This is a genomic window from Serratia sp. 201 (assembly GCF_037027545.1).
Taxonomy (GTDB): Bacteria; Pseudomonadota; Gammaproteobacteria; order Enterobacterales; family Enterobacteriaceae; genus Serratia; species Serratia bockelmannii.
In genome coordinates this window covers 57,104-172,446 of record NZ_JAXCHC010000005.1, presented here as the reverse complement: position 1 = coordinate 172,446, position 115,343 = coordinate 57,104, and the positions used below count along the sequence as shown (strand labels likewise).

Here is a 115,343-nt window from a genome sequence, read left to right as displayed (position 1 = left end):
CAGCGCCAGCACGTCGCGCAGGCTTTCGATCGGCCGGTCTTCAGGGAACCCGTCCTGCCACAGCGCCCAGGTATCGGCGCGGGCGAAGGTGCACTGAATGAAATCGATGTGTTCACGGGTGGAGAGGTCGACCAGGCGCACCCCCACCTTGTTGCCGAAGGCGCGCGTCACCACGCAGGGGAAGCTGTACTCCTGCTGGCCACGCTTGAGCAGCAGCGAGGCTTTGTCGCCGTCTTTCAACGCGTTTTCCACTCGCATCTCAATGCCCACGCCGCCGTCGGAGTAATCGCGCAGCGTGCAGGGGTAGAGGTGGCCGTCGGCACGCGCGATCGCCGCCGGCATGGCGATCTCCACGCGGTGCGCCTGACGCACCTGCTTGGCCTCTACCGCCACCGCCACCGCGCCGCCGAGAATGGTCATGTTGTACAGCACCCACACCAGGCTGATGATCACCGTCATCACCTCGTCCGTCGGGCCATAGGCCAGCCGCCAGGCGCCGAACGCCAGCCCGGCCAGGTTAAGGATCACCAGGAACATATAAGGTCGGGTGATCACCCAGTCGACGTGCTCCTCCTCCACCAGCCCGCCCTTGGCGGTGACGTTGAATTTGCCCTTGTGCGGATTGAACAGCGCCACCGTGGTCGGCCGCGCGATATACCAGGCCAGCACCGTTTCATAGATTTCGCTCCAGAACGAATGGCGGTATTTCCCCTGGATACGCGAGTTGGTCAGGCTGGCGTGGATCATGTGTGGCAGCACATAAAGCGCGATCGCCAGCGCCGGCGCGAAGATGATGTAGGCATGCAGCAGCAAAAACGCCAGCGGTGCGGTGAGGAAGATCAGCCGCGGAATGCCCGACAGGAAGTGCAGCATGGCGTTGGCGTAGCACAGGCGCTGCGCCAGTTTCAGCCCCTTGCCCAGCAGCGGGTTGTCGAGCCGGAAGATCTGCACCATGCCGCGCGCCCAGCGAATGCGCTGGCCGATGTGCGCCGACAGGCTTTCGGTCGCCAGCCCGGCAGCCTGCGGAATGCGGATATAGGCCGAGGTATGCCCGCGCCGGTGCAAACGCAGCGAGGTGTGGGCGTCTTCGGTGACGGTTTCCACCGCGATGCCGCCGATCTCGTCCAGCGCGCTGCGGCGCAAGATGGCACAAGAGCCGCAGAAGAAGGTGGCGTCCCACATGTCGTTGCCGTCCTGCACCAGCCCGTAGAACAAGGTGCCCTCGTTGGGCGTCTGGCGGAAACGCCCCAGGTTGCGCTCGAACGGATCCGGCGAGAAGAAGTGGTGCGGGGTCTGCAGCATCGCCAGCTTTTTGTCTTTGAAGAACCAGCCCATGGTCAGCTGCAGGAAAGAGCGCGTCGGCACGTGGTCGCAGTCGAAAATCGCCACGAACTCGCCGGTGGCCTGCTTCAACGCGTTGTTGATGTTGCCGGCCTTGGCATGTTCGTGGGTCGGCCTGGCGATGTATTTCACCCCCACTTCGGCGGCGAACGCACGGAATTCGGGGCGATTACCGTCATCAAGGATATAGATATTCACCTTTTCCTTCGGCCAGTCGATGCCCAGCGCCGCATAGACGGTCGGCTTCACCACCCCGAGGTCCTCATTGTAAGTCGGCACCATCAAATCGATGGTTGGCCAGGTCGCGCTGTCAGCGGGCAACGGCACCGGCTGGCGATTAAGCGGCCAGATAGTCTGGAAATAGCCCAGCACCAGCACCACCCAGGCGTAGGTTTCCGCCACCAACAGCAACAGGCCGCACACCAGGCTAAGTGGATCGTCCCAGTTCAGCGTGGCGGTATAGCGCCACCACAGGTAACGGCAGGAGACGGTCAGCGACAGCACGATCAGCATCAGCGCAGGCAAGCGCCCCGGCACCCGGCGCACCACCATCGCGATCCCCCACAGCAGCACGACGAACACGAATTGCGCCGACAGATCGAACGGTTGCGAGATGCACAGCATGGCGAGGATCGCCGCCAGCACGCCGACCAGAATAAACAGCGCGCGTCGCATGCCGCGGTTCATGCGGCCGAGGCGCTCTACCGAACGCTGTTCCACGCCGGCGTTTTTCAGCCGCTGCGGCAGGCCCTGCAGCCAATCGGCGTAGCGCTGCTGCAGCCGACGCCACCCAGCGAAATAGTCACGCTGCACTGGCGCGCGGCCGCTGCGGAACAGCAGTAGCCACAGGCCCTGCAGCAGATAGCGCAGCGCATCCGCCGGGCGTGGGCGTTCGGCGGACAGGTGCGGGAACCAGTAAGCGCGGCCGGTACGCACACGCTGCCAGGCCGGTGATTCAAAGCGCAGCAGCATCCACCCCAGCGCCACCAGCAACGTGGCAAAAAACGCGGTCAACGCCGACGCGCCGTTGCGGCGATAGCCGCGGTAGCGCGCCTGCACCGCCTGACGCACCGGCGGCACCAGCAGCAGGCTCAGCACCCGGCTCATGGCGCAACACCCCGTTTGAGGTTGATCAGGCACCAGTTGGCCAGCGTCAGCACTTCATCCGCCGCCAGACTCTCGGGGCGGTACTCGCCCAGCGGCTGTTTGACCGCCAGCGCTTCCGCCAGCGCTTCATCGCGGTGGATCACCACCGGCAACAGACCGCTCAGGGTTTGCAGCCACAGCTGATGCAAATCCTGCTGCAGCTGGCTGGCGGAGGAGTAGTGATTGACCAGGAACCGGCAGTCGTTCGGCAGCGTCTGCTGATGGAGCCGCACTTGGCAGTTGGCGTCGGGGTTCAACAGCATGAACACGCTGTCGGCTAGCTGCAGCGCCTGCTGCGCCAGAGCGCCGTCCCCGATCGGAACATCCAATAGGATCCAGCGCTGCGGATCGCCGGCGCTCAGTTGGCGCAGGTTGTCGCGCCAGCGTTCGGGCAGCTGCTGACACTGACGCTGCACTTCCAGCCGTTCCGCCGCATTCAGGCGGCCAAACGGCAGAAAATCGAGGTTTTCACAATAACGCAGCGCGCCTTCCTGCCAACCGCCGCCGTCCTGCTCCGCGCGGGCCCAGCCGCGTGCCAGTTCGAACGGCGTGTTGAAATGCAAGCGCAGCAGATTATCCGGCGTGAAATCGATCGCCAACACCGACTCACCCAGCTGCTGCAACGCCCAGGCGAGCGCCGCCGTGACCGACGTCGTCCCCATCCCACCCCGCAGCCCTTGCAGCGCGATCACCGGCATAGATCAATGGCTCCCCGCAGTCTGCGCCAATTCGGCCAACAGTGACCAGCGCGTCATCATGTGCGTTAGCCGCTCCTGCCGCGAAATATCGACATAGCTTAATTTCGGCAATGAAAAAGCCTGGCTGAGCGCCTGCAGGTCATCCTGGCTCTCCCCAGGTGCCGCTGCACGAAAATGGGTAGGTGCGTTATTCATTCTTCCGCCTTGGCGAAAATAGGCTATGTTAATTAACTATAGCAACGATACAAAAAGAGACAGGCAATAAGATGATTCTCAACAAATATTGCCGAATAGCGTCGGATATTTGTTATTGCCAGAGTAAAAATGGCTATCTTTAAATATAAACGCCTTTAGTCGGCTTTCAACGAAAGTAGAACACATCCTATGGCGCACTCTTTTTCTCTAGGCATTCGGCAGATTTGGGAAGAGCTCTCGGTGATGCAGGCTCCGGGACTCTATTGGATCAATATCGACAGGCAAAGCGACGCCGCGTTGCTGTGTCGCCAGGTGATCGCCGCCCAGCCGGCCACTCACAAAGTCGCCCTGATCTGCAGCGGCGACAAACCCGAAAGCCTGCTGGCCGAGCTGGCTTCGCCCGCTTTGCAAAAGCTGCCGCTGTATCAATTACCAGAGAAAAAAGCCGCGCTGACGCAGCTGAGCGACGATCTGATGCGCGCCCTGCGGCCGCAGAATCGCTTGCTTATCCTGCTGGCCCACGCCAGCCTGTGGCAAACCTTCACCACCGAAGAGCTGCGCGAGTGGACACGTACCCTCGCCGCCTGGCTGCGGCGGCAGGGCTGCACGCTGTTGATCCTCAGCCACGGCGGCGGCATCAATAAGCTTAAAGGGCAGCTCAGCGCACAGCATCGTATCCTGAACGGCCTATCCAGCCTGCAATGGCAGCAGGACAGCGCGCAATATCTGGTGAACTGGTGGAGCACCGAAAACGGCATCAACGCCAATCAACTGCTGACGTTGTACGCCGCGCAAGGCGGCTGGCAAGGCGAGGATGAAAATAGTCAACCCTCCCCCACCGCCTTGCGCAGCGACGAAGGTCAGTATCTGGCCGAACGCAGCATTCTGGAGGGTGCGCCACCGCTGTCCGCCAACTGGCAGCTGTTGGACAGCAACGACGAACTGGCGCAGCACGGCATGCTGAGACTCTCGGCAACGTTGATTTTCGCGTTGTATCAAAGCGACCAAATCGATCACCTGGCGCACCAGATCCACACCCTGCGACGCAGCCGCGGCAGCGGCCTGAAAATCGCGGTGCGCGAGATGAGCGCCAGCCTGCGCTACAGCGACGAACGGCTGCTGCTGGCCTGCGGCGCCAATCTGATCGTGCCGCACGTCGCGCCGCTGTCGCGTTTTCTCACCATGCTCGAGGGCATCCAGGGGCAGCGTTTCTCTCGCCATGTGCCCGCCGACATCGATGCGTTGCTGGCCGGTTTGCGCCCGCTGCAGCTCAAAGGCTATATGCGGCCGGAGGCGTTCAGCCAGGCGGTGCTTTCGCTGATGGGCAACACGCTGCTGCCTGAGGACGGCAAAGGCGTGATGGTGGCGCTGCGCCCGGCCACCGGCCTACGCGCCGAACAGGCGATGACCCTGTGCCACCTGCGGCGGTTCGGCGACGTGATGACCGTGGTGCAGGGGCGGCTGGTGCTGTTCCTGTCCACCTGCCGCATCAACGATCTGGATACCGCGCTGAAGTTCATCTTCCGGCTGCCGGTGGATGAAGCCTTCAGCAACCGGGTGGTGTGGCACCAGGACGTCGATATCGTTTCGGAAATCAAACGCATGGCCCAGGGGCACTGGCAGCTTTCGGCTACCGGTACCGCCGGCGCCGCGCCGCGCCCCAGCGTGGCGGTGGCCGAGGAACCTGTGGAACGGCGGCAGCCGGTCGCCTTCACGCTGTCGCTTGACCCGCAGGAGGAACCGCATGCTGAACCTTAACGATATCGTGCAACTGATCCTGCTGTGCGCGCTGATCTTCATTCCGCTGGGTTACGCCTTTCACCGGCGTTTTCCGCATTTGCGTCAATACTGGCAAAACCTGTTGTTATCGCCGCGCTATTTGAAATCCGCCGGTTTGTGGGTGCGCACTGGCTCCTCATCTCAGATTAAACGTAAGAAGCAGCCATGAATCGAAACTCGAATACGCAATCCGATAACGCTCTGTGGCGCTACTGGCGTGGGCTGGGTGGCTGGAACCTTTATTTTCTGGCTAAATTCGCCCTGCTGTGGTTCGGCTACCTGAATTTCCACGCGCTGCCGAACCTGGTGTTCATGGCGTTTCTGCTGATGCCGATCCCTTCGCAACGCCTGCATCGCTGGCGCCACTACCTCGCCATCCCGATCGGCATCGCCTTGTTCTACCACGACACCTGGCTGCCGGGCATCAACAGCATTCTCAGCCAGGGGTCGCAGCTGGCCGGCTTCAGCGCCCAGTATCTGCTGGAACTGGTCAACCGCTTTATCAACTGGCAGATGATCGGCGCGGCCTTCGTACTGTTTATCGCCTACCTGTTCGTCGCGCAATGGGTGCGCGTCACCGTATTCACCGTGGCGGCGCTGGTGTGGCTCAATATCGTCAACATTGCCGGGCCGGCGGTCTCACTGCTGCCCTCGACCTCCACAGCCTCGGCCGGCAGCGCCAATACGCCGGCCACGGCCGCGCCGGCGGCGGGGGACGCTGCGCCGGCGGACAGCCTGCCGCCGACCAGCGCCAACCTGACGGCCTACCTGAACCAGTTCTACGACCGGGAAAAAGGCCGCGCCACCGCGTTCCCGACCACCTTGCCCGCCGACGCCCAGCCGTTCGATCTGCTGGTGATCAACATCTGTTCGCTGGCCTGGGCCGATATGGACGCGGTCAACCTGCAGAATCATCCGCTGTGGTCGAAGATGGATATCATGTTCGACAGCTTCAATTCGGCCACCGCCTACAGCGGCCCGGCCTCGATACGGTTGCTGCGCGCCAGCTGCGGCCAGCTTTCGCATCATGATTTGTACCAGCCGGTGAACCAGCAGTGTTACCTATTCGACAACCTGACAAAACTCGGCTTCAAGGAACAGCTGATGCTCGATCACTCCGGGGTATTCGGCAACTACCTGAAAGAGCTGCGTGAACAGGGCGACATGCAGGCGCCGTTAATGTCGCAGGCCGGCATCGGCAACGAGCTGACGTCGTTCGACAGTGAGCCGATTTATAACGATCTCGAATTGCTGACCCGCTGGCTGGATCAGCAGCAAAAAGGCGGCGACGGCCGCACCGCTACCTTCTTCAACGTCATCCCGCTGCACGACGGCAACCGCTTCGTCGGCGCCAACAAGAGCGCCGACTATCAGCCACGCGCGCAGAAGCTGTTCGATCAGCTGAACACCTTCCTCGATCAGCTGGAAAAATCCGGCCGCAAAGTGGTGGTGGTGATCGTGCCGGAACACGGGGCGGCGTTAGTGGGTGACAAGATGCAGATGTCCGGCCTGCGCGATATCCCCAGCCCGAACATCACCCATACGCCGGTCGGCATCAAACTGGTGGGCATGAAGGCACCGCATCAGGGCAGTCCACTGCAGATCAAAACGCCGAGCAGCTATCTGGCGCTGTCTGAACTGGTGTCGCGCCTGGTGGACGGCAAGGTCTTCAGCGAATCCAGCGTCGATTGGCAGACACTGACGCAGGGGCTGCCGCAGACCCCGGTCATCTCCGAAAACGACAACGCTATCGTGATGCAATATCAGGGCAAGCCTTACATTCGCCTGAACGGCGGCGACTGGGTGCCTTATCCGCAATAAGCGCGATCTCATCAACCTAAAGCACGCCGCCGGCGTGCTTTTTTATTAGGGTTTTATAATAGAAATGGCGAAACAACTCGACCGACAGAATGTTATTAACAACAAACCGTTGAATTCTATTATTCGATTATTATTTTCATGCGAAGATTCTTAAAAAATAACGATTTGTCAGAATGACGTTAAGGGAATAATTTAAAAAATGAGTTGTCGCGATCGTTTACTGACTAACCCTTTGATTGAGTAATAAAAAACGCCGGCGTGATGCCGGCGTGAATTTAAGCGATGACGTTCGACGCCTTACGCCCCCGGATGTTCGTCCTGATCGACCGCAAAGCAGGCCACCATCTGCTCACCGTACTGTTTGAGCTGCGGCTGCAGCTGTACGCAGGTGCCAAAAGCGCGGCGGCAGCGGGCATTGAACGCACAGCCCGGCGGCGGATTCATCGGGCTGGGCAGCTCGCCGGTCAATTTGATGCGCTCGCGGCGCATATCCGGGTTTAACCGCGGCGTCGCCGACAGCAGCGCCTGAGTGTACGGATGACGCGGGTTGTTGAAGATCGCCTCTTTGCTGCCCTTTTCCACGCAGCGACCGAGGTACATCACCATCACCTCGTCGGCGATGTGTTCCACCACCGACAGATCGTGCGAGATAAACACATAGGACAGCCCCAGCTCCTGCTGCAGATCCATCATCAGGTTCAGCACCTGCGCGCGCACCGACACGTCCAATGCCGACACCGGTTCATCGGCGATCACCACGTCCGGATTCAGCATCAGCCCGCGGGCAATGGCGATACGCTGGCGCTGGCCGCCGGAGAACATGTGCGGGTAGCGGTCATAATGCTCGGTCTTCAGGCCGACCTTCGCCATCATCTCCAGCGCTTTTTCCCGCCGTTCGGCGGCGCTGAGCGACGTGTTGATCAACAGCGGCTCCTCGAGGATCTGCCCGACCTTCTTGCGCGGGTTGAGCGATCCGTAAGGATTCTGGAACACGATTTGGATCTTCTGGCGTCGCAGTTTCTCGGCCGAGACGTCCGGCTTCAGCAGATCCTGCCCCTGGTAGTACAGCTCGCCGCCGGTCGGCACTTCGATCATCGTCAGCAGGCGGCCGAGCGTCGATTTGCCGCAGCCCGATTCGCCGACCACCGCCAGCGTTTTGCCGCGCTCCAGGGTGAAGGACACACCGTCGAGCGCCTTGACCAGCCGCTCCGGCGCGAACAGGCCCTTTTTCACCGGGTAATGCTTCTTCAGGTCAATCGCCTGCAGTAAAGGTTGATTCTGGCTCATACGGTCGGCCTCCCCGCATCATCCAGCGGTGTGTGACATTTAACCTGACGGCCGGGAATGCTGCGCAGTTCCGGCTCCTCGTTACGGCAGCGCTCGTTGGCGTACGGACAACGCGGATTGAGCAGGCAGCCGGTCGGGCGATCGTATTTGCCCGGCACCACGCCCGGCAGCGAAGCCAACCGCGCCTTGTCGGCGGCAAACTCCGGCAGCGCGCGCAGCAGTGCCTGGGTGTACGGGTGGCGCGGCGCGCGGAAAATCTCCGCCGCCTTGCCGGATTCCACCACCTGGCCGGCGTACATCACGATGATGTGATGCGCGGCTTCCGCCACCAGCGCCAGATCGTGGGTGATCAGCAGCAGCGCCATGTTTTCGCGCTGCTGCAGGTCCAGCAACAGCTCGATGATCTGCGCCTGGATGGTCACGTCGAGCGCGGTCGTCGGCTCATCGGCGATCAGCAGCTTCGGCCGACAGGCGATGGCCATGGCGATCATTACGCGCTGGCTCATGCCGCCGGAAAGCTGGTGCGGGTATACGTCCAGCCGCGAAGCCGGATCCGGAATGCCCACCTGGGTCAGCAGGTCGATAGCACGCTGGCGGCGAGTGCGGCGATTGCCGCCCTGATGCACCTTCAGCGCCTCCATGATCTGATAACCGACGGTATAGCACGGGTTCAGGCTGGTCATCGGATCCTGGAAGATCATCGCCACTTCGGAGCCCACCAGCTGGCGGCGCTCTTTTTCGGAGATCTTGCGCAGATCCTGGCCGTTGAACTCCAGCTTGTCGGCCATCACCTTGCCGGGGAAATCGATCAGGCCCATGATCGCCAGCGAACTGACGGATTTGCCGGAGCCGGATTCACCGACGATGCCGACCACCTGACCTTGCTCCACGCTGTAACTGATGCGGTCTACCGCGCGGAACGGGGTGCCTTCGTCACCGAAGTGCACCGAAAGCTTGTCTACATTCAATAACGCCATCTCTCTCGTCCTCTGTTACTGCTTGAGTTTGGGGTCGAGAGCGTCACGCAAACCGTCCCCCATCAGGTTGAATGCCAGCACCGTCAGCAGGATCGCCACGCCGGGGAAGGTCACCACCCACCAGGCACTTTGCGCGAACTGCAGCACGTCGGAGAGCATGGTGCCCCACTCCGGCGTCGGCGGCTGCGCGCCCATGCCCAGAAAGCCGAGCGCGGCCATGTCCAGAATGGCGTTCGAGAAACCGAGAGAAGCCTGCACGATCAAAGGCGCCAGGCAGTTAGGCAGAATATTGACGAACATCTGGCGCAGTGCGCCGGCGCCCGCCACCCGCGATGCGGTGACGTAGTCGCGGTTGACCTCCACCAGCACCGCCGCGCGCGTCAAACGTACATAGTGCGGCAGGGCGACGAAGGTCAGCGCCAGCGAAGCGTTAACGATCGACGGCCCGAATACCGCCACCAGTACCAGTGCCAACAGCAGGCTCGGCAGAGCCAGCATGATGTCGACGACGCGCATGATAATCGCGTCCACCACGCCGCCGAAGTAACCGGCCAGCAGGCCGAATATCACGCCCATGATCAGCGACAGCACTACCACCAGGCAGCCGACCAACAGCGACAGCCGTGCACCGTACATCAGGCGCGACAGGACGTCGCGGCCCACGTCGTCGGTGCCGAGGATATATTGCCAGCTGCCGCCCTCTTGCCACACCGGCGGCTTGAGCAGAGCATCGCGGAACTGGTCCGCCGGCGCATGCGGCGCCAGCACGCCGGCGCCGAGCGCGATCACCAGCATCAGAACGATATACACCAGGCCGACCACGGCCCCTTTATTGCGCTTGAAATAGTGCCAGAACTCCTGAAACGGGGTCATTGGCTTCGGCGCACCTTTAACTGCAGACTCAGTGATTTGAGACATGAGAGCGCCCCTTATTTCTTGTGGCGAATACGCGGGTTGACCACGCCGTAGAGCACGTCTACCAGCAGGTTAACCAGAATGATCATACAGGCGACCAGCAACACCCCGCCCTGCACCACCGGGTAATCGCGGCGCTGCAGCGCGTCGATCAGCCAGCGGCCCAGCCCCGGCCAGGAGAAGATGGTTTCGGTCAGAATGGCGCCGGCCAGCATGGTGCCGACCTGCAGCCCGATCACCGTCACCACCGGCAGCAGCGCGTTGCGCAGCGCGTGGACGACGATCACCCGCATACGGCTCACGCCCTTGGCGCGGGCGGTGCGAATGTAGTCTTCACCCAACACCTCCAGCATCGAGGAGCGGGTCATGCGCACGATCACCGCCAGCGGGATGGTGCCCAGCACGATGGCCGGCAGGATCATGTGCATCACCGCGTCGATAAAGTCGCCCGGCTCGCCCCAGATCAGGGTGTCTATCAGCATAAAGCCGGTCAGCGGCTGGCTGTCGTCAAGGAATACCGTGTCGCTGATGCGCCCCGACACCGGCGTCAGGTTAAGCTGCACCGACACCAGCATGATCAGCATCATGCCCCACCAGAAAATCGGCATCGAATAGCCGGTCAGCGAGATGCCCACCGCAGTATGATCGAAGACCGAGCCACGTTTGACCGCCGCCAGCACCCCGACCGGGATGCCTACCAGCACCGCGAAAAGCATCGCGCAGAAGCCCAGCTCCAGCGTGGCCTGAAAGCGCGGAACGAACTCGCTCCAGACGGAGATGCGGCTTTTGAGTGAGGTGCCCAGATCGCCGTGCAGCACGTTGGACACGTAGGAGAAATATTGTTGATAAAGCGGCTTGTCCAGCCCCATTTCCGCCATCAGCTGCGCGTGGCGCTCGGCGGAGATACCGCGTTCCCCGGCCATGATGGTCACCGGGTCGCCGGGGATCATATGGACGAATGCAAAAGTCAGCAATGTAATGCCGATAAACGTTGGGATAACTAACCCCAAACGTCGGAGTATGAACTGCAACATATCCCGAACTCTCTGTATCAATGCCCGGCAGCTCATCGTCCGCCAGGCTTATTAACGCTCACATGCCTTTGAACGATTCGACGGCCATACGCCGGAGACTGGTCAGCAGGGGCGCAAACCTGTTGCGCCCCTGCAAGTCCATTCGTGCGTCTCCGGTAAAGCGGTCGAAATCAGTCTACAGAGACATTCTCGAAGTGATGCTTACCGAGCGGATCCACGACGTAGCCTTTCACTTCCTTACGCACAGGCTCGTACACGGTGGAGTGTGCGACAATCAGCGCCGGAGCCTGATCGTGCATCACCACCTGCGCCTGTTTGTACAGTTCGATGCGCTTGTCGTGGTTGGATTCGGCGCGCGCCGGTTGAATCAGATCTTCAAACGGCTTGTAGCACCAGCGGGAGTAGTTGGAGCCGTCTTTCGCCGCCGCGCAGCTGAACAGCGTGGCGAAGAAGTTATCCGGATCCCCGTTGTCGCCGGTCCAGCCCATCATCACCGTCTGGTGCTCGCCCGCTTTGGCGCGCTTGAGGTATTCACCCCACTCATAGGTCACGATTTTGGCTTTCACGCCGATCTTGGCCCAGTCGGCCTGGATCATTTCCGCCATGCGGCGTGCGTTTGGGTTGTAAGGACGCTGTACCGGCATCGCCCACAGGTCGATGCTGAAACCGTCGGCCATGCCCGCTTCTTTCAGCAACTCTTTCGCCTTGGCCGGATCGTAAGCGTAATCCTGCACCGCGTCGTTATAGCCCCACATGGTTGGCGGGATCAGGTTCTTGGCCGCCTGGCCCGCGCCCTGATAAACCGCGTCGATGATCGCCTGCTTGTTGACCGCCATGGTCAACGCCTGGCGCACCTTCAGGTTATCCAGCGGCTTTTTCTCGACGTTGAACGACAGGTAACCCACGTTCAGGCCTGGCTGTTCCATCAGGTTGATGGACTTGTCTTGCTTCATGCGGGCGATATCGGCCGGGTTCGGGTACGGCATCACCTGACATTCGTTTTTCTGCAGTTTGGCGTAGCGCACGGAGGCGTCAGGCGTGATGGAGAACACCAGGCGATCGATCTTCGGCTTGGTGCCCCAGAAACCGTCGAATGCCTTGTACAGGATCTTGGAGTCTTTCTGGTATTGCAGCAGCTGGAACGGACCGGTGCCGATCGGATTCAGGTCGACTTTCTCCGGCGTGCCGGCTTTCATCATCACGTCGGCGTATTCGGCGGACAGGATGGACGCGAAGTCCATGCCCAGGTCAGCCAGGAACGGCGCCTCCGGGCGGTTCAGCACGAAGCGCACGGTGTTGTCGTCCACTTTTTCAATCTTGGCGATCAGCTTAGGCATGTCCATGCCTTCAAAGTATTCGTAGCTGCCGCCAGACACTTTGTGGTAGGCGTTGTTCGCATCCAACTGGCGCTCAAAGGAGAACACCACGTCGTCGGCGTTGAAATCGCGCGTCGGTTTGAAGTCTTTGTTGCTCTGCCACTTCACGCCTTTACGCAGGTGGAAGGTGTAGGTTTTGCCGTCTTCGCTGACGTCCCACTTCTCAGCCAGGCCCGGCTGCAGTTCGGTGGTGCCGATTTTGAATTCGACCAGGCGGTTGTAGATCGGTACCGAGCTGGCGTCGTAGGTGGTGCCGGAGGTAAACAGCTGCGGGTTGAACCCTTCCGGGGAACCTTCAGAACAGTAAACCAACGTCTTGGCCTGTACGCTGGCCGCCACGGTCAGCGCGATCAGCCCAATACCGAATTTCAGAATCCCCGATTTACCCAAGGAACGTGTCATCGTTAGTGCTCCATTGTGTGATGTGATGTGTGTAATTGCCGCCAGACCTGTATTTTTTATTGCGTGGCCTGTGCGATCGGCGCCCGAAGGCAGAAGGCGTACGAGGAGAGAATGCCGGATGGAACGCATCGCGGCGGGGACGTCTGAGCGCGTGGAATTCACTCAAACAACTCTCGCTCTTACCCCTGAGGCTATCAAGTTGCCAACTGTTTGGGGTGTCGTCAATATAACCAGTGGGGATTTACGCAGACTGTGAGAAACAGCAAACAAACATAAAAAAAACCTTTTGTTAACAGTTCCAGCATGAAAATTTATGCTAAGCGGCCATTTTTAGCGCATTGGTCTGACCCTAACAAAGTTACTGGTTTTTAACTCCGTTAAAAAACGCCAAAACTTTGTTGCTGAATGATGAATATCTGAACGGTTATTTTTGTGATCGCCGTTAAAGACAGGAGGAAATGCTGAAGGATTACCCAAAAGGGTGAGTCCGATGAGCGCGTTTTGCACCGGGCAGGCCCACAATCTGTGCGGCGTAAAAAAACTTTCGGCTGCGAAAAAGCCGGGGGCGAAAGGATATCCCCCGGCAACGCACTGCAACCGATTATTGAACGCCGGCGCTATTGCCCAGGCTGGCGTTCATGCTGTTAAGAATATCGCCATTGTCCGCGTCGATCTCCCAGGAGAACAGGCCACCTAACTGCTTATCCAACACGTACTTGCCTTTGGCCTGCACCGAGCGGGCATCGTCGAAGGTGATCAGATCGCCGGTGGAAGGTTTGAACACGTAAGGCGCTTCCGCCGTGGCGTCGTAGGTATACTGCCACTCGCCGCTCATGAACTGGCTGGCGATTTGGCGGTAGTCCACGATGCCATTCTCCCAGGTGCCTTTAACCGGCCCGGTGGCGGTACCGGTGAACGGAATGTTGTTCTGGTAGCCGTTCACCCCGGTCCAGCCGCGGCCATACATGGCGGTGCCGACGACGATCTTGCCCGGCTTGACGCCCTGCGTCAGCAGCGCATTCACGCCGTTCACCGTGGTGTAGGCGGTATCCGGTTTCCAGGCCGGCGCATTCAGCGCGGTCTGATGCCCCAGGTTCTTCAGATCGAAGGCGCCATAGAAGTCGTAGCTCATCAGGAAGATTTGATCCATCGAGTTCTGCGCAACGTTGTAAGCCACCTTGTCGATCTTGTCCTTGCCAGCGCTGATGGCGGAGGTCAGCTCATACTTGCGGCCGGTTTCCGCCGACAGCTGATCCAGCATCGCCCGCAGCTCCTTCATCAGCAGCACATAGGTTTCCCCGTCTTGCGGGCTGCCTAGGTTAGGGTTGGCGCCTTTGCCGCCCGGGAACTCCCAGTCGATATCCACGCCGTCGAAGAACTTCCAGGTCTGCAGGAACTCTTTTACCGAACCGACGAAGCGATCGCGCTTCACCTTGTCGCCCATGAAGAAGAACGGGTCGGACAGCGTCCAGCCGCCGATCGACGGCAGAATTTTCAGGTCAGGATGCGCCTGCTTCAGCGCCATCAGCTGGCCGAAGTTGCCCTTGTAGGGGTCATCCCAGGCGGTCACGCCCTTCTGCGCTTTTTGCAGCGCGGCGAACGGATCGTGGATCGAGACTTTGAAGTCCTCGCGGCCCTGACAGGAGCGCTGCAAGGCCTGGAAACTGCCTTCGATCTCTTTCAGGCTGTCGTTGATGCCATTGCCGCCGCAGATCGGGATAAAGCCGTACAGCAGGTGGGTCAGGTTTTGCGCCGGGATCTTGTCGACGGTGAAATTGCGCCCGTAAACGCCCCACTCGACGAAATAAGAACCGACCACTTTGCCGGAGTTCTGTTTATACGGTTTATTCTTTTCCAGCAGCGGCTCTTTCAACGGCGCCAAATGGCTGCCGTCGGTGTCGGCCACCACAATTTCGGTGGCGTCACTGGCGGTGCAGCCGTCGGCATTGCACAATGCCACCTGCATTTGATAACGGCCTCCTTTATTCACTTTAAAATTCGCCGTACCGGAAGAACCGGTTGAAGGGCCGCTCCACGCCTCTTTGCCATTTAATAAAATTTTTGCCGTCGTGCCCGCGTCGCCATTCCATAAATTCCAGGAGACAGAAACGTCGGCGGCATTTTTTACCTTCACCAGATTATTATAAGCGGTGGCCGCCTGATCGACTTCGACAATGGCGAACTTGGTGTTGCCCCAGGCGATGGTCGGCTTGCCCGGCGCGGCGGCCTGCGCCGCGGAACACAGCGTACTGCCGATCAACAGCGCCAACAGCGGTTTATTAAATTTGCGCATAACTGATTCCTTTATTCCGAGAGGATAAACATAAAAGAGTTAATCGTCGCTACGCATTGCCGAAGCGAAAAAATTCCGCAATAATCCACGAAGATTAACGTTAATAAATAATCACGGTATTTCCCACGCGACGGGAATAAGAGTTCCCGCGTTGTCCATTTAGACTATAGGTAAAAAAAACGTGAAAACAAGAGCGCTATCAATCGGGTTTTATTTGGCAAGCATGAATTTATTTAAACATGAAAATAAGAACCTAATGGGAATAAGGAATGTGAATTAATTAAGCGTAAAGGATAAATATATTTCACGAGGACGGCAGATTGAGGCACGCCATAAAGCGAAGCCGGTCGTAGCGAAGGAGGTACTCATCCTCATAAACTGCAGGCGAAAAAAAACCTGCTTTAAAAAGCAGGTTTTTCGAATGGTGGTCGGCGAGAGAGGATTACGCGCATCTTTGATGCGCGCCCTGCGGGCCGTTGCTAAAGCAACGTTGTCTCGCTTCGCGAGGCTCGAACCTCCTGCGGAGGTACTCATCCTCATAAACTACGGGCGAAAAAAAACCTGCTTTAAAAAGCAGGTTTTTCGAATGGTGGTCGGCGAGAGAGGATTCGAACCTCCGACCCACTGGTCCCAAACCAGTTGCGCTACCAAGCTGCGCTACTCGCCGATGCGGGGCGCATCTTACTGCTGGCGGTTATAGGCGTCAATCACTTTTTTTCCCCTGCATTTCAAGTGATGATAAAAGCGCCATAATGCGCTGCGCCGGGGGCTGCGCAGCGTATTTTACTCAGGCGTTGGCCGGTTTCAGTGCCGGCGTCTGCGCACGCAGGAACGGCAGCAGGAACAGCGCCGACAGGCAGGCGGCGATGGAAATCACCACGAAGAAGCCGTTCCAGTGCCAGACTTCCATCACTCGCGCAATCGGATAGCCGGACAGCGCTGCGCCCAGGTAGGCGAACAGGCCGACGAAACCGGTCGCCGCGCCCGCCGCATCCTTGTGCGAGCACTCCGCCGCCGCCATGCCGATCAGCATCTGCGGGCCGAAGATGAAGAAGCCGATGGCGAAGAAGCAGCAGGCCTGCAGCAGGTAGGTCACGCCCGGCATCAGCCACAGCGCCGCCACCGACAGGAAGATACCGATGGCGAAAATCAGGTTCATCGGGCCGCGGTTGCCGCGGAACAGCTTGTCGGAGCCCCAACCGGCCACCAGTGAACCGATAAAACCGCCCACTTCAAACAGCGAGATGGCCGAGTTGGCGGTCATCAGCGAATAGCCCTTTTCCTGCGTCAGGTAGAGGTTGCCCCAGTCGTTGATCGCGGTGCGCACGATGTACACCAGCACGTAAGAGACCGCCAACAGCCAGATGTACTTGTTGGTCAGCACGTAGCGTTTGATGATCTCGCGATTGCTCAGCCCCTGGCCTTCCGATTCCTGCACCAGCTCCATGGCGTCGTTACGCCATTTGCCGACGCTCGGCAGCCCCAGGGTAGATGGCTTGTCGCGCAAGCGCCAGCACATCAGCAGGCCAAGCACCACGCCGATGATACCGGGAATGATCATGCCGTAACGCCAGCTGAAGTGCAGCGAGATAAAGCCCACCAGCAGCGGGATCAGCGCCCCACCGACGTTGTGCGAGGTGTTCCAGATCGCCCACCAACTGCCGCGCTCGGAGCGCGAATACCAGCTGGTGAGGATTTTGGAGCACGGCGGCCAGCCCCAGCCCTGGAAGAAGGCGTTGAGGATCCACAGCGTGCCCAGCATCAGCAGCGACGAGCTGAGGCCGAAGAAGATATTCAGCACCCCGGTCATGATCAGGCCCAGCCCCATAAAGTAACGCGGGTTGGAGCGATCGCTGATCATACCGGAAATGAATTTCGAGCAGCCGTAGGTGATGTAGAACAGCGTGCCGAGGATACCGACGTCGGACATCGTCAGACCCAGATCGCTCAGCATCGCCGGCATGATGAAGTTGAAGCTTTTGCGCGTGAAGTAAAACGCAGCGTAGCCGATGTACATGGTGCACATCAGCTGGATGCGCCAGTATTTGTAGCTGGCGTCGATCTGCCGTTGATCGGTGACCTGCGGCGCGTCCGAGCGGCTTTTAAGGAAAGACCACATGTGGAACCTCAGAGGATTGAATAAAGTGCCGCTATGATGCTCCCCGCGCGCGCGGGAGGCTTACGCCGGATTCCCGACGCAGTTAGGAGTTTTTCCTAGTTTTGCGCTTGCTCCGGTGAAACTGTGGGCAAGATCACACTCAAACAGGCGCCCCGCTCCGAGGTGAGCCGCAGGCTGCCGCCGAGGGCGCTGATGCGCTCCTGCATGCCGCGCAGGCCATACCCCGGCTGATGGTTTTCCGCCTCGAAGCCCACGCCGTTGTCGCGGATGGTCAGGGCGATCAGCGGCGCGGCGCCTTTGCGCGGCTGCAGGCGTGCGTCCAGCTCCAGGCGGCTGGCGCCGGCGTGGCGGCACACATTGGTCACCCCTTCCTGACACACCCGGTACAGCGTGATTTTCAGCGTTTCATCCAGCAGCTCGTCCGGCACCTGCCATTGCAGGCTGCTCACCAGCGACGCGTCCTGCGGCAGCGATTCCCGCAGCATCGCCGCCACCGCCGCCGACAGCGGCAGGTTGTTCAGCGCCGCCGGCCACAGCTGGGTCAGCACGTCGTGCACCCCGTCGTAGACCCGCAGCGCCAACGCATCGATGGTGTCGGCGCAGCCGATCACCGCCGGTTCCGGCGCCAGGCGTTTGACGATGCTGGCTTGGGTGCGGATCACGGTGATGGTCTGCCCCACTTCATCGTGCAGCTCGCGCGCCACCTCGCGCCGGGTTTGCTCCTCCGCCGTCACCAGCGCCCGCGCCAGCTGGCGGTTCTCCGCCAGCCGCAGCCGCAGCTGTTGATTCAGTTCGCGCTGGCGCTGAATGCCGGCGCCCAGCAGCAGCCCGGTCAGGCTTTGAGCCAGCAGCGACAGCAGCAGATCGCGGTGCGACTCCGGCTGCGGCGGCTCGTTGACCATCAGCGCCACGCCGTTGAGCAGCGTCGCCAACAACGCGCCCTGCCAGCCATAGCGATAAGACATGAACACGATAGGAATGGCCAGGCAGAACGGTGCGAAACGCCGCAGCTCGGCGGCGTTCACCTGCTGCTGCAGCCAGATGCTGAATGCAAACAGCAGCAGATAGCTGGCCAGGTGGCCCAGACGCAGCTCCACCGGCTTGTGGATCAGCCCCGGCTCCAGCGGCACCCAGATTTGGCGTGCCAGATAGTGCCACAACAGCAGGCAGGTCGGCGCGATGGTGAAACCGCCGGTCAGGCCGAGCAGCAGCGCACGGGCGCCTTCGCCGCTCACCAGCTGCCACACCAGCGCCTGCAGCAAGGCGGCGGTGGCCACCACCGCGCCCTGCAACAGCGGCCATCGCCATTCTCTGTCGCTCTGCTGATGGCGCAACAGCCACGGCGAGGCCAGCAGGCTGAGCAGCACCGTCAGCACCAGCACCGCCACCGACGCCCACAGCGCCGGGCCGTAACCGAACTGGTCCGCCAGCAGCGCCATCAGCAGCAGGTCGGCCAGCAGGATCCCCGGCCAGAAACGGTACGGGCTCTGCAGCAAAATGCCCATGCGCAAGCCGAACGGGAACAACAGCAGCGCCTGCCAGGGCGGGTCGATCAGCGCGGTGCCGATGCCCCACAGGCAAAACGAGCTGGCGGCGTAGATGAAAAACAGCGCCAGCTGGGTGATCAGACGCTGCGTCACAGGTTCAGCATCCGTCTGGCCAGCTCAACGTTGTTGGTGATGCCCAGCTTGGCGAACAGGTTGGCGCGATGCACATGCACCGTCTTCGGCGACAGCCCCAAGGCGGCGGCGATCTCGCGCACCTCCTGGCCCTGCGCCAGCAATAGCGCGATCTCGCGCTCGCGGCGGGTCAATGGATCCACCTTCACCCGCGCCAACTGCTGCGCGATTTCCGGCATCAGGTAGACGCCGCCGCCGGCGACGGTGCGCACCGCGGTGATCAGATCTTCCGGTTTGCAACGCTTGGAGAGGAAACCGCTGGCGCCGCGTTCCAGCGCCATTTCCACCAGCGCCGGGTTATCGTGCATCGACAGCATCACCACGCGGATGCCGGAAGGAATGTCCGCCAGCAGATCCAGCCCGCTGCCGTCCGGCATCGAAATGTCGCAAATGCAGATTTCCGTCTCCAGCCCCGGCAGGCCGGCGCGCGCCTGCGCCGCGCTGCTGAACTCGCCCACCACCTGAATATCGGCCTCCAGCGACAGCAGCTGCACAAAGCCCGAACGCACAATGTCATGATCGTCGATAAACGCCACGCGCAGGGTCATGGAAATCTCCGGTTAGAAGGGGAAGTGCGCAAGTATACCGTATGCACACACCGGAATAATTGATGAAGAGAATGTATTGGGTGAAATTACCGGGTGCGCAAGGCAGGCACCCGGCGGGAGGGATCACAGACGGGCTGGCGCCGTTTTATCCTGTGGCAGATGGCACCAGTTGTTTTTATCCACGATGCCGCCATCGGGAGACGTGTATCCGAGGCAGCCAAGGAGGGTGTCAAACAGCTCGACGTGGCGATGCGTTTTGCCGATGCGCTGCTGCGCCTGCAGCTGCTCAAAGGCGCTGAGGTGCTGCGGGTTTTCGAGGAACTTGTCCGACGCCCACACGATCATCGGCACGCGAAATTGCTCCGGCGGCGCCATTTCGCGCGGCGTGCCGTGCAGGTGCGTATTCTCACCGATCGATTCGCCGTGATCGGCGGCATAGAACACGATGGCCTTCTTGTCCCGCACCTGGTCGATCACATTACTGATAAAGCTGTCGGTATACAGCACCGTATTGTCGAAGGCGTTGATCAACTGGGCCTTGGTGCACGAATCATCCACCCCCATGCACTCCGGCTGATAGCGCGCATAGCTGCGCGGATAGCGCTGCGAGTACAGGTAGTGCGAGCCTTTGGTATGCAGGATCACCAGGTGTTTGCCCTTCGGATAACGCGCCAGCGACTCCTTCATTTCGTCCACCAGCAGCATATCGTCGACCGCCTTACCGTCGTTGCGCTTCTCGGATGCGATCATCTCGCGGAACGAATAGTTGTTCACCTCGGTGTTGTTGTAGAACCACACCTCGCTCTGCATGGCGAACAGCTCGGAAGAGAAGCCCAGATCCTTCAGCACCGCGAACACGTTCTGCTCTTTCAGCGTGCGCTGCGGGTTGTCTTCGGTGCCGCCTTCGCGCACGAACATGCAGCGCAGCGACAGCTTGGTAGCGGTGTCACACGACTCGCCGCGGAACGCCACCAGATTCTTCTCTTTAGACAGCCGCGGCGTGGTATCACGCTCATAGCCCAGCATGCCCATGTGATCCCAGCGCGTGGTCTCACCGATGATGAACACCACGTAGGTATCGTCGATATCCGCCGGTGGTACATAAGTGAAGTGTTTGCCCGGATCGAACATCGTGCTCTGGTCCTGGCTTTCGTCATAGCGGGTGTAGGCAAACAGCCCCAGCGCCGACAGCCAGTTGGACGGCAGATACGAGTGCGCCACCACGCCGCCGTAGCTCGGCAGATCGACGTTGGAGAGCTTCTCTTGCACGCTTTGCTCATCGTCCAGCATGCGCAGCGGCAGCCAGACCAACGCCACCACCGCCAGCAAGACCAGCAGCGGTTTGATGCGATGGCCGGGGGTTTTCAGCTGTTCGATCAGGGTGTAACGCAGGCTGTTTTTCCAGATCAGCAGCAGCGGCAAGGCACTGAGCGCCACCATCCACAGCACAAAGTGCAGGCCAACCACCTCTTTCGACAGATCGATGTCGGTGGTCATCACCGACACCACGATGCCGTAGCCAATCACCACGTTGAAAAACGTCATGTAGTAGCTGGCAGCCACCGAAATCAACACCAGCAGCGAGGCGACGATGCGATAAAACAGCCGGCCGCCGAGCGATACCAGCCGCATGATGAAGAATGTGAACAGGACGATAGCGATGACTTCCGTCACCGCCGAAATAAGCTTAATCCCCTGAATGCCATGCGCCAGTGAATCAAAACGGCGATAGAAAACGGACAGGTTGAGAAAGATGCCGATATAGATCGCTAACAATAACGATAAATTCTGCTGCGATAGCGATTTAACTTTGTTCATGTAACGCGGTGGCTCCGGGGGCGGTGTAGCGGTTCTGACTCAGTCAGACACTGATTGCGGCTTCTGGTTCAGCCAACCGGCAATAAGCGTTATTTTGCGGGTAATAATCAAGAGAATTCTCACAAAACGGACAAAATTTACCGTTTTTTTGAACGATTTTCAGGCAGGGCACGCAAGAAAATGGAGGGACAAACCCTCCATTTTTTCCATATTTCGGCAAAAATCTTACTTAACGTTCAGAGTCACATCGATATTTCCACGGGTAGCGTTGGAGTATGGGCACACCACGTGCGCCTTTTTCACCAGATCTTCCGCCACGCTGCGCTCGATGCCCGGCAGCGAGATATCCAGCTGCACTTCGATGCCGAAGCCGTTCGGGATCTCACCGATGCCGACGGTGCCGTCGATCTTGGCTTCGGCCGGGATTTTGACCTTTTCCTTCGCCGCGACAAACTTCAACGCGCCGAGGAAACAGGCCGAGTAACCGGCAGCGAACAGCTGCTCGGGGTTGGTGACTTCGCCGCCGGCGCCGCCCATCTCTTTCGGCACGCCCAATTTCACGTCCAACACGCCGTCGGAGGAGGTCGCACGGCCGTCGCGGCCGCCGGTTGCGGTGGCGTGAGCGCGGTAAACCACTTTCTCAATAGACATCGTTCATTCCTTCTTGCTGGTTGGCGAGATGACTACGGCTTCCACGAGGTAAAGCCGGTCACATATTTATCTTTTGCGATTAAATCGCGCACTACTTATTTTTGACACTTATTAACCAGTGTAGACCACCCGTGCCGTTCTTGCGTCCGGCGGCGGCGGGTCAAATCTGATCGATCAGGCTGCCGCGCAGCTTTTCCAGCTGCTGTTTGAGCGAGACGATCTCGTCCAGGCTGCAGTCGGTAGCGCACATCACCGCCTCGGGCACCGATTGCGCCCGCTCGCGCAGCGCGCGGCCGGCTTCGGTGAGTGCGATGATCACCTGCCGCTCGTCGGCGGTGGCGCGATAGCGCACCAGCAAACCGGCGGTTTCCAGCCGCTTCAGCAGCGGCGTCAGCGTGGCGGAATCGAGGAACAGCCGCTCACCGATATCCGATACCGTCACCCGATCGCGTTCCCACAGCACCATCATCACCAGGTATTGCGGGTAGGTGAGTTCGAGCTGACTCAACAGCTTGCGGTAGACTTTGTGCAGCGCCAGGTTGGCGGAGTACAGCGCGAAACAGAGCTGCTGATCGAGCTGTAGCAGGTTCTTCGCCTTGGGTTGTTCGGTATCGGTGCTTTTCATGTGTACGAATATAGATAGCGCACGATGTAATCGCAAGCTATTTCTTGTGAGGTATGCTACCTTTTTTTATGCAGAGGATGCTCGGAGGGAAAGGAAATGACGAACACGCTTGTAGAACGCGCGCGCCGCTACGCTACCAAGGCGCATGCGGCCATCGATCAGCGCCGCAAATACACCGACGATCCGTATATCGTCCACCCGCAGGCGGTGATGGAGCTGGTGCGCAGCGTGCCGCACACCGAAGAGATGCTGGCGGCCGCCTGGCTGCATGATACGGTGGAAGACACACCCACCACCCTCGGCGATATCGACAGCCACTTTGGGCCAAAAGTGGCGGAACTGGTGCGGATGTTGACCAACGTCAGCCACGCCGAGGACGGCAACCGCTTCGAGCGTAAAAACCGCGATCGGCGCCACAGCGCCGGCGCGTCGCCGCAGGCCAAAACCATCAAGCTGGCGGACCTAATCGACAACACCCGCTCGCTGCTGGACTACGACAGCCACTTCGCCCAGACCTACCTGATCGAGAAACAGCGCCTGCTGGAGGTGCTGACCGAAGGCGACCCGACGCTGTGGCGCCAGGCCAGCCATATCGTTGAACAGGGGCTGCTCAGGTTGCAGCAGCCACCGCACAACGTGCCGGCCAGCTGGTTCGAACACGCCCGCCGGCGCTACCGCGAGAGCGACGCGGCCTGATCAGAAGGTCACCACCGTTTTCAACGCCGTCACCCAGGCGTCCTGCGTCTCGCTGACGCCCGCCGGGTGATGCCAGTACTGCAGGCCCGGCTGCAGCTGTAGCCACGGCGTGACGTTAACGCGGTAATACAGCTCCGCCGTCACCGAGTGGCCCGGCACTGGCCGGTAGTTCGGATCGTGATAATCACTGATGCCGCTCATCTGGTTGAGATACCGCTGATTGTCTTTATAGCGGTCGCTCAGTTTCACCACCGAGACGCCGAGCCCCAGCCAGTCGTCCGGCCGCGCATCGAACAGCCCGCGATAGCGAATGCCGGTCGAGGTAGACCAGTGCAGGTAGTTACTGCGCTGATCTCCCAGCCCCAGGCTGTAGAACACGCTCAGGCCGCGGTTGACGTCATCCGCATGGCGCGTCACCTGCTGGTTGAAACCGGTATACAGGAACCAGGTGCGATCGTGGTTGCGATAGCCCTGCGGATCGCTGGCGCCCGGCCCGCCGGACACCCCTTCATAAAGATCGCTCTGGCGCGCGTTGGTGAACAGCACGCCCAGGTTATACACCCCCGGCAGCTGGTTGACGGCGTGGGTTTTCAGCTCCAGCTCCATCGGCAACAGGAAGCCTTTGCTGCCCTTGGTGGACCAACTCCAGGCGTGGCTGCGGCTGGGGGCGCTCGGGTTCTGCTCCATCACGCCGCCCTTGAGCGTCAGGCCATCGGTCAGCTTGTACTGCAGCGTGGTGCCCCAGTAATGCACGTTCCAGTTGTACCAGGTCAACGAGTTGGCGGACTTGCCGCCGCACAGCGTCAGCGTCTGAAAATCGCAGGGGATAATCTGATCGAAATCCTGCACCTTGTTCATCATGCCGATGCGCCACTGCAGCCGGCTGTCGAGGAAAGAACGGCTGAAGGTCAACCAACCCAGCCGGGTAATCGACTGTCCGCCATAGCTCTCTTGCGACAGATCGGTCAGGCCGACGCGCGGATCCTGCAGCCGATCGCGGGTCAGGTTGTTGTCATGGTTGCGGTTGACGATATTGCCTTCGATCGCCGCGTCCGGAATGCCGGTCAGCGCCTGCAAATCCTGGCTGAAGGTCAGCGAAAATTGGTCGATATACGACGCCTGTTTATCGTGGTTGTAACCGCCGCCGGCGTTATACGACAGCTGGCTGAGGTAGCCGAGGTTATAGTGGAAGCCATGATCCTCCAGGATCGGCCTGATCCCCAGCATATCCCCCAACAGCCCAGGCTGCGGCGGTTCAAAACCGAGCGCCACCCCTTCCCATTTAGCGGTGGGGGCTTCAACGTCCTTGCCGGTTTGCAGCGTTTCCGCCTGCGCCTGGCTGCACCACAGCGCCAGCGCCGCCAGGGTCATGGAACGAGGTAATAAGCTTTTCATCATTATTATATTTCTCCGCATAACGGCTGACTGCGGGCAACAGCATTCCCTGGGAGAGAATTTCCCATCATGAACAGCAGCGAATAACGTTAGGTTAACGCCCGGCGCTTGCCGCCGGGCTGAAGGGTTAGCGTCGGTCTTTCAGACTGGCGCCATTGCTGTGGATCACATCGCGGTACCAGTAGAAACTCTTCTTGCGGCGGCGCTCGAGGCTGCCGTTGCCGGCATCGTCTCTGTCGACGTGAATGAAGCCGTAGCGCTTCGACATTTCGGCCTTCGAGGCGCTGACCAGATCGATCGGCCCCCAGCTGGTGTAGCCCATCACCTCGACGCCGTCGTCGATGGCTTCCGCCACCTGCACCAGATGGTCATTGAGGTAGTTGATGCGGTAGTCGTCGTTGATACTGCCGTCCGCCTCGACGCGGTCTTTGGCGCCCAGCCCGTTCTCGACGATGAACAGCGGCTTCTGATAGCGGTCGTACAGCACGTTGAGCAGGTAGCGTAGCCCGATCGGGTCGATTTGCCACCCCCACTCCGAGCTGGCCAAGTGCGGGTTCGGCACCATATCGAGAATGTTGCCGCGCGCCGTCTCGTACTGCTCCGGGTCGGCGGTGACGCAGCCGCTCATGTAATAGCTGAACGAGATGAAGTCGATGGTTTCGCGCAGCGTTTGCCGATCTTCCTCGGTGATCGTCACCTGAATGCCGTTTTCACGGAAAAAGCGCTGCATATAGGCCGGGTAATAGCCGCGCGCCTGCACGTCGCCGAAAAACAGCCAGTCGCGGTTTTGCCGCTGGGTTTCCAGCAGATCTTCCGGCTTGCAGCTCAGCGGGTACAGAATGCCGCCCAGCAGCATGTTGCCGATTTGGCCCTCCGGCACGATCTCGTGACAGGCCTTCACCGCTTTGGCGCTGGCCACCAACTGATGGTGGATCGCCTGATAGACGGCGCTCTTGTCGCTCTCCTGCGGCAGGCCAACCCCGGTGAAGGGCGCGTGCAGCGACATGTTGATTTCGTTGAAGGTCAGCCAGCGTTTGACCTTGTGCTTATAACGTTCGAATACGGTGCGCGCATAGCGCTCGAAGAAATCGATGGTGCGCCGATCGCCCCAGCCACCGTAGCGCTTCACCAGACCGTAAGGCATCTCATAGTGCGACAGCGTGATCAGCGGCTGAATGCCGTATTTCGCCATCTCGTCGAATAGCCGATCGTAAAACGCCAGCCCGGCTTCGTTCGGCGTCTCTTCGTCGCCCTGCGGGAAAATGCGCGTCCAGGCGATCGAGGTGCGCAGGCACTTGAAGCCCATTTCGGCGAACAGCGCGATGTCCTCCGGGTAACGATGATAGAAATCGATCGCCACGTCCTTGATGCCGCTGTCGCCCGCCATGCGCGGCGTAATGGCGCCGAAGATGCCCTGCGGCTGCAGATCGGAGGTCGACAGCCCCTTGCCGTCAGCCTGATACGCGCCTTCTACCTGGTTCGCCGCTACCGCGCCGCCCCACAGAAAATGTTGCGGAAACTTGCCGTTCATCGCTTGCTCCTCAATTAACGTAATAAAGTCAGCAGCGGCGCCTGTTCCTGCACCGGAGACAGGCCGCTGGTCAACACGTCCACGTAGTCATCGCTGTTGCTGATGATGATCGGCGTGGTGGTGTCATAGCCGGCGGCATGGATCGCCGCCTGGTCGAACTCGATCAGCAGATCGCCCGGGGCGACCCGCTCGCCTTCCCGCACGTGGGCGGTGAAATGCGCCCCGTCGAGCTTCACGGTATCGATGCCGACGTGGATAAGAATCTCCGCGCCGTCGTCCGATTCGATGCCGATGGCGTGTTTGGTTTTGAACAGCGACGCCACGCTGCCGCTGACCGGCGCCACTACGCGCCCCTGCTGCGGCGCAATCGCCACCCCTTTCCCCAGCAGGCCGCTGGCGAAGGTCGCGTCGTTCACCTGATCCAGCGGCACGATATCGCCGGCGATCGGGCTGAGAATGGCCTGTTTGCGGTTAAGCGGCGCGGCGGCTTCAGGCTGTACCGTCTCTTCCGCCGGCGCGACGCCGAACAGATAGCTGGCCAGCGCGGCGAACACGAACGACAGCAGGGTGCCGCCGATCGCGCCCCATACCGTGGCGTCGATGCCGCCGCCGGGGATAATCTGCGCAAAGGTGAATACGCTCACCAGGCCGAACGAGTAGACCGAGGTATGGAAGTAGCCAATCACCGCACCGCCCAGCGCGCCGCCGATGCAGCCGAAGATGAATGGGCGTTTGTTCGGCAGCGTGACGCCGTACACCGCCGGTTCGGTGATGCCGAAGATCCCGGCGCCGATGGCTGAAGCAGACAGCGCCCGCAGCTTGGCGTCGCGGGTGCGCAGCATCACGCCCAGCGTGGCGCCGACCTGCCCCATCACCGCCGGCAACAGCAGCGGTACCATGGTGTCGCGCCCCAGCACGCTCAAGTTGTTGATCATCAACGGCACCAATCCCCAATGCAGGCCGAAGATCACGCACACCTGCCACATCGCCCCCATAAAGGCGCCGGCAATGATCGGGTTAAAGGCGTAAATGCTCTGATAGCCGTTGGCCAGCAGGTGGCTGAGCCAGGTTGCCGCCGGGCCGATCAGCAGGAAGGTCAAGGGCACGGTGATCGCCAGGCACAGCAGCGGCGTGATGAAATTGCGCAGCGCGCTGTGGATCACCCGGTTAAACAACGGCTCCAGGCGGCAGGACACCCAGGCCGCAAAGATGATAGGGATCACCGACGAGCTGTAGTTGATAAAAGTCAGCGGAATGCCGAAGAAATATTCGCGCACCGCGCCCGGCTGCTGCGCCGCTTCGAACGCCGCCATCATCAGCGGATGCGTCAATGCGCCGCCGATCGCCATGGTGACGAAGGGGTTGCCGCCGAATTTTTTCCCGGCGGTGTAGCCGAGCATGATCGGGAAGAAGTAGAACAGCGAGTCGCTGGCGGCGAACAGCATTTTGAAGGTGCCACCGCTCTCCAGCAGCCAGCCGCAGGCCAGGCTCAGCGCCAGGAAGCCTTTCAGGATCCCCGAAGCGGCCATCACCCCGAGCAGCGGGGTAAAAATGCCGGACACCAGATCGATAAAGCGGCTGAGCAGGTTGTCTTTTTTACCGCCCGCGTCGTCGCTCGGCGCGCCCTCGGCCAATCCGCCGACCCGATTGACCGCGTCGAACACCTCCGCCACGTGGTTGCCCACCACGACCTGGAACTGGCCGCCGCTCTCCACCACCATGATGACGCCCGGGTTTTTCTTCAGCGCTGCCGCGTTGGCACGATTGTCGTCGCGCAGCTTGAACCGCAGGCGGGTGGCGCAGTGCACCAAGCTTTTCACATTGTCGCGGCCACCGACGCCGGCCAAAATCTCACTGGCTAATGTGTCATATTTCATACGGTTATCCTTAGACTTCGCGTTCTGCCGCTCCCCTCCCCGCACTGGCCTGGCGCCGGGGCGAAATGCGGCGCAAAAAAAAACCTAAACCTCGCGGCCTCTGTCCCATCGGGGAACAGAAACGCGAGGTTTAGGTTTTGCCTGCCGCAGCAGTAACAACCCTAAATCGGTTGAGCTATGACGTTAACACCGTGGATTTTGCCGGGGCAAGGCTTTGCGCCGGCAAATTGCCGAACTGTGATCGCGGGGGCAAAACGGCCTCAATGCGCGAAATAATGCATGCCGCCATCTACCGGGATCACCGCGCCGGTGATATATCGCGCGAGCGGGGAACAAAGAAACGCCGCCAGATAGGCCATATCTTCCGGTTCGCCGAAGTAGCCAATCGGGATATGTTGCGCAATGAACGCCCGGCGCGCTTCATCGCAAGCGTATAAGCGCTCGCGGATCTGTTCACTGTTGATGCGCCCCGGCTGTAACGTATTGACGGTAATCCCCTGCGCAGCCACGTCGCTGGCCAATCCTTTGGCCCACAGATGCAGCGCGCCCTTGGCGGCGCTGGCGGCGCTCAGGCTGCGCGGCTCCATCGATCCGCTGATGTTGATAATCCGGCCCCAGCCTTGCGCCTGCATGGCCGGCAACAGCGCCTGAGTCAACCGCCGGGCCGGTGTGAAGTTCAAAGCAAAGGCGTCATCCCAGCTGCGATCGCTGTCGTTCAGCGTCGTGGGGTGAAACGCACCGACCGCGTTGATCAGAATATCGACTGTCCCCGCCTGGCGCAGCGCCTGCGCCGCCAGCTGGGTTATCGCGTCGGGGTCGGTCACGTCTGCAACGGCTACCCACGGGCGCACCGCCCCTTGCCGTTCAACCTCATCCGCCAGCGCCTGCAGCCGATCACCGCGTCGTGCGGTAGCCACCACCTTGACCCCTTGAGCAGCCAATACCCTGACCATGCCGGCACCGATCCCTTCGCTGGCGCCCGTGACCAATGCCGTACGGTGTTGCAACTGTAAATTCATAAGAAAACCTAACCTAATTTTTCGATTTTAAAGGGAACGTTCACACATTGAATCACGGCGCGCTCTGTGTGAATATTCCTGAAAATTACGTCGATACCGTGCAGGAATTCACTGATGTTTGACTGGCAGGATTTAAAACACTTCGTGGCGCTGGCGCGTACCGGTTCCTTGTCGGCGGCAGCGCGGGAGCTGGGTTGCGATCACGCCACCGTCGGGCGACGCGTAGCGGCGCTGGAACAGGCGCTCGGCCTGCGTTTGATCGTGCGTCAGCCACGCAGCACGCCCTTGACCCAGGACGGGCAGGCGATTGCCGGGCTGGCGGCGGAGATCGAGGCGCAAAGCCAGGCTATTGCCCGCCATGCGCGCAGCGCCGGCGCAACGCCACAGGCCGGGGTGCGCATCAGTGCGCCGCCGTCGATCGCCGCGCATATTCTCGCGCCGCGCATTGCCGCATTTAACCAGGCTTTTCCACAGATCGTCGTCACGCTGTCGGGTGAATCGGCGCTCGCCGAGCTGGATCGCGGCGAAGCCGACATCGCCGTGCGCATGGTGCGCCCACAGCAACCGGAGCTGTTGACGCAGCGCATCGGCATGATGCGCTACGCGCTGTATGCCGCACCGGAGCACGCGGCTCTGCCCGACGCGGCGCGCCGCTTTCTCGCCTATGACCATCACTATCGGCAGCAGCCGCATCAGCAATGGTTGGTGCAGCTGTTGCAGGGGCGTCCGGTGGTCTTTCAGGCCAGCGATCTGTTTTCACTGCAACAGGCGGCGCGTTCAGGGCTAGGCGCCGCCGTTTTGCCGACGTTCGTCGCCGATGGCGATCCGGATCTGGTCGCATTGCCAACGGCCAACGCCGCGCCAACGCGTGAGCTTTGGCTGGTGACGTATCCCGATTTAGCGCGCACCGCAGCCGTGCGTGCGGTGATGAATTTCCTGGTCGAAACGCTCGGCACAACGTGCCCATTACCGGCATAAAGCATCAGAATGACTAATATAAATACTGGACAAAAGTCACGCAGGGGATTATTACTGGTCAACGCTTAATCGAGAGTAGGGATGGCAGTCACCATGGTGTTGCGTACTGATGTAGGACGGATTCTGATCACCGGCGCCGGCGGCCGGGTAGCCACGGCGTTTCGTCAGGCGATGGGCGATCGCTACCCGCTACGGTTGGCGGAACGGGATGTCAGCCTGCTGCGCGATCGGCAGCCCGGCGACGAAGTCATCAGCTTCAACATCGCCGATCTCGACGCCTGCCGCGCGGCCTGCGCCAATATCGACACCGTGTTGCATCTGGCGGCCGATCCCTCCCCCGATGCCGACTTCTGCGGTTCGTTGATGGACAACAACATTCTGGGCACCTTCAATATCTTCCGCGCGGCGAAAGACGCCGGCTGCCGCCGGGTGGTGTTCGCCAGCAGCGCGCAGGCGGTGGAAGGCTATCCCCTCGACTATCAAATCCGCCCGGATGACGCACCAAAGCCGAAAAACCTGTACGGCGCCAGCAAGGCCTTCGGCGAAGGCATCGCCGCCTACTTCGCCCATCAGGAAGGGCTTTCCGCCCTGTCGGTGCGCATCGCCAACTTCACCACCCTGAGCCGGGGCGAACAGCTTAGCGCCCGCGACATGAGCGCTTTTCTCAGCCATCGCGACGCCGCCGATCTGCTGGAGCGCTGCATTCGTGTCGAAGGGGTGCAATATGCGGTGGTGCACGGGGTTTCCAACAACCGCTACAAACGTTTATCGCTGGAAGAGACCCGACGCCTGCTCGGCTACGCCCCGCAGGACGATGCGTTCAGCCTGCTGGGCTTTGAGTGAGCACGGCGGAGAGTTCCGCCGTGCAGGTACAACTTAGTTGCTGGCGTAGGCCACTTTTTCGGCCTGACGGTGGGTGAACAGCACCAGCAGCAACGCCAATCCGGCAATAATTGCGCCCATCACCGGCACGAAGCTGTATCCCAGCCCGGCGGAGACCACCGCGCCACCGGCGGCGGCGCCCAGCGCATTGCCCAGGTTAAAGGCACCGATGTTGACCGAGGACGACAGGCCCGGCGCTTCGCTGGCGACACGCATCACGCGCATCTGCAGCGGCGGCACCACGGCAAAGGTCGCCGCGCCCCAAATCACCATGCTGACTGCCGCGCCGATTTCACTGCGCGCCAGGAACGGGATCACCAGCATAATGACCACCAACAGCAGCAAGAAGCCCTTCAGCGTCGCGCTCTCGGAGCGGTCGGCGAATTTGCCGCCCAGGTAGTTGCCGATGGAGAAACCGACGCCGATCAACACCAGCATGGACGTCACGAACAGCGGCGTCGCATCGGTGATGTGCTGCAATACCGGCGAGATATAGGTATAGAGCGTGAACATCGCGCCCGCGCCCAGCACGGTCGTCAGCAAGGCGGACAGCACCTGCGGGCGTACCAATACCGACAGTTCGCGCTTCACATCCGGGCGCGCGCCGGCGCTGCCTTTCGGCAACGAGAACCACAGCCCCAACATGGCGATCACCCCTAACCCTGCGGTGGCCAGGAACGACATGCGCCAGCCGATGGTTTCACCCAGCCAGGTCGCGGCAGGCACCCCGCCGATATTGGCGATGGTCAAGCCCATAAACATGGTCGCCACGGCGCTGGCCTGTTTCTCCTTCGGCACCACGCTGGCGGCCACCACGGAACCGAGACCAAAGAACGCGCCGTGGTTCAGGCTGGTGATGATGCGCGACAGCATCAGGGTGGTGTAGTCAGGCGCAATGGCCGACAGCACGTTACCCAGGGTAAAGATCGCCATCAGGAAGATCAGCGCGCTTCTGCGCGCCCGGTGCGAGAGCAGCAGCGTCATCAGCGGTGCGCCGACCATCACGCCAACGGCGTAGGCGCTGATCAACATGCCGGCCATCGGGATGGAGACATCCACCCCTTTGGCGATGGTCGGCAGCAACCCCATCGGGGAAAACTCGGTCGTGCCGATGCCGAACGCCCCCACCGCCAGGGCTAATAAGGGAAAGTTAATTTTCATTCAACAACTCCGGTTAACCGCTGCCGAAGCGCGGGAAAGTTAAGATGCCAAAAGTATGACATTGATCACACCAAAGATAAGCAGGCAGGAGGCTAAAAGACTTTTGCGATTTTGTTAAAAATCGTGGGGAAAAACAGCCGCCGACTCTATCTCAGCAACGCACCGACAAGCAATAGCCGCCGTCGCCCGAGCGCACATCGGGTTCATTCGCACCACCTGCGCAAGCCGCCATACCGGCCCATCGGCGGCTACCGCAACTATTGAACACAGAGCAAAAGTGTTTTGTTATTGTGCGCGTTTTTAGAATTAAACGACGAAATATAATGGCCTCAGTAAAACATCAATGCCCTACGACCTAATTCACATAGAGGGAAGCGCCATGCTTTTTGACTCGTATTCTTTAAACGGTTTATCGCTGAACAATCGCATCGTCATGCCGCCAATGACCCGCTCTCGGGCCGGCGCCGGCGACGTCGCCACCGACATGATGGCTGAATATTATGCCCAGCGCGCCAGCGCCGGGCTGATCGTCAGCGAAGGCACGCAGATCAGCCAGCAGGGCCAGGGTTATGCCTGGACACCCGGCATTTACTCCCCGGAACACATCGCCGGTTGGAAAAAAGTGACCGACGCCGTACATCAGGCCGGCGGCAAGATCTTCGCGCAGCTTTGGCACGTCGGCCGCGTGTCGCATACCATTTTACAGCCTGGCCACGCCGCGCCGGTCTCCTCCTCCGCCATCCAGGCCGACGGGGTCAAGGTGTTCGTGGATGTCGAAGGTCGCGGGCCGGAACATGGCGTGGGTGAAATGGTGCAGCACTCCGCACCGCGCGCCTTAACGCGGGAAGAAATTCCGGCGATCGTTAACGACTACGCTCAGGCGGCACGCAACGCCATCGCCGCCGGTTTCGACGGCGTAGAGCTGCACGGTGCGAATGGTTATCTGATCAATCAGTTTATCGACTCGCGGGAAAACCAGCGCGACGACGAATACGGCGGTTCACTGCAAAATCGCCTGCGTTTCCTGCGGGAAGTCGCGCAGGCGGTAGCGGATGCCATCGGCAAAGAGAAACTGGGCGTGCGCCTGGCGCCGCTGACCACCCTGATGGGCTCGCAGGACGATACCCCGGAAGCCACCTATCTGGCAGCGGCCAGCGTGCTGAACGATATCGGCGCCGCTTACATTCACATCGCCGAAGCGGACTGGGATGATGCCCCGGTGATGCCGGCAGCGTTCAAAGAATCGCTGCGCCTGATTTTCCGCGGCACGCTGATTTACTCCGGCAAATACACGCGTGAACGCGCTGAAGAAGCGCTGGCCAAAGGCTGGGCGGATCTGATCGGCTTCGGTCGCCCGTTCATCGCCAACCCGGATCTGCCCCACCGCCTGCAACACGGGCTGGCGCTGAATGCGCCAATCAAAGAGAAATTCTTCGGCGGCAGCCGGGAAGGCTACACCGATTACCCGACGATCGGATAACGACTGCCGACAACGCCGGCTCAAGCCGGCGTTATTTTTTCTGTGCTTCGATCCAGTCGAGAAATCGCATCATTCTGTCGCTAAAATCCGCGTCATTCGCCTCTCCCACCGCGTGCGCTAACCAATAGTCCATTTCATCTCGCTGCTCTGCATAAAGCGCCAACAGCTGTTCGGCATAGTCGGTTAACGTTATCGGCCAGAACGGGCTTCCCTCGGCGCGCAGCATATTGGTGGCTCGGATCAGTTTTCTGGCCGCTTCGCGCTTTAAGCGCCTCTCATCCGATACCGTCCTGGCCTGCAGCAGTTGCTCCCGATAACGCGCCAATACGCGGGGCAAATCGGCATTGACCGCCAACGCGATGCGCCGATCGGGCTGAAACAGCGGAAAAGCGGCGGACAGGTCTTCGCCCCACAGGCAGCGACAGTGATGCTTCAGCCAAAATCCCCAGGAATCGTGATGCTCCGGCGCCAACGCCTCATCAACGCTGCCGATATCAAAGTCGACCTTGCTCACGATCCGCTGCTCCAGCTGAAAGGCTTGCCGCCACGCCTCAAGGCGCTGTAACGCCTCACTATCGGCTGGCTTGTTGAGCAACAGCGTGATGTCCAGATCGGACACGCCGGGAAGGGCTTCGCCACGCGCGACGCTGCCGTAGAGGTAAATGCTGTGGATGAGTGCCGGGAATTGGCGTGGCAGCCCCGCCGTCAGCGCTTCCAGCAGCGGGATAAAAGCCCGCTGCAGCGGAAATGCCGCCACCGTGGGAATCAGCGCCACCTCATGCCCTCCCGTTGCGCACTTTGCCCGAGCGCATTTCGATGTTCCGCTGCAGTTCGCGCAGCCCGCCGGCCAGGAAGCAAGCTTCCGCCAGCACGAACAGCGGGCCGATGATCAGGCCCGTCACGTCGTCCATAAACGCCGGTTTTCGTCTCTCCCAGAAATGCCCGACAAACTGAAACAGCCAGCCGATGACGAAGCCGCCGATGCCGACGCTCAGCCACGCCGCCGTCGACAGCGACGCCACCCAGGCGCCGACCCCGAGGCACAGCAGCAGCAACGCCAACATCATGACGCCAAGGCGCAGGCTCAGCCGCAGGTAATAGAGAGCCGAAACGATAACCACCGCGCAGGCCGGCGAGAACGGCAGCCACCCCGCACCCCATGCCGGCCGGGAGAGCAGCGTCAGCAGGCTGACGACGATCAGGGGGATGCCGATAAAGTGCGTGACGATATTGCGCGCATCACGATGATAGGCGGCGTAAGCGGCAAGTTGATCTTCCAGACTTCGCATGTTGACCTCCGGTATGTACGGCCTTCGTCGCCGAACGCGCGCAGCCGCATGCGGCTGCCCTTACCCATAGCTTAGCGCGGGATCACCAATACCGGTTGGCCAATCTCATCCAGCAGGCCACGCGTGACGGAGGCGTTCAGCCAGCGCCCCAACGAAGACAGGTGGCGGTGCGAGATGATCAGCAAATCGCAGTTGAACAGCGCCATCTGTTCCGGGATCACCTCGATGGGCGTCCCCGCTGCCAGCAAGCCCTGGGCGTTGAAACCCTGCTGCTTCAGCGCCCGCGTCACCTGACCGACCTGCTTTTCCGCCAGCGCCTCTTCCCGTTGAGCGGCGGGGTACTCCTCGCGCTCATCGCTGTCGAAACGCAGGCCGCTGCGGCTGAGCGTAAAGGCATTGTCTACCACCGTCAGCACGATCACGTCGCCGATGCAGCCTTGCAGGCGCGCCATAAAATCCAGGGCATTGCCGCTGTGTTCAAAGCAGTCCACCGCCAATAACACTCTCTCAATCATAACCATCCTCACTCGCCTGAGTTAAATCGCGCCCTTGAAGTTGGCTTCGCCCTTTTTCCAATACCCCTTGGCAAACAGCGCAGCGCGGGAGATACCCATTTCGTTGATAAAGCGCGCCTTCAGGTACGCGGCAATCTGGTGTTCGCAGGCCAGCCATACCTGCCCTTCGCCGGACGGCAGTTCGCAATGGCTGACGGCCTGCACCAGCGGGCTGTTCATCACGCTGTCAAAATGTCGGGTGCGAATTTGCCAGCTGTTCACCTGCAAAAAGGAATAATCGACATCCTGAATCTCCTGCGCATCGCCCACTTCGGCGAACCACAGCACCGGCAACGGGTCGGACAGCGAGGCGAGAATGGTGCGCATGGCGGGCAACGCGGTCTCATCGCCCAGCAACAGCAGCCAGCGAGTTTGCGGCAACAATCGGAAGCCGCCGGAGCAAGGGCCGGCGAACCCCAGCTTGTCGCCCGGCATCGCGTCGCGCGCCCAGTTCGACGCCGGGCCTTCGCCGTGCAGCACCATATCGATATCGAAAGTGCGGGCGAGTTTGTCGATGCCGCTCAGGGTGTAAGCCCGTCCGGCCAGCGTGTCGCGCCACGGGAAGAACACTTTGACCCAACTGGCCGGCTCCTGCGCGCGCGGATCGGCGATAAACTTATCCACATCGTCGCCGCTCAACGTGATGCGGCGGATCCGGGCGGTGACTTGCCGCACGGCGCTCACCCGGGCCTCCCGTTTGCGGCGGGTGTCTCTTTCCAGCATCTCGTCGACAATCTTATTCAGCGTGTTGTGCATCAGCCTTCTCCTGTGGCGCCGCCGACGGGTAGGTGTGTTCCCAGCCGCCGCCCAGCGCTCGATAGATATTCACCACGGCGATCGCCGTCTCCTCCTCTGAAACAATTTGCGCGGACTGCAGATCCAGCAGCGCACGCTGCGTGCTCAGAACGTGGATAAAATCGCTCGCACCGTTCAGATAGCTGTCGCGCGCCAGCGCAAACGCGTGTCGGTTGGCGGCCAGCGCCTCGGTCAGGTGCGTCTGGCGGCGCTGCTGGGCGCGATAGCCGGAAAGCGCGTCGTCGATCTCGTGCCAGGCGCGCAGCACCGTTTGCTGGTAGGCGATGGCCATTTCCTGCTGCCGGTATTCGCTCAGGCGCACCCGTTGGGTGATTTTCCCCCCGTCGAACAGCGGCAAATACAGGGCGGGGCCGATGGCGAAGGTATGCGTGGACCAACTGCCCATATCCGCCAGCGCCAGTGCCTGATAGCCCGCATTGCCGGTCAGCGTGATGCGCGGATAGTAGTCGGCGGTGGCGATGCCGATCTCGGCGGTTGCCTGATGCAAACGCTCCGCCGCTTCGCGAATATCCGGCCTGCGCAGCGCCAGATCCGACGGCACGCCCATCGGCACCGCGCGCGCCAGCGTCGGCAGGGGCTTCGTCGGCGCCAACATCGCTTTCAGCGCGCCCGGCCGCTCGCCCAACAGCAGGCTGATGGCGTTGATCAAGCGTTCCTGCCTATCGAACAGCGTCGGCAGCAGGGCATCCACCTGCGCCAACTGCACCTGCGCCTGATCGACATCCAGTTCGTTGCCCGCGCCGCTCTGATAACGACTTTGCGTCAGCTGCAGCGTGCGCAGCGCCGTGGCGCGGTTTTCCTGCGCCACCGCCAGCTGTTGCTGCGTGGCGCGCAGGCGTAGATAGTCGCTCGCCACCTCCGCCGTCACCGACGTCAGCAGTGCGCGCCGGTTCTCCTGCGAAGCGGCAAAGCCGGCGCGCGCACTTTCCGACGCGCGACGCAGCTTGCCCCACATGTCCAGCTCCCAGGTGGCGCTGGATCCGCCGCGCCAGAGGTTATAATCCGCCTCTCCGCCGTTGCCGGACGGATCCATGCTGCCCACCGAGGTGGCGCGCTGGCGCTGATAGGCGCCGTCCAGGCTCAGATCCGGCATCAGCGCCGCCTCTGTCACGCCCAGCAAGGCGCGGCTTTGCTGCATGCGCGCCGTGGCGAGCTGCAGATCCAGGTTGCCGGCCGCCGCGCGCTGCACCAGTTGCGACAGCGACGCATCGTTGAATATCGACCACCAGGCCACCGGCAGCGCCCCGCCGCCGGCCTGCTCACCCCAGCTCTCGGGCAGCGCGTTCTGCGGCCGAGCGTAGTCCGGCCCCACCGCCCGGCAGCCGCTCAGCGCAATCAACAGCAGCGGGATCACGGCTCTGTTCATTGCAGGCCCCCGTCCAGCGTATTGATGCTGACGTCCGCAGACATGCCGACGCGCAGGGCGCTCAACAAAGCGGCGTGCTCTTTGTTGATATCAAATACAATTTTCACCGGGATGCGCTGAACGATCTTGGTGAAGTTGCCGGTGGCGTTCTCCGGCGCCACGGCCGCGAAACTGACGCCGGAAGCCGGCGCGATGCTGTCCACCTGCCCTTTCAGCGTTTGGCCGGGAAAGGTATCGATATGGATGTCTACCGACTGCCCGTGCGCAATGTTTTCCAGCTGGGTTTCCTGGTAGTTGGCGATGATGTACAGCTTGTCCTGCGGCACGATGGCCAGCAGCGCATCGCCCGGTTTGACGAACTCCCCGACCCGCAGGCTGTTCTTGCCGATCACGCCGCCGATCGGCGCGGTGATGCGGGTGTAAGACAGGTTCAGCTCGGCCATCGCTTTCTTCGCCTGCGCCAGCATCAGCTCGGCATCGCTGTCCGCCAGCTTGGCTTGCAGCACCTGCTCCATGTTTCGCGCCGCTTTAAGCGTCGCCTCCGCCTGCGCCACATTGGCGGAAAGCGTGTGCACTCGCGTTGTCGCCTGCTGCGCCGCCTGCTGTGAACCCGCGCCGCTGCTGGCCATTCTCTGGTAGCGGTTCTGCTCCTGGCGCGCAAACGCCAGCTCCGCCTGCGCCGCCTGCCGCTCCGCCTGCGCGGCGGCGATCAGCGCGCTCTGTCGGGTCAGGTTGGCCCTGGCGTCGTCCTGGCGGGCGCGGGCGGATTGCTCCTGCGCCGTCGCCTGCGCCAATGCGACGTTGAATTCACGCGGATCGATCACCGCCAGCAATTCCCCCTGTTTGACCCACTGGTTGTCCCTGACCAACACCTGCGCAATTTCACCGGCAATCTGCGGAGAAATACGCGAGATATCGGCGCGAATATAGGCGTCGTTGGTATTCTGCTGTGTCTCTTTAATAAAGAACTTATTGATTAATAACCCCAGCGTAATGACGGCAACCGCCAATACGGCGACGGCGACTTTCTTATTAGCCATAAAAGTGACTCCAATTAATATTTATTTCTGATGATAAAATGTCAGGCAGCGACCGAACGCGGCGGATAAATACGGGTCGGCATAACTAAAATCAGCGCGGTCAGTAATAACGCCAGGCCGGCAACCAACAGATAAAGATCGGCGCTGGCCAGCACGTGGCCCTGCCGGGCGGCAAGCTGCGCCAGCTGCTCCACCGACCCCGATGCGCGGCTGTAGGCCGAGCCGAAGCCGTCGGCGATCGTACCGGCGTGATAATCCCCGCGCTGCCGGCTGAGCAGCGCGATGGCGCCGCCGGCAGCGGTGGCGGCGAAACCTTTCACCGCGTTGAACCAGGCCGCCGCAAACGGCCCGTCGGTCGGCAACAGCCCGCCGGTCGCCTGCATCAGCAACGGGATGATCGCCATCGGTTGAGCGACCGCCTGCAACAGCGCGATGACGCGGAACGTGTCGCCGTTCCATTCCGGCGTCAGCTGAGCCGCCAGCACGCAGGCGGTGGCCATCAACAGCAGGCTGATCGCCAGCACCCAGCGGCAATCCACCCGCGGCGTATTGCAAATTATGGCGACGATCGGCAGCGTAATTAATTGCGGCAATGCGACCCACAGCATTAAGTCGGAGGTTTGTTCCTGACGATAACCCTGAATCGTGGCTAAATATCCCGACGTGATATTAACCAGCGACACCATAATTAACAGCACGCCACCCAGCGTAATTAAGGAGAAAGACAAATTCCTTTTGCTTAATAGCTGCAAATTAAAAAAAGGCAGCGGGTGATACCATTCGTTAATCAGAAATAACGCCAATAATCCGCCGCCGCCCAATAATAAAACGTAGATCAGCGGCGAGTTCAGCCAGTCGAGGCGCTCCCCCTGTGAAATGCCCACCGTCAACATGCCGAGCGCCATGCCGCCGAGCAGCAGGCCGCGCCAGTTGAACTGCCGCAGGCGCTCCAGCCGCAACGGATCCTGCGGCAGGCCGTAACCGATGCACACGGCGGCGATCGCCATCAGCGGCAGGTTCCAGTAGAAATACCCGCTCCAGCCCCAGTGAAAGGCAAAGGCGGCGGCGGTAGCGCCCAACGTAGCGCTCCAGGCCGAGACCCAGCCGTAGGCACCCAGCCCCAGCACCTTGATCAGCGGCGGCATAAAACGCAGCACCACCGTCATCAGCATCGGCGGCAACGCGCCGCCGGCGAAGCCCTGCAGGCTGCGCACCGCCAGCAGCACGCCATACTGATCTCCCAACCAGGGCGTCAACAGCCCACCGGCCAGGTAAATGCCGCACATCGTCAACGCCACCCGGCGCAGCGAAAAGGTCGGCCAAAAACAGGGCGTGAACCCGGAACCGATCACAAAGCCGGTGACGTAGCATGTGGTCAGCCAGCTGCCGGCATCGAAGCTCAGCAGCATGCCACCCTGTATATCCGCCAGCGCAAACTTGCTGGCGTTTTCCCCCACGCCGCTGGCCATCACCGCCAAAAACACGCCGAACAACCCCAGCCAGGTACGGCCGTTGATTTCACCGGCGCTGGCGAGCCATCGATTTTTGTGGTGCGGCGTAACAGACACCTCAACCATTCCCCACTCCTGCTGTTTCAGCCTCAATCTTTGTTGTCGTGGGCAGTATCCGGAGTTATTTCGATTGTTTAAAATGAAATGATGTAATTAACTAGTTGCACAAAACGCAACCCATTGAGCGCACCCCCCCCCCGGAGAGGCCATGCCGCAAAAAATTGATTTCAACCTGATCTATGCGCTGAATCTGCTGCTGGAAGAAGGGAGCGTGAGCGGCGCCGCCGAGAAGATGAATCTGAGCGCGCCGGCAATGAGCCGCATTCTCGGGCGCATCCGCCGGCAGTTCGACGACCCGATCATGGTCAGAGCCGGTAAGCATCTGGTGCCGACGCCGCGTGCGCTGGAGTTGAAACGCCAGCTCGGCGACATCATCGAGCAGGCCACTGCGCTGATCGCACCGAGTGATGCGTTCGAACCCGGCAAGCTGACCAGAACCTTCACCATTCGCGCCAACGATATCTTTATCGGCGCGCTGGCGGGCGGATTGCTGGAGACGCTGCGGGAATCGGCGCCGCTGAGCGGCCTGAAATTCATCGCCGAAAGCGACGGCGAGGATGACGCGCTGCGCAGCGGCAAAGTGGATCTGGTGATCGGTTCCTCACGCGACTGGCACCCGGAAATCAAGACGCAGAGCCTGTTCACCAGCACCTTTCAGGCGCTGGTGCGCCCTGGGCACCCGATCATAGGCCGGGTAACGCCCGAAACCCTGACCCATTACCCGCATATCAGCGTTTCTCGCCGCGGACGCACGCAGGGGCCGATCGACGACGCGCTGCGCGATCTCGGCCTGCAGCGCAACGTCGCCCTGACCCTGCCGGGCTTTCATTCGGCGATGATGCTGACCATGAAATCGGACTTTATCCTGCCGCTGCCGCGCCACGTGCTGCAGGGGGTGAGCAACATCCACCTGCCGTTGGCGGAGCTCGAGCTGCCGCTTGAGCTGGAATCGGTGTTTATCGTCCAGGCCTGGCACCCGCGCCTGGATCGCGATCCGGCGCACCGCTGGCTGCGGCAGACCATCAAGCAGTTCTTTTTGCAGCGGGAGTGAGGGGGTTCGCCGCCCATAATGCCCCCTTCAGCGCATTATGACACTGCCGGCAGGGGCAAGTTTATCGTGATTAACAGCCCTTTGCCGGCCGGCAGACTGGCCTTTATCGTTCCGTGATGGGCAACGCAAATCGCCTTCGCAATGGAGAGCCCGAGCCCGCTGCCGCCGGAATCGCGCGCGCGGGAAGTCTCACCGCGAGTAAAACGCTCAAACATTTGCGGCAAATAATCCTGTGCAACGCCAGGCCCCGTATCTTGAAAAGCCAACACGATTTCCTGTGCGGTCTGTTCGAGACGAATGCACATTCGATCGCCCTGGCTACAATAACGAAGCATATTTTCGATAAGTATGCTGAATACCTGACCTAATCTGAATTCATCCCCAATAAAATGAAGCGGCCCGCCCTCCTCGATAGAGATGGACATGCCCGCAGCCTCCAACTGAGGTTTAAGCCAGGCGACTCTCTCCTTTAACACGCTATTGATAGTAAAAACGTTTTTACTTAATTTCAGTTGGCCCGCACTGGCCAGAGAGAGGAAATACAGATCGTCAGTCAAATAACTCAGGTTTTTTAATTGCGTCATCACCATATTCAGCTGTGCCTGACTTGCAGGAAACACGTTGTCTATCATGCCCTGAAGGCGGCCCATAGCCCCGGTCAACGGTGAACGCAACTCATGGGCCAACGCCACATGCGACGCTTTTATTTCACGCTCGTATAAAGCCAGTTTATTGACCATCTCATTGAAATTTATTGAGAACCTTATTATTTCATCAGGACACGCCTGGACCAGCTCGGCTTGTTGCTTAAAATTTCCCTGAGCCACGGTTTCCGCAACGTCGGTGAGATTTCGGAATTGGGCGGTAAGAGGGCGTGCGATGCGCACGCACATTAACGTTATCAATGGAACGACAACGATCAGGAAAATAAGCAGCCATCCCCAATTTAAAGAAGTCAGCGAAGGTGTACTGTAATCCAGCCCCCAATACGTATCGACGATCTCATGAAACGCCTCTATGTCCAGGCTGGGGTTCTCGCGCAGCACCAAGAATCTTTCGTAAACCGATGCCGGCATTTCATGAATGACATAAAAATACTGGGCAGCAAAAATGCCCCACATCGCCAGAATAATGGTAAAAAGCGTCACGATGGCGACGATGACGATGCGAACAGACACCCAAAACAAAAGAGATTTATTTTTCCTTTTCATGATTTGCAAAACCTATAGCCGACGCCGCGCACATTAAAAATCACGTTATCAACGCCTGCCGCTTCAAGCTTTCGTCTTAGATTATAAACATGCGTATCCACCACTCTTTCGAGCGCATCGCTTTCAGGTAAACATTTTTCAAGTAATAGCTGACGACTCAGTGGCCGTGTCGACGCTTTCATTAACGTACTGAGAATGGAAAATTCGGTTAATGTTAAATCCAGAACATGGGCGCCGTCCTCGCTCGTGATGACTCTCGCTACCATATTAGCGATATCCAGTTCGAGCCTTTCCCAGCGCAATATTTCTTCGCCAGCCAGCTGACTTCCGCCGCTTCGTCTTAACACTGCCTGCACACGTGCCATAACTTCACCGGGGTTATAGGGTTTAACGATATAATCATCCGCACCATAGCGAAGAGCGCCAATTTTATCATGAGGTTCCCCCATGGCCGTGATCATGATAACCGGCGTATTCACCTTGCGCCTGAGCGCCGCCAATATTTCCGTTCCATTCATATCAGGCAACATCACATCTAGTAATATAAGATCGGGCTTCCAGGTTAAAGCCGTATTCAAACCCATCAGCCCATTCCCCACCACCGCGACATTATAGCCTTCACGCTTAAGGTAAGCCTCCAGTACATTTGCCGCATCGACATCGTCTTCAATGACTAGAACCCGTTTATTTTGCATCTCATTCCCCTGAAGGATCTTGGCTATTTATTGATTATTCATTGACGGTTAATTGACAAATCATCGGCATACTCCGCCTTGCGTGAACAGTCTTATCATACCGATACACATAATACCGAGGCTAATAATGTTAGAAAAGAAAATCATTAAAAATACGTTGGCTCTGCTGATAATATCCAGCATTCCACCCAGCCATGCAAGTAATAACGATAACAGCGGAACGGCATTTACCGTAAGCCTTGGCGCGGCATCATCGCCTAAATACAGCGGCTCAAATGAACAAACCTGGGGAGCCGCGCCGCAATTTCATTTCCAACAGGATAACTTTTTTGTCGATTCAATGAATGGTGCTGGTTTTCGTTTCCAAAGCAAGAACGGTTTATATTTCATTCCAACGATAGGCTATGATTCAGGGCGAACCGATGAAGATTCAGGTTGGCGTAAAGGATCTGACACGCTTAAAGGCATGGGAGATATTTCAGCTACCGTTAACACTGGCTTAGCTTTGGGATGGGCGGTAACGCCATGGTTGGTCTTAGAGGGAAAAGCCACCCTGCCGCTGAGTGATGGCCAGGGGATATCTTACGCGACCTCCGTCGATTTCATTCCTGTTCTGGATGAGGAGGATACCGTTGCGCTAAAAATCAGCGCATTATTTGCAGACTCTCGCTATATGAACACGTGGTACGGCGTTAATAGCACGCAAAGCGCTAACTCGGGTTACTCTCGTTATACCAGCTCAGGCGGTTATTACGGCACCGACGTGAGCCTGACGTGGGCGCATCAGTTTACCGAAACCTGGGGTGGATGGGTTGGCATTAACCATACCTGGCTGGGGGATAACGCCGCCAGTAGCCCTATCGTTAAACAAAAGGAGGGGACAACGGGAGTCGTGGCAATAAGCTACACGTTCTAAGCCAGTGCAAAAACCTGAAACCGCAAAGTGACGTTCAGAAGAGTAATGGGACTTTAAAGATCCTCCACTCAATAGCTTGCTGTAATTAAAGTTTCATTACTCTTCAACCGACGATTCAGGAAAATTTGACTGATGAAGTTAAAAACTGGGGTTTTAACGCGGTTTTCAAACGCTTTAGTAACGGTTTGAATATATAAAGCCTGGGGGCATTAACGCATTGCGGTACATCATGAGAAGAGCACGACTTGAAATCACAGGTTATTGCTCCTGCTCCGTTGCCGAGTATGGCAATACCGCTTTGAATGCCGGAACATGGGCTTTCATGACAATGAATCGCGGTGATGAATATTGATACCAGTAAAAAGATTAACGACATGGTTTTCACGATGGCTTTCCTCATTACAGTTTAACTGTCTGAATGGTTTATTCACCCAAAATGAAAGCATGCCAAAAAATCATCAACCCAGTGTCAATCCACTGCAAAGAAACGCTCAACATGGCGCCAAAGTGAAAACACCCCGGTCTTCCAGACCCGGATAGCCGGATTAAATATGCAGTTATTCATTTTCTACAAAATGAATCAGACGTTATCAAACCGAGAGTCGATACCGCAAAAACAGGATGAATTTATGTTTCTAAAGATTGCCTATTACCTTTTAACCCTATCATCAACGCTTGCGTTATCCGGCTGCGTTTCGCTTTTCTAATCGTCAGAGGCCTGAATGAAGTCACTCATTTACATTTCTATTCTGTCATCCATTTTTTTACTCAGCGGCTGTTTATCCATCGGCACGCACCTATTCAATAAGTAGCCGTAGTAATCCCTCGCGCAGCCGGACAATCTCATTGTCTGGCTGCAAGATCTCATATCCATCTAGGTGGACGGTCATTTATGCTGCAGAGCTCGGCTAACACAGAAGAACAAGGGAGACGATGATTGGCGGAAGATCACAGGAGTGATAAAAGCACATCAACTTACTGATATTTAATAAAAAAAAGCCAATAAAAAGAAAAAATATACATATGGTTATACAAAAGGAGAGCTGCTTACGGCGTAAGCAGCTCACAAAGCCTATATCCACGCCTTATAAATCTCCAGTGATCATTAGTACAGGCCAAAAAGCTTCATGAATGACATAGCTCAAATTACCATTTTCTTTTTTTATCACCCCATCCAAGAGATTTTTATTATAATTAAAGTTATAAATAAACTTGACATCTCCGGAGCTTGTTTTAATTCCTAAGAACCCATACCAAAGTAAGAGGCCCATTATTTTCTCTGAAACATCAATATCAGATTGCTGAGTGCTTATTATTCCAATGACGTCCATATAAGAAAGAGTAGCATTACATCCTATAAATGAATACAAAATATCTTCTGAGTCTTTTGATACATCACGAAGTTCATAGCCAATATCCTGTAAAAGATCTGAAGAATAAGCTGAAATACCTTTTTCAATATCTGTCTCTTCGATAATTTCATGATTTAGATTGATCGAGAAGCTTTTGCAGTGGTTAATTAGATTTAATAAAAATCTTGGTCTCATTAATGAGCGATCAATTAAATATTGCGATGTTTCCTCTCCCTTATAATGACTAATAAAAACTTTACGCCAAGCAGTAATGAAATCCATTTCCTCTGGGAGATTATTTGAAATTATTCTTAACCTAACTAACTCTCGCAATAAATCAGAATCAGTCCAATCTAATAAAACACTGGCTTCTTTCCCTCTATCTGAAGTCTCTCTGACCAAGAGTTCGTAAACATCATTCCTGAGGAAAACTACAGTATTCACATCCAGCTCATTACGGTTAAATTCCCTTTCTATTTTCCGCGTCGCATCAATTAAGGCTCTTATTATCATTAAATCGCCATGTTCAAGTCCTGACGTCGGCCAACCATTATCTATATTATCAAATAAAAGCCATAGAGATAGTTTATTCCCCATGTATCCAATTAATTTCTCTCTAAGTTTTTTCACATCATGCTTATGGATGAGTTCTGTTATCTTTGCAGCATTTAAACTCACATGTTTTTTATCTCCATAAACAGCATCATATTGAGAGTAAATCTTCTCCATTAATACCGACATTCTTTCAGAAAAATCACCTTCAGAATCATACTCATCGACATTATATAACTCTACCAGCTCTCGATACCCGTCATAAAGGGTATGATCAGTAACATGTCTCTTTCTATCTTTTTCTATTATTTTATAACAAATCTCAAGCAAAAGAACATATTCCCAAAAAGCTGTAATGGTATGTAGATACGTTCCCTCCTCTAAATGCTCTAGCATTCTCTCCTTAAATTTTATCAATTTATAACCATCTGGTTTTAAATCTAACACTATATTTTTACTTCTATTTCTTTCGCGTTCATGATCTCTTATCTGGAGAAATATAGCGGACTTTCCTGAACCTTTCCTACCAACAATAAGATGTGCCTCTCCCCTAAGTGCTTTTAGGTATTGATCTGTTTCTAAATAATACGATTCGAGATACCGCATCTCATTCTCAGCAGATGTAGCACCCAAATCTAATCTCTTCAGAAATGATTTCTCTCTATGCGATTTATCATTATCACCTTCTTGGAACGCTTTAGCCACCTCAATAGCAAAACCTCCAATCACCTCATTTACGTCTCCAGGGTGATAGGTGACATTTACTAGATCTCTATAGTCAAGAGGGACGGGTCCATCTCCATTTTGAATAAGGCATACAGCTTTATTCATTCCATGCGCTAAGCCTGCAATAAAGGCAGCCCTAATATTGTGAATCTCAAATCCCTCAGATGAATCAGAAAGCAAGGGGACCACAATTCCATATGATGATGACACTTGCTTTATTGCTTCAAAAGCTGACAAGCGAGGTTGTTCACTTGGATTAAACTCTCTATAAATATAACCAGATTTCTTTATTCTGGATATAATCCTACCAGACTAGTCTGTTTTAAATGGTGTATTTATTATATAAACTGGCGACTTTATATTTAAGTCACCATTAACATCAATAGCATTAAAGTCAACAAAATCACTAATTATTTTCTGCAACTCTTGGGAGTTTTGATACGTTTTATAACCTAATGTATCAAAAATACCCACATCAGATATCTTTATTCCTTTTTGGTTGACACTTGAATTTCTTGTCAAATAAACCCTTTTTAGCCGTCCTATTGCATACCCTATCTCATATGTGACGTTAAAATTCAGTTCAGTTATATCCGCTATTAAAAAGTCCGCTTCATTAATTCCGGATAATACCTCTCCAGATATAAAGTGCCCTATTATATCTAGCTGCTTCCATGTTTTTATTGTAACTCTACCATTAGAACTATTTACTTTCGCAGACGCCGAGTCAATACATAATCCTACTTCACTTGGTATTGAAGGGTAAGCATAGAATCCATTTAGTTTATTGCTCATATCTTCACCTTTTTAATTATTCTCTAAATAATAATTGGCAACAGCATACGGCATAAGTAATGAGATACTTGTGATTACTAATTAACCATAGAGTTTTTGCAAACACAACAACCAAATACTCTAAATGTTCCCAAAAAAAAGATTTATAGAAAAACTGGTCACAGTGTTCACTTTTGTTTTTAGTTGTTTAAAAACAATCAATTAACCGGTGATTAGTTGATGATGAGTTTGCCCTGACTGGTCACTCACAGTAACAGTCAGACCCAAAAATGCAAAATACCGGCCTGAACCGGTGATTTATTGCGCTGTGAGTGGCAGGGTGAGATTTCAGGCAGAGAAAAGGCCTGCATTGCAGGCCTGAGTAGTCACCGCTACGGGCTTCCCCGGTGTTGGGTATATGCGGTTTGTACCGCTCGACTATAAGCGCACCCGCGCAGCAGCGTCCAATGGGTTCAGTAGATCAATAAAAGCGTATTGATCGGCAGAAACGATCGTGATGCTATTCGCTCAGCACATTTCACACTTGGGGAGCCAGTCGGCTTCACAGTCTTCGCTCAATATCAGGTTGGTCTGTATCCCCTGATTGGTCTTGCGCTTCAACAGCGCTATTTCATACTCTCGCAGGGTTTGTGGCACGGCGCGCCCGAATGCGGTCAGATTCAATGGGTACTTGTGCCCCCGGGCTTCCATGTAAGAGAGGTACGCGTGATACAGGTACTTGCGTGGGTTCGCCGGGGTAATGTTGGCATTACCGATATACAAACCGTCAGGCGCACTGACCGCCAGCAGGTAGCCGCAAAAATCGACCAGCGGATCGGCGCTACGTTTAATCTCCAGTGCTTCACTCGAGTTCTGTTGCGCTTCCAACAGTGTGCGGGCGTCATCGGGCGCAGCAAAACGCTGCATCAGGTGGCGCACTATTACCGCCAGTTCACCGGTAATTTTTGCCAGCAACTGCGGGTCACGCTCGTTGGCCGGGATCACCTCCGGGAACGGCAGGATCACCCGGCGACGGGACACACCGCCGCTGCGGTCACTGAACTGCATCGGGTTGTTGTTCACCGCCAGAATGACCGCCGGAATATGCGTGGAGTAGGCATCGCGGTATTTCGGGTCGATAGCCACCGCATCGCCGCCGGTGATCGCCTTGATGCCCGCCCCGTCACCGCTCCATTTCTCTTGGTCAGGCAAGATAATCAGCGAGTACCCGACCACGGAGGCTCGCTCCCGTGAGGATTCCAGCGTATCGATGGTGGCCGAGGTGGTGTTGTCTTTCCCCGCCAGCAGGCTGGCTATCGCGGCCATCACGCTTTTGCCGCTGCCGCCGGGACCGGTGACTTCGAGGAACAGTTGCCAGTCATAGCGGTTCGCCAGCACCATAAACAGCGCGGCAAGAATACGCGCCTGCTTGTCGGGCTGCTGTCCGGCGGCGCGTGTCAGCCAGCGCCAGAAGTGAGGGGCGTGGTCGGCCAGATTTTCCCCGGCCTTGGGCAGCGTGTAGTCAACGCTGTTGACGGTGCGCAGCCAGTGCGTTTTCTGGTGTGCGCTGAATTGCCCGGTGGTGGTATCAAATACCCCGTTACGAAAGCCAATCAGGTGGCGTGCCGGCGTGCCCATTTGCGGTACCATCAGCCTGAGTGTGTCCAGAATGCTGTTGATACCCGCCGCCGAGAACGGCGCGCGGATTTTCTGAAACAGGGCGGCAATTTCCCGGCTAAGCACCCGGTACGGCAACACCTGCCATGCACCGTTTTCATAGCGGCACAGGTCTTCACCGACCTGTGGCACGGCCAGCAGGTGCTGGTAGTGCTCCGCCAGCAGTTCGGCCTTTTCACTGGCGCTCATGGCTTTCAGGTCGGCATCGCTGAGCGTATCAAACGGACTGGGTTGCTTGGGCTGGCTAAAGGCAGTCAATTGCGCAAGCGCGGCCAGCTTGCCCTGTTGCTGGTATACGTCGTTCCAGTCGCCTGTTTCTGACGGTAACGCCGGTTTACCGCCACTCAGTTGCGCGGCTTCGGCAGCGCGGGCCTGCCCGGTGCCGTTCTCGTCATTGTCGGCCGCCAGCAACAACAGCGCATCTGGATAGTGAGCGCGCAACTGCTGCGCCATCGCGGGCAGGTTATTGGCGCTGAGCGTAACGCAGACGCTTTCCCCTGTCAGGTGGTGCACAGTCAGGCCGGTGGCGTAACCCTCGGTCAGCCAGATAACGGCATTATCCTGCCCCGGCAAGAAATGGCAGGTGTTTTTCACCTGTCCTCCGGCCAGCGTGCGCTTGTCGCCCGCGGCATTAATTAACTGGACGTTGACCACATCCCCGGTGCTGTCGGTCAGTGGCAACAGCAGGTCGCCGGGCTGGTAAGTGATACCGCCGACACGCAGTGACGCCCCCTGCAATGTCAGGGCGTCAGTGTCCGGCCAGCCTTTCACAGTCAGATAGCTATTCCCGGCCAGTTGCCGGGCGCTGGCGAGCAGTTTTTTGGCCTGTTGCGCTGCATGATACCGTGCCTGCGCTTTGTCCTGCTGTACCTGCTGGGGATTGTGCTCCGGCATGGCGCTGCATGACGGTTCACCCAATATCCCGGCTACCTTCGCGGCGGCCTCTTTGGTGGTCACGGCCAGTGCTTTTTCGACCAGATTCAGGCCGTCGCCACCGCCGCACTGGTTACAGAACCATGTGCCACGGCCCTGCAGATTATCAAAGCGAAAACGGTCTTTGCCGCCGCAGACCGGACAGGGCTGCGCCCGGCCCCCTGCAGTAATGTGAATGCCCAGCGCGGTGAGTAAGACCGGCCAGTGGCCGGTCGCTGCACGTGAGGTGTGAGAAACGCTTGTTGCGGTCATTGTTTTGTTCCCTCAGTGCACGGTGGTGTTGCAGGTGACGGCCATCCGGCCACAGCACAGCTCATCCATCATCTTCTGCCCGAGCGTGGTCAGACGCGGCGGCGCCACCAGAATATCCGGCTGCACCATGTCACTGAGCATGGTACAGGCCATGTCCATGCCCACCTCTGCGCCGTGCTGGCGGACAAAATAGCCTTCAATGTCCATCGCAATCGCCATTTGCAGTTCATCCAGCGTGTAGCCGGGGTTCACCCGGTAAAAGGCGCAGGTATCGAGATAGGCATGGGCCAAAGCGCGACGGAAAACGGCGGTACGGACTTCAACGGGTAAACAAGACTGTGGGGTGTTCATGCGGCGGAAGCCTCCATGCTGGCGATGATGTGGGAGTCACAGGTTTTGACGACCTGTCCAAGCTGGTCAGTGAGTACCGCTATGACAGACGCAAAGGCGGCTTTTTGAGCGGCGTCCGGGCGCTGACCGGTCGATTCAAGGGTATCCAGCATGTCGAGGAACAGCACGCCGGTAGAATGCGCGTGCTGAAGACGCAGGAAGTCAGCATGCGGAATAGGATAGAAGGTTTCACTGTGGAAACGGGCGGCCAGCGTATTCATGCCACCCCCTGCACGGGCAGACGGCCCGCAAACGACAGAATGTAGTCACGCGCTAGCAGGCGGCGGGCGCTGTGCTCGGAATCTGCCACGGTGCGGAGCATGCACGGTGTTGCCGACAGGGCAGTACGGCGAATGGCCGCAAACAGGAAACAGAATTCAGGATGAGTCGGGGTGAGGGTCGTAGCCATGGTGGCAGCCTCCATTGAGTAATGGTTATTGCTACCACCGAAGTTCCTACACTTATGGGTGGTAGCCCAGACGGGGGTAGGAATACCGGCCTCAATGGATACCGGCCAGCCCGAAGGCTGCCCCGCCTGAGCCACCATTGTTTGACAGCCACAGTAGCATAGAAGCCACTGTGCAAAAAATGAGCGCGCTAAGGCCACGACATAAAAAAACACGCTCGGCGCGTGTTGTGTCGCCATTGAGTAACACGGGTTCCTACGCCCGGCTGCCGATTGTGCGACAGCGGGGGGACTATAGCGCAGTGCCGGACGCGGGGGCAAGCCGTAAGACGCCCCCGGACGTTCAATCGATCGCATAGTGATCAACAGTCTGTAAGCTGGTCGTTGCGGGTCTCAGCGGCGGCGCAGGTCAGCGGTACTGGCCCGGCACTGAACAGACGCGGCTCAGCCTGGCGACTCGCCAGACGAATAACGCCGTGTTTTTCGCTGCGGTGCTCCGGTAAGACAATATCCGGCTGTTTGCGTTGCAACAGGATGGCTTCTGCCACAAACAGTGCGTCGTTGTCGCTCAGGGTAAAGTGCTGGCGACCAAAGGTTAACCGCATCATGCTGCGGCCCCCTGATGACGGTTGGCGATACGTTCAGCCATCCAGCTTTCGACTTCTGATTCGAGCCACGCGACGGTTTTACCGCCAAGGGAAACTTGGGCCGGGAACTGCTTGCGGGTCATCATTTCGTAGACGGTAGAGCGTGACAGCCCGGTGGTGTAAAGCACTTCGGGCAGGCGAATGAAACGCTCATGGGGCATGTAATCGACCGGGACGGTCGGGAATGTGGAAGGGGTCTGTGTGGCAACTGCAAACATGGAATGCTACCTCGTTTATACCCGGTGGGATTTCACCGGCGCTGTGTGGGTTCGTCTGGTAGCGCCCTATTATGAGAATATTTTGCGGGGTGGCAACAAGGGGATGTTGTGTGATGGGCTAAGGAATTGCACGTAAAAACAACGAATTGCACTAAGTTGCATTAGCCCACCGCTCCTCACCCTTCCTCACTTTTAATTCATAGCTTTCAGCAATCAATAATCGATTTATAAATAGACAGGAACATCAAAAATAAATCTAACCACGGCTAGCCAGAGAAAAGGTCTTTTTTAGAAAAGTGAACAGTAGTGAACACTGGGTGACGAGTTTTAGTGAAACTATTCACTGCTTTACTAACTGATTTATCTATGTTTTTTATTATAGTGAACAGTTGTGAATAGTTTTATATAAAACTAAAAACGCTTTGATGGTTTTATCGTCATTTTTCGAGACTGTTGTCCTGCGGACAGTCCAACTGGGATGAATGGCGATGTTGTACGGCGGTCAGCAGAATAGCCTCACATTGACTGACACCGGAGATAACCCCATGAGCACCACCACCTTACCGAAATACATCACCGACAAACTGCACGCCCTGCGTGATGCTCGCGCCGCCCACGACAAAAACTATCAGGCGTTGACCGATGTGGTGACAGGCATTGCTCGCTGCCACCAACAGAAGAAAGACACCGAAGTGCAGAGCCATGAGGCAGAAAGCCAGTGGCGCACCCTGTTTCGCAAACTGCGCGGGGAAATGACACCGGAACTGCAAGCGCAGCACCACAGCCGGATTTCCAAGCGGGAGCTGGCGAAGGAGTTCGACGGTCTGATTGAGGAGATGGAGCTGGACAAAATGCAGCTTCACCTAAACTGCGGCGGCACAGCCCCGAAGGTGGTGAACGCGCACAAAGACGCCCTCACGACCTTTGCTGCCCATGCGATGCATCAGGCAGTGGATGCGCTGAGCAAGGCGCTTATCAGCCCTGACGTTATCAAGGCGTGCGCACTGGCTTCACGGGCTTACGGCGTCTATGCAGACAATCCGATGAAAATGATTGAGCAACAGGTACTGGGAACGCTACAAGGCCGTATTCACGTTGCCATGGCACAGCAAAATATCGACCACCCGGTGCTTAATGAGATTGGCCTGACGATACCGGAAGAAACGGGCGCATTGCCGGAACTGCAAAACAGTCCAGCCAAACGCATGCAGGCTGTCTCAGAACTGAAGGAAAAACGTCAACGCTTGCAGCAGAAGGGGGCCAAATCATGATGCGTTGTCCATTGTGTACTCATGCGTCCTATACCCGCACCAGTCGCTATATCACGGAGCGGACGAAAGAAGCCTATTACCAGTGCCAGAACATCGTGTGTTCCTGCACATTTAAAACGGTGGAGAGCGTCGATAAGATTTTATGTCAGCCCCTTCAAGCGGAAACGGTGACCGTTGATGATTTACCACCGCCGGAAAAAAGGACATTAAATCGTTACCGCCGTTATAGCCGAAACCAAACCCTTCATTGATTGAGCAGGCCCCGCTGCAATGCTGATTTTGCTGCGGGGCTTTACCGTTCCCCTAAGCCCGAAAACAGCCTTTTTTCTGGCTAGCCTGCCTCAAACTGCGTGTGCATGCATAGAGTGCATGATTTTGCATGAATCCCCAGCCTCTCAAAACAGCCGAAACCCCGCGCCACAAGGGCTTACAGGGCCTCTGAGTCATGCATGAAATGTGCATGATAAAGTCAGAGCGCGTAGGCGAGGGAGTATTGCGCGCGCAGAGGTTTGACCGAATTTTCATTTGGAGTGTCAGCGCCTCGCCACGTCATCTATTTATTGCTATTTAACTCAGCAAGGTACTGGCGCTATTGCACAGCTGCAGGTCGCTGAGTGCGCGTCTTGTCGATATATGAATGGAGAACAGGGCAGGTTAACGGTTATGTTTCTTTAGTATTTACACCGCAATGATATTCTAAACCTTTATAAAAATCAGACAATATCTTATCCTTATCTGGCGTATCCAAACCTAAACTGGAAAAGCCAAAACAAGCAGAAATAATCGCTCTAGCAGCTAACTGACTATATTCATGAGTGTTGATTTCGTTACCTCCCCTATATATAGACGAACTTCCATGAACTATACCAGATCTCATATCATACATTTTCTGCGCTAATAGCATCCACTTATCAAGATCACCATAATATACCGCAATTAAAGATGCCACCCTATTTTTAAAATTCAGAGTAGTTATTCCACTATTTTTATCAGTAGTTAAACTAACAAGCCTTTCTAGAGCAGCTGTTAATTTTACCACACAGAAAGCCCTATCTTTATCATACAAGGAACTACTAAACATATATATTGAGTCAATTAACCTATCAGCAATTATACTCTCACGCGATGGGTCAAGAGCCATTGCAATTAACTTTGAAATAACATCTTTCAAATTATCTTTAAAATCAGATTGAAATTTACCCCAAAAAACATCACTCCACAGCACATTACCTTTACTTGAAAAATTATAGTCTAGTTTTTTATTATTATCATTGAAATAAAAACCATTATATCTTGGCAAAGAGTTAAATGACAAAGAAATAAATTCATGTGATATATTATAATGTTCGCTGAAAATATGAAATATTCCAACTATAAATTCAGCGATATTCTTTGCCACTCTTGTTCTTAGCTTACTTGATCTTTTTGTAACATTAACAATTAAAAAGTGATTATAAGGAAATTCTCCAGAATCACAAAACTCATGGGCTTTGTTTATTATTAACTTATCAATAAAAGGTTCTGCCATATTAAAAATAGCATCTCGGCAAACTATTTTTGCGCTACCTATTTCAACATCCCGATTAAGACCCAATGCTAAAATTGGGAAATAAAAACACTCCGAATCCATTTTTTTAAATGCATTCTTTATAGTCCTATCAACTAATCGAGAGTAGCCTCTCTGATCATCGTTTCCATTATCCACTATCACATGTATGTAAAACTCATCCATCAAAAAACTGACAAACTCACTAACTGTAATATGACTACCTAATCGTTTAGAATTTATCTGCCTACGTGCAATATCAAAAAATCTGTCATGCGCCGCATAGGATAAATGCAATTGAGGATAATTACCCTCTTTGTTTTTTAGTTGAATTCGTGCAGGGGCAGTAATCATCATGCCGAGGCCACCATGCGGCCCATTATATTCTAACTTATGTTCCTCCATAATATTATCGCATGATAATCTTTTTCCGACACGCAAACATTCAGCCATAATAAAATTAAAATCAACTGTATCTAACTTAGATGCGCTCATAACACCTCAAATGATTATATCGGAATACCATTGCAACATATCCCTGCGTTTTTCCAAATACTGAGCATGATTATAAGTACCTCGAATACCATTTTTATCCACATGCGCTAGCTGCATCTCAATCCATGCAGAATCAAACCCTTGCTCATGTAGGATAGTAGACATCGTATGCCTGAAACCGTGACCGGTGGCTCGTCCTTTATATCCCAGCAGTTCTATAACCTGATTCACACTTTCCTTACTTATAGGCTTTCTTCGGTTGTTTCGTCCAATAAAAATGTAAGGATAGTGACCAGTGATCGGTTGCAGCTGTTTAAACAGTTCAACCACCTGATTAGAGAGCGGCACAATGTGCGGGCGGCGCATTTTCATACGTTCGGCGGGGATCTCCCAGATGGCACGCTCAAAATCGATCTCTTCCCACGTGGCAAAGCGCATTTCTTGCGTGCGGACGCCGGTCAGCATAACGATCTTCGCTGCATTCTTAGTGATGATGCTACCGGTATATCCTTCCAAATCCTTAACAAAGTAAGGTAGTTCCTCGGCTGAAAGGAACGGATGGTGCTTTTGTTTGGGAACGGCTAGCGCGCTGGCGAGATCTGGGGCTGGGTTATATTCCGCCCTACCGGTAATAATCGCGTAGCGGAATACCTCTCCGCAGCGCTGGCGTACCTTACGGGTCTTTTCCAATGCCCCACGCTTCTCAATGCGTCGCAGCACTTCCAGCAGCTCCAAGGGCTTAATTTCTGCAATCGGACGTTGACCAATATACGGAAACACATCCTGCTCAAAGGTGCGCATGATTTCTTCTCTGTACGCCAGAGTCCACCGGTCAGCCTTGTTCGTGTGCCATTCACGACTAATCGCTTCGAAGGAGTTCTCGACAGAAAGCTTCTGAGCGAGCTTTTGCGCCTTTTTCTCGGCTACTGGATCAATGCCATTCGCAACCTGCTTACGGGCCTCCCCACGCTTTTCTCGCGCGTCTGCCAGAGTTACCAAGGGATAGGTGCCAAAGGACATCAGCTTGGCTTTTCCGGCATAGCGATAGCGAAAACGCCAACCTTTACTCCCATCAGTATTAATAAGAAGGGACAGGCCTTGGCCGTCGTTGAGGGTGTAGGGTTTTTCCTGCGGTTTGGAACGTCGAATTTGTATGTCAGTTAGAAGCATGTGTATAAGTGGATTCTGTGTATAAAAATGTTATACGCACCATTATACACATTTATCTCGGATTCAGACGGTTATACACGGACTCCAGCGGACAAAGAAACCATACAATCAATTGATTTTATGCATTTTAATGGACTTTTCAGGAGCTACCCGGACAAGCTTTGGCGGAAGATCACAGGAGTCGAACCTGCCCAGGACCGCTGGCGGCCCCAACCGGATTTGAAGTCCGGCCGCCCCACCGGGGACGAGGATCTTCCTTGGAGAAGAGAAGAAGCAAGGCGCTGATTATAGCGCAGTTTGTTCGCTGCGCTAAGCGGGAAATGGCGGCCGCCGGCGATTCGGCGGCCGGGGAGCGCTACTTCAGGAAATCCTTCACGTCCAGCAGGATGAACTCGTTGTCATCCGCCATATTGGGTTGGCGGCTGGAGGAGAACGGGAAGTTGTTGTCGTTACCGACGATGATGTGGTTGGCGTCCACCACGTCCACGTTCTCGATGGTGAAGAACGGGAAGGTCAGCACGCCGTCGTTCAGCGGCTTGCGCGCCAGCTTGTTCGGATCCTGAATGTTCATCAGGTCGATATAGCCCAGTTTTTCGACCGGTTTGCCGACGTTGGCGTCCGAGAAAGCGATTTTATACACTCGTTTGAACTTGGCCACCTGGCTGAAGCAGTTGTCGGTTGGCGCGCCGGCGGCGCAGGCTTTATCCGGCGTGCCTTCGCCGTTGTCGCGCTCGATCACCAGCCCGTGGGTGGCGTCGATCATGTTGAAGTCGCCGATGGCGTTCTGGTTGTCTTCCAGTACGTACTGCCAGCTGCGGCCGGTCCAGGCCTGCTGTTTGACGTCGAACTCCAGCACCCGCAGGTAGCGTTTGCCGCCGACGTTCTCGAACTGTTCGCCATCCCACAGCGCCCCTTCCAGCAGCGGGTACAGCTTGCTGCCGTCCGGCGAGGCGGCCATGCCTTCAAAGCCTTTGGAACGCGCCACCTGGAAGTTCTGTTTGCCGTCCGGCGCGCCCGGCAGGGTTAGCGTCGGGTTGTCCGGCGATTTCACCACCTTGCCGTCTACCTGGGTGTCGAACACTGCCAGCACCTTGCCGTTCAGGTCAGCCTTGATCAGGTAAGGCCCAAACTCTTCACCGATCCATAAGGCATCGTCGGCAAACTGGAAGCTTTCCGGATCGAAATCGCTGCCGGTCAGATAGCGCTGCTCGGTGCTCTCGTTGATGATGTGGAACGGCACCTTTTTATCCGGATCGTGCAGGAACACCGTCTTCAGCGGCGCGACCGTGCCGTCTTTGAAATCGATCTTGTAGTGGTTGAGGTACAGCATGGCGTCCGGGGAGTTGGCCTTGCTGCCGAAACCATTGTCGGTCAGCACCCAGTAGGTGCCGTCGGGCATGTGTTTGATGCCGGAGTGGCCCTGCAGCGGCTGGCCGTTGATCGGCAGGCCGATGCCGGTCAGGCGATCGGCGGATTTACCCGCCACGCTGCCCAGCTCGGTGACGCGTTTGCCGCTGGTGTACTTACCGCTCTGCTGCAGATCGCTCGGCGCGTCCTTCGGTGTGGAAACGGCGGATTTCACCGGCAGCAGCGCATGCCCGGCCAGCGTCGCTTGCACCGGCTGCGCGTCGGCCCACAGGTTGGCGCTCAGCGCCATGCAGCCGACCAGCAGCGCCAGCCGGGTTTTGGTGTTGTGCATGTCATTGTCCCTTTTCGTTGTTATCGCCCAGAAGTAAAAGCAACGCCACTATAGGGAGCGGCAATGACAGAAATATTATTCGGCGAACGCCCGCCGGTAGCTGTGCGGATGGAAGCGCCAGGTGATGGCGATCAACACCACCACCAGCAGCGCGTGGATCTGCCAGTCCAGCACGAAGCCGCCGCTGTAGTCGCGCAGCAGGCCGGAAAGGTAGGGCGTCACACCCGCCAGCAGGAAGCCGACGCCCTGCATAAAGGCCACCAGTCGCCCGGCCGCCGCCGGCTGGTGCAGGTGATCGAGCGCCAGCACCAGGCACAGCGGGAACGCGCCGCCCAGCCCCAGCCCGGAAACCAACACCCACAGCCACGGCAGCGTCTGCGGCAGGTAAATCAGGCCGATAAAGCCGATCAGTTGCATCATCAGCGCCAGCAACAGCAGCGGCCGCCGGTCATGATTGCGCGCCAGCGCCGGCAGCAGCAGCGCGCCCACGACCTGGCCAAAGGTCATCAACGCCAGCAGCGAACCGCTGGCCTGCGGCTGCCAGCCGAGCTGCATGTAATACGGCGGCAGCCAGGCGATCAGGCTGGTATAGCCGCCGTTGATCAGGCCGAAATAGGCGCCGAGCAGCCAGGCGCGCCGGTTGCGCAGCAGGCCTGGCCCGCGGTTTTCGCCCGCCGCGCCCAGGCGAGACAGCCCGCGGCTGACCGGCCACCAGGCCAGCAGCGCCACCAGCGCCGGCAACGCCCACCAGGCCAGCGCGCTGTGCCAGTCGTGCCCTACGCTCATCAGCCACGGGGTGATCGCCGCCCCCAACCCACCGCCGCCCATCAGCGCCGCCGACCACAGCCCGGCCACCAGCGCCATGCTTTTGAGGAAATGATGCTTGATGATGCCGGGCATCACCGCCTGGATCACCCCGATGCCGAGCCCGCCCAGCACCGCGCTCATCAGCAGCTGCACGCTGCCGGGGGCCAGTTCGCGCCAAAGCGCGCCCAGCCCGATCGCCAGCAGGCTCAGCGTCACGGCGCTGCGTTCGCTGAACAGCCGGTTGATGGCGCCGCCCGCCAGCGCCATCAGCCCCATCATCAGCACCGGCAGCGTGGTCAGCAGCGCCGCGCCGCCAAAGCTCAGCCCGGTAGCCTGGCGCAGCGTCGGCAGCAACGGGCCGATCGAGGTCAACAGCGGCCGCATGTTCAGGCCGATCAACACCAGCGCCAGCAACAGGAGGTTGAACCAGCGGCGCGAGGAGGATGAATTAACAGAATGATTTAACACGGCATATTCCTGGTACTGCGAAATGAAGAGTGCGGCGTCACAGCGCGATCGCCGCAGCGTTGCGTTACTGTAGGCAACGCCGCTAGTATTGGGAAATTAAATAATAAAATAGCCAACAGTGGGAAAATGAATCGCTACCCGATGTTCAATCCACAGCTGCTGCTCAGCTTCGTCGCCGTATGCGACAGCAACAGCTTCACCCGCGCCGCAGAGCGGGTGTTTTTGTCGCAGTCCACCGTTAGCCAGCAGGTACGCCGGCTGGAAGAGATGCTGGGCAAGCCGCTGTTTGAGCGCTCCTCGCATCAGGTGCTGCTGACCGAAGAAGGCGTCAAGCTGTTGAGCTACGCGCGCCGCATTATCGCGCTAAATGAAGAAGCCCACGACGCGCTGACCGGCATCTGGCGCGACGGCGTGCTGCGGATCGGCATGCCGGAAGATTTCGCCGTGCCCACCACCGAGCTGCTGGCCGACTTCAGCCGTGAGCACCCGCACCTGCGGCTGGACGTCGCCAGCGGCCTGAGCGCCGATCTGCACAGCGCCTACGCGCGTGAAGAGCTGGATCTGATCCTGGTGAAACAGCGCCGCCGGCAACCGCCGCGCGCCGCGCGGCCGGAACCGCTGCTGTGGCTGGACAGCCTGGCCTTCCCGGCCATCGAGCAATCGCCGGTGCCGCTGGCGGTGTTTCCGCTCAACGGCCTGTACCGCGAAGAGCTGTGCCAGGCGCTGGACACCCTCGGCAAACGCTGGCGCATCGGTTACAGCAGCGCCAGCCTGGCGGCGCTGACCGCCGCTTCCGCCGCCGGGCTGGGCGTCACCCTGCTGCCGGCCGGCTGCCGTCTGCCCGCGCACCGGGTGCTGGGCGAGGCCGAAGGATTACCGCCGATAGACAGCTTCGAACTGGCGCTCTACTACCGCGACGGCGCCCCCGCCGCCACGCTGGCGCTGGCCCAGCGGCTAACGGTGTTTTGCGGGTTGAAATGAGACCGCTTACGCCACTATCTGCGGATGTTCGCGCTGCAGCCAGTCGATAATCCGTACCCACAGCGCTTCTGTCTGCTCAAGGCAAGCTTGTACCGCCGCGTCCGTCACCAAGTCGCCGGAATAATCCGCCACGTTGCGCTGTTTTCGCAATGCATCCAGGCAGATCATTGCCTCGCGCGGCAACCCTACAGTGAGCGGCAACGTTTGGATCATGGTCTGGTGATGGCCAGGCCTGCTGGTCAGCGTGCGGTATCCTTTGGCTTGCAAAGCGGCATTGGCCATTTGCATGACCGCCTTATATACCATGTCGAAACGGCTCTCATTGCTGAGCTGAGTGATACCCGCATCGCGTCGGTTGCGAGCGGCGGCGGCCAGAAATTTTTTAATCGCCCCCGCGTCAGGCGTTATCACCTCCAGTCCCAGCCCGACCAGATTGTCCAGCGTCATCCTTGTCTCCCGCAATCCAGAGTTGGGGTTTCTGCATAATGTCCTGAATAAACGCGGAGTTCTCGGCCAAAGCCGCTCGCCACTCTTCCGGCGAGTACAGTTTGGGGTTAATTTCCCGACCCAGCGTTGCCTGCAGCGGATAAACCGCCTGAATTACATCCGTAAAAGACAGTTTACCGACGATCAGAACATCGATATCACTGGCCGCCGTCGCTTTGCCACTGGCGACGGAACCAAAGATGAAAGCCCGTTCGATGTCCTCCCCAAATCCAGTCAGCACCTGCCGTAAGCGCGCAGCCGGGCCGCAGGTCTTGCGGAAAATCGCCGCCAGCTCGGGAAAAATCAGGCAATCGGCGTTAGCCTGATAGCAAATTTGGTTGCCCTGCCGCTGCCTGAGCAAGATGCCGCCTTCAGCCAGCCGGCTCAACTCTTTATGTAAAGTCCCGGCCTGAGTTGCGGTGCGCCGCGCAATTTCTCGCACATGAAACGCCTGCCCGGCTTCAATAAACAGCAGGCTTAGCACTTTTCTACGGTATTCGCTGAACAGTAATTCGAGCATCGGATCGTGCATCACGCTGACCTCAATGTAGCTTTAATGACTACAAATGTAGCCATTAAAGCTGCGAAAGAGCAAGCCAAGAGCACCATTCCGCCGGCAGACGCCGATCATTACCAAATCGAATAGTCACCAGTGGCAAATGTCGCTGCCAACCGGTCGGTTCCTCTCCTAAATTGGGGGATGTTTTCACTCCCTCACCTCTGGATTAAGGAACCGAACGTGGAAAACCCTCAGCAACCGGGCCGCAGAGCCTTCCTCAGCCAAACCGGCAAACTCACCACCGCCTGCGCGGTGATCGGCCTGACCGGCGGCATGGCGCAGGCCGCTTCGCCTGGCGGCGAGCCGTGTGCGCCAACGCCGATGACCCTGACCGATCGTCACTACTGCCTGAGCGAGGTGCGGCTGGAAGACGGCTTTGAATACGACGGCGAAACAGTGATCGGCACCCGCACCGCGCTGTACACACTGGAGATCAAAGACGGCAAGATCGCCGCCATTCACGCCGCCAACGCCGCGTTGCCCGCCGGCGTGCCCCGCTATCAGGCGCGGGGCCAGCTGCTGCTGCCGGCGTTCCGCGATATGCACATCCACCTGGACAAAACCTTCTACAGCGGCCCGTGGCAGGCGCCGCGCCCGCGCCAGGGCAAAACCATCATGGACATGATCGCGCTGGAGCAGACGCTGATCCCGAAACTGCTGCCCACCTCGCAGCAACGGGCGGAAAACCTGATCGCCTTGCTGCAGTCCAAAGGCAGCACCGTGGCGCGCAGCCATTGCAATATCGATCCGGTCAGCGGCCTGAAAAGCCTGGAGCACCTGCAGCGCGCGCTGGAAAATCACCGGGCGGATTTCAGCTGTGAAATCGTCGCCTTCCCGCAGCACGGTCTGTTGCACTCCAAGGTCGATGCGCTGATGCGCGAAGCGATGCAGATGGGCGTACAGTACGTCGGTGGTCTCGATCCGACCAACGTCGACGGTGCGATGGAGAAATCGCTCGACGCCATGTTCCAGATCGCCCTCGATACCGGCAAAGGCGTGGATATCCACCTGCATGAAACCAGCCCGGCTGGGGTCGCCGCCATTAACTACATGATCGCCACCGTGGAGAAAAACCCGGCGCTGCGCGGCAAGGTCACCATCAGCCACGCTTTCGCCCTGACCACGCTGACGCCGGGCGAACTGGCGGAAACCGCCACCCGGCTGGCGGCGCAGCAGATCACCATCGCCTCCACGGTACCGATCGGCGGCCTGATGATGCCGCTGCCGCAGCTCAGCGAGAAAGGGGTGTTCGTGATGACCGGCACCGACAGCGTGATCGACCACTGGTCGCCGTTCGGCACCGGCGACATCCTGGAGAAGGCCAATCTGTACGCCCAGCTGTACCGCGGTTCCGACGAGTATCACCTGTCGCGTGCCATGGCCATCTCCACCGGCGGCGTGCTGCCGCTGGACGATAAGGGGCAGCGCGCCTGGCCGAAAGCCGGCGATGCCGCCGAGTTCGTGCTGGTCAACGCCAGCTGTTCCGCCGAGGCGGTCGCCCGTCTGCCGGCGCGCAGCGCCACCTTCCATCAGGGGCGCCTGGTCGCCGGCCAGGTGAGCAAAGCCTAAGGTCGGTCCGTTGTTGTCATCATGATGGCCGTTTTTGGCCTTCTGCCAGAGTAAGGCGCGGCGCAAGATGGTCGCTACACACACTGATGGAGGGCCGAAAATGTCACAAAGCGCGTTATTGATCATCGATGTCCAGCAATCATTCCAGCACCGTCCATTCTGGCAGGAGGACGATCTGCCGGCGTTTCAACAGGCGCTGACGCGCCTGATCGCAGGCTGCCAACGACACGGCGCAGCGCTGGTCGACGTGCTGCACGTTTCGCCGCAGGGGCCGTTCTCTCTGGCTTCGGGCCATGTGCAGCGCCTGCCGTTCCTCACCCACCAGGCGGATATCACCGTACACAAGCATGTGCACAATGCGCTGACCGAATCCGGCCTCGACGCCTGGCTGCGCGAGCGGGATATCAACCACCTGATCGTCTCCGGCATCCGCACCGAGCAGTGCTGCGAAACCACCTCCCGGGTGGCGTCCGATCTCGGTTATCGGGTGACTTTCGTCACCGAGGCGACGTTAACCTTCCCGATGCGCCATCCCGACGGTGAAGTCTTTACCCCCGCGCAGTTGAAGCGGCATACTGAAACCGTACTGGTCGATCGTTTCGCCCGCATCGCCAGCGTGGATGAGGCGCTGGCGCAACTCGCACAGGAGTAATCATGTCGCAGGCCGTCTATTTTCTGCTGTTGCCCAACGTACTGTCGCTGGACGTCAGCGGCCCGGCGGAAACCCTGCGCCTCGCCGGGCAATTCAGCCTGCGTTACCTCAGCCCGGCGCCGCAGATCGTCTGCTCCATCGGCATGACGCTGAGCGGCCTGCAGCCGTTGCCCGAGCGCCTGGAAGACGGTGCCATCCTGGTGCTGCCGGGCGTCGGCGATTCGCAGCGCTATTTCGCCGGGGAAGAGGCCGAGCAGGCGCGCCGCTGGCTGGCGACGCTGCGGCCCGATCTGCAGCGGCAGCGCATCACCCTGGTGTGCATCTGTTCCGGCGCGCTGCTGGCGGCGCAGGCCGGGCTGCTCGACGGCTATCAGTGCACCACCCACCACGACGTTATCGAGCGTATCCGCCGGCAGGCGCCGGCGGCGCAGGTGAAAGAGAACCGCATCTTCGTCGAAGATCGCGGCGTCTACACCAGCGCGGGCATCACCACCGGCATCGATTTGGCGCTGCACCTGGTCCACCGCCACTGCGGCTCCGGCCGGGCGCGCGACGTCGCACGCGACATGGTGGTCTATTTCCGCCGCGCCGGCGACGATCCGCAGCTGTCGCCCTGGCTGCGTTACCGCAACCACCTGCACCCGGCGGTGCACCGCGCGCAGGACGTGATGGCCGCCGAGCCGGAAGCCGACTGGTCGGTGCTGCAGGTGGCGGAGAAGGCGCACGTCAGCAGCCGCCATTTGGCGCGGCTGTTTCGCAGCCATGTCGGCATCAGCGTACGGGAATATCATGAGCAGCTACGTTTGGCGGTGGCGCAACAGCGCCTGCAACAAGGGTATGGGTTGGAGAAGGCCGCGCTGGCGGCCGGTTTTTCTTCCGGGCGGCAGCTGCGCCGCGCCCAGCAGCGCCAGCACTCGCCGCTATGACACCAGCCGGCGGGTATCCAGCCGCTGCAGGCCGACAGACAGCAGCAGGCTGAGCCCCAGCGCCACGCCGAACACCCAGAAGATATCCAGCAGCGGGTGGCCGGTGAAGTCCAGGTGCCGGCTGCGCATCACGTTGACGATCAGGGCGTGAAAACCGTAGATCGCCAGCGAATGGCGGGAGAACGCGCTCAGCCAGCCGATCGGCTGCGGCAAACAGTGTTTCACCCACACCAGCAGCGCCACCGCCGCCATAAATACCAGCGGGCCGCTGTAGATGTAGTAGGTATCGGCGAAGTTGCCGTTGATGAACAATTGGTGTTTGGTGCCGCGAGCGATCAGCGCCACGCACAGCGCAAATCCCAATGCCGCCAGCCAGCCCACGGCGCGCCCGCGCGCCTCCATCATGCCAATCGCCCGCCCGGCCAGCGCATACAGCAGGTAGTAGAAGGTATCGCCGTAGATATACAGGTTAACCGGCAGCAGGTGCGCGTTGCCGAAGGTCAGCTTGTCGGTATTCGGGTTGGCGATCACCGCCAACACCACCAGCGCGGCGGCCAGGGCGTAGCGCGACACCGGTTTGACGCTGATCAGCGGCGACAGCAGGTAAATCACCGCGATGGCGTAGAAAAACCACAGATGATAGAACACCGGCTTTTGCAACATGCCGCGCAGCGATGGCCAGAAACCGATCTTGGTAAAGGCCGCGATATAGATCAGCGCGATGGCGCTGTAGAACAGAATGCAGCAGATGATGCGGGTGAAATGCCGGCGGCCGGCGCTCTTTTCGCCGAAGAACAGGTAGCCGGAAATCATAAAGAACAGCGGCACCGATACGCGCGACAGCGAGTTCAGCACGTTGGCGATATCCCAGTTGTGCAGCCCTATTGCCGCGCCGTTGGTGACGTAATAGGTGGTGGCGTGGATCATCACCACCATCATGCACGCCATCGCCCGCAGGTTGTCTATCCAGCCGATTTTCTCGCTCAAACGCTCGCCCGATCTTGTGTCATATTGATATGTTAAGAAGAGGTTATCGGGCACGGCGTTCGGCGACAACCCAAAAGCGAAATATCAGAATGCACTTAAACAACACCTTATGATTGCGAAGGTGAACAATTGGCGGCAAAATAGCCGCCATAACTCGCTCAGTTTGCGCTTCCCGCCCTGGCAGTTCCTTTTTCTCTTTTACTATCAGTACAATAATATGAAAACGACATTACCACCTGCGGCACGTTTGGGCCGACAGGCGCTTTTATTCCCTCTTTGTCTGGTGCTGTTCGAGTTCGCCACCTATATCGGCAACGATATGATTCAGCCGGGCATGCTGGCCGTCGTGGCGGATTTCAACGCCGGCGAAGAGTGGGTACCGACCTCGATGACCGCCTATCTGGCCGGCGGCATCTTCCTGCAGTGGCTGCTCGGGCCGCTGTCGGATCGCCGCGGCCGTCGCCCAGTGATGCTGGCCGGGGTGGCGTTCTTTATCGTCTCCTGCCTGGCGATCCTGCTGGTCACCACCATCGAGCAGTTCATCGCCATGCGTTTCCTGCAGGGCATCGGCCTGTGCTTTATCGGCGCGGTCGGCTACGCCACCATCCAGGAGTCGTTTGAAGAATCGGTGTGCATCAAAATCACCGCCCTGATGGCCAACGTGGCGCTGATCGCCCCGCTGCTCGGGCCGCTGGCCGGCGCGGCGCTGATCCACGTCGCGCCGTGGCAGAGCATGTTCGTGCTGTTTGCGGCGCTGGCGGCCATCGCCTTCTACGGCCTGTGGAAAGCCATGCCGGAAACCGCCACGCTGCAGGGCGAGGCGTTTTCTGCCGCCAACCTATGGCGCGACTACCGCCAGGTGTTGGGCAACCGCCGCTTCCTGTGCGGCGCCCTGGCGATCGGTTTCGCCAGCCTGCCGCTGCTGGCCTGGATCGCCCAGTCACCGGTGATCCTGATCAGTGGGGAGTCGCTGTCGACCCTGGACTACGGCCTGCTGCAAATCCCGGTGTTCGGCGCGCTGATCCTCGGCAACCTGACGCTGGCGCGTCTGACCGGCAAAAACAGCGTGGAGCGCCTGATCAAGCTGGGCGCGGGCCCGATGCTGCTGGGGCTGCTGATCGCCGCGCTGGCGACCCAGTTCTCCAGCCACGCCTACCTGTGGATGACCGCCGGCCTGAGCCTGTACGCCTTCGGCATCGGCCTCGCCAACGCCGGGCTGTACCGCCTGACGCTGTTCTCCAGCAACGTCAGCAAAGGCACCGTGTCCGCCACCATGGGCATGCTGAGCATGATGGTATTTACCGTCGGCATCGAGCTGGCCAAGGTCGCCTACGTCTGGGGCGGCAGCGGGCTGTTCAACCTGTTCAACCTCATCAGCGGCCTGTGCTGGCTGACGCTGGTGGCGCTGTTCCTCGGCAAACGCCGCAACGGCGACCCCACACCGCAGCCGACCGGCGCGGTGTAAACGCGACGATAAAACGCCGGTCCGGTTTCCCGACCGGCGTTTTTTTATGCGGCCTCAGCCGAGCAGCTCCCACAGCGCATACCCCGCTCCCACTACCGCCACCCCCAACAACAGCAACGCCGACAGGACAGAGATCGCCCGCCGCGCGCGCTGCAGCGCCGTTCCCGACAGCAGGGTGATATAGGCCAGCAAGATGGCGAAATCAGCCAGCACCCACAGCGCGGTCAGCAGCGTCAGGCTGGCGCCGACCGAAGGGGTGACGGCGATAAACTGCGGAAAAAAGGCGACGAAGAAGATGATGTCCTTGGGATTGGCGATGCCTACCAGAAAACCGTTTGCGATCGCCGAGCGTTTTTGCGACGGTGCAACGGGCTGCGCATCGGGGGTTCGTGCGGATAAATCCTCATACAGCGAGACGATCGCCATGCGGCCGATAAACAGGCAACCCAGCAGGCCTATCCACTGCAGCAAGCGCATATCCACCGCGAACAGCCCGGTGACAACCAGCGCGGCAATACCGATCAGCAACAAAGAGGCCCCATTGCTGCCCAGCGCGGTCAACAGCGCGCGCCGGGCGCCAAAGCGCGCCGCGGTGTTGGCGACCATCATCACCACCGGCCCTGGCGTGGCGATCAGCAAGAAAATGGCGGCGAAATACGCCGCCAGCAACGACAGGTTCATCTTTATTTCACTCACATTCAGGCGGTTGGCGTCGGATCATTATGATGCCGTAGCCCCCGCCTTGAAAAAGGAGTAATCCTGTCGTTTACTGTGAGCCAGACTCATTCTTAGAGACGCCGCGATGGCCAGTTCCCTTCCGCCGCTTTACGCTCTGCGCGCCTTCGAGAGCGCCGCCCGCACCGGCTCGTTCACGCTGGCCGCCGACGAGCTGCATCTCACCCCCAGCGCCGTCAGCAAGCACATCAAAACGCTGGAGCAGCACTTCGGCTGTCGGCTGTTCCAGCGCAACGGCCCACGCATCGAGGTCACCCCGCAGGGAAAAATCTTCGCCGCCGAGCTGCAGCAAGGGTTTGGCCGCATCGAACAAGCCTGCGAGCTGTTCAGAAGCCACCGCGATCTTCTGCGGATGAAGGCGCCCTCCACCCTGACCCTACGCTGGCTGCTGGACTGCCTGAGCCGATTCCGGCAAACGGCGCAGGCGTTCGAGGTGCAGGCAGCCAGCGTGTGGATGGACATCGACAGCGTGGATTTTTTCAGCGAACCCTACGACTGCGCCATCCTGCTCGGCAACGGCCATTTCGGCGCCAATACCGCCGCCGCCAAGCTGTTCGACGAATGGCTGATCCCAATTTGCGCCCCCGCGCTGCTCGCCGACGCGCAGCGCGATCTCGCCACCTGCCCGCTGATCCATCCTTCGCCCGATCGGCGCGACTGGCGGCGCTGGCTGCAAAAAAGCGGCATCGCAGCCCCGATCGATCTCACACGCGGCCAGGTATTTGATTCACTGGAACAGGGCAACGCGGCGGCCATCGCCGGGCACGGCGTTTCGATCGGCGATCTGGCGCTGAGCCTGCGGACGATTGAGGAGGGGTTATTGGCGCTGCCTTGTGACGCCGCCGTGCGTACCGGCGACGGTTACTATCTGGTTTGGCCGGAAGAATCGGCAAAACGGCCGCTGATCGAACGTTTACAGGCGTTTCTCACCGCCCAAACGCCCGACATCAGCCGGGCCGCCGTCAGGTTTATCGGGTAGGGGACTCGCTACCGAACAGCCCGCCGTCGCGCAGCAGATGCTCGTTGCCCTTGCGGCGGGTAAAGCCGCTGCGATCGAAGAACTCCAGCACCTGTATCGCCAGCTTGCGGCCGACGCCGAGCCGATCGCGGAAGTCGGCGGCGTTGGCGCCCCCGCGCTCCGCATCCAGCTCGCGGATCAGCGCCGCGAACTGATCGATGCGCCGGCTGAGGTAGTAGCGATCCACCACCACCGCCGTCACATGGCCCAGTTGAGCCGCCTTGCGCAGCAGCGCCCGTACCCGGCTCTCTTCCTCGCCCAGTTCGCTCGCCAGATCGCGCACCCACCACGGCTCGTCGCCGAACAGCGGTTCGATGCGCGCCCACAGCGGCGCCTCGTCGGCGCTGAACGCCAGGCCGTGTTCCGGCAAGTGCAGCCAGCCGCGCGTATTGCGCAGCGCGCCGGCCTTCAGCAGCCGATCGATCATCATAAACACCAGCGCTTCCGGCTGCTGAGGCAGCGCCATGCGCCGCAGGCGGGCGCGTCCTAAGCCCAGCTGATCGGCGTGCTGTTGGTGATACTCCGCCAGCACCTGCAGCAGGCGGCTTTCCGCCTGCTGCACCTGATCCTGCGCCAGAGCCCGGTCACCGACGATCAGCAGATCGCGGTTCGCCAGCAGTGCCGCCAGGCCGTCGTCGGTCAACTGACGCGCCCAGGCGAACGCCGCCAGAGACAGCGCGCCCTGCGGCAACTCAAGCGCCAGCGCCCGCACGTCGTCTTGCGCCTGCGCCAAGGCCTGCAGCCATGCCAGATAGTCCGGCTGACGCTTGCCGCGCTTGGGCGCATTCAGCCTGAGCACCCGGGCCGCGCCCAGCGTTTGCCGCGCGCCGATATCGCGCAGCACCAGCCGATCGTTTTCCGCCAGCCACAGCGGGCGATCGAGGATCAGTTCCGCCAGTCCGTCGTTCAGCAGCGAAATGCGCCCGGTGATGTGGCTGGCGGCATGGTGCAGATGCAGCGGCTGCCAATGGCGGATCGGCCGATCCGTCTCCAGCGCCACCAGAATGCGTTCCGCCGCTTCGGGCGGACGCTGCGCCAGCAGCCAATCACCGCGCGCGATCCGCTCTTTATCGACATCGCCGCTGATGTTAAGCGCGATGCGTTGCCCGGCCTGCGCCTGTTCCACGGTTTGATTCTGGGCATGCAGGCCGCGCACCCGCACCGGCGCGTCGGCGCCAGTCAGCCACAGCGAATCCCCCACCTTCACCCGGCCGCCGAGCGCGGTGCCGGTCACCACCAGCCCCGCCCCTTTGACGCTGAACGCACGGTCTACCGCCAGGCGAAAACGGCGCGTCAGCGCGTGCTCGCCGGGCGACAACGCCAGCAAATGCGCGCGCAGCGCCTCGATGCCCTCTCCCGCCGCCGCCGCGGTGACAAACAGCGGCGCATCGGGCCAGCCCTGGCGCGCCAGCTCATCACGCACTTGGCGGCGTACCTCGTCAACACGCGCCGCCTCCACCCGGTCGGCCTTGGTCAGCGCCACCGTCAGCGCCGGGCGCCCGCTCAGGCGCAGGATCGCCAAATGCTCGCGGGTCTGCGCCATCACGCCGTCATCGCAGGCCACCACCAGCAACGCATGGTCGATGCCGCCGACGCCCGCCAGCATATTGGCGAGGAATTTCTCGTGGCCGGGCACGTCGATAAAGCCCAGCACCCGGCCGTCCGGCTGCGGCCAGTAGGCGTAGCCCAGATCGATGGTCATGCCGCGGCGCTTCTCTTCCGGCAGGCGATCCGCATTGATCCCCGAGATCGCCTGCAGCAGGGTGGTTTTGCCATGATCGACATGGCCGGCGGTGGCGATGATCATGATGCGCTCAACGCGTCGATCAGCGCCCCTTCCTGTTCCAGACAGCGCAGATCCAGCCACAGCCGGCCGTCGCCGAGGCGGCCGATCACCGGCTGCGGCAGGCGGCGCCAGCGCTCAGCCAACGCTTCCAGCGTGGCGCCGCGGCCGTCGCGCGGCGTGAAGGTCAGCGCATAGCTGGGCAGGCGATCCACCGGCAGCGAACCGCTGCCAATCTGCGACCAGCACGGTTCGGCGCGCAGATCGAAATCGGCGGTAAACCGTGGCGTCAGCGCCGTCAGCAGCCGCTCGGCCGCCTGTTGCATCTCCTGCTGCGGGCGGGTCAGCAGCCGCAGCGTCGGCAGCTGCTCAGCCAGTTTTTCCGGCTGCAGATAGAGCCGCAGCGTGGCCTCCAGGGCCGCCAGCGTCAGCTTGCCGACGCGCAGCGCGCGCTTGAGCGGGTGCTGCTGCAGGCGCGCGATCAGCGCCTTCTTGCCGACGATGATGCCGGCCTGCGGGCCACCCAGCAGCTTATCGCCGGAGAACGTCACCAGATCGACGCCGGCGGCCAGCAGCCGCTGCGGCATCGGTTCGGCGGGCAGGCCGTACTGCGCCATATCGATCAGTGAGCCGCTGCCCAGATCGGTGGCGGTCGGCACGCCCTGTTCGGCCCCGAGCTGCGCCAGTTCAGCCTCGTCGACCGCCGCGGTAAAGCCCTGAATGCTGTAGTTGCTGGTGTGCACTTTCATCAACAGGCCAGTCTGCTCGCTGATGGCCTGGCGGTAATCTTTCAGATGGGTGCGGTTGGTGGTGCCGACTTCCACCAATTGGCAGCCGGCCTGACGCATCACGTCGGGAATGCGAAACGCGCCGCCGATTTCCACCAGCTCGCCGCGCGACACCACTACCTCTTTGCCGGGGGCGATCGCCGCCAACATCAGCAATACCGCCGCCGCGTTGTTATTGACGATGCAGGCGTCTTCCGCGCCCGTCAGCCGGCACAGCAGACTCGCCACAGCCCGATCGCGATGACCGCGCCCGGCGCCGTCCAGATCGTACTCCAGCGTCACCGCCTCTCCCATCACCGCGCTGACCGCGTCCTTCACCGGCTGCGCCAGCAGGGCGCGCCCGAGGTTGGTGTGCAGCACGGTGCCGCTGAGGTTGAACACCGGCAATAACGCCGGGCGTTGCTGCCGGGCCAGCTCCGCCCGCAGCGCCTGCGGCCAGTCGCCGCACCAGGCCGGTAAACGTTGCTGCTGTTTTATCGCGTCGCGCGCCTGGGCCTGCAGCCGGCGCAACAGTTCGCCGATCAGCGTCTGGCCATGCTGAGCCACCAGCGGTTCAATCGCGGGTTCACGCAGCAGACGGTCGATGGCGGGCAGTTGACTGTAAAGAAGGTGGGATTCAGTGCTCATGGTCGCTCGGTTTTCAATTTAGACGTATCGGCATAGCAAAACCCCGCCGCGGCGGGGAGAAAAGAACGTTCAGGGCGGTGCCGTGCGGGCGAAACTTTCGCGGGCGAACAGGCGTTCGGCCAGCTTGACCAGCGCCGGACGTTGGACGCACCAGTTGGGCAGAATGTGGCGGAAATTGAGGTAGCCCAACGCGCAGCCGGTGGCGATATCCGCCAGCGTCAGCCGCTCGGCATTGAGCCACGTTTTTTCCTGCGCCAGCGCCTCCAATGCGTCCAGGCCCTGCGTCAGCTTGTCACGCTGGCGCAGCATCCAGTTTTCGTCCTGCTTTTCCGGCGCGCGCCGGCTTTCGCGGAACAGCGTCGCCGCCGCTTCAGTCACGCCGTCCGCCAGTGCCGCCACCCGGCGGACGCGCAGCGCGGTGGCGCGATCGGCCGGCAAAAACGCCGGCTCCACCGTCAGCAGTTCGAGGTATTCGGCCACGATCGGCGAGTCGTAAAACACCTCGCCATCATCAGCGATCAGCACCGGTACTTTGCCGAGCGGGTTCAGCTCCTTCACCCGGCTGCCGGGCTCATACGGCGGATCGTTGACGAATTCAAACGCGATCCCCTTCTCCAGCAGCATCACGGAAATCTTGCGCACAAAGGGGCTGGTGTAACTGCCGATAAGCTTCATCCGGTCTCCTCCGCTTCGTCCTGGCCGCGGCGCAATGCCCTTACTTCACCGCCAGAGTATCGATAATCCGCTGCACCAGCGCCTGATGCACTTCCGGCGTTTTGGCCGGCGACAGCATTTGCAGCGTCACTACTCGCTTGTTGAACACCGTCAACACCAGGGTGGAAACCACCTTTTGCCCGTTGACGGTCTGCTCGGTATCCACCCGGCGAAACTTCTGTTTGCCGACGGTGAAATTCTCTTCTTTGGTGGTCTGGATATTCTGATAGCGCTCGGCCAGCACCGTGATGGCGCTCTGCGTCAGCTCTTTCAGCATTTTGTCGCTGGTGTTGATCTTCATTCCGTCCGGCGGGATCACTTCGGACGAAACCGCGCTCTGGCGCGACTTGCCATCGAGGAAGCGCTGGATGGTGGAGGTACTGTCATTGACGATGCCGCTGTTCAGCGTTTGATCGCTAAAGCCTGGCGGCAACTCGAAGGTGATTTTGCCCTTCTGCAGCGACACGTTCAGCCCCGGCGGCGCGGGCGGGGTTTCTACCGGCGCAGGCGGCGGTGGCGCGGGCTGCGTCACGGTCGGTTTGGTATCCGGTGGCGGCACCGCCGGTTTGGTGTCATCCTTGTTGTCGCAGGCCGCCAGCCCCATCGCCAGCACAGCGACCGCGGTCAGTTTTGCCAGGGTATTTAACATCGTGGTTCCTTTCGCTTGGCGCGTCATGGCCTAAACGTAGCAACTCGCCCGGGCGAATGCCAGAAGCCCGTTCTTAAATTGCGGGTCCGGCCCCGCGCGAACGGGGCCGGGCGGTTACTCCGCCGGGAACAGGAACGGATTGATGCTGCTGCGGCCGAAGCCTTCCTCTTCCATGCGGGCGTCCAGCACCAGCGAAGCCAGATCGTCAGCCACCGCTTCGACCTGCGGGTCTTTTTCCTGATAGAGGATCTTCAGGTAAGTGCCGCAGTCGCCGCAGCTTTCCGCCTTCACCGCCGCCTGCTCGCTGTCCAGCGACCAGTAGTTGAGATCGCGGGTCTGCTCGCAGTTGCTGCACTTCACCCGCACCACGTGCCATTCGCTTTCGCACAGGTTGCAGTGCAGGTAGCGCAGGCCGTTAACGGTGCCGATATGCACCATGCTGGAAACCGGGATGCTGCCGCACACCGGGCAGAACTGGCGCTGCTCGCCGTATTCGGCGCGCGCCTTGCCGGGGATCAGGCTGGCCATCTGCGCCCAATAGAGCGACAGCGCGGCCCAGAGGAACGGCGCCTTCTCGCTGCCCACCTTGCCGAACTCGCGGTTGAGCAAGGCGTCGGCCATCAGCTCCAGCTCGTGCGCCGAGGCTTTCTCCAGGTTGTCCAGCACCGCCAGAATGTGCTCCGGCGCCTGCGGACGCAGCTCGGCGATCAGCGACGTCAGCAGCTTGCGCCAGTGCTCGCTGCGCGGGAACACGCTCAGATCGAGCGGCGGTTTGCCGCTGACGGCGCCCTGCGCCAACGCTTCGCTCAGATCGAGCGCCAGCGGATTATCGTGCAGCGCATGCTGCTGCGCCTGCGCCAGTTCGGCGGCGAAGTTAAGGTAGTCGCCCAGCGGGTTGTCGACCGCCAGCTGACGCAGACGGTCGGCGCGGCGGCTGTACAGGCTTTTCAGGTTGGCGAAAAGTAACGGCGGGATGTTCTCCGCCGTTGTGGACTTCTCACGCTGTGCCCCTAACTGCTCTTTAGGAACGATGCGGATACTCATCAGGGTTTATCTTCCTGTCGTTTCTCGCGGACCTCACGGTACCAGCGCGGATGATGTTTCTTGGCCCAGGCCGCCGGCACCCAGCCTTCCACCATCGCGGTAATGGTGCCTTTTACCCACAATGCGGCGTAAATGTGCACCATAATCACGATGATAAGGCCGACCGCGGCCAGCGAATGCACCAGCAGCGCGATGCGGATCAGCGGGATGGAGAACGACGGCGCGAAATACGGCCGCCAGATCACCACGCCACTGGCCAGCAGCAGCACCAGGCTGATAATCGCCGCCCAGAACACGCACTTCTGGCCGAAATTATAGCGCCCGGTGTCACCCACTTCCTCGTTCATGGCGATTTTGTGGATGTTCTTGGCCCAGACGATATCTTCCCGGTTGATCAGGTTATGCTTCCAGTAGCGCAGGAACATCAGCAGGAACGCGGCGAACATGATGACCCCGACAAACGGGTGCAGAATGCGCGCCAGCTGCGGCGTCCCGAAGATGTTCATCAGCCAGTTGAAGGAGGGGAAGAAGAACCCCAGCCCGCTGATGGCGGCGAACACGAAGCAGAACGCCACTATCCAGTGGTTGATGCGCTCCGGCGCGCTGTAACGCTGAATGGGCTTTTCCTTTCTCATTTGCGCGTCTCCTCGTCGTGCGACTCGTCGTCCTCATCCTCGACGCGGTTAGGCCCGACGCCGACATAGTGGAACACGCTGGCCGCGAAGGTGGCGGCAAAACCGATGGCCGCCAGGGGTTTCCACACGCCCTTCCAGAAGGTCACCGCCGGGCTGATGCTCGGGTTGTCCGGCAAACCGTGGTACAGCTGCGGTTTGTCGGCGTGGTGCAACACGTACATCACGTGCGTGCCGCCCACCCCCGCCGGATCGTACAGACCGGCGTTCTGGTAGCCGCGGGTGTTCAGCTCGCTGACGCGATCCGCCGCCACCTGCTTCATCGCTTCCTTGGTGCCGAAGTGAATGGCGCCGGTCGGGCAGGTTTTCACGCAGGCCGGTTCCTGGCCGACGTCCACGCGGTCGACGCACAGGGTGCACTTGTACACCCGGTTGTCGTCCTTGTTCATGCGCGGCACGTCGAACGGGCAACCGGCGATGCAGTAGCCGCAGCCGATGCAGTGCTCGGACTGGAAGTCGACGATGCCGTTGGCGTACTGAATGATTGCGCCTTCCGACGGGCAGGCCTTCAGGCAGCCCGGATCGGCGCAGTGCATGCAGCCATCCTTGCGGATCAGCCATTCCAGCTTGCCGTTTTCCTCCACCTCGGAGAAGCGCATCACCGTCCACGACTTGGCGGTCAGATCGGCGGGGTTATCGTACACCCCGACGTTGTGCCCCACTTCGTCGCGGATGTCGTTCCATTCGGAACAGGCCACCTGACAGGCCTTGCAGCCGATACAGGTGGTGACATCGATCAGTTTGGCCACTTCTTCCTGGTGGTCACGGGCGCGCGGCGCCGGCGTGAAGCCATTGGTGGCGGATTTACGAATGATGTCTTGAGATTGCATGGCCATAATTCGTCTCCGTTACACCTTTTCCACGTTGACCAGGAACGCCTTGAACTCCGGCGTTTGCGTATTGGCGTCGCCGACGAACGGCGTCAGCGTGTTGGCGATAAAGCCTTTCTTCGCCACCCCTTCGTAACCCCAGTGAATCGGGATGCCGATGGTGTCGACTTCCTGGCCGTGCACCTGCAGCGTGCGAATACGCTTGGTCACCACCGCCTTGGCCTTGATGTAGCCGCGGTTGGAACTGACCTTCACGGTATCGCCCTGCTTGATGCCCTTCTTCTCCGCCAGCTTTTCGCCGATCTCCACAAACTGCTCCGGCTGCGCGATGGCGTTCAGCCGCGCGTGCTTGGTCCAGTAGTGGAAGTGCTCGGTCAGACGATAGGTGGTGCCGACGTACGGGAACTTGTCGGATTTGCCCATCGCCGCCAGATCGTCCTTGAACACGCGCGCCGCCGGGTTGGACACCACATTCGGGTGCAGCGGGTTGGTGCCGAGCGGCGTTTCGAACGGCTCGTAGTGTTCAGGGAACGGCCCTTCCGCCATCTTGTCGGTGGCGAACAGGCGGCCCATGCCTTCCGGCTGCATGATGAACGGCCCGACGTCGCTGCCCGGCGCGGCGGTGCTGTAGTCCGGGATATCGGCCCCGACCCACTTGGCGCCGTCCCACTCCAGCAGTTGGCGTTTCGGATCCCACGGTTTCCCCTGCGGATCCGCCGAGGCGCGGTTGTACAGAATGCGGCGGTTGAGCGGCCATGCCCAGGCCCAGCCCAGCGTATTGCCGAGGCCGGACGGATCGGCGTTGTCGCGCCGCGCCATCTGGTTGCCGGCCGGCGTCCAGCTGCCGGCGAAGATCCAGCAACCGCTGGCGGTGGTGCCGTCGTCGCGCAGCTGCGCGAACGAGCTGAGCAGCTCGCCTTTTTTCACCAGCACTTTGCCGTCGGCATCCAGCAGATCCGCCAGCGCCTTGCCGTTGTTCTCCTGCGCCACCTCTTCCGGCGCCGGGTTGTCCGGCGTCAGGTAGTCCCAGGTCATGTTCAGCACCTGTTCAGGCACCGCACCGCCGTCGCGCGCATACATCTCGCGCAGGCGGCTGAAGATGCCCGCCAGGATCTCACCGTCGTTCAGCGCTTCGCCCGGGGCGTCCGCGCCTTTCCAGTGCCACTGCAGCCAGCGGCCGGAGTTGACGATCGAACCGTTCTCTTCGGCGAAGCAGGTGGACGGCAGGCGGAACACTTCGGTCTGGATCTGCGAGGAATCCACCTCGTTGAACTCGCCGTGGTTCTGCCAGAAGTTGGAGGTCTCGGTGTTCAACGGATCGATGGTCACCAGGAACTTCAGCTTGGACAGCGAAGCCACCACCTTGTTTTTGTTCGGGAACGACGCCACCGGGTTAAAGCCCTGGCAGAAGTAGCCGTTGACCTTGCCCTGCGACATCATCTCGAAGTACTGCAGCACGTCGTAGCCCTTGTCCCACTTCGGCAACCAGTCAAAGCCCCAGCTGTTGTCCTTCTGCGCCTTGTCACCGTAGAAGGTCTTCATCATGCTGACGAAGAATTTCGGGTAGTTGCCCCAGTAGTTCACCTGGCCCGGCAGCAGCGCCTTCGGCGTGTTGGCCTTCAGGTAGGTCTCGAGATCGGTCTGTTTCTCCGACGGCAGCGTCAGGTAGCCCGGCAGGCTCTGCGACAGCAGGCCGAGATCGGTCAGCCCCTGGATGTTGGAGTGGCCGCGCAGCGCGTTGACGCCGCCGCCCGCCATGCCCATGTTGCCGAGCAGCAGCTGGATCATCGCCATGGTGCGGATGTTCTGCGCGCCGACCGAGTGCTGAGTCCAGCCCAGGGCGTACAGGAACGAAGCGGTCTTATCCGCGACGCAGGTTTCGGCGATGTATTCGCACACCTTGAGGAAATCGTCCTTCGGCGTGCCGCAGATGTTGGTCACCACGTCAGGCGTGTAGCGGCTCACGTGCTGCTTCAGCAGGTTCCACACGCAGCGCGGATCCTGCAGCGTGACGTCGCGCTTGGCGAAGCCGTTCTCGTCGAACTGGTAGTTCCAGGTGGTTTTGTCGTACTTGCGGTTTTCCGCGTCGTAGCCGCTGAACAAGCCGTCTTCGAAGGCAAAGTCTTCCCGCACCAGCAGGCTGGCGTTGGTGTAGGCCTCGACGTACTCGCGGTTAAACTTGTTGTTGGTCATCAGATACAGCAACACGCCCGACAGGAAAGCAATGTCGGTCCCGGAGCGGATCGGCGTGTAGAAGTCCGCCACCGATGCGGTTCGGGTAAAGCGCGGATCGATCACGATCAGCTTGGCATTGTTGTGTATTTTGGCTTCCATCGCCCAGCGGAACCCCACCGGATGCGCTTCCGCCGCATTACCGCCCATGACGATAATCAAATTCGCGTTCTTGATATCAACCCAGTGGTTGGTCATCGCACCGCGACCAAATGTTGGAGCAAGACTTGCTACCGTTGGTCCGTGTCAGACACGCGCCTGGTTGTCTACGGCAAGCATGCCGAGAGCGCGACTAAATTTTTGCGACAGAAAACCGGTTTCGTTGCTGGCGGCCGAGGCGCACAGCATGCCGGTGGTCAGCCAACGGTTGACGGTAACGCCCTGGTCGTTGGTTTTGATGAAGTTGGCATCGCGGTCTTCTTTCACCAGCTTGGCGATGCGGGTGAAGGCGTCGTCCCAGCTGATGCGTTGCCATTTGTCCGACCCCGGTGCCCGGTATTCCGGGTACTTGAGGCGGCTTTCACTGTGGATAAAGTCAACCAGGCCGGCGCCTTTCGGGCAAAGCGCGCCGCGGTTTACCGGGTGATCCGGATCCCCTTCTATATGGAAAATGCTTTCTTTGGCGTTCTTGGCGCCATCACCAAGGCTGTACATCAACAGCCCACAGCCGACGGAACAATACGTACAGGTATTACGGGTCTCACGGGCGCGCAGCAGTTTGTACTGCCGGGTTTCCGCCAACGCCACTTCGGGGGCAAAGCCCAGCGCGGCCACCGTCGTTCCTGCCATACCGCCAGCGCAGATCTTAAAGAACTGCCTTCTGCTGACCTGCATGGGGGTCTCCTTTACTCTCGATTGTCACATTGTTCAAATGCGCCTGCCCCGCTAGCGCGGCAAACGCGAATGTCACTGTTGTTATGCTTGCTACGAACGCCGGCCATATTACCACAGCGTGCTTGTGGTTGTTACACACTCGTGCTCATTCAGTGAACGCATTGGCACATTTCGATACATTTCGACCTTGGCGCTCTCTACAGTATAGAGAGTAACCCACGTGCCGGGGCGATGGCTTGACGCGGCCACCCGCCGCCCTCTCCTATCAGTATGTTAGCGCATCGATTTGTACATTAACCACACACTTCACAGGGCATTGATAATCATTTTCAATATCATTTAATTAACTATAATGATCCGACTGCTTACGCGGTGCTCGCCCTTTGCGCCGCCCATACACCACTGGAGATGATGATTATGAGTTATTCACTGCCATCCCTGCCGTACGCTTACGACGCACTGGAACCGCATTTCGACAAGCAGACGATGGAAATCCATCACACCAAACACCACCAGACCTACGTCAACAACGCCAACACCGTGCTGGAAGCCTACCCTGAGCTGGCCAAATACAGCGTTGAAGAGCTGATCCAGGATCTGGATAAAGTGCCTGCCGACAAACGCACCTTCATGCGCAACAACGCCGGCGGCCACGCCAACCACAGCTTCTTCTGGAAAAACCTGAAAACCGGCACCACGCTGGGCGGCGATCTGAAAGCGGCCATCGAGCGCGATTTCGGCAGCGTTGAGAAATTCCAGGAAGAGTTCGAGAAAGCCGCAGCCACCCGCTTCGGTTCCGGTTGGGCCTGGCTGGTGCTGAAAGACGGCAAGCTGGCCGTGGTGTCTACCGCCAACCAGGACAGCCCGCTGATGGGCGAAGCCGTCGCCGGCGCTTCCGGTTTCCCAATCATCGGCCTGGACGTGTGGGAACACGCTTACTACCTGAAATACCAGAACAAACGCCCTGACTACATCAAGGCGTTCTGGAACGTGGTCAACTGGGACGAAGCCGCCGCACGCTTCGCCGCGAAGAAGTAATTCGCCCCCGTTGATGAAGATGCCCGCCGCCGGCGGGTATTTTTTTGCCTGAAATCCGCTAAAGTTTGACCACTTCTTGCCGATGGTTTGTTCAATTGACGTTCGCCCGGAGAAGGAAAAACGCTATGGCGGCATTGCAAGCATTAGCAGGAAAGTTCACTCATCTCACCGTAGGTAAAAAGCTCGGCCTCGGCTTCGCGCTGTTGCTGCTGTTGGCGGTCGTCATCGCCGGCACCGGGGCGCAATACCTGCACATCATCGAATCCCGCGCCGATCGCATCGACTTCAGCAACCGGCTGAACGAGGAGATCAACCAGGCCAAATACAACCGCGCCATGTACGGCCAGACCTACCAGCCGGAGTATCTGCAGAACAATCGCGCCAATATCGATAACGCCGTCAAACTGATAGACCAGGGCCAGGCGTTGGACTGGGACGCCCAAAGCCGCAAGGATCTGCAGCGTCTGGTGACGCTGATTGGGGAATATCAGCAACAGCAAAAAATCTTTGAGCAGGCGGTCTCGGCGAAAGACGCGGTGCGCCAGAGCTGGAACATGTCGGAAGTGCAGGCCAGCCTGAGCCAGGTGGAGCGCCAGCTCACCAACGGCGATCTGCAGTTGGCCTTCATTCAACTGAACCAGAAGCTGACCCAGGTGCGCTACGGCGCGCGCGGTCTGCTGCTGAGCCTGAACAAGGAAACCGAAGCGCCGCTGATGGCGGCCATCGACGACGCGCGCGACGCGGCCAACGCCCTGAGCCGCCGGGTCAGCGACGCGCAGCGCCCGCAGCTGCAACCGCTGCTGGCCGCCCTGGACGATTACAAAAACCGCATCGCGGCCTACCTGCCGGCCTATGAGCACGAACAGCAGATCAGCCGGCAGCTCGGCGAACGCGCGCATGAGATCGGCACGCTGGTGAACGCCTTTATGCAGGACGAATTGGCGCAGACGCGCAGCAACATCAACCTGGCGCAGCTGCAGATGGGCATCACCACCCTGATCGCCATCATCGCCGGGATACTTATCGCCTGGCGTATCACGCTGCAGATCACCCGTCCGCTGCACAGCACGCTGGCGATGGCGGAACGCATCGCCAGCGGCGATCTGCGCCAGGCGCAGACCAGTACCCGCCGCGACGAGCTGGGACAACTGCTGAACGCGGTGGCGGCGATGAGCCAAAATCTGCGCACTATGATTGAGAAGATCCAGATGGGGGTCAGCCAGGTCTCCACCGCCTCCGCGGAAATCGCCGCCGGCAACACCGATCTCTCCTCCCGCACCGAACAGCAGGCGGCGGCGGTTGAAGAAACCGCGGCCAGCATGGAACAGCTGACCGCCACGGTGAAACAAAACGCCGACAATGCCCATCACGCCAATCAGCTGGCCACCGACGCTTCGCAGACCGCGCAACAGGGCGGCAAGCTGGTGGAGAACGTGGTCAGCACCATGCGCGATATCTCCAGCAGTTCGCAGCGTATCGCTGAAATTACCACCCTGATCAACGGTATTGCCTTCCAGACCAACATCCTGGCGCTCAACGCCGCGGTGGAAGCGGCGCGCGCCGGCGAACAGGGACGCGGCTTCTCGGTGGTCGCCAGCGAAGTGCGCAGCCTGGCGAGCCGCAGCGCCCAAGCGGCCAAGGAGATCGAAGGGCTGATCGCCGAGTCGGTCAGCCGGGTGAAAACCGGCACCGAACTGGTGGAAAGCACCGGCAACACCATGGAACAGATCGTCCGCTCGGTCACCCACGTGCGCGACATCATGGCTGAAATCGCCGCCGCCTCCGATGAGCAGACGCGCGGCATCGCCCAGATTGGCCAGGCGATCGTCGAGATGGATCACACCACCCAGCAGAACGCCGCGCTGGTGGAAGAGTCCGCCGCCGCCGCCGATTCGCTGGAAGAACAGGCCGACATGCTGCTGCAGAGCGTTTCGGTGTTCCGTTTGGCGGAGCAGACCGAACCCACCGCCGTGAAAACCGCCGCGCCGAAAGCGCCTGCCGTAAAAACCGCGGCCGCCAACGCCGCAGCGGAGGAGAACTGGACCACCTTCTGACGCCACGCCCCCGCTCGAGGATTTTCGGGCGGGTTGTTATGTCCCCCTGACACAACTCAGGCTATGCTGAGCCCTCGACGCGAGACACGGAGGCGCACATGCATCACCCAGACGTTTACATCGGCAATATTCAACCCTATGAAGGCGGGCGCCCCAGCGCCATCGCCAAACGCCAGGTGGATGGCGCCATCCGGCTCACGCCGCTCGGCCTGGAAGGCGACGAGCAAGCCGAGAAAAGCTACCACGGCGGGCCGGATCGCGCGCTGTGCCACTACCCGCGCGAGCATTATGCCCACTGGCGCGAACAGTTTCCGGCGCAGGCCGAGCAGTTTTGCGCCCCGGCCTTCGGCGAGAATATCTCCACCGAAGGACTGACCGAACACAATGTGTTTATGGGCGACATCTTCCGCTGGGGCGAAGCGCTGATCCAGGTCACCCAGCCGCGCTCGCCGTGCTTCAAGCTCAACTACCACTTCGCCATCGAGGATATTTCGGTGCTGATGCAGCAAAGCGGCCGTTGCGGCTGGCTGTATCGGGTGGTCTCGCCGGGTGCGGTCAGCGGCGATCGTCCGCTGGAGCTGGCGGCGCGCAACAGCGACGTGTCGGTGGCCGAAGCCATCGCCATCGCCTGGCACATGCCGTTCGACGCGGAACAATATCGCCGCCTGTTGGCGGTGGCCGGCCTCTCCGCCAGCTGGAGCAAGACCATGCTCACGCGGCTTGCCGAAGGGCGCCTCGAGGACTTCAACCGTCGCCTGCTCGGCCGTTGAAATCGCTGGCGGAAAAGATGAAAAACGTGCGCCGAATGCCGCGTTAACCCTCTTCTTCCGCCTATACTGTAGCCGCGTGTTTTTCAGCCAGGAGCCAGGTATATGACCACCCCGACCCATTCGATTCATCACGCCGCCGCCGAGGGCTATCAGGCCAACGCCGATCGCTATGTGAAAGGCCGGCCGGATTACCCGCCGGAAATCGCCGCCTGGCTGCGTGAGTCTATCGGCCTGCACGCCGGCATGACGGTCATCGATCTCGGCGCCGGTACCGGCAAGTTCACTCCGCGCCTGCTGGAAACCGGCGCGCAGGTGATCGCCGTCGAACCGGTGCCGCAAATGCTGGAAAAATTGTCGGCGGCGCTGCCGCAGGTGAAAACGCTGGCGGGCACCGCCGACGCGATCCCGCTACCGGACGAGTCGGTCGATGCCGTGGTGTGCGCCCAGTCCTTCCACTGGTTCGCCACGCCGCAGGCGCTGGCGGAAATCCAGCGTATTCTCAAGCCCGGCGGCAAACTCGGTCTGGTGTGGAACATGCGCGATGCGCGCGTCGGTTGGGTGCGTAAACTGAATCAGATCGTCGACAGCCACGAAGGGGATGCGCCGCGTTTCTATACCGGCGAATGGCGCAAATTCTTCCCGTTCAAAGGCTTTGAACCGCTGCAGGAGCAGGTCTTTATGCTGGGCCACCGCGGCGCGGTGGAGGACGTGATCTACAACCGGGTACGTTCAACCAGCTTTATCGCCGCACTGCCACAGGCGCAACAGGAGCAGGTTATCGATCGGTTGCGCCAGCTGGTGGCGGAAGAAGAGGAGTTGCAGGGCCAGGACACGGTCACCATGCCCTATCAGACCAAGGCGTATTTCACCACCAAGGTCTGACGCCCAGGGGTTCAGAACGCTTTCTTGGCGTAACCGGTGACCGCTTTCAGGCCCATCTCGCGGCCCAGCGCGGTCATCGGGTGCACCACAATCAGCCCGCGCGCGCTTTTCTTCAGCGCGCCCATATCGGCCTGCTCTTTCTTGGTGATCTCGCGGCTGAACGGCAGCTTGCTCAGCTTCTGCGCTTCGGCGCTCAGCTTCTCGCCACGCACGTCTTTCAGGCGCTCGATCTCCGTCGCCAGTTTCTCTTTTTCTTTGGTGTGCTGCGCGATCAACTCAGGGTTGCCCTGTTGGATCACGGTGGCGTCTTTGTGGTTCAAGGCGTCCAGCAGGTCGCTCAGGCGCTTGATCTCTGCCTTTTCTTTCTCTTTCATGGTCTCTGGCCCGTTGTGCCCAAAATGGCACGCTAATCAATGATACCGGCATTGTAGCAAAAGGCGCGCGCCGTTACCCGTCCTGCGCAATACCGGGCGGCAGGCCGCTCATCTCGCAGGCCTTGGCGCCGAGCCGGGCCAACGCCTGGGTGTAGCGCGCGTTGAACGGGTAGCAGCAGGAGAGCCGCAGCGCATTGCGGTAGCGCCCGCTGGGGGAATACAGGGTGCCCGGCGTCAAACAGATCTGCTCCTCCAACAGCTGGTGGAACAGCGCCACGCTGTCCACGCCGGGAGGGAATTCGACCCAGAACACGAAGCCGCCCGCCGGCTGCGTGGCCAGCGTGCCGCGTGGGAAATGCCGGGCGATCAGCGCCCTCGCCTCGTCGACCTGCGCCGCATAGCGCTTGCGCAGGTTGCGCAAATGGTGATCGTAGCCTCCGCTCTCCAGGAAGGTCGCCAGCGTTTCCGACAGCAGCTGCGACTCGGACATCGACGACACCGCCTTCAGCTTGCGCAACGCCTCGTGAAAACGGCCGCCGCAGATCCAGCCGACGCGAAAATCCGGCGCCAGCGTTTTGGTGAAGCTGGAGCAAAACAGCACCCAGCCGTCGCGATCGAACGCCTTCACCGCCGGCGACAGCGCGCCGCCGAACTGGATCTCGGCATACAGCCCGTCTTCAATCAACGGCACCTGATGATCGTTCATCAGCCGCGCCAGCCGCTTTTTCGCCGCCAGCGGCATGGTGCAACCCAGCGGGTTTTGCACCGTCGGCATGGCGATCACCGCGTTCAGCCGCTTCTCGTTCAATAGCAACTCGAGCGCGTCCAGCGACAGCCCCAGCTGCGGATCGGTGGGGATTTCCAGCGCTTTCAGCCCCAGGCTGGCCAGCAGCGGCAGCAGATAGAAATAGGTTGGCGACTCCAGCCCGACGCAGTCACCCGGTTTGGTGGTGACGCGCAGCGCCAGCTGCAGCGCCTCCATGCAGCCATGGGTCAGCACTACGTCGCCCGGCTCCAGCAACATGCCCAGCGTCATCGAGCGGCGGGCGATCTGCTGGCGCAGCCGTAGGCTGCCGGGCGGCAACGGATACTGCCCGATCAGATCCGGCTGGCGGCGCAGCTGAGAAGACAACATACGCCCCAGCTTGCCGCCGGGATAGAAGTCGCTGGTCTGCGGGCAGGCCAGCGCAATGTTAGTGAAGGCCGGATTCTGCTGGGCGGCGAATACCGTATCGATCAGCGCCAGCACGTCGTCCGCCGGCGGCTCGATGCGGCCGCTGGGCGCCGAGGCCATCTTCAGTGCCGGCAGCGTGCTGCGGACATAAAACCCCGACTGCGGTCGCGCTTCGATCAGCCCGCGATCCTCCAGCGTGCGGTAAGCCGACACCACGGTATTGATGCTGACGCGGTGCGTTTGCGCACAGCGCCGCACCGAAGGCAAGCGGTCACCGGGTAGCAGCGTGCCGCGTCGAATGGCCTCGGCCAACGTATCCGCCAGCTGCAGGTAACGGGTATCCGGGGTTTCATCGAGCAAGGTCACAGTTTCTCTCCAAGTAATGGGTACAGTTTACATTTTGCACAACTGTAACCATGACAATATCCGATTTGTGGTTCTGTCACCATCCCATTGCAGCGATTATGCTGATCCTCTCGTTATCACCGTCATTTTCAAGGAACCTGCCATGCTGGACTCCGCCTTTGTCAGCTACGTCACCGTCATGTCGATCACCCCCGGCCCCAACAACCTGCTGCTGGCCTCGTCGGGCGTCAACTTCGGCCTGCGCCGCACCCTGCCGATGCTGTTTGGCATCTGTGTCGGTTGTGCGGTACAGCTGGCGATCATTATCCCGCTGCTGGCGCTGGCGTTGAGCTGGGCCGGCGTCATCCGCCTCCCGCTGGCGGTGATCGGCTGCGCCTATCTGCTGTGGCTGTCATGGAAGCTGTTTCAGGCGGCCTCGCCGGACGCCAAAGAGCAGGCGCAGCCGATGAGCCTGCTCAACGGTGCACTGTTTCAGGCGGTCAACCCCAAAGCCTGGCTGATGGTGATCAACGTGGCGATCCTGTTCACCCCGCGCGAAGGCGCCACCTTCGTCCATACGCTGTCGGTCATCGCCGGTTTCGCGCTGCTGAACCTGCCGTGCGTGCTGCTGTGGGCGGTGCTGGGCGACCGGTTGCGCAACGCGCTGCGAGTGACCTGGAAACTGCGCGCCTTCAACGGCGTGATGTCCGGACTGATGGCCTCCACCGCGCTGTGGCTGTTGTTCGACGAGTGGCGCGCGGCCTTTGCTTAGCCGCGGCCGAGAGGAGAGAGTCGGGAAGGTTGTTTGGCGCCGATGCCGGCGATCAGATCGGTAATGGACAGCACCATGGTGGAGCGCACCATCTGCTGATAGCGCTGGCGCTGCATGGCGATCAGCGCTTCATCCGCCTCGCCCGGCTGCAGGAAGGTCGGCACCGGCGGCAGCGCGGCCACGCAGTGCAGCTCGCCGAACGGCCCGAGAATTTCGTCATCGACGAAGCGGTATTCCGACCCGTCGTGGTTCAGCTCTTCGCGCATCGCCATCAGCAGCTCGGCGTCTTCATATTCGTGGCGGGAAATCACCCCCAGGCCGTACATCAGCTTCAGGCGCACCGACAGCTCCCCCAGCGGGCCGCTGCCGGACAATAGCGGTTCGACGGCATATTTCACCGCGTAGTCATCCTTGCGGAATACCTGCACCACCAGCACGTTGAGCGCTTCCGCCAGCAGCTCTACCGCTGCGATCAGGAAGCTGCGCACCGTTTTGCCCGCGTTCAGCTTTTCCAGAACCTGGTTTTCAAATGCCTGTGCTTCTTCCATCGTCGCTTTTCGAAAGGCGTGGGGAGGGCCGTCGATGCCGAACTCGGGTTGCAGGAGCGCAGCAAGCTGCGCTCGGGTGTTCATCATCACGATTCTACTTGTGCATGGCGTTATACACAGCAACGGCCTCTTCTACAACCTCGCTTTCCGCCGGCAGGCCGGAAATTTGCGCCAGCGCGGCTTTCGGCCCGAGCGTGTTCAGCAGTTCCGCCAGTTCCTGCGCCTGCGGATCCTGTTCGCTGCGGTAGCTCATGGCGGCGGCGATGCCCTGGATCAGGTTGGCATGCGGCAGGCCGTATTCCAGCGTGCCCAGCAGCGGTTTGATCAGGCGATCGCCGGCGCTCAGTTTGCGCAGCGGTTGGCGCCCTACGCGCTCGACGTCGTCGTGCAGATACGGATTTTCAAAGCGGCCGAGGATTTTGTTGATGTAGGCGGCATGCTTGTCGGCGTCGAAGCCGTAACGCTTGATCAGCACCGCGCCGCTCTCTTCCATCGCCCCTTTCACCACGCGGCGGATCACTAGGTCGAGAATGGCGTCGCGAATGGTTTGCAGCCCGGTCTGTTGGCCGAGGTAGGCGGTGATGGCGTGACCGGTGTTGAGGGTGAACAGCTTGCGCTCGACGAACGCCATCAGGTTATCGGTCAACTCCATGCCGGCGATCGCCGGGGGCTGGCCTTTGAACTGGGTCTGATCGACGATCCATTCGCTGAAGGTTTCCACCGTCACTTCCAACGGGTCGTTGCTGTCCGCCGGCGGCACAATGCGATCGACCGCCGAATCGACGAAGCCGACATGCTGCTCAGCCCATGCCTGCTCATCCTGCGGCAGCGCGGCGAACACATGCTGTTTCAGCTGGCTGGTGCCGCGCACCATGTTCTCGCAGGCGATGATGTTCAGCGGTTGCACATTGCCCTGCTGATGACGCAGCACCAGCCCTTTGGCGATCGTGCCGGCGATTTTGGCGAGAATTTGCGGGCCAACGGCGGTGGTCACCAGATCCGCTTCGGCGATCAGCGCCACCGCCGCCTCACTGCCGCTGTTGACGGCGCTGACGTTGTTGACGCGCTCCACGCGTTCTTGCTCGCCCACCACGTGCACCGCGTAGCTTTTACGGCTGTTCAGCAGATCCAGCACCGTTTGATTGACGTCGGCGAAGGTCAGTTCAACCCCGGCGTCCGCCAGCAGCTTGCCGATAAAACCGCGGCCGATATTCCCTGCGCCAAAATGTAATGCTTTCATAACTCTACCTTCTTAATGTCGAAGGGTGCAGCAAGCTGCACCCTTTAAAATGATTCTGTTATCCAGCTTTTTTGCCGCCGAGCAGGTCCAGCACTTCCTGGACGCTGGTGGTATTCGCCAGCCGCTCAATCACGCTCTCGTCATCCAGCGCGTTGGTCAGGCTGGTGATCACCTGAATATGCTCGTTGTTGCGCGCGGCGATGCCGATCACCAGGCGAGCCACTTCATCCTCTTCATCGCCGAAGCGCACGCCCTGCGGGTACTGGCAGAACACCACGCCGGTGCGCAGCACCCGGTCTTTGGCCTCGATGGTGCCGTGCGGCACGGCGATCGACTCGCCCAGGTAGGTGGAGGTGAGCTTTTCGCGCTCCAGCATCGCCGGCACGTACTCCGCCTCGACGTAGCCGCCTTTCACCAGCTGCTCGCCGGCGAAACGGATCGCCTGCTCTTTGTCGCTAGCCTGCAGGTTGAGGAACACATTGCTTTCGCTCAGCTTGAACAGGTTCGGTTCCCCGGCTTCGAAGCTGTCGTCCAGCGCGCCCAGCACCTTCTGCTGGTTGTCGGTGGTTTTGTTGACCGCTACCAAACGGTCGACCAGATCGCTGTACAGCTTGCTGTCGAGGAAGTTGGTCAGCGAGATGTGCTGGGCCTGCGGCGCGTGGCGCATCGCGCGCTCGGTCAGATCGCGGTGCGTGATGACCAGATCCACATCGTCCGGCAGGCTGTTGATGGCGCTGTTAGTCACCGAGATGTTCTTCAGCCCGGCGTCCGCCACTTTCTTGCGCAACACCCCGGCGCCCATGGCGCTGGAACCCATGCCCGCATCGCAGGCGACGATGATTTTGCGCACGGTGCTCAGATCGCCGTCGACCGACGCTGGCGCCGCTGCGCCGCCTTTGGACTGCGATTTCATCTCTTGCATGCGGCGGGTCGCGGCTTCCAGATCGTCATCCTCTTTCACTTTGGAGGTTTTCAGCAGGAAAGCGGACACCACGAAGGAGACGGCAAAGGCTGCGCACACCGCCGCAATGTTGGCGAAGTAGGCGCCTTTCGGCGTCATCGCCAGCACCGCCAGGATCGAACCCGGGGAAGCTGGAGAAACCAGGCCGCCGTTCAGCATCGTCAGGGTGAATACGCCGGTCATGCCGCCCAGGATCACCGCCAGCAGCAGACGTGGATTCATCAGCACGTAAGGGAAGTAGATTTCGTGGATGCCGCCCAGGAAGTGAATGATCGCCGCACCGCCGGCGGATTGCTTGGCGCTGCCGCGGCCGAAGAACATGTAGGCCATCAGCACGCCCATGCCCGGGCCTGGGTTGGCTTCAATCAGGAAGAACACCGACTTGCCGGCTTCCGTGGCCTGCTGGATACCCAGCGGCGAGAAGATGCCGTGGTTGATGGCGTTGTTCAGGAACAGGATTTTCGCCGGTTCAACGAAGATGGACGCCAGTGGCAGCAGGTTGTTCTTCACCATCACGTGCACGCCCGCCGCCAGCAGCTTGGAGAGCACCTCCACCAGCGGCCCGATGCCCAGGAAGGCCAGGATCGCCAGCAGCATGCCGATGATGCCGGCGGAGAAGTTGTTCACCAGCATTTCAAAGCCGCTTTTGATCTTGCCGTCCACCCAGCGGTCGAAATGCTTGATAGCCCAGCCACCCAGCGGGCCGGCGATCATCGAGCCGAGGAACATCGGCATGTCGGCACCGACGATGACGCCCATGGTGGTGATGGCACCCACGACGCCGCCGCGATCGCCGCCCACCAGCCGCCCGCCGGTATAACCGATCAGCAGCGGCAGCAGGTAGGTGATCATCGGGCCGACCAGCTTGGCTAAGGTTTCATTCGGCAGCCAGCCGGTTGGAATGAATAGCGCGGTGATAATCCCCCAGGCGATAAAGGCGCCGATGTTGGGCATCACCATGTTGCTCAGGAAGCGGCCAAAGTTTTGCACTTTAACCTTGATGTCTGGTGAAAACATAAAACACACCCCTATTGTTACGCGCTGACAATAGAGCGCGTGATTATTGTTGTGACGATCCAGCCGTGTTGCCGCTGTATGCGAAACGGACTCTATCACGCTGTTTTTGTCACGCGAACTTCACGAATTTTTTGTGATACAAGTCACATACAACACCCCAACAAACCCTCATTTATAGTGATAAAGATCACATTTATGACGTGTAAAAAAAGCACAGTGAGAAAAAAGTCGCCACAAAACCCCCAATAAAGTGACTATGATCACATTTTTAAATTGGCGTTTTGTTTTTGAATTGTGACATTAGTCACAATTTATTTTTAGCTGCAGCGCCGATCGCAACGCTCTGTTTGATCTTCCCTGTGAGCACTCATCCCGCCGGGAACTAGCGAAGTGATGAATGAAAGAAAACTACATTGCCTAATGAATGGATTAATTGAAGTGTAGTACAGAAGCCTGCGCAATAAACCAGCAAGCTATTGGAAACGCTGAGGGGAAATAAAACAGGCCGGCAATGCCGGCCTGTTTCGCGCCTGGACGCGTTATTATTGCGTCACGCTTTGAATGGTCTTCTGCGCATTCATCAGGTTCTGCTGTTTGGCCACCAGATTCGACATCATGGTGTTGTACTGCGCCACCTGCTGCGCGGTACGGAACTGCACGCCGTTGTTGTTGAAGCTGACCTGATTTCCCTGGCTCTGCAGGAAATCGCCGACCTGCACCAGATCCTGCACAAAGCTGGCGGTGGTCGGGATCGCCGGCATCAAGGCGTTGGCCGGTGCGGTGACGATTTTGTCATAGGCCTGGTTGTACACCGCCTTCAGATCGTCAGGCTGTTTCAGCGCCGCGTGAGCAGTATCCGCCTGCGATTTGGCCGACTGGATCTGCTGGCCCAGCAGGTTCAACGCCCCGACCGATTGCTGCAGCGCATCGCGTTTGTTCAGATAGTCCTGCGCGGTGCGGATCTGGTTAATCTGATCCAACGCCGGGGTCAGGCTGGCGCCGACCGACTTGGACAGCTGCTGTGAAAAGCCGACCAAAATCGCGTAATCGCCGGCATAGTTGCCGAACTTCTGCTTCTGGTCTTCGCTCAGCGTGGGGATATTCGCCCCGCTGCGCATCACGGTATTCTGTAAGTAATCGATAAATGCTTTGCGCTGTTCCGGCTCTTTATCGCCGCAGGCGGTCAATTGCATGACCACCAACAATGCCAATACCGGTGCCAACCAACGCGCGAAACCTCTGCTCTGGATCCCTACCGCCATGTGACATAACTCCTGTTATAAACCTGCTTTTTCATTGGACTCCGCCCCTTTTTGCGCACTCCGTGCGCCTATAAGAATAGATCAACTGGCGGCGTTCCGATACGCGATTCCGTTTGCGGTGAACATTGTCTCGGCCGGAGGCGGTTGAACATCGTGCGCAAAACGCACTGAGGTTCATTGCCGTCGGCGACCGGACGCTTCAATTTCCCCAAGTCGCCCCCCAAGTCGCCCCCCAAGTCGCCAGGCGACCTTGCCTTCGCACCCAGGAAACGGAAATAAAAAAGGCGCCCGCAGGCGCCTTTTCACAGCACAGAGCCGTTTACTGCAGTACGGAGATATCCGCCACCTGCAGGAACAGTTCACGCAATTTGCTCAGCAGCGTCAGGCGGTTTACGCGCACTTCCGCATCGTCCGCCATTACCATCACGTTGTCGAAGAACGCATCCACCGGCTCACGCAGCGCGGCCAGTTCCACCAGCGCTTCCTGGTAGTTGCCCGCCGCGAAGTACGGCTGCAGCTTGTCGCGCAGCACCACCAGGTGAGTCGCCAGCTGGATCTCCGCCGCGTCCTTCAGCACCGAGGCGCGCACGCTGTCGTTCAGCGTTTCGGTAGACTTCGCCAGAATGTTGGAGACGCGTTTGTTGGCCGCAGCCAGCGCCGCCGCCTCGTCCAGCGTGCGGAAGTGGGATACCGCCTTGACGCGCGCGTCGAAGTCGGCCGGCTTGGTCGGACGGCGCGCCAACACCGCCTGAATGGTATCGACCGCGTGGCCTTCTTCCTGATACCAGGCGCGGAAGCGGCCCAGCATGAATTCCACCACCTCGTCGACTACCTTGGCATTGGTCAGCTTGCTGCCGTACAGGCGCACGGCCTCTTCGGTCAGTGTCTGCAGATCCAGCGGCAGGTTTTTCTCGACGATGATACGCAACACGCCCAGCGCGGCACGGCGCAGCGCAAACGGGTCTTTATCGCCCTTCGGATGCTGACCGATGCCGAAGATGCCGGCCAGGGTGTCCATCTTGTCGGCGATCGCCAGGGAACAGGCCACCAGCGACTGCGGCAGCGCATCGCCGGCGTAGCGCGGCTGATACTGCTCGTTCAGCGCAACGGCGACGTCTTCCGCCTCACCGTCGTGGCGCGCGTAGTGCATGCCCATCACGCCCTGGGTGTCGGTGAATTCGAACACCATGTTGGTCATCAGGTCGCACTTCGACAGCAGGCCCGCGCGGGTGGCGTGGTTGACGTCAGCGCCGATCTGGCCGGCAACCCAGCCCGCCAGCGCCTGAATGCGGTCGGTCTTGTCGCGCAGGGTGCCCAGCTGCTGTTGGAACAGCACGGTTTCCAGGCGCGGCAGGTTGTCTTCCAGACGCTTCTTGCGGTCGGTGTTGAAGAAGAACTCGGCGTCGGCCAGACGCGGACGCACCACCTTCTCGTTACCGGAGATGATCTGCTGCGGGTCTTTCGACTCGATGTTGGCTACGAAGATAAAGTTCGGCAGCAGTTTGCCCGCGGCGTCGTACACCGGGAAATACTTCTGGTCGCCCTTCATGGTGTACACCAGCGCTTCCGCCGGCACCGCCAGGAATTTCTCTTCGAATTTGGCGGTCAGCACCACCGGCCATTCCACCAGCGAAGCCACTTCTTCCAGCAGGCTTTCACTCAGATCGGCCTTGCCGCCAATCTTCTGCGCCGCCAGTTCGGCATCGCGCTTGATGAGGGCTTTACGCGCTTCGTAGTCGGCGACCACTTTGCCGCGCTCCAGCAGGATCTGCGGGTATTGGTCGGCATTGTCGAGGGTGAACTCGGCTTCGCCCATGAAGCGGTGGCCGCGCACGGTGCGCGCGGATTCGATGCCCAGCACGGTGCCTGGGATCAGATCGGCGCCCAGCAGCATCGTGACGGTGTGCACCGGACGCACGAACTGCACGTCGGAATCGCCCCAGCGCATCAGTTTCGGGATCGGCAGCTTGCCGAGCGCGGTGCTGACCATGCCGGCCAGCAGTTGTTGCGCCGACTGACCTTTGACGTGGGCGCGGTACATCAACCACTCGCCCTTGTCGGTCACCAGGCGTTCAGCCTGATCGACGGTGATGCCGCAGCCGCGCGCCCAGCCTTCGGCCGCTTTGCTCGGTTTACCTTCGGCGTCGAACGCCTGGGCGATCGCCGGGCCGCGTTTTTCAATTTCGCGATCGGCCTGTGCCGCGCTCAGGTTGGCCACTTTCAGCGCCAGGCGGCGCGGTGCGGCGAACCAGCTCACGTCACCGTGTTCCAGGCCGGCGTTGTCCAGCTCGGCGGTGAAGTTGGCGGCGAAAGATTCCGCCAGGGAACGAAGCGCCTTCGGCGGCAGCTCTTCCGTGCCGATTTCCACCAGGAAAGTCTGTTGAGTCATGGCTGCCTCTTAGTTCTCGTTCTTCTTGTTGCACATCGGGAAGCCCAGCGCTTCGCGGGAAGCGTAGTAGGCTTCGGCAACGGCTTTGGTCAGCGTGCGGATGCGCAGAATGTAGCGTTGACGCTCGGTCACCGAAATCGCCTTGCGCGCGTCCAGCAGGTTAAAGGTATGGCCCGCCTTCAGGATGCGTTCGTAGGCCGGCAGCGGCAGCGGTTTTTCCAGCGCCAGCAGCGATTGGGCTTCTTTCTCGTACTGCTCGAAGCAGGAGAACAGGAAGTCGACGTCGGCGTATTCGAAGTTGTAGGTGGATTGCTCCACTTCGTTCTGGTGGAACACGTCGCCGTAGGTGGTGACACCCAGCGGGCCGTTGCTCCACACCAGATCGTATACGCTGTCCACGCCCTGGATGTACATCGCCAGACGCTCCAGACCATAGGTGATCTCGCCGGTTACCGGCTTGCACTCCAGGCCGCCGACCTGCTGGAAGTAGGTGAACTGCGTCACTTCCATGCCGTTCAGCCACACTTCCCAACCCAGGCCCCAGGCGCCGAGCGTCGGGTTTTCCCAGTTGTCTTCCACGAAGCGAATGTCGTGGATGGTCGGATCCAGACCCAGCTCTTTCAGCGAGCCCAGGTAGAGTTCCTGAATGTTGTCCGGCGATGGCTTAATCACCACCTGGAACTGGTAGTAGTGCTGCAGACGGTTCGGGTTTTCGCCGTAGCGGCCGTCGGTCGGGCGACGGGATGGCTGCACATAGGCGGTCGCCATCGGCTCCGGCCCCAGTGCGCGCAGGCACGTCATCGGGTGTGAGGTTCCCGCGCCGACTTCCATGTCCAATGGTTGAACGATGGTGCAGCCCTGGCGCGCCCAATAATCCTGCAGTGTCAGGATCAGGCCCTGGAAGGTCTTGGTATCAAACTTTTGCATGTTGAATTCGCACGCGATACAAGTGGATTTAGATGGAATGCGCCAGTATACCCTTTGACCGTAAGATATACAGCCAGAATCCGGCAACAAGTGCGAATCGGGGTGAGAAGCGCTGGATTTTCACGCGGCGGGCACCGAGGGAAGGACAACGCGCCGGCCGGTCGCCTCGCCGTTCAGAAAGACACACCCGGCAAAAACATTAGAGTATCTAAACAAAAATATCACTCATCGCCGTTTAAATAGTCAATTAGCTGAACGCTATTTCTCCCCTCGCCGGTCAAATTCAGGCTGATTTCCGTGCGTGTATCTTTATATTTGCCACGAGATAAAGTTGCGACAATGTTATTTTTGTTAATTTTATCAACTAAAAAACTCCCCTCATCGAGAGATAATGTGATCAAGTGCCAGATTATTTCTTATTATCGTGAACAATAAGGCGATATCACGCGGCGTGCCGACGGTCGGGGCATGGGAGGAACGGCCAGGGATGAAAGACGGCGCTAACGGGCCACAGAAACAAATTGACAGTTAATCTTTGGTTATACAATAATAAATAAAATTTTCCCTGGTGTTGGCCAAGTGGCTACCTGATCCTTTCATAGGATCAGTTTTTTTTTGTATTTCCGCCAACGTCATTGCGGCCCGCATAATTCCCCCCAGGCCGCCTTCCTCATAAATCCCTTATCAGACCTTATGACTATCCTGCGCCCTTGAGCGCGCCGATGGCCAATTCAAAAACGTGCGCTGACGCCGACGTTATACATAAACTGCTCGCCGCTGCTCAGCCCGCCGGTTTGCGAAACGGTGGCGAAGGCCGATACCCTGTCCGTCAACGGCATGTTGGCCCCCAGCGTGACATCCACCCAGTTTTTGTCCTGGCCCGCACTGTCGCGGGTAAACGAGGTTTGCGTCGATTTCAGGCCGCCGCCGGCGCGGTAGACGTCATCGCCGAACTGATGCTGATAACTCACTTCCGCATAGGGGTTAAACACGCCGAATTGCGTATCCAGCCGCCAGCCCAACGCGCCGATCTGCGAGTGATAGGTTTGATCGTTGAAGCGCATGGCGGTGCTGTCATCGCCATCTTCGCTGTAGCCGGAAACGCGGCTGTAGTCCCAGGCGAACTGCGCCACCGGCCCGGTGGTCAGGTAAGAGGCGATCGGGAAGTCATAGCCGGCGGTCACGCGCGCGCCCCACTGCTTGCCGGTGGTCGACCCGGTTTCGGTACGCGTCAGCGGCCCCAGCCGCATGCTGCGGCGGATGTCGTCATAATCCATCCTCGCATAGTGCAGATCGGCGTTGACCCAACCGTGCTCGAACAGCGCCAGCGAACTGAAGGCTGACAGCAGCAGCCCACGCGCCTTGTAATCAAAACGGCTGGAAGGATGCTGATCGTCGTTGGAACCGGCGATCAACGCACCGATCAACCAGCTGTCGGTCAGTTGATAGTCCACGCCGACGGTCAGGTTGTGGGTGGTGGCGTTGCCGTCCCCCGCCGCCCGATTATCGGCATAGTCGTAGTGCTGGCCGGCGTAGCCGCCGAACACGCCCAGCGAGCCCTGCGGGTTGTCGCCGTTGCGCAGCTGCTGGAAACGGCTGTCGAGCGTGGCGCGGCTGTCACGCGCCATCGCCGCCGTCGCCTGATTCAGCGCCACCACCTGCGCCGGGCCATCCAACACCGCCTGAATATAATCCGTAATCAGCAGGTGCGCCTGCGGGCTGGGGTGGAAATGGTCGGAGAACAGATAGGACTGGCCAGCGTCGAAGCCGGGCATGTCGGAACGGCAAACCGCCGAGGAAACGCCCGCCGGGCAAGCCATGCCGGCCGTGTTGGCGAAGCCGAACTGCGCCGGATTGGCGATCGCTTCGGCGAACAGCTTGTTGACGTCCACCCGCACGATATTGCCGCCCCCCTGCGCCAGCAGACGGTCTTCACTTTGATTATAGAAATCGGTCAGCTGAGCGGCCTGCGCGCTCAGGCTGTCATACGCCGCGATAAGCTGCGCGGCGATCGCCTGCTGCACCTGAGGAATGGCACTGCCCTGCTTCGCCGCGGCGGCCAACGCCGCGTGGATCGCCTGCGTGCGCGAAGCGTTGTCCGGGGTAGCCACCGAATTAAGCGTGGCATAGGCCGCCTGGATCGCCGCCCCCTGTACCGGCGGCAGCGCCTGCTGAATGATCAGTTCCATCAGCTGCGGCGTGGAGCCGATGTTCGGCACCGTCGGCACGATCACCGTGCCGGCACCGGCGTTCAGCAGCGAATGCACCTGCGCGGCGGCGGCCGCGGCACTGTTATAGGCCACGCCGGGCGCGGTAGCGGCATTCAGCGCCGCCGCCGCCAAATCGTTACCGCCGATCCAGTGAATATACAAACCGTCGCCATCGGCCTGGCCGTTAACCCGATTCAGGTAGCGCTGCACCTGATCCTGGGTGTTGTCGACCGGGTTCAGGCCCGGCACCGCCACGGCGCCGCCGGCGGCGTAGTTTTCACCGCCGTTGTCCGAGGCCACCAGCGCCGCGCCGATGCGTTGCGCCAACGCTTCGTCGTACAGCAGGTGCTGACTGCCGTCATAGGTGAACCGGCCGTTGTTGCCGGTATCGCTCAGGCTATCGCCAAAGACGTACAGTTGATCGTACGCCTGAGCCGGAAGGGTCATACTGCAAAGCAACGCCACTGCAAGCGCCGCCGGGCGGGGCATGCACGTTATTTTTAGAGGCATGAATCGACTCCTGAGAGCCTGCAAATGAAGGCAATGTCGTTTTTATCGTTGGCCGGTTTTCCACCGGCCATGTAGTAACTATTGTCGGCTTTTTCACCACGTCAAGCGGGCTGATGACAAAACAATCAGAGGCTTGCCAAGTTCGGCGCTTCGAGCGATGATTACTGTTCATAAACACAGCATAAGGACAGTCAGGATGGCAGACGAACGTTGCGGTTGGGTGACGGCCGATCCGTTGTATCTCGAGTATCACGACAAGGAATGGGGCGCGCCCACCACCGACGCGCGCGAGCTGTTTGAAATGCTGTGCCTGGAGGGGCAGCAGGCCGGCCTTTCCTGGATCACCGTCCTGAAAAAGCGCGAGAATTACCGGCGTGCTTTCCATGGTTTCGATCCGCAGCGGGTCGCCGCCATGACCGAGCAGGACGTGGAAAACCTGCTGCAGGACAGCGGCATCATCCGCCACCGCGGCAAGATAGAAGCCATCATCACCAACGCCAAAGCCTATCTGGCGATGGAGGCGTCCGGCGAGAATTTCGTTACCTTCATCTGGGACTTCGTCGGCGGCCGGCCGCAGCTCAACCGCTGGCAGGCGCTGAGCCAGGTGCCGGCTAAAACCGAGCAGTCCGACGCCATGTCCAAAGCGTTGAAAAAGCGCGGCTTCAAGTTTATCGGCTCCACGATCTGTTACGCCTTCATGCAGGCCAGCGGGCTGGTGAACGATCATCTCACGGGGTGCATGTGCTACCCAAAGCCACGGTGATCCGCCCCTGTGGCCCAGAGGATATCGAACGGCTGATGGCGCTGTGGCTGCCCAGCACCATCGCCGCCCATCCGTTCGTGGCGGAAAAATACTGGCATGAGAGCGCCGCACTGGTGCGGGAAAACTACCTGCCGCGCGCGCAAAGCTGGGCCTGCTGGCATAACGACGAGATCGTCGGCTTTATCAGCGTGCTGGACGAGCAGTTCATCGGCGCGCTGTTCGTCGATCGGGCGTATCACGGCCGCGGCGTCGCCCAGGCGCTGATGACACACGTGCAGCAGCGCTACCGCCGGCTCAGCCTGGAGGTGTATCAGCAGAACCTGCGAGCCTGCGCGTTCTACCACAAGCACGGTTTTCAGGTGACGCAACGCCTGTTTAACGACGAAACCCAGGCCTATACGCTGATCATGAGCTGGCCGGCAATCGAGAATTCAACCGGTTACGGTTAAAAAAGGCGCATTCGCGCCCTGGCGGCGCGCAATTAGGAATCCGCTGCATAGCGCCGCCCGGCGTTTTATCGCATAACTCCCCCAGCACTTACCCGCGCTCATCATTTGTCACGTTTTTCTCCGGAACTGCCGGTGAGCCAACGCGTCATAGTAGCGCGGTGATGCGGGCCCCACCTGCGTCGCCTACTTTTTGCGCCCCCGTGTTGGGCCGGCGCGTACAGAATTGATGCCATTAAGGACAAGAACATGAAAAAACGCATTGCAATTATTGCCGGCGCAGTGAGCGTCGCGCTCACGCTGTCGGCCTGTACCACCAACCCTTACACCGGCGAATCCGAAGTCGGTAAATCCGGCATCGGCGCGGGCCTCGGTGCCGCACTGGGCGCCGGCGTCGGCGTGCTGTCCTCTTCCAAGAAAGATCGCGGCAAGGGCGCGCTGATCGGCGCAGCGGCCGGTGCAGCCCTCGGCGGCGGCGCAGGCTATTACATGGACGTGCAGGAAGCCAAACTGCGCGACAAGATGAAAGGTACCGGCGTCAGCGTCACCCGCCAGGGCGACAACATCGTGCTGAACATGCCGAATAATGTGACCTTCGACAGCAGCAGCGCCACGCTCAAACCGGCGGGCGCCAACACCCTGACCGGCGTCGCCATGGTGCTGAAAGAGTATCCGAAAACCGCGGTCAACGTGGTCGGCTACACCGACAGCACCGGCTCCCGCTCGCTCAACATGAACCTGTCGCAGCAGCGCGCCGACGGCGTAGCCAGCGCGCTGATCACCCAGGGCGTGGCGGCGAACCGTATCCGCACCACCGGTGCCGGCCCGGACAACCCGATCGCCTCCAACAGCACCGCGGAAGGCAAGGCGCAAAACCGCCGCGTCGAGATCACCCTCAGCCCGCTGCAGTAATCCCGTGCGGGGCGCCACCGGTGCCCCGCCGCTTCCTCCCGACTTTCTCCTTATCCTTCAATATTCCCGCTCGCACATCGGGTATGGTAGTCTCCTTGGCAATTAACCGCAGGAGGGATCGGCTGTGAGCACAGGCAAGGCAACGCGCACCTCAGGACGCGCCACCATCAGCGATGTGGCCAGCATCGCCAAAACCGGCAAGACCAGCGTGTCGCGCTATCTGAATGGTGAACAGCACCTGCTTTCCGACGATCTCAAACAGCGCATCGAACAGGCTATCCAGCAGCTCGACTACCGGCCAAGCCAGATGGCGCGCAGCCTGAAGGGCGGCCAGACCCGCCTGATCGGCCTGATCCTCGCCGATATCACCAACCCCTATTCGGTGGACGTGATGCGCGGCATCGAGGCCGCCTGCCGTCAACACGGTTTTACCCTGCTGGTGTGTAACACCAACAACGAAGTCAATCAGGAACAGCACTACCTGCAGCTGCTCAGCAGTTACCGGGTAGAAGGCATCGTGGTCAACGCGGTCGGCATGCGCGAGGAAGCATTATCCACGCTGCAACAGTCGATGCTGCCGATGGTGCTGATCGATCGAAAAATCCCCGACTTCGCCTGCGACGTGGTGGGTCTGAACAACCGCGAAGCCGCCACCGTCGCCACCGAACACCTGCTGCAACAAGGTTTCGAAGCGATCCTGTTCCTCAGCGAGCCGCTCGGTACGGTCAATACCCGTCTCGAACGCCTGCACGCTTTCAGACATACCATGGCGCAGCACCCCGCGCTGTTGGCGGAGCAGGCCGAAACGCCGCTCAACGATCGGCAGAAGCTGGAGCAGGTGCTGAGCGATTTCAGCGGCCGTCATCGCGGCATGCGCAAGGCGGTGATCTCCGCCAACGGCGCCCTGACGCTGCAGGTGGCGCGCGCCATGCGCCGGCTCGGCATCCAGTGGGGCAACGACATCGGCCTGCTGGGCTTCGACGAGCTGGAGTGGGCGGAACTGGCGGGCGTCGGCATCACCACGCTGAAACAACCCACCTACCAAATGGGACACGCGGCGCTGGAGCGGCTGGTGCAGCGCATTCAGGGCCTGGCCACCCCCAGCGGCGAGCAGATGTTCTCCGGCGAGCTGATCGTCCGCGGCTCCACCACCCGCTAATCCACCTTCTCCGGGGCCGTTGACCGCCCCGCCTCTATCTGAGTCGGCTGTTTTTTGCTCAGCTTCGTGATTGCGATCATATTTTTACACTCTGTCGCTTTTCGCTGGAACCGGTTCCATTTAACGTACCGGTAACAGCAGCGGCGGCGACAATGCCGCCTCAGGAGTCAAAATGAAAACAGAAATCATCGTGGTCACCGGCGCCTACGGCACCGATACCGTCAAACAACACGGCGGCCAGCGCGCGCTGTTGCCCATCATCGCCGGCGCGGGCGCCGACGGAGTGGAGATCCGCCGCGAACTGTTCACCGCCGGTGAACTGGACAGCCTGCCGGCGCTGGCGCAAGAGATCGATCGCCAGCAGCTGTTCGCCGTCTATTCCGCCCCTGAGGCGCTGTTCACACCGCAACATACGCTGAACCCCAACCTGTCGGCGCTGCTGGCGGAAGCGCAGGCGCTGAACGCGCGCCAGCTGAAGCTCTCCCTCGGCCATTTCCGCCCCGGCTTTGATTTTACCGAGTTGAAAGTGGCGCTGGAGCAACACCCGGTCAAGCTGGTGGTCGAGAACGACCAAACGCCGGACTGCGGCATTTTGTCGATGCTGAACGCCTTTTTCCACGCCGCGGAAGATAGCCACCTGCCGGTCAGCATGACCTTCGATATGGCCAACTGGCTGTGGGTGGGGCAAGACGCCTTCGCCGCCGCCGAACGCCTGGCCCGCCACGTCGGTTACGTGCACGTCAAAGCCGCCACCCAAGGCCCGCGCGGCTGGCGCGCCATCGCGCTGGACGAGACCGACGGCAGCTGGCGCGACCTGTTGGCCCGTCTGCCGCACGATGCGCCGCGCGGTATCGAATTCCCGTTGCAGGGCGATGACCTGGAAGCCGTCACCCGCCATTACGTCAATATCTTGCGTGCGGAGTAACCCCATGATGACAACGTTAACGGCAACGACGGCGCAGCAGGCGCCCCTGGATGTGGTCACGCTGGGTGAAGCCATGGCGATGTTCGTGGCGGCACAAACCGGCGATCTGGCGGAGGTGGAAACCTTCACCAAACGCATCGCCGGCGCCGAACTGAACGTGGCGATCGGCCTGGCGCGTCTGGGTATGAACGTCGGCTGGGTCAGCCGCGTCGGCAACGATTCGTTCGGGCGCTTCACCCTGCAGCAGTTGAAAAAAGAAGGCATCAATTACCGGCAGGTGACGGTCGACGGCCACTACCCCACCGGTTTTCAGGTGAAATCCAAAACCACCGATGGTACCGATCCCAGTGTGGAGTATTTCCGCAAGGGCTCGGCGGCCAGCCAGCTGTCGATTGCCGATTTCAACCGCGAGTATTTCGGTTCCGCGCGCCACCTGCACCTGAGCGGCGTGGCGGCGGCGCTGTCCAGCGAGTCGCTGGCGCTGTGCCACCATGCGGCGCGCGAGATGCGTGCCATGGGTAAAACCATTTCGTTCGATCCCAATCTGCGCCCGGTGCTGTGGCCCAGCCGCGAGGTGATGATCGAGCAGCTGAACCAGCTGGCGTTCGCCGCCGACTGGGTTCTGCCGGGGTTGAAAGAGGGACAGATCCTCACCGGCCAGTCGACGCCGGAAGGCATCGCCGATTTCTATCTGGAGCGCGGCGTGCAGGCGGTGATCATCAAAACCGGCCCGGACGGCGCCTGGTTTAAAACCGCCGCCGGCGATAAAGCGGCAGTGGCCGCGGTCAAGGTCGACAACGTAGTGGATACCGTCGGCGCCGGTGACGGCTTTGCCGTCGGCACCCTCAGCGCCCTGCTGGAAGGCAAAACGCTAATACAGGCGGTGCAGCGCGGCAACAAAATCGGCTCGCTGGCGATCCAGGCCATCGGCGACAGCGAAGGCCTGCCGACCCGTGCGGCGCTGGCCGAATAACAATAAAAAAAACGACTTCTCCGCATGACGTCAGCCTCTGGCCCTACAACCGGGACGCGTCGGGAGAGCATCTGCCCCTTCGTCTTTCACGCCCAGCGTGCCGGGCGAAGGGGATGCAACACCACTGAAGGATACTGAACATGAACAAAGCGACTGTCGCGGCCAAACGCTGGTGGTACATCATGCCCATCGTGTTTATCACCTACAGCCTGGCCTATCTCGATCGCGCCAACTTCAGCTTCGCCTCTGCCGCCGGTATCAATGAAGATCTCGGCATCACCAAAGGCATGGCCTCGCTGCTGGGCGCGCTGTTTTTCCTCGGTTATTTCTTCTTCCAAATTCCCGGCGCTATCTACGCCGAACGTCGCAGCGTCAAAAAACTGATCTTCTGGTGCCTGATCCTGTGGGGCGGCTGCGCCTCGTTGACCGGCGTGGTCAGCAATATCCCGATGCTGGCCGCCATCCGCTTTATCCTGGGTGTGGTGGAAGCGGCGGTGATGCCGGCGATGCTGATCTACATCAGCAACTGGTTCACCAAATCGGAGCGGTCACGCGCCAATACTTTCCTGATCCTCGGCAACCCGGTGACGGTGCTGTGGATGTCGGTGGTGTCCGGTTACCTGATCCACGCCTTCGGCTGGCGTGAAATGTTCATCATCGAGGGCATTCCGGCGGTTATCTGGGCGTTCTGCTGGTGGGTGCTGGCGAAAGACAAACCGGCGCAGGCCGGCTGGCTGAGCGCCGATGAGAAACAGGCGCTGCAGCAGCAGCTGGACGAAGAGCAAAAAGGCATCAAGGCCGTGCGCAACTACGGCGAAGCCTTCCGCTCACGCAACGTGATCCTGCTGTGCGTGCAGTACTTCGCCTGGAGCATCGGCGTGTACGGCTTCGTGCTGTGGCTGCCTTCCATCCTGCGCAGCGGCATGCAGATGGGCATGGTGGAAGCCGGCTGGCTGTCGGCGGTGCCTTACCTGGCGGCAACCATCGCCATGATCGTGGTCTCCTGGGCGTCGGACAAAATGCAAAACCGCAAGCTGTTCGTCTGGCCGCTGCTGCTGATCGGCGCGCTGGCGTTCTTCGGTTCTTACGCCGTCGGCGCCAACCACTTCTGGATCTCCTACGGCCTGCTGGTGGTCGCCGGCGCCGCGATGTACGCCCCCTACGGGCCGTTCTTCGCCATCATTCCGGAAATGCTGCCGAAAAACGTTGCCGGGGGCGCCATGGCGCTGATCAACAGCATGGGCGCGCTGGGTTCGTTCTTCGGTTCGTGGTTCGTCGGCTATCTGAATGGCGCCACCGGCAGCCCGGCGGCTTCCTACATGTTCATGGCCATCGCACTGGTGGTGGCGGTGGTGCTGACGCTGATCGTCAAGCCCGCCCGCAACGAGATCCAGCCGCAATTGGCTTGATCCAGTTATACTTTTTATCTGTTAACCCAACCGGGGGGGCACCATGCCCCCTTTGGCCCAGCTGGAGTTCGTGATGAAGCCTTCTATCGTATTGTACAAAAGCCTGCCCGCCGATCTGCTTGAACGTCTGGAACAGCACTTCACCGTGCACGCCTTCAACGGCCTGCAGCCGGAGAACCGCGACGAACTGCGCCAGGCGTTGCAGCAGGCCGAAGGGATCATCGGTTCCGGCGGTAAAATTGACGAAGCCTTCCTGCAGCAGGCGCCCAAACTGCGCGCGGCCTCGACCGTTTCCGTCGGCTACGACAACTTCGACGTCGAGGCGCTCAACGCCCATAACGTGCTGTTGATGCACACCCCGACGGTGTTGACCGAAACCGTCGCCGACACCATCATGAGCCTGGTGCTGGCGACCGCGCGCCGGGTGGTGGAAGTGGCGGAGCGGGTGAAGGCCGGCGAATGGCGCGGCAGCATCGGGCCGGACTGGTTCGGCGTCGACGTGCACCACAAAACCATCGGCATCCTCGGCATGGGCCGCATCGGCCTGGCGCTGGCGCAGCGCGCGCACTTCGGCTTCGGCATGCCGGTGCTCTACAACGCCCGCCGCACGCACGAAGAGGCGGAGCAACGCTTCAACGCCCGTCGCTGCGATCTGGATACCCTGCTGGCCGAGTCGGATTTCGTTTGCATCACGCTGCCGCTGACCGAACAAACCTTCCACATGATCGGCCGCGAACAGCTGGCGAAAATGAAGAAAAGCGGCATTCTGATCAACGCCGGCCGCGGGCCGGTAGTGGATGAGCAGGCGCTGATCGAAGCGCTGCAAAACGGCGTGATCCACGCCGCCGGGTTGGATGTGTTCGAGAAAGAGCCGCTGCCGGCCAACTCGCCGCTGCTCAGCATGCCGAACGTGGTGGCGTTGCCGCACATCGGCTCCGCCACCCATGAAACGCGCTACGGCATGGCCGCCTGCGCGGTGGATAATTTGATCGCCGCGTTGACCGGCACGGTGAAAGAAAACTGCGTCAACCCGCAGCTGTTGCGGAAATAACTCAGCGCGGCCGGTGGTCTGAGGATAACCGGCCGTGTTGCTCTTCCTGCTGCGGCGCGAACAGCGCCTGCAGCTGATGTTCTTCGGCGAAGTGCTGCAATTCGGCATCCTGAATTGCCTGAACGATCTCTTCTCGCCAGTTTTTGTCCGTCATCGCTAACCTCCTTTGATGTTCACCGTTTAATCTGCCGCAGCGCGCGCACAAAGCCAAGCCGAATCAATCCGAAAACGCTCCGCCCTTCCTCTCCTCCTCGAAAAACCCTCGCAGGGAGGAGGCCATTTTTCCGTCGTTTGCCACACTGGGCGCTACCCTGCGAGAAAAACGCTTCCTGCCGCGCGTAAGGAGAGCCATGAAACTATTACCCCTGCCCTTATTGATGCTGCTGTCGCCTTCGGCGCTGGCCAGCTGGACACTGCCGGGTTTCCCGGCCTTCGACGAAACGGCCGCCGGGCTGTTCACCAGCCAGGCCACGCTGCCCAAAGGCCAGCTGCCGCTGCGCCTGTATCAGGATAACCGCTGCTGGCAACCGGCGGAGGCGGTAAAACTTAACCAGACGCTGTCGCTGCACCCGTGCGACGCCAACCCGCCGGTCAGCTGGCGGCAGTTCCGCGCCGGCGACTATCAGGTGCGCGTCGATACGCGCAGCGGCACGCCGACGCTGCAGCTCAGCCTGAGCAGCGCGCCGGAAAGCGCCGCCGTTGCCGTCCGCAGCTGCCCGCGCTGGGACGGTAAGCCGGTCACGGTCGACGTCACCTCCACCTTCACCGAAGGCGAAACGCTGCGCGATTTCTATTCCGGCCAAACGGCGCAGGTGAGCCAGGGAAAAATCACGCTGCAGCCCGCCCCCGCCAGCGGCGGCCTGTTGCTGCTGGAATCCGCCGCCACGGCGAAACCGGCGGCGTTCAGCTGGCATAACGCCACGGTCTACTTCGTGCTGACCGATCGCTTTGAGAACGGCAATCCGGCCAATGACCACAGCTACGGGCGCCGCAGCGACGGCCTGCAGGAAATAGGCACCTTTCACGGCGGCGATCTGGCCGGCCTGACGCAGAAGCTGGATTATCTGCAGCAGCTCGGCGTCAACACCTTGTGGATCAGCTCGCCGCTGGAGCAGATCCACGGCTGGGTCGGCGGCGGCACCCAAGGTGATTTCCCGCATTACGCCTATCACGGCTATTACGCGCTGGACTGGACTCGCCTCGACGCCAACATGGGCACCGAACAGGAGCTGCGCACGCTGGTCGAGCAGGCGCATCGCCGCGGCATTCGCATTCTGTTCGACGTGGTGGTGAACCACGTCGGCTACGCCACGCTGGCGGATATGCAGACGTTCCACTTCGGCTCGCTGTATCTGCAAGGCGCAGAGGTGGAGAAAACCCTGGGGAAAAACTGGAGCGACTGGCGCCCCGGGCCAGGGCAAAACTGGCACAGCTTCAACGACTACATCAACTTCAGCGACAAGGCGGGCTGGCGCCCATGGTGGGGGAAAAATTGGATCCGCACCGACATCGGCGACTATGACGCGCCGGGCTATGACGATCTGACGATGTCACTGGCCTTCCTGCCGGATATCAAAACCGAAGCGCCCGGCGCCAGCGGCCTGCCGCTGTTCTATCGCCACAAACCCGACACCGCCGCGCGCGACATGCCCGGCGCCACCACCCGCGATTACCTGACCGTCTGGCTCAGCCAGTGGGTGCGCGATTACGGCATCGACGGTTTTCGCGTCGATACCGCCAAGCACGTGGAAAAACCGACGCTGGCGCTGTTGAAACAGCGCGCCACGGCGGCATTGGCGGCATGGAAAGCGGAGCATCCGCAGCAGGCGTTGGATGATGCGCCGTTTTGGATGACTGGCGAGGCCTGGGGCCACGGGGTGATGAAAAGCGACTATTACCAAAACGGCTTCGACGCGATGATCAACTTCGATTTCCAGGACCAGGCGTCGCAGGCGCTGGGCTGCTTTGCTGACATCGATGCCACCTACCGGCAGATGGCCGAGCGGCTGCAGGATTTCAACGTGCTGAGCTATCTCTCTTCACACGACACCCGGCTGTTCTTCGCCAGCGACGCCAAAGGCTCGCTGCCTCGCCAACAGCGGGCGGCGAACCTGCTGTTGCTGGCGCCGGGCGCGGTGCAGATTTACTACGGCGATGAAAGCGGCCGCCCGCTCGGCCCAACCGGTTCCGATCCGCTGCAGGGTACCCGCTCCGACATGAACTGGCGTGAGCTGCAGGGAGAAAAAGCCCCGCTGCTGGCCCACTGGCAACGGTTAGGGCAGTTCCGCGCTCGCCATCCGGCGATCGGCGGCGGCGTGCAAACCCCGCAGCCGCATGCCGCCTACTATGCCTTCAGCCGTCGGCTCGGCGACGATAAGGTGATGGTGGTATGGGCCGGCGAACGGTCACAATAATCCAGCGCAATATGCTGCTAATCGGCCAATGAGCGAAGTTTTTGCCCATTGGCCGATTTGTCGGCCGCATTGCAGCGGGATTTGTCTGGCGGTATGGTGGGTGATTACCTGCTAAGAAACAGTACTGCTGCACCTATGACTTTCTCACTTTTCGGCGAAAAATTTACCCGTTATGCGGGCATTACCCGTTTGATGGACGACCTGAACGAAGGCCTGCGCACCCCCGGTGCCATCATGCTCGGCGGCGGCAATCCGGCGCAGATCCCAGAGATGGAAGCCTACTTCAAACAGCTGTGCCAGGAGATGCTCGACCAGGGCAAACTGACCGAGGCGCTGTGCAACTACGACGGCCCGCAAGGCAAAGACGCGCTGCTGAAAGCGCTGGCCAATCTGCTGCGCGACGAGCTCGGCTGGGAGATTTCGCCACAGAATATTGCACTGACTAACGGCAGCCAAAGCGCGTTTTTCTACTTGTTCAACCTGTTCGCCGGCCGCTACGCCGACGGTTCGCGCCGCCGCGTGCTGTTCCCATTGGCGCCGGAATATATCGGCTATGCCGACGCCGGGCTGGACGAAGGGCTGTTCGTCTCCGCCAAACCGAACATCGAGCTGCTGCCGGACGGCCAGTTCAAGTATCACGTCGATTTCGAACATCTCACCATCGGCGATGACATCGGCATGATCTGCGTTTCACGGCCGACCAACCCGACCGGCAACGTGATCACCGACGAAGAGCTGATGAAGCTCGACCTGCTGGCGCAGCAGCGTGATATTCCGCTGGTGATCGACAACGCCTACGGCGTGCCGTTCCCCGGCATCATCTTCAGCGACGCCACGCCGCTGTGGAACCCGAACACCATCCTGTGCATGAGCCTGTCCAAGCTCGGCCTGCCGGGCTCGCGCTGCGGCATCGTGATCGCCGACGAGAAGGTGATCACCGCGCTAACCAACATGAACGGCATCATCAGCCTGTCGCCAGGCAGCATGGGGCCGGCGATGGCGACGGAAATGATCGCGCGCGGCGATCTGCTGCGCCTGTCGAACGAGGTCATTCGCCCGTTCTACAAACAGCGCGTCGAGCACACCATCGAGATTATTCGCCGCTACCTGTCGCCGGAGCGCTGCCTGATCCACAAACCGGAAGGGGCTATCTTCCTCTGGCTGTGGTTCAAGGATCTGCCGATCACCACCGAAGTGCTGTATCAGCGCCTGAAAAAGCGCGGCGTGCTGATGGTGCCGGGCCACTACTTCTTCCCAGGGCTGGAGCATGAATGGCCGCACACCCACCAGTGCATGCGCATGAACTACGTGCCCGATCCGGAGAAAATCGAGCGCGGCGTGGCGATCCTGGCGGAAGAGATCGAGCGCGCACATCAGAAAGGCTAACGCCGACTGATTGAAAATTGACCGACAAAGATATACGATGCATATATCGTATATCTTTTTTTGGAGGGCCAACGATGACTCGCATCGTGATCGATTTACCTGAAGAAGACCTGCGGCAGCTCGATAATCTGAAAAATATCCGCCACGTTCCGCGGGCCGAGATCATTCGTCAAGCAGTCTCCCGCTATCTGACGGAGAACCACGTGGAAGATCCCAGCAACGCTTTCGGGCTCTGGTCCGGGGCGATGGGAGATGGCGTGGAGTACGAAAATCGTCAGCGCGAGGAGTGGGAATAATGGTGGCTCAACGGGCGTTATTCGACACCAATATCCTGATCGATTATCTCAACGGCATTCCTCAAGCCAGGGACGTTCTGGTCGAGTATCACATCAATCCGGCCATCAGCGCCATCACCTGGATGGAAGTGATGGTAGGTGCTAAAAAACAGGGTCCGGCACTGGAGCTGAAAACACGTCAGTTTTTAGGGCAATTTCTGCTGCTGCCTATTACCGATGAAGTCGCTGAACGCGCCGTAGAACTGCGCCACTCACAGCATGTGAAACTGCCAGACGCCATTATCTGGGCCACAGCGCAGGTGGGATTCCGGATGCTCATCTCCCGCAACCCCAAAGATTTCGGCACTGACAATGGCGTGTTGATGCCTTATCGGCTGTAGACGATCCGCACTACAACGTCCAGAACAGCACCGCCAGCAGCTGCGGCGACATGATGCGCAGGAACATCGCCAACGGATACACGGTGGCGTAAGACAGCGCGGCAGCGCCGCTGGTGGGATGCAGACCGTTGGCGAAGGCCAGCGCCGGCGGATCGGTCATCGATCCCGCCAGCATGCCGGACAGCGTCAGGTAGTTCATCTTGCCCACCGTGCGTGCCAGAATACCGACGCTCAGCAGCGGAATGGCGGTGATTAACGCGCCATAACCAATCCATGTCAGCCCCTCGCCGTGCAGCAACGTATCGATAAAATTGCCGCCCGATTTTAAACCGACCACCGCCAGAAACAGCACGATGCCCAGTTCGCGCAGCGCCAGGTTGGCGCTCGGCGGCATAAACCAATACAGCTTGCCGATACTGCCGATGCGCCCCAGGATCAGCGCCGCCACCAACGGCCCGCCGGCCAGCCCCAGCCGCAATGCCGCCGGGAAGCCGGGCACAAACAGCGGAATGGAGCCCAGTAGCACACCGAGGCCGATGCCGATAAAGACCGGCAGCATCTGCACCTGCTGCAGTTTTTGTTGGGCGTTGCCGACGATTGCCGTCACCGCGTCGATGGCCTCCGGCCGGCCGACCAGGTTGAGAATGTCGCCAAACTGCAGCGTCACGTTGCTGCCGGCCACCAGCTCGACGCCGGCGCGGTTGAGGCGTGAAATTACCACGTCATACTTCTGCTTCAGGTTCAGATCGCGGATTTTCTTGCCCAGCACCTGCTCGTTGGTCACCACCGCCCTCACCACCTGCAGCGCGGTGCCGCGCGTCGACAGCGAGGCGTCCACCTCTTCGCCTATCACCAGCCGGGCGTTCTCCAGATCTTCACGCTTGCCCACCAGATGCAGGTAGTCACCAAGTTCCAGCCGCTCGTGTGGCGCCGGCACCATCAGCAGCTCTCCGCGCTTGAGGCGCGAACAGACGATCGCTTCACCGTTGAGCAACGGCACCTGCTTAATCGCCATGCCCTGCAGGTTGGGATTGCGCACCGCCACGTTGATGGTGTGCAGCAGCTCACGCTGATTGCCCAGGCTGTTTTCAAACGCCTGCGCCTCGCGCTCGATGTTGATGCGGAAAACCAATCGGATCAGCCACATCACCAGCAAGATGCCGCAAATGCCGAACGGGTAGGCCATGGCGTAGCCCATCCCCATGCCGTCCACCAACGCCGGATCGGAACCGAGATCGGTCAGGATTTGTTGACCGGCGCCCAGCGCCGGGGTGTTGGTGACCGCGCCGGAGAACACGCCGAGGATGATCGGCAGCGGCACGTCGAACAGCTTGTGCACCGCCGCCGCCACGACGCCGCCGGTCAGTACCAGCAGCACCGCGAAGGCGTTGAGGCGCAGACCAGAGACGCGCAGCGAAGAGAAGAAACCGGGACCGACCTGGATGCCGATGGTGTAAACGAACAGGATCAGGCCAAACTCCTGGATAAAGTGCAGCATGTCACCATTCAGGCTGATTTGCCCGCTCTGGGCAAAGTGGCCGACCAGAATACCGCCGAACAGCACGCCGCCGATGCCCAGCCCGACGCCGTACAGCTTCCAGTTCCCCATCCACAGCCCAATGACGGCCGCCAGCGCCAACATGCTGACGGTCAGGGCGATATCGCTCATAGGTCACATCCTTGCCAAAATTGAAGAGGGAATTTGCGGCCAAAGACACACAATTAATAAGGATTATGACATCGGACTGTCGGGGGGACTGTGGCGTGCGCCACATAACGCAACGGGGGAGATCCGTCTGGATCTCCCCCGCATGATGATGACCGTTTTTCAGTCGGTTATTTGGCTTCCAGCTCCGGCGTCGCACCGATGGCGATGCGCTGCGGCTGTAAGGCTTCCGGCACCTGACGCACCAGATCGATGTGCAGCAGGCCATTTTCAAATTTGGCCTCGGACACCTGCAGATGTTCCGCCAGGGTAAAGGTCAACTGGAACTCTTTGCACACCAGCCCCTGATGCAGGTACTCGACCTGTTTTTCCGGCGGCGTGGGTTTACCGCTGACGGTCAGCCGCGGCCCTTCCACTTCGATATTCAGTTCGCTCTGCCGGAAACCGGCCAGCGCCAGAGAAATACGGTAGTGATTGTCATCGCTTTTCTCGATGTTATACGGCGGGAACCCCTGGGGTTCCTGGCCGCCCATTGAACTGGCCAATTTATCAAAACCAATCCATTGACGCAGAAGCGGGGATAGATCGTAATTACGCATAGGAACAACTCCTTTCATTAAGCGAGATGTGTTTATTCAGCCCCCTGACGGCAGGCGGATTGTTACTGCATATTTGCCGACAGCGTTCCTGCCGGCGAAAAGGGAATTATTTAATTTCGATACGGCGCGGTTTTAATGTTTCCGGCACGATGCGCTGCATATCGATATACAGCAGGCCGTTTTCCAGTTTGGCGCCTTTAATTTGAATATGTTCGGCCAGCTGGAATTTACGCTCGAAATTACGCTCAGCGATGCCCTGATATAAATAGGTTTTTTCTGCCGGTTCGTTATTGTGCGCACCGCGCACGATCAGCAGATTATCTTGCGTGGTGATCTCCAGCTCCTGCTCGGCAAACCCGGCTACCGCAATGGCGATGCGATAATGATTTTCGTCCACCAGCTCGACATTATAAGGGGGATAACCGCCGTTGCCCTGGCTCTGGCCGGCCTCCAGCGCGTTGAACAGGCGATCGAAACCAATGGCGGAACGGTATAGTGGAGAAAGATCGAAATTACGCATAAAACAGCCTCCTAAGGCACTTCAGCGAGGTTGAAATAAATACGCCTTCCATTCTGGACAGGCTAATTAAGCCAGAATTCCCTTACGGCAAATTCTCAATCCGGCTCTGATGATAAAATGGGGGTTGATTTCATCAATTCAACGGGCGAGGATCAAAAAAAGCGCTTTTCGGTTAGGTGAAAGTTTTTTTACCACTTACACTAAAGTGAGAGAGCCGCCACAGAGCGGGATTTTGCTTCTTTTAAAGCAGCAACAGGATGTTATAAATCAGCTTAATTTAGGGGCACAGCAACCCTGCAGGATGGATTAATGACGACGATGAAAGCGATAGCGACGGGCTGCATGTTGTTGGCGACCAGCGGTTGCTCCAGCGTGATGAGCCATACCGGCCCGAATCAGGGTTACTATCCCGGCACCCGCGCCAGCGTGGACATGCTGAAGGACGACAACACCAGCTGGGCGATGATGCCGCTGGTGGCGCTGGATCTGCCGTTCTCCGCAGTGATGGATACCGTGCTGCTGCCTTACGACTATCTGCGTTCAGGCAATGACGCCACCGCAGACTCGCCAAAAGCGCGCATCCTGCGCAGCGAGCAACAGAATCTGGCGGCAACCGGCAACCCCGGCGAGGGCAACAACAGCACCGCCACACACTAATCACGCACGCAGCGGGCCATCAGGCCCGCCTTACGCCTCAACCACAAAGATCTGGTTGAATCCGGCAATCTCGCGCATAAATGCCACTTTCTTGCCATCCGGCGAAAACACCACGGCATCCCCCGACGGCGGCTGCAGGCTGCGCTGCGTTAAACGCTGCAGGCGGCCGCTGGCGACCTCACACAGCATCACGCTGTTGTCACACACCAGGGCTATCGTCCCGCCCTGCGGGTGCCAGCTGAACGCCGACTGGATGTCATGCTCGCCGCGGCTGACCTGGCGCGGCTCACCGCCGTTCGGCGACACCGTCCACAGTTGCACCACGCCGCCGTCATCCTTCATCAGAAAAGCTATCTGGCTGCCGTCCGGCGAGCTGCGCAGCCAATGGCGCGGCGCACCGACCACGCCCGGAAAACGGCGTTCATCGGTAAAGGTCACCCGCCGCTGCCTGACGCCAAGCGGCGGCGCCGGCAGCTCGCTTTCCGTCCCCTGCAGCGGCACCGTGCCGGCCCTGGCGTAGTCGGCGTCGTTCTCCGGCAGATCGACGATAAACACCTCCGGCAGTTTCTCGCCGGCGGCGGACAGCGTATCGCCGATGAACGCCAGCGCCCAACGCTGCCGACTGCCGTCGGCCTTACGGTAGCCTTCGCGGCCAATCCAGCCCTCTTCGTAGGCGCGATTGATCTGATCGCTGCCCGGCTGCGGCTGCGGCACGGTCTCGCTAACCAGCACGCAATAGTGGCTGCCGTCATATTCACGGGGATGCTGTTTCGGCGGATTGACCCCGTGCAGCGGCACAGCCACGCCGACGTTGCGCAGATCGCGCGCCGGATCGCATTCATGCATCACGTGATCGTTGTAGGTAAAGCTGAGGCGGCTGCCGTCCGGGCTGAAAACGTGCACATGGCTGCCGCCGCGCAGCGCACCGGGCGTGTAGGGCGCCGTGATATCCAGCGCGTCGAGGGTAATGGCCAACTCGCGATCCGGTTCGCTGACGATCACCCCGCGGCGGTGGTGAAAATCATACTGCCAGGCGCTGTCCGGATGTTCCGGGCCGTGGATGAAGACGTAACGTGCCGGCGCATCGGGGCTGACCGTAACCACACCGACGTGGGCACCGTGCTGGGCGCGATAAACCACCTCCACCGCGCCGCTGGTGACGTTGACCCGCTCGATGCTAAGGCCGGTGAAAGAGGCGCCGCGCGGGCGCACGTCATAAGCCAGCCATTGGCTATCCGGCGTCCAGACGTTGATATTGGTTAACTGATGCCCGCGTGGGTCGAAAGTCAGTTGTTTTTCCCGATGGCTCATGGCGGCTCTCCTGCGCATGCTGGCACTGAACGGCCATCTTACCGGATCGGCGGCAGCGTTTCATATGGCCAGCGAGAGGCGCTCGGGGGCATTTTGGCGCAATTATTTTTCAGCGTCTTATCATTTAAGCCGCTCGGCGGCGCCGGCAGGAAATAAACGCCCGGGTAGGCGGCTGCATTCCAGGCAGCGAAACTCAGCGGCGCCCATGCCGTATAGGCAGATGCCGCGAGCGCTATTTTTTCATTCTCATATCCTTCATCAAAATAATTCAGCGGCAGCACCTTCCTTAACGCAAATAAATAAAAAATCGTGTCGCTAAACGACAGGTAATGTTTATTTTCACCGCCAACCCGATGCGCTTCTCCGGCCGTTGCCGCTTGTTGGCCGGCCTGCCCGCCGGTCGGGCGACGGGGTTTACAATCAATACAAAAAAGTACAATATGGATTTTTAAGTCCAAAATATTCTGGAGCCGGTATGAATCCCCTCTTCAATGCCATTGTTTCTGCCCATCAGCAACTGCGCCCTCAGGTACGGGTCACGCCATTGGAGCGCAGCGTGCTGCTTTCTCAGCAATTGGGCTGCGAGCTGTATTTGAAATGCGATCACCTGCAGCACACCGGTTCCTTTAAATTTCGCGGCGCCAGCAACAAGCTGCGGCTGCTGGATAACGAGCAACGCCGGCGCGGCGTGATCGCCGCCTCAACCGGCAACCACGGCCAGGCGGTCGCCCTGGCGGGGCACCTGATGGGGGTTGGCGTCACGGTTTATGCGCCAGAGACGGCCGCGAGCATCAAGCTCGACACCATTCGTGCACTG

Annotated in this window: 104 protein-coding genes, 2 tRNA genes and 1 other RNA gene (2 of these 107 running past the window's edge); 36 read left to right on the top strand and 71 right to left on the bottom strand. The window is 59.6% G+C overall.

All coding sequences use genetic code 11. From position 1 onward, the window contains the following. The 3 genes in view from bcsA to bcsR are tightly spaced (at most 3 nt apart) and all read right to left on the bottom strand, a layout consistent with a single transcriptional unit that may run on beyond the window. Nucleotides 1–2,448, bottom strand: partial view of a UDP-forming cellulose synthase catalytic subunit gene (gene bcsA, locus WA302_RS22445; RefSeq protein ID WP_025304845.1) — the 5' portion only. 156 nt of this gene lie to the left of the window's left edge; only the first 2,448 of its 2,604 coding nucleotides appear in the window; its start codon is at nt 2,446–2,448; its stop codon lies off the left edge, out of view. Continuing rightward, a complete protein-coding gene (gene bcsQ, locus WA302_RS22440; RefSeq protein WP_025304844.1) occupies nt 2,445–3,185 on the bottom strand; it encodes a cellulose biosynthesis protein BcsQ in 741 nt (246 codons plus the stop codon). The genes bcsA and bcsQ overlap by 4 nt, the downstream gene beginning before the upstream one ends. A gap of 3 nt (nt 3,186–3,188) precedes the next feature. Next, nucleotides 3,189–3,380, bottom strand: a complete 192-nt coding sequence (gene bcsR, locus WA302_RS22435) for a cellulose biosynthesis protein BcsR (RefSeq protein WP_025304843.1) — start codon at nt 3,378–3,380, stop codon at nt 3,189–3,191. Between the two features lie 189 nt (nt 3,381–3,569). On the opposite strand from bcsR, the gene bcsE reads away from it, so the two are divergent. Genes bcsE through bcsG form a run of 3 tightly spaced genes read left to right on the top strand, consistent with a single transcriptional unit; the run spans nt 3,570 to nt 6,980 of the window. Continuing rightward, nucleotides 3,570–5,138: a cellulose biosynthesis protein BcsE gene (bcsE, locus tag WA302_RS22430; protein ID WP_149570506.1), complete on the top strand. Its 1,569-nt coding sequence runs from the start codon at nt 3,570–3,572 to the stop codon at nt 5,136–5,138. Continuing rightward, nucleotides 5,125–5,328, top strand: a complete 204-nt coding sequence (gene bcsF / locus WA302_RS22425) for a cellulose biosynthesis protein BcsF (RefSeq protein ID WP_004934139.1) — start codon at nt 5,125–5,127, stop codon at nt 5,326–5,328. Before bcsE ends, bcsF begins: the two co-directional genes overlap by 14 nt. Beyond that, the gene (gene bcsG / locus WA302_RS22420) at nt 5,325–6,980 is read left to right on the top strand and encodes a cellulose biosynthesis protein BcsG (protein ID WP_261456756.1); all 1,656 of its coding nucleotides are present in this window, start codon (nt 5,325–5,327) and stop codon (nt 6,978–6,980) included. The genes bcsF and bcsG overlap by 4 nt, the downstream gene beginning before the upstream one ends. A 297-nt stretch (nt 6,981–7,277) precedes the next feature. On the opposite strand, the gene dppF is transcribed toward bcsG, so the two are convergent. The 14 genes from dppF to WA302_RS22350 form a co-directional block, all read right to left on the bottom strand. Beyond that, nucleotides 7,278–8,267 (bottom strand): dipeptide ABC transporter ATP-binding subunit DppF, encoded by a 990-nt coding sequence (gene dppF / locus WA302_RS22415; protein WP_015376237.1) that lies wholly within the window; start codon nt 8,265–8,267, stop codon nt 7,278–7,280. Continuing rightward, nucleotides 8,264–9,244, bottom strand: a complete 981-nt coding sequence (gene dppD, locus WA302_RS22410; protein ID WP_004934132.1) for a dipeptide ABC transporter ATP-binding protein — start codon at nt 9,242–9,244, stop codon at nt 8,264–8,266. The genes dppF and dppD overlap by 4 nt, the downstream gene beginning before the upstream one ends. 15 nt (nt 9,245–9,259) lie before the next feature. Beyond that, nucleotides 9,260–10,162, bottom strand: coding sequence for a dipeptide ABC transporter permease DppC (gene dppC, locus WA302_RS22405; RefSeq protein WP_025304838.1), 903 nt, complete (start codon nt 10,160–10,162; stop codon nt 9,260–9,262). Nucleotides 10,163–10,173: 11 nt separating this feature from the next. Next, nucleotides 10,174–11,193: a dipeptide ABC transporter permease DppB gene (dppB, locus tag WA302_RS22400; RefSeq protein WP_038630050.1), complete on the bottom strand. Its 1,020-nt coding sequence runs from the start codon at nt 11,191–11,193 to the stop codon at nt 10,174–10,176. A 170-nt stretch (nt 11,194–11,363) separates the two neighbouring features. Then, entirely contained in the window at nt 11,364–12,971 is a 1,608-nt protein-coding gene (gene dppA, locus WA302_RS22395) for a dipeptide ABC transporter periplasmic-binding protein DppA (protein ID WP_025304836.1), read from the bottom strand. Between the two features lie 601 nt (nt 12,972–13,572). Further along, nucleotides 13,573–15,264, bottom strand: a complete 1,692-nt coding sequence (locus WA302_RS22390; protein ID WP_025304835.1) for a glycosyl hydrolase family 18 protein — start codon at nt 15,262–15,264, stop codon at nt 13,573–13,575. 425 nt (nt 15,265–15,689) lie between these two features. Next, a non-coding RNA gene (locus tag WA302_RS22385) (RtT sRNA) lies at nt 15,690–15,818 on the bottom strand. A 36-nt stretch (nt 15,819–15,854) separates the two neighbouring features. Then, nucleotides 15,855–15,931: transfer RNA gene (locus tag WA302_RS22380), tRNA-Pro, on the bottom strand. Nucleotides 15,932–16,051: 120 nt separating this feature from the next. Beyond that, a complete protein-coding gene (locus WA302_RS22375; protein ID WP_025304834.1) occupies nt 16,052–17,383 on the bottom strand; it encodes an MFS transporter in 1,332 nt (443 codons plus the stop codon). 95 nt (nt 17,384–17,478) lie between these two features. Further along, nucleotides 17,479–19,023, bottom strand: coding sequence for a signal transduction histidine-protein kinase/phosphatase UhpB (uhpB, locus tag WA302_RS22370; protein ID WP_336064751.1), 1,545 nt, complete (start codon nt 19,021–19,023; stop codon nt 17,479–17,481). Continuing rightward, on the bottom strand, nt 19,020–19,610 hold the full coding sequence (gene uhpA, locus WA302_RS22365; protein WP_025304832.1) for a transcriptional regulator UhpA: 591 nt from the start codon (nt 19,608–19,610) through the stop codon (nt 19,020–19,022). Before uhpA ends, uhpB begins: the two co-directional genes overlap by 4 nt. Before the next feature lie 123 nt (nt 19,611–19,733). Beyond that, on the bottom strand, nt 19,734–21,428 hold the full coding sequence (gene eptB / locus WA302_RS22360; RefSeq protein WP_025304831.1) for a kdo(2)-lipid A phosphoethanolamine 7''-transferase: 1,695 nt from the start codon (nt 21,426–21,428) through the stop codon (nt 19,734–19,736). A 225-nt stretch (nt 21,429–21,653) separates the two neighbouring features. Continuing rightward, a complete protein-coding gene (locus WA302_RS22355) occupies nt 21,654–22,079 on the bottom strand; it encodes an organic hydroperoxide resistance protein (protein ID WP_004934114.1) in 426 nt (141 codons plus the stop codon). A gap of 160 nt (nt 22,080–22,239) precedes the next feature. Beyond that, nucleotides 22,240–22,704, bottom strand: coding sequence for a MarR family winged helix-turn-helix transcriptional regulator (locus WA302_RS22350; protein WP_049209001.1), 465 nt, complete (start codon nt 22,702–22,704; stop codon nt 22,240–22,242). A gap of 96 nt (nt 22,705–22,800) precedes the next feature. On the opposite strand from WA302_RS22350, the gene WA302_RS22345 reads away from it, so the two are divergent. Continuing rightward, nucleotides 22,801–23,400 (top strand): HD domain-containing protein, encoded by a 600-nt coding sequence (locus WA302_RS22345; RefSeq protein WP_025304829.1) that lies wholly within the window; start codon nt 22,801–22,803, stop codon nt 23,398–23,400. Here WA302_RS22345 and WA302_RS22340 read toward each other — a convergent pair whose 3' ends face one another. From WA302_RS22340 to WA302_RS22325, 4 genes are all read right to left on the bottom strand, one after another. Beyond that, nucleotides 23,401–24,771 carry a carbohydrate porin gene (locus WA302_RS22340; protein ID WP_373408032.1) on the bottom strand — a complete coding sequence of 457 codons (1,371 nt, stop codon included), beginning with the start codon at nt 24,769–24,771 and terminating at the stop codon, nt 23,401–23,403. It abuts the gene before it with no gap. A 151-nt stretch (nt 24,772–24,922) separates the two neighbouring features. After that, complete coding sequence (locus tag WA302_RS22335) at nt 24,923–26,326, bottom strand: glycoside hydrolase family 1 protein (protein ID WP_025304827.1); 1,404 nt, start codon at nt 26,324–26,326, stop codon at nt 24,923–24,925. 14 nt (nt 26,327–26,340) lie between these two features. Continuing rightward, nucleotides 26,341–28,203, bottom strand: coding sequence for a PTS beta-glucoside transporter subunit IIABC (gene bglF / locus WA302_RS22330; protein WP_025304826.1), 1,863 nt, complete (start codon nt 28,201–28,203; stop codon nt 26,341–26,343). Between the two features lie 260 nt (nt 28,204–28,463). Then, nucleotides 28,464–29,222 (bottom strand): SDR family NAD(P)-dependent oxidoreductase, encoded by a 759-nt coding sequence (locus WA302_RS22325; RefSeq protein WP_025304825.1) that lies wholly within the window; start codon nt 29,220–29,222, stop codon nt 28,464–28,466. A gap of 114 nt (nt 29,223–29,336) precedes the next feature. On the opposite strand from WA302_RS22325, the gene WA302_RS22320 reads away from it, so the two are divergent. Together WA302_RS22320 and WA302_RS22315 are read left to right on the top strand one after the other, a co-directional pair. After that, nucleotides 29,337–30,200 carry a LysR family transcriptional regulator gene (locus WA302_RS22320; protein ID WP_099816925.1) on the top strand — a complete coding sequence of 288 codons (864 nt, stop codon included), beginning with the start codon at nt 29,337–29,339 and terminating at the stop codon, nt 30,198–30,200. 93 nt (nt 30,201–30,293) lie between these two features. Continuing rightward, the gene (locus WA302_RS22315; protein WP_043142321.1) at nt 30,294–31,043 is read left to right on the top strand and encodes an NAD-dependent epimerase/dehydratase family protein; all 750 of its coding nucleotides are present in this window, start codon (nt 30,294–30,296) and stop codon (nt 31,041–31,043) included. Nucleotides 31,044–31,076: 33 nt separating this feature from the next. Here WA302_RS22315 and WA302_RS22310 read toward each other — a convergent pair whose 3' ends face one another. Further along, nucleotides 31,077–32,243, bottom strand: a complete 1,167-nt coding sequence (locus WA302_RS22310) for an MFS transporter (RefSeq protein WP_025304822.1) — start codon at nt 32,241–32,243, stop codon at nt 31,077–31,079. 379 nt (nt 32,244–32,622) lie between these two features. On the opposite strand from WA302_RS22310, the gene WA302_RS22305 reads away from it, so the two are divergent. Beyond that, nucleotides 32,623–33,723 (top strand): alkene reductase, encoded by a 1,101-nt coding sequence (locus WA302_RS22305; protein WP_043142322.1) that lies wholly within the window; start codon nt 32,623–32,625, stop codon nt 33,721–33,723. Nucleotides 33,724–33,754: 31 nt separating this feature from the next. On the opposite strand, the gene WA302_RS22300 is transcribed toward WA302_RS22305, so the two are convergent. From WA302_RS22300 to WA302_RS22270, 7 genes are all read right to left on the bottom strand, one after another. Next, nucleotides 33,755–34,498 (bottom strand): nucleotidyltransferase domain-containing protein, encoded by a 744-nt coding sequence (locus WA302_RS22300; protein WP_099816924.1) that lies wholly within the window; start codon nt 34,496–34,498, stop codon nt 33,755–33,757. Between the two features lies 1 nt (nt 34,499). Continuing rightward, a complete protein-coding gene (locus tag WA302_RS22295) occupies nt 34,500–35,012 on the bottom strand; it encodes an Mpo1 family 2-hydroxy fatty acid dioxygenase (protein ID WP_336064750.1) in 513 nt (170 codons plus the stop codon). A gap of 71 nt (nt 35,013–35,083) precedes the next feature. Next, nucleotides 35,084–35,527, bottom strand: a complete 444-nt coding sequence (locus tag WA302_RS22290) for a universal stress protein (protein WP_025304818.1) — start codon at nt 35,525–35,527, stop codon at nt 35,084–35,086. Nucleotides 35,528–35,548: 21 nt separating this feature from the next. Beyond that, nucleotides 35,549–36,322: a siderophore-interacting protein gene (locus tag WA302_RS22285; protein ID WP_025304817.1), complete on the bottom strand. Its 774-nt coding sequence runs from the start codon at nt 36,320–36,322 to the stop codon at nt 35,549–35,551. Continuing rightward, complete coding sequence (locus WA302_RS22280; RefSeq protein WP_025304816.1) at nt 36,303–37,748, bottom strand: efflux transporter outer membrane subunit; 1,446 nt, start codon at nt 37,746–37,748, stop codon at nt 36,303–36,305. Before WA302_RS22280 ends, WA302_RS22285 begins: the two co-directional genes overlap by 20 nt. Next, nucleotides 37,745–38,788, bottom strand: coding sequence for an HlyD family secretion protein (locus tag WA302_RS22275; RefSeq protein WP_060434858.1), 1,044 nt, complete (start codon nt 38,786–38,788; stop codon nt 37,745–37,747). Before WA302_RS22275 ends, WA302_RS22280 begins: the two co-directional genes overlap by 4 nt. 41 nt (nt 38,789–38,829) lie before the next feature. After that, nucleotides 38,830–40,365 carry an MFS transporter gene (locus WA302_RS22270; RefSeq protein ID WP_313245902.1) on the bottom strand — a complete coding sequence of 512 codons (1,536 nt, stop codon included), beginning with the start codon at nt 40,363–40,365 and terminating at the stop codon, nt 38,830–38,832. A gap of 142 nt (nt 40,366–40,507) precedes the next feature. Here WA302_RS22270 and WA302_RS22265 point away from each other — a divergent pair, with 142 nt between their 5' ends. Continuing rightward, on the top strand, nt 40,508–41,410 hold the full coding sequence (locus WA302_RS22265; protein ID WP_025304814.1) for a LysR family transcriptional regulator: 903 nt from the start codon (nt 40,508–40,510) through the stop codon (nt 41,408–41,410). Nucleotides 41,411–41,445: 35 nt separating this feature from the next. Here WA302_RS22265 and WA302_RS22260 read toward each other — a convergent pair whose 3' ends face one another. Both WA302_RS22260 and WA302_RS22255 read right to left on the bottom strand, forming a co-directional pair. After that, the gene (locus WA302_RS22260) at nt 41,446–42,621 is read right to left on the bottom strand and encodes a sensor histidine kinase (protein ID WP_049295041.1); all 1,176 of its coding nucleotides are present in this window, start codon (nt 42,619–42,621) and stop codon (nt 41,446–41,448) included. Further along, nucleotides 42,618–43,316 (bottom strand): response regulator, encoded by a 699-nt coding sequence (locus WA302_RS22255; protein ID WP_151428690.1) that lies wholly within the window; start codon nt 43,314–43,316, stop codon nt 42,618–42,620. The genes WA302_RS22260 and WA302_RS22255 overlap by 4 nt, the downstream gene beginning before the upstream one ends. Nucleotides 43,317–43,443: 127 nt before the next feature. On the opposite strand from WA302_RS22255, the gene WA302_RS22250 reads away from it, so the two are divergent. Further along, nucleotides 43,444–44,232: a MipA/OmpV family protein gene (locus tag WA302_RS22250; protein ID WP_197832503.1), complete on the top strand. Its 789-nt coding sequence runs from the start codon at nt 43,444–43,446 to the stop codon at nt 44,230–44,232. A gap of 1,085 nt (nt 44,233–45,317) precedes the next feature. Here the strand turns inward: WA302_RS22250 and WA302_RS22245 are convergent. From WA302_RS22245 to WA302_RS22210, 8 genes are all read right to left on the bottom strand, one after another. Beyond that, the gene (locus WA302_RS22245) at nt 45,318–47,099 is read right to left on the bottom strand and encodes a P-loop ATPase, Sll1717 family (protein WP_336064749.1); all 1,782 of its coding nucleotides are present in this window, start codon (nt 47,097–47,099) and stop codon (nt 45,318–45,320) included. A gap of 75 nt (nt 47,100–47,174) precedes the next feature. Then, nucleotides 47,175–47,657 carry a hypothetical protein gene (locus tag WA302_RS22240; RefSeq protein WP_336064748.1) on the bottom strand — a complete coding sequence of 161 codons (483 nt, stop codon included), beginning with the start codon at nt 47,655–47,657 and terminating at the stop codon, nt 47,175–47,177. A gap of 507 nt (nt 47,658–48,164) precedes the next feature. After that, nucleotides 48,165–50,498, bottom strand: a complete 2,334-nt coding sequence (locus tag WA302_RS22235) for a primase-helicase zinc-binding domain-containing protein (protein ID WP_336064747.1) — start codon at nt 50,496–50,498, stop codon at nt 48,165–48,167. Between the two features lie 12 nt (nt 50,499–50,510). Next, nucleotides 50,511–50,849, bottom strand: coding sequence for a DUF5375 family protein (locus WA302_RS22230; protein WP_336064746.1), 339 nt, complete (start codon nt 50,847–50,849; stop codon nt 50,511–50,513). Continuing rightward, entirely contained in the window at nt 50,846–51,109 is a 264-nt protein-coding gene (locus WA302_RS22225) for a hypothetical protein (protein WP_037432034.1), read from the bottom strand. Before WA302_RS22225 ends, WA302_RS22230 begins: the two co-directional genes overlap by 4 nt. After that, the gene (locus WA302_RS22220; RefSeq protein WP_336064745.1) at nt 51,106–51,651 is read right to left on the bottom strand and encodes a host cell division inhibitor Icd-like protein; all 546 of its coding nucleotides are present in this window, start codon (nt 51,649–51,651) and stop codon (nt 51,106–51,108) included. The genes WA302_RS22225 and WA302_RS22220 overlap by 4 nt, the downstream gene beginning before the upstream one ends. 5 nt (nt 51,652–51,656) lie before the next feature. After that, nucleotides 51,657–51,902 carry a hypothetical protein gene (locus WA302_RS22215; RefSeq protein ID WP_060428553.1) on the bottom strand — a complete coding sequence of 82 codons (246 nt, stop codon included), beginning with the start codon at nt 51,900–51,902 and terminating at the stop codon, nt 51,657–51,659. Next, entirely contained in the window at nt 51,899–52,159 is a 261-nt protein-coding gene (locus WA302_RS22210) for a helix-turn-helix transcriptional regulator (RefSeq protein WP_336064744.1), read from the bottom strand. The genes WA302_RS22215 and WA302_RS22210 overlap by 4 nt, the downstream gene beginning before the upstream one ends. A 545-nt stretch (nt 52,160–52,704) precedes the next feature. On the opposite strand from WA302_RS22210, the gene WA302_RS22205 reads away from it, so the two are divergent. After that, nucleotides 52,705–53,430 carry an NAD-dependent aldehyde dehydrogenase gene (locus tag WA302_RS22205; RefSeq protein ID WP_336064743.1) on the top strand — a complete coding sequence of 242 codons (726 nt, stop codon included), beginning with the start codon at nt 52,705–52,707 and terminating at the stop codon, nt 53,428–53,430. After that, nucleotides 53,427–53,681 carry an ogr/Delta-like zinc finger family protein gene (locus WA302_RS22200; protein ID WP_336064742.1) on the top strand — a complete coding sequence of 85 codons (255 nt, stop codon included), beginning with the start codon at nt 53,427–53,429 and terminating at the stop codon, nt 53,679–53,681. The genes WA302_RS22205 and WA302_RS22200 overlap by 4 nt, the downstream gene beginning before the upstream one ends. Nucleotides 53,682–54,091: 410 nt before the next feature. Here WA302_RS22200 and WA302_RS22195 read toward each other — a convergent pair whose 3' ends face one another. The 5 genes from WA302_RS22195 to WA302_RS22175 form a co-directional block, all read right to left on the bottom strand. Then, nucleotides 54,092–55,471 (bottom strand): hypothetical protein, encoded by a 1,380-nt coding sequence (locus tag WA302_RS22195; protein WP_336064741.1) that lies wholly within the window; start codon nt 55,469–55,471, stop codon nt 54,092–54,094. 6 nt (nt 55,472–55,477) lie between these two features. Continuing rightward, complete coding sequence (locus tag WA302_RS22190; RefSeq protein ID WP_336064740.1) at nt 55,478–56,641, bottom strand: tyrosine-type recombinase/integrase; 1,164 nt, start codon at nt 56,639–56,641, stop codon at nt 55,478–55,480. A 162-nt stretch (nt 56,642–56,803) separates the two neighbouring features. Continuing rightward, a tRNA-Sec gene (locus WA302_RS22185) sits at nt 56,804–56,898 on the bottom strand. A gap of 98 nt (nt 56,899–56,996) precedes the next feature. Continuing rightward, a complete protein-coding gene (locus WA302_RS22180; RefSeq protein WP_069100553.1) occupies nt 56,997–58,340 on the bottom strand; it encodes an esterase-like activity of phytase family protein in 1,344 nt (447 codons plus the stop codon). Nucleotides 58,341–58,415: 75 nt separating this feature from the next. Then, a complete protein-coding gene (locus WA302_RS22175) occupies nt 58,416–59,615 on the bottom strand; it encodes a cyanate transporter (protein WP_197833972.1) in 1,200 nt (399 codons plus the stop codon). A 126-nt stretch (nt 59,616–59,741) separates the two neighbouring features. Here WA302_RS22175 and WA302_RS22170 point away from each other — a divergent pair, with 126 nt between their 5' ends. Next, nucleotides 59,742–60,596: a LysR family transcriptional regulator gene (locus tag WA302_RS22170; RefSeq protein ID WP_164099870.1), complete on the top strand. Its 855-nt coding sequence runs from the start codon at nt 59,742–59,744 to the stop codon at nt 60,594–60,596. Between the two features lie 6 nt (nt 60,597–60,602). Here WA302_RS22170 and WA302_RS22165 read toward each other — a convergent pair whose 3' ends face one another. After that, nucleotides 60,603–61,043, bottom strand: a complete 441-nt coding sequence (locus WA302_RS22165) for a DNA-binding protein (RefSeq protein ID WP_336064739.1) — start codon at nt 61,041–61,043, stop codon at nt 60,603–60,605. After that, complete coding sequence (locus WA302_RS22160) at nt 60,994–61,614, bottom strand: nucleotidyltransferase domain-containing protein (RefSeq protein ID WP_043140802.1); 621 nt, start codon at nt 61,612–61,614, stop codon at nt 60,994–60,996. The genes WA302_RS22165 and WA302_RS22160 overlap by 50 nt, the downstream gene beginning before the upstream one ends. Before the next feature lie 207 nt (nt 61,615–61,821). Between WA302_RS22160 and WA302_RS22155 the strand changes: the two genes are divergently transcribed. The 3 genes from WA302_RS22155 (at nt 61,822) to WA302_RS22145 (ending at nt 64,788) form a co-directional block, all read left to right on the top strand. Continuing rightward, entirely contained in the window at nt 61,822–63,210 is a 1,389-nt protein-coding gene (locus tag WA302_RS22155) for an amidohydrolase family protein (protein WP_336064738.1), read from the top strand. A 100-nt stretch (nt 63,211–63,310) separates the two neighbouring features. After that, complete coding sequence (locus tag WA302_RS22150; RefSeq protein ID WP_043140796.1) at nt 63,311–63,862, top strand: isochorismatase family protein; 552 nt, start codon at nt 63,311–63,313, stop codon at nt 63,860–63,862. 2 nt (nt 63,863–63,864) lie between these two features. After that, nucleotides 63,865–64,788 carry a GlxA family transcriptional regulator gene (locus WA302_RS22145; RefSeq protein ID WP_336064737.1) on the top strand — a complete coding sequence of 308 codons (924 nt, stop codon included), beginning with the start codon at nt 63,865–63,867 and terminating at the stop codon, nt 64,786–64,788. On the opposite strand, the gene WA302_RS22140 is transcribed toward WA302_RS22145, so the two are convergent. After that, on the bottom strand, nt 64,783–65,775 hold the full coding sequence (locus WA302_RS22140; RefSeq protein ID WP_141996941.1) for an acyltransferase: 993 nt from the start codon (nt 65,773–65,775) through the stop codon (nt 64,783–64,785). The genes WA302_RS22145 and WA302_RS22140 overlap by 6 nt on opposite strands. Before the next feature lie 217 nt (nt 65,776–65,992). Between WA302_RS22140 and WA302_RS22135 the strand changes: the two genes are divergently transcribed. Then, nucleotides 65,993–67,240, top strand: a complete 1,248-nt coding sequence (locus WA302_RS22135; RefSeq protein WP_049204735.1) for an MFS transporter — start codon at nt 65,993–65,995, stop codon at nt 67,238–67,240. Between the two features lie 54 nt (nt 67,241–67,294). On the opposite strand, the gene WA302_RS22130 is transcribed toward WA302_RS22135, so the two are convergent. Further along, nucleotides 67,295–67,921 (bottom strand): LysE family translocator, encoded by a 627-nt coding sequence (locus WA302_RS22130; protein WP_043140788.1) that lies wholly within the window; start codon nt 67,919–67,921, stop codon nt 67,295–67,297. Nucleotides 67,922–68,042: 121 nt separating this feature from the next. Here WA302_RS22130 and WA302_RS22125 point away from each other — a divergent pair, with 121 nt between their 5' ends. After that, nucleotides 68,043–68,954 carry a LysR family transcriptional regulator gene (locus tag WA302_RS22125; protein ID WP_164068297.1) on the top strand — a complete coding sequence of 304 codons (912 nt, stop codon included), beginning with the start codon at nt 68,043–68,045 and terminating at the stop codon, nt 68,952–68,954. Here WA302_RS22125 and selB read toward each other — a convergent pair. The 8 genes from selB to fdnG all read right to left on the bottom strand — a co-directional run bounded on the left by selB (nt 68,944) and on the right by fdnG (nt 79,186). Next, complete coding sequence (gene selB / locus WA302_RS22120; RefSeq protein ID WP_043140781.1) at nt 68,944–70,800, bottom strand: selenocysteine-specific translation elongation factor; 1,857 nt, start codon at nt 70,798–70,800, stop codon at nt 68,944–68,946. The two genes, WA302_RS22125 and selB, sit on opposite strands and share 11 nt — an antisense overlap. Continuing rightward, nucleotides 70,797–72,191 (bottom strand): L-seryl-tRNA(Sec) selenium transferase, encoded by a 1,395-nt coding sequence (gene selA, locus WA302_RS22115; RefSeq protein ID WP_043140778.1) that lies wholly within the window; start codon nt 72,189–72,191, stop codon nt 70,797–70,799. Before selA ends, selB begins: the two co-directional genes overlap by 4 nt. A 69-nt stretch (nt 72,192–72,260) precedes the next feature. Next, nucleotides 72,261–72,866, bottom strand: a complete 606-nt coding sequence (locus WA302_RS22110) for a glutathione S-transferase (protein WP_025304792.1) — start codon at nt 72,864–72,866, stop codon at nt 72,261–72,263. Between the two features lie 40 nt (nt 72,867–72,906). Next, a complete protein-coding gene (locus WA302_RS22105; RefSeq protein WP_089181476.1) occupies nt 72,907–73,554 on the bottom strand; it encodes a DcrB-related protein in 648 nt (215 codons plus the stop codon). A 114-nt stretch (nt 73,555–73,668) separates the two neighbouring features. Next, a complete protein-coding gene (gene fdhE / locus WA302_RS22100; RefSeq protein WP_049204689.1) occupies nt 73,669–74,598 on the bottom strand; it encodes a formate dehydrogenase accessory protein FdhE in 930 nt (309 codons plus the stop codon). Then, on the bottom strand, nt 74,598–75,233 hold the full coding sequence (gene fdoI / locus WA302_RS22095) for a formate dehydrogenase cytochrome b556 subunit (RefSeq protein ID WP_004934017.1): 636 nt from the start codon (nt 75,231–75,233) through the stop codon (nt 74,598–74,600). Before fdoI ends, fdhE begins: the two co-directional genes overlap by 1 nt. Beyond that, nucleotides 75,230–76,126: a formate dehydrogenase subunit beta gene (gene fdxH, locus WA302_RS22090; protein ID WP_049204687.1), complete on the bottom strand. Its 897-nt coding sequence runs from the start codon at nt 76,124–76,126 to the stop codon at nt 75,230–75,232. Before fdxH ends, fdoI begins: the two co-directional genes overlap by 4 nt. Before the next feature lie 12 nt (nt 76,127–76,138). Continuing rightward, nucleotides 76,139–79,186 (bottom strand): formate dehydrogenase-N subunit alpha, encoded by a 3,048-nt coding sequence (gene fdnG / locus WA302_RS22085; protein WP_152692848.1) that lies wholly within the window; start codon nt 79,184–79,186, stop codon nt 76,139–76,141. A 417-nt stretch (nt 79,187–79,603) separates the two neighbouring features. On the opposite strand from fdnG, the gene sodA reads away from it, so the two are divergent. The 4 genes from sodA to WA302_RS22065 all read left to right on the top strand — a co-directional run bounded on the left by sodA (nt 79,604) and on the right by WA302_RS22065 (nt 83,930). Then, nucleotides 79,604–80,224: a superoxide dismutase [Mn] gene (gene sodA / locus WA302_RS22080; protein ID WP_004934003.1), complete on the top strand. Its 621-nt coding sequence runs from the start codon at nt 79,604–79,606 to the stop codon at nt 80,222–80,224. A gap of 125 nt (nt 80,225–80,349) precedes the next feature. After that, nucleotides 80,350–82,278: a methyl-accepting chemotaxis protein gene (locus WA302_RS22075; protein ID WP_025304788.1), complete on the top strand. Its 1,929-nt coding sequence runs from the start codon at nt 80,350–80,352 to the stop codon at nt 82,276–82,278. 98 nt (nt 82,279–82,376) lie between these two features. Next, nucleotides 82,377–83,048: a 6-hydroxyaminopurine reductase gene (yiiM, locus tag WA302_RS22070; protein ID WP_025304787.1), complete on the top strand. Its 672-nt coding sequence runs from the start codon at nt 82,377–82,379 to the stop codon at nt 83,046–83,048. 102 nt (nt 83,049–83,150) lie between these two features. Then, nucleotides 83,151–83,930: a class I SAM-dependent methyltransferase gene (locus tag WA302_RS22065; RefSeq protein WP_197828559.1), complete on the top strand. Its 780-nt coding sequence runs from the start codon at nt 83,151–83,153 to the stop codon at nt 83,928–83,930. An 11-nt stretch (nt 83,931–83,941) separates the two neighbouring features. Here the strand turns inward: WA302_RS22065 and WA302_RS22060 are convergent, their stop codons facing one another. Further along, nucleotides 83,942–84,304 (bottom strand): YibL family ribosome-associated protein, encoded by a 363-nt coding sequence (locus tag WA302_RS22060; protein WP_025304785.1) that lies wholly within the window; start codon nt 84,302–84,304, stop codon nt 83,942–83,944. A 73-nt stretch (nt 84,305–84,377) separates the two neighbouring features. Next, a complete protein-coding gene (locus tag WA302_RS22055) occupies nt 84,378–85,844 on the bottom strand; it encodes an aminotransferase-like domain-containing protein (protein WP_025304784.1) in 1,467 nt (488 codons plus the stop codon). Between the two features lie 142 nt (nt 85,845–85,986). Here WA302_RS22055 and WA302_RS22050 point away from each other — a divergent pair, with 142 nt between their 5' ends. Next, nucleotides 85,987–86,595 carry a LysE family translocator gene (locus tag WA302_RS22050; RefSeq protein WP_197828562.1) on the top strand — a complete coding sequence of 203 codons (609 nt, stop codon included), beginning with the start codon at nt 85,987–85,989 and terminating at the stop codon, nt 86,593–86,595. On the opposite strand, the gene WA302_RS22045 is transcribed toward WA302_RS22050, so the two are convergent. The 7 genes from WA302_RS22045 to WA302_RS22015 form a co-directional block, all read right to left on the bottom strand. After that, the gene (locus WA302_RS22045; RefSeq protein ID WP_016929575.1) at nt 86,592–87,143 is read right to left on the bottom strand and encodes an MltR family transcriptional regulator; all 552 of its coding nucleotides are present in this window, start codon (nt 87,141–87,143) and stop codon (nt 86,592–86,594) included. The genes WA302_RS22050 and WA302_RS22045 overlap by 4 nt on opposite strands. Before the next feature lie 94 nt (nt 87,144–87,237). Further along, nucleotides 87,238–88,383 carry a mannitol-1-phosphate 5-dehydrogenase gene (locus WA302_RS22040; RefSeq protein WP_197828563.1) on the bottom strand — a complete coding sequence of 382 codons (1,146 nt, stop codon included), beginning with the start codon at nt 88,381–88,383 and terminating at the stop codon, nt 87,238–87,240. A 58-nt stretch (nt 88,384–88,441) separates the two neighbouring features. Then, a complete protein-coding gene (locus tag WA302_RS22035) occupies nt 88,442–90,361 on the bottom strand; it encodes a PTS mannitol transporter subunit IICBA (protein ID WP_025304781.1) in 1,920 nt (639 codons plus the stop codon). Between the two features lie 542 nt (nt 90,362–90,903). Then, nucleotides 90,904–91,623, bottom strand: a complete 720-nt coding sequence (locus WA302_RS22030; protein ID WP_025304780.1) for a DUF3053 domain-containing protein — start codon at nt 91,621–91,623, stop codon at nt 90,904–90,906. A gap of 319 nt (nt 91,624–91,942) precedes the next feature. Continuing rightward, on the bottom strand, nt 91,943–94,012 hold the full coding sequence (glyS, locus tag WA302_RS22025; protein ID WP_049207117.1) for a glycine--tRNA ligase subunit beta: 2,070 nt from the start codon (nt 94,010–94,012) through the stop codon (nt 91,943–91,945). A 9-nt stretch (nt 94,013–94,021) separates the two neighbouring features. After that, nucleotides 94,022–94,939 (bottom strand): glycine--tRNA ligase subunit alpha, encoded by a 918-nt coding sequence (gene glyQ / locus WA302_RS22020; RefSeq protein WP_043140757.1) that lies wholly within the window; start codon nt 94,937–94,939, stop codon nt 94,022–94,024. A gap of 731 nt (nt 94,940–95,670) precedes the next feature. Continuing rightward, the gene (locus tag WA302_RS22015) at nt 95,671–97,659 is read right to left on the bottom strand and encodes an autotransporter outer membrane beta-barrel domain-containing protein (protein WP_099816908.1); all 1,989 of its coding nucleotides are present in this window, start codon (nt 97,657–97,659) and stop codon (nt 95,671–95,673) included. Between the two features lie 196 nt (nt 97,660–97,855). On the opposite strand from WA302_RS22015, the gene WA302_RS22010 reads away from it, so the two are divergent. The 8 genes from WA302_RS22010 (at nt 97,856) to ghrB (ending at nt 105,297) form a co-directional block, all read left to right on the top strand. Further along, entirely contained in the window at nt 97,856–98,422 is a 567-nt protein-coding gene (locus WA302_RS22010) for a DNA-3-methyladenine glycosylase I (protein WP_025304776.1), read from the top strand. After that, nucleotides 98,419–98,871: an N-acetyltransferase gene (locus WA302_RS22005; RefSeq protein WP_025304775.1), complete on the top strand. Its 453-nt coding sequence runs from the start codon at nt 98,419–98,421 to the stop codon at nt 98,869–98,871. Before WA302_RS22010 ends, WA302_RS22005 begins: the two co-directional genes overlap by 4 nt. 246 nt (nt 98,872–99,117) lie before the next feature. Next, nucleotides 99,118–99,780 (top strand): OmpA family lipoprotein, encoded by a 663-nt coding sequence (locus WA302_RS22000; RefSeq protein ID WP_016929583.1) that lies wholly within the window; start codon nt 99,118–99,120, stop codon nt 99,778–99,780. 124 nt (nt 99,781–99,904) lie between these two features. Next, the gene (locus WA302_RS21995) at nt 99,905–100,939 is read left to right on the top strand and encodes a LacI family DNA-binding transcriptional regulator (protein WP_025304774.1); all 1,035 of its coding nucleotides are present in this window, start codon (nt 99,905–99,907) and stop codon (nt 100,937–100,939) included. A 172-nt stretch (nt 100,940–101,111) separates the two neighbouring features. Further along, the gene (locus tag WA302_RS21990) at nt 101,112–101,864 is read left to right on the top strand and encodes a sugar phosphate isomerase/epimerase family protein (RefSeq protein WP_025304773.1); all 753 of its coding nucleotides are present in this window, start codon (nt 101,112–101,114) and stop codon (nt 101,862–101,864) included. Nucleotides 101,865–101,871: 7 nt separating this feature from the next. Continuing rightward, entirely contained in the window at nt 101,872–102,837 is a 966-nt protein-coding gene (locus WA302_RS21985) for a sugar kinase (protein WP_261456769.1), read from the top strand. Between the two features lie 140 nt (nt 102,838–102,977). Further along, entirely contained in the window at nt 102,978–104,246 is a 1,269-nt protein-coding gene (locus tag WA302_RS21980; RefSeq protein ID WP_033639091.1) for an MFS transporter, read from the top strand. A 73-nt stretch (nt 104,247–104,319) separates the two neighbouring features. Then, nucleotides 104,320–105,297: a glyoxylate/hydroxypyruvate reductase GhrB gene (gene ghrB / locus WA302_RS21975; RefSeq protein ID WP_049204664.1), complete on the top strand. Its 978-nt coding sequence runs from the start codon at nt 104,320–104,322 to the stop codon at nt 105,295–105,297. A gap of 1 nt (nt 105,298) precedes the next feature. Here the strand turns inward: ghrB and WA302_RS21970 are convergent, their stop codons facing one another. Further along, nucleotides 105,299–105,451, bottom strand: a complete 153-nt coding sequence (locus WA302_RS21970) for a hypothetical protein (protein ID WP_162837931.1) — start codon at nt 105,449–105,451, stop codon at nt 105,299–105,301. A gap of 196 nt (nt 105,452–105,647) precedes the next feature. Here WA302_RS21970 and WA302_RS21965 point away from each other — a divergent pair, with 196 nt between their 5' ends. From WA302_RS21965 to WA302_RS21950, 4 genes are all read left to right on the top strand, one after another. Beyond that, nucleotides 105,648–107,711: an alpha-amylase gene (locus WA302_RS21965; protein WP_167324695.1), complete on the top strand. Its 2,064-nt coding sequence runs from the start codon at nt 105,648–105,650 to the stop codon at nt 107,709–107,711. Between the two features lie 135 nt (nt 107,712–107,846). Beyond that, nucleotides 107,847–109,097 carry a valine--pyruvate transaminase gene (locus WA302_RS21960; RefSeq protein ID WP_049204660.1) on the top strand — a complete coding sequence of 417 codons (1,251 nt, stop codon included), beginning with the start codon at nt 107,847–107,849 and terminating at the stop codon, nt 109,095–109,097. Nucleotides 109,098–109,171: 74 nt separating this feature from the next. After that, nucleotides 109,172–109,393, top strand: a complete 222-nt coding sequence (locus WA302_RS21955) for a ribbon-helix-helix domain-containing protein (RefSeq protein ID WP_025304767.1) — start codon at nt 109,172–109,174, stop codon at nt 109,391–109,393. Continuing rightward, nucleotides 109,393–109,773 carry a type II toxin-antitoxin system VapC family toxin gene (locus tag WA302_RS21950; protein ID WP_025304766.1) on the top strand — a complete coding sequence of 127 codons (381 nt, stop codon included), beginning with the start codon at nt 109,393–109,395 and terminating at the stop codon, nt 109,771–109,773. The genes WA302_RS21955 and WA302_RS21950 overlap by 1 nt, the downstream gene beginning before the upstream one ends. Before the next feature lie 10 nt (nt 109,774–109,783). On the opposite strand, the gene WA302_RS21945 is transcribed toward WA302_RS21950, so the two are convergent. The 3 genes from WA302_RS21945 to ibpA all read right to left on the bottom strand — a co-directional run bounded on the left by WA302_RS21945 (nt 109,784) and on the right by ibpA (nt 112,558). Beyond that, nucleotides 109,784–111,442 carry a putative transporter gene (locus WA302_RS21945; RefSeq protein WP_025304765.1) on the bottom strand — a complete coding sequence of 553 codons (1,659 nt, stop codon included), beginning with the start codon at nt 111,440–111,442 and terminating at the stop codon, nt 109,784–109,786. Nucleotides 111,443–111,609: 167 nt separating this feature from the next. Next, complete coding sequence (ibpB, locus tag WA302_RS21940) at nt 111,610–112,038, bottom strand: small heat shock chaperone IbpB (protein WP_004933922.1); 429 nt, start codon at nt 112,036–112,038, stop codon at nt 111,610–111,612. 106 nt (nt 112,039–112,144) lie between these two features. Further along, the gene (ibpA, locus tag WA302_RS21935; protein ID WP_004933919.1) at nt 112,145–112,558 is read right to left on the bottom strand and encodes a small heat shock chaperone IbpA; all 414 of its coding nucleotides are present in this window, start codon (nt 112,556–112,558) and stop codon (nt 112,145–112,147) included. A gap of 309 nt (nt 112,559–112,867) precedes the next feature. On the opposite strand from ibpA, the gene WA302_RS21930 reads away from it, so the two are divergent. Next, a complete protein-coding gene (locus tag WA302_RS21930) occupies nt 112,868–113,215 on the top strand; it encodes a YceK/YidQ family lipoprotein (protein WP_336064736.1) in 348 nt (115 codons plus the stop codon). 30 nt (nt 113,216–113,245) lie between these two features. Here WA302_RS21930 and WA302_RS21925 read toward each other — a convergent pair whose 3' ends face one another. Both WA302_RS21925 and WA302_RS21920 read right to left on the bottom strand, forming a co-directional pair. Further along, a complete protein-coding gene (locus WA302_RS21925; RefSeq protein WP_336064735.1) occupies nt 113,246–114,526 on the bottom strand; it encodes a DUF3748 domain-containing protein in 1,281 nt (426 codons plus the stop codon). 38 nt (nt 114,527–114,564) lie between these two features. Then, the gene (locus WA302_RS21920) at nt 114,565–114,984 is read right to left on the bottom strand and encodes a hypothetical protein (RefSeq protein WP_336064734.1); all 420 of its coding nucleotides are present in this window, start codon (nt 114,982–114,984) and stop codon (nt 114,565–114,567) included. Nucleotides 114,985–115,001: 17 nt separating this feature from the next. On the opposite strand from WA302_RS21920, the gene WA302_RS21915 reads away from it, so the two are divergent. Then, a protein-coding gene (locus tag WA302_RS21915) for a threonine/serine dehydratase (RefSeq protein ID WP_049295018.1) crosses the window boundary here: on the top strand, nt 115,002–115,343 show its start. 627 nt of this gene lie beyond the right edge of the window; 342 of the gene's 969 nt are visible here — the first part of the coding sequence; its start codon is at nt 115,002–115,004; its stop codon lies off the right edge, out of view.

Coding starts and splice junctions, on each gene's coding strand:
- bcsQ (WP_025304844.1), bottom strand. CDS start 3,185: ATGCCGGTGATCGCGCTGCAAGGGCTGCGGGGTGGGATGGGGACGACG.
- bcsR (WP_025304843.1), bottom strand. CDS start 3,380: ATGAATAACGCACCTACCCATTTTCGTGCAGCGGCACCTGGGGAGAGC.
- bcsE (WP_149570506.1), top strand. CDS start 3,570: ATGGCGCACTCTTTTTCTCTAGGCATTCGGCAGATTTGGGAAGAGCTC.
- bcsF (WP_004934139.1), top strand. CDS start 5,125: ATGCTGAACCTTAACGATATCGTGCAACTGATCCTGCTGTGCGCGCTG.
- bcsG (WP_261456756.1), top strand. CDS start 5,325: ATGAATCGAAACTCGAATACGCAATCCGATAACGCTCTGTGGCGCTAC.
- dppF (WP_015376237.1), bottom strand. CDS start 8,267: ATGAGCCAGAATCAACCTTTACTGCAGGCGATTGACCTGAAGAAGCAT.
- dppD (WP_004934132.1), bottom strand. CDS start 9,244: ATGGCGTTATTGAATGTAGACAAGCTTTCGGTGCACTTCGGTGACGAA.
- dppC (WP_025304838.1), bottom strand. CDS start 10,162: ATGTCTCAAATCACTGAGTCTGCAGTTAAAGGTGCGCCGAAGCCAATG.
- dppB (WP_038630050.1), bottom strand. CDS start 11,193: ATGTTGCAGTTCATACTCCGACGTTTGGGGTTAGTTATCCCAACGTTT.
- dppA (WP_025304836.1), bottom strand. CDS start 12,971: ATGACACGTTCCTTGGGTAAATCGGGGATTCTGAAATTCGGTATTGGG.
- WA302_RS22390 (WP_025304835.1), bottom strand. CDS start 15,264: ATGCGCAAATTTAATAAACCGCTGTTGGCGCTGTTGATCGGCAGTACG.
- WA302_RS22375 (WP_025304834.1), bottom strand. CDS start 17,383: ATGTGGTCTTTCCTTAAAAGCCGCTCGGACGCGCCGCAGGTCACCGAT.
- uhpA (WP_025304832.1), bottom strand. CDS start 19,610: ATGACCCTGCGCGTGGCGTTTATCGACGATCATGACATTGTGCGTTCG.
- eptB (WP_025304831.1), bottom strand. CDS start 21,428: ATGAACAAAGTTAAATCGCTATCGCAGCAGAATTTATCGTTATTGTTA.
- WA302_RS22355 (WP_004934114.1), bottom strand. CDS start 22,079: ATGTCTATTGAGAAAGTGGTTTACCGCGCTCACGCCACCGCAACCGGC.
- WA302_RS22350 (WP_049209001.1), bottom strand. CDS start 22,704: ATGAAAAGCACCGATACCGAACAACCCAAGGCGAAGAACCTGCTACAG.
- WA302_RS22345 (WP_025304829.1), top strand. CDS start 22,801: ATGACGAACACGCTTGTAGAACGCGCGCGCCGCTACGCTACCAAGGCG.
- WA302_RS22340 (WP_373408032.1), bottom strand. CDS start 24,771: ATGACCCTGGCGGCGCTGGCGCTGTGGTGCAGCCAGGCGCAGGCGGAA.
- WA302_RS22335 (WP_025304827.1), bottom strand. CDS start 26,326: ATGAACGGCAAGTTTCCGCAACATTTTCTGTGGGGCGGCGCGGTAGCG.
- bglF (WP_025304826.1), bottom strand. CDS start 28,203: ATGAAATATGACACATTAGCCAGTGAGATTTTGGCCGGCGTCGGTGGC.
- WA302_RS22325 (WP_025304825.1), bottom strand. CDS start 29,222: ATGAATTTACAGTTGCAACACCGTACGGCATTGGTCACGGGCGCCAGC.
- WA302_RS22320 (WP_099816925.1), top strand. CDS start 29,337: ATGTTTGACTGGCAGGATTTAAAACACTTCGTGGCGCTGGCGCGTACC.
- WA302_RS22315 (WP_043142321.1), top strand. CDS start 30,294: ATGGTGTTGCGTACTGATGTAGGACGGATTCTGATCACCGGCGCCGGC.
- WA302_RS22310 (WP_025304822.1), bottom strand. CDS start 32,243: ATGAAAATTAACTTTCCCTTATTAGCCCTGGCGGTGGGGGCGTTCGGC.
- WA302_RS22305 (WP_043142322.1), top strand. CDS start 32,623: ATGCTTTTTGACTCGTATTCTTTAAACGGTTTATCGCTGAACAATCGC.
- WA302_RS22295 (WP_336064750.1), bottom strand. CDS start 35,012: ATGCGAAGTCTGGAAGATCAACTTGCCGCTTACGCCGCCTATCATCGT.
- WA302_RS22290 (WP_025304818.1), bottom strand. CDS start 35,527: ATGATTGAGAGAGTGTTATTGGCGGTGGACTGCTTTGAACACAGCGGC.
- WA302_RS22285 (WP_025304817.1), bottom strand. CDS start 36,322: ATGCACAACACGCTGAATAAGATTGTCGACGAGATGCTGGAAAGAGAC.
- WA302_RS22280 (WP_025304816.1), bottom strand. CDS start 37,748: ATGAACAGAGCCGTGATCCCGCTGCTGTTGATTGCGCTGAGCGGCTGC.
- WA302_RS22275 (WP_060434858.1), bottom strand. CDS start 38,788: ATGGCTAATAAGAAAGTCGCCGTCGCCGTATTGGCGGTTGCCGTCATT.
- WA302_RS22270 (WP_313245902.1), bottom strand. CDS start 40,365: ATGGTTGAGGTGTCTGTTACGCCGCACCACAAAAATCGATGGCTCGCC.
- WA302_RS22265 (WP_025304814.1), top strand. CDS start 40,508: ATGCCGCAAAAAATTGATTTCAACCTGATCTATGCGCTGAATCTGCTG.
- WA302_RS22260 (WP_049295041.1), bottom strand. CDS start 42,621: ATGAAAAGGAAAAATAAATCTCTTTTGTTTTGGGTGTCTGTTCGCATC.
- WA302_RS22255 (WP_151428690.1), bottom strand. CDS start 43,316: ATGCAAAATAAACGGGTTCTAGTCATTGAAGACGATGTCGATGCGGCA.
- WA302_RS22250 (WP_197832503.1), top strand. CDS start 43,444: ATGTTAGAAAAGAAAATCATTAAAAATACGTTGGCTCTGCTGATAATA.
- WA302_RS22240 (WP_336064748.1), bottom strand. CDS start 47,657: ATGAGCAATAAACTAAATGGATTCTATGCTTACCCTTCAATACCAAGT.
- WA302_RS22235 (WP_336064747.1), bottom strand. CDS start 50,498: ATGACCGCAACAAGCGTTTCTCACACCTCACGTGCAGCGACCGGCCAC.
- WA302_RS22230 (WP_336064746.1), bottom strand. CDS start 50,849: ATGAACACCCCACAGTCTTGTTTACCCGTTGAAGTCCGTACCGCCGTT.
- WA302_RS22225 (WP_037432034.1), bottom strand. CDS start 51,109: ATGAATACGCTGGCCGCCCGTTTCCACAGTGAAACCTTCTATCCTATT.
- WA302_RS22220 (WP_336064745.1), bottom strand. CDS start 51,651: ATGCGATCGATTGAACGTCCGGGGGCGTCTTACGGCTTGCCCCCGCGT.
- WA302_RS22215 (WP_060428553.1), bottom strand. CDS start 51,902: ATGATGCGGTTAACCTTTGGTCGCCAGCACTTTACCCTGAGCGACAAC.
- WA302_RS22210 (WP_336064744.1), bottom strand. CDS start 52,159: ATGTTTGCAGTTGCCACACAGACCCCTTCCACATTCCCGACCGTCCCG.
- WA302_RS22205 (WP_336064743.1), top strand. CDS start 52,705: ATGAGCACCACCACCTTACCGAAATACATCACCGACAAACTGCACGCC.
- WA302_RS22200 (WP_336064742.1), top strand. CDS start 53,427: ATGATGCGTTGTCCATTGTGTACTCATGCGTCCTATACCCGCACCAGT.
- WA302_RS22195 (WP_336064741.1), bottom strand. CDS start 55,471: ATGAGCGCATCTAAGTTAGATACAGTTGATTTTAATTTTATTATGGCT.
- WA302_RS22190 (WP_336064740.1), bottom strand. CDS start 56,641: ATGCTTCTAACTGACATACAAATTCGACGTTCCAAACCGCAGGAAAAA.
- WA302_RS22180 (WP_069100553.1), bottom strand. CDS start 58,340: ATGCACAACACCAAAACCCGGCTGGCGCTGCTGGTCGGCTGCATGGCG.
- WA302_RS22170 (WP_164099870.1), top strand. CDS start 59,742: ATGAATCGCTACCCGATGTTCAATCCACAGCTGCTGCTCAGCTTCGTC.
- WA302_RS22165 (WP_336064739.1), bottom strand. CDS start 61,043: ATGACGCTGGACAATCTGGTCGGGCTGGGACTGGAGGTGATAACGCCT.
- WA302_RS22160 (WP_043140802.1), bottom strand. CDS start 61,614: ATGCACGATCCGATGCTCGAATTACTGTTCAGCGAATACCGTAGAAAA.
- WA302_RS22150 (WP_043140796.1), top strand. CDS start 63,311: ATGTCACAAAGCGCGTTATTGATCATCGATGTCCAGCAATCATTCCAG.
- WA302_RS22145 (WP_336064737.1), top strand. CDS start 63,865: ATGTCGCAGGCCGTCTATTTTCTGCTGTTGCCCAACGTACTGTCGCTG.
- WA302_RS22135 (WP_049204735.1), top strand. CDS start 65,993: ATGAAAACGACATTACCACCTGCGGCACGTTTGGGCCGACAGGCGCTT.
- WA302_RS22130 (WP_043140788.1), bottom strand. CDS start 67,921: ATGAACCTGTCGTTGCTGGCGGCGTATTTCGCCGCCATTTTCTTGCTG.
- WA302_RS22125 (WP_164068297.1), top strand. CDS start 68,043: ATGGCCAGTTCCCTTCCGCCGCTTTACGCTCTGCGCGCCTTCGAGAGC.
- selB (WP_043140781.1), bottom strand. CDS start 70,800: ATGATCATCGCCACCGCCGGCCATGTCGATCATGGCAAAACCACCCTG.
- selA (WP_043140778.1), bottom strand. CDS start 72,191: ATGAGCACTGAATCCCACCTTCTTTACAGTCAACTGCCCGCCATCGAC.
- WA302_RS22110 (WP_025304792.1), bottom strand. CDS start 72,866: ATGAAGCTTATCGGCAGTTACACCAGCCCCTTTGTGCGCAAGATTTCC.
- WA302_RS22105 (WP_089181476.1), bottom strand. CDS start 73,554: ATGTTAAATACCCTGGCAAAACTGACCGCGGTCGCTGTGCTGGCGATG.
- fdhE (WP_049204689.1), bottom strand. CDS start 74,598: ATGAGTATCCGCATCGTTCCTAAAGAGCAGTTAGGGGCACAGCGTGAG.
- fdoI (WP_004934017.1), bottom strand. CDS start 75,233: ATGAGAAAGGAAAAGCCCATTCAGCGTTACAGCGCGCCGGAGCGCATC.
- fdxH (WP_049204687.1), bottom strand. CDS start 76,126: ATGGCCATGCAATCTCAAGACATCATTCGTAAATCCGCCACCAATGGC.
- sodA (WP_004934003.1), top strand. CDS start 79,604: ATGAGTTATTCACTGCCATCCCTGCCGTACGCTTACGACGCACTGGAA.
- WA302_RS22075 (WP_025304788.1), top strand. CDS start 80,350: ATGGCGGCATTGCAAGCATTAGCAGGAAAGTTCACTCATCTCACCGTA.
- yiiM (WP_025304787.1), top strand. CDS start 82,377: ATGCATCACCCAGACGTTTACATCGGCAATATTCAACCCTATGAAGGC.
- WA302_RS22065 (WP_197828559.1), top strand. CDS start 83,151: ATGACCACCCCGACCCATTCGATTCATCACGCCGCCGCCGAGGGCTAT.
- WA302_RS22060 (WP_025304785.1), bottom strand. CDS start 84,304: ATGAAAGAGAAAGAAAAGGCAGAGATCAAGCGCCTGAGCGACCTGCTG.
- WA302_RS22050 (WP_197828562.1), top strand. CDS start 85,987: ATGCTGGACTCCGCCTTTGTCAGCTACGTCACCGTCATGTCGATCACC.
- WA302_RS22045 (WP_016929575.1), bottom strand. CDS start 87,143: ATGGAAGAAGCACAGGCATTTGAAAACCAGGTTCTGGAAAAGCTGAAC.
- WA302_RS22040 (WP_197828563.1), bottom strand. CDS start 88,383: ATGAAAGCATTACATTTTGGCGCAGGGAATATCGGCCGCGGTTTTATC.
- WA302_RS22035 (WP_025304781.1), bottom strand. CDS start 90,361: ATGTTTTCACCAGACATCAAGGTTAAAGTGCAAAACTTTGGCCGCTTC.
- WA302_RS22030 (WP_025304780.1), bottom strand. CDS start 91,623: ATGGCGGTAGGGATCCAGAGCAGAGGTTTCGCGCGTTGGTTGGCACCG.
- glyS (WP_049207117.1), bottom strand. CDS start 94,012: ATGACTCAACAGACTTTCCTGGTGGAAATCGGCACGGAAGAGCTGCCG.
- glyQ (WP_043140757.1), bottom strand. CDS start 94,939: ATGCAAAAGTTTGATACCAAGACCTTCCAGGGCCTGATCCTGACACTG.
- WA302_RS22015 (WP_099816908.1), bottom strand. CDS start 97,659: ATGCCTCTAAAAATAACGTGCATGCCCCGCCCGGCGGCGCTTGCAGTG.
- WA302_RS22010 (WP_025304776.1), top strand. CDS start 97,856: ATGGCAGACGAACGTTGCGGTTGGGTGACGGCCGATCCGTTGTATCTC.
- WA302_RS22000 (WP_016929583.1), top strand. CDS start 99,118: ATGAAAAAACGCATTGCAATTATTGCCGGCGCAGTGAGCGTCGCGCTC.
- WA302_RS21990 (WP_025304773.1), top strand. CDS start 101,112: ATGAAAACAGAAATCATCGTGGTCACCGGCGCCTACGGCACCGATACC.
- WA302_RS21985 (WP_261456769.1), top strand. CDS start 101,872: ATGACAACGTTAACGGCAACGACGGCGCAGCAGGCGCCCCTGGATGTG.
- WA302_RS21980 (WP_033639091.1), top strand. CDS start 102,978: ATGAACAAAGCGACTGTCGCGGCCAAACGCTGGTGGTACATCATGCCC.
- ghrB (WP_049204664.1), top strand. CDS start 104,320: ATGAAGCCTTCTATCGTATTGTACAAAAGCCTGCCCGCCGATCTGCTT.
- WA302_RS21970 (WP_162837931.1), bottom strand. CDS start 105,451: ATGACGGACAAAAACTGGCGAGAAGAGATCGTTCAGGCAATTCAGGAT.
- WA302_RS21965 (WP_167324695.1), top strand. CDS start 105,648: ATGAAACTATTACCCCTGCCCTTATTGATGCTGCTGTCGCCTTCGGCG.
- WA302_RS21960 (WP_049204660.1), top strand. CDS start 107,847: ATGACTTTCTCACTTTTCGGCGAAAAATTTACCCGTTATGCGGGCATT.
- WA302_RS21955 (WP_025304767.1), top strand. CDS start 109,172: ATGACTCGCATCGTGATCGATTTACCTGAAGAAGACCTGCGGCAGCTC.
- WA302_RS21950 (WP_025304766.1), top strand. CDS start 109,393: ATGGTGGCTCAACGGGCGTTATTCGACACCAATATCCTGATCGATTAT.
- WA302_RS21945 (WP_025304765.1), bottom strand. CDS start 111,442: ATGAGCGATATCGCCCTGACCGTCAGCATGTTGGCGCTGGCGGCCGTC.
- ibpB (WP_004933922.1), bottom strand. CDS start 112,038: ATGCGTAATTACGATCTATCCCCGCTTCTGCGTCAATGGATTGGTTTT.
- ibpA (WP_004933919.1), bottom strand. CDS start 112,558: ATGCGTAATTTCGATCTTTCTCCACTATACCGTTCCGCCATTGGTTTC.
- WA302_RS21930 (WP_336064736.1), top strand. CDS start 112,868: ATGACGACGATGAAAGCGATAGCGACGGGCTGCATGTTGTTGGCGACC.
- WA302_RS21925 (WP_336064735.1), bottom strand. CDS start 114,526: ATGAGCCATCGGGAAAAACAACTGACTTTCGACCCACGCGGGCATCAG.